Annotated in this window: 90 protein-coding genes, 1 tRNA gene and 1 pseudogene (1 of these 92 running past the window's edge); 20 read left to right on the forward strand and 72 right to left on the reverse strand. The window is 54.6% G+C overall.

What is annotated here, in order from left to right:
• The 18 genes from BM022_RS03945 to BM022_RS04030 form a co-directional block, all read right to left on the reverse strand.
• Nucleotides 1-1,154: the 5' portion of an alternate F1F0 ATPase, F1 subunit alpha gene (locus BM022_RS03945; RefSeq protein ID WP_091137215.1), read on the reverse strand. 445 nt of this gene lie to the left of the window's left edge; 1,154 of the gene's 1,599 nt are visible here — the first part of the coding sequence; it begins with the start codon at nt 1,152-1,154; the stop codon falls past the left edge of the window.
• Between the two features lie 19 nt (nt 1,155-1,173).
• A complete protein-coding gene (locus BM022_RS03950; protein WP_091137058.1) occupies nt 1,174-1,959 on the reverse strand; it encodes a F0F1 ATP synthase subunit delta in 786 nt (261 codons plus the stop codon).
• Between the two features lie 3 nt (nt 1,960-1,962).
• The gene (locus tag BM022_RS03955) at nt 1,963-2,244 is read right to left on the reverse strand and encodes a F0F1 ATP synthase subunit C (RefSeq protein WP_091137060.1); all 282 of its coding nucleotides are present in this window, start codon (nt 2,242-2,244) and stop codon (nt 1,963-1,965) included.
• 139 nt (nt 2,245-2,383) lie between these two features.
• Complete coding sequence (locus BM022_RS03960) at nt 2,384-3,052, reverse strand: F0F1 ATP synthase subunit A (protein ID WP_091137062.1); 669 nt, start codon at nt 3,050-3,052, stop codon at nt 2,384-2,386.
• The gene (locus BM022_RS03965; protein WP_091137063.1) at nt 3,042-3,392 is read right to left on the reverse strand and encodes an ATP synthase subunit I; all 351 of its coding nucleotides are present in this window, start codon (nt 3,390-3,392) and stop codon (nt 3,042-3,044) included. The genes BM022_RS03960 and BM022_RS03965 overlap by 11 nt, the downstream gene beginning before the upstream one ends.
• Entirely contained in the window at nt 3,385-3,753 is a 369-nt protein-coding gene (locus BM022_RS03970) for an AtpZ/AtpI family protein (protein ID WP_091137065.1), read from the reverse strand. The genes BM022_RS03965 and BM022_RS03970 overlap by 8 nt, the downstream gene beginning before the upstream one ends.
• The gene (locus tag BM022_RS03975; RefSeq protein WP_091137067.1) at nt 3,746-4,135 is read right to left on the reverse strand and encodes a F0F1 ATP synthase subunit epsilon; all 390 of its coding nucleotides are present in this window, start codon (nt 4,133-4,135) and stop codon (nt 3,746-3,748) included. Before BM022_RS03975 ends, BM022_RS03970 begins: the two co-directional genes overlap by 8 nt.
• Before the next feature lie 37 nt (nt 4,136-4,172).
• Nucleotides 4,173-5,579, reverse strand: a complete 1,407-nt coding sequence (gene atpD / locus BM022_RS03980; protein WP_091137068.1) for a F0F1 ATP synthase subunit beta — start codon at nt 5,577-5,579, stop codon at nt 4,173-4,175.
• A 511-nt stretch (nt 5,580-6,090) separates the two neighbouring features.
• Nucleotides 6,091-7,716 carry an ATP-dependent DNA ligase gene (locus tag BM022_RS03985; RefSeq protein WP_091137069.1) on the reverse strand — a complete coding sequence of 542 codons (1,626 nt, stop codon included), beginning with the start codon at nt 7,714-7,716 and terminating at the stop codon, nt 6,091-6,093.
• Nucleotides 7,709-8,746, reverse strand: coding sequence for a ligase-associated DNA damage response exonuclease (locus BM022_RS03990; protein WP_091137071.1), 1,038 nt, complete (start codon nt 8,744-8,746; stop codon nt 7,709-7,711). The genes BM022_RS03985 and BM022_RS03990 overlap by 8 nt, the downstream gene beginning before the upstream one ends.
• 37 nt (nt 8,747-8,783) lie before the next feature.
• Nucleotides 8,784-9,413, reverse strand: a complete 630-nt coding sequence (locus tag BM022_RS03995) for a YbhB/YbcL family Raf kinase inhibitor-like protein (RefSeq protein WP_371264292.1) — start codon at nt 9,411-9,413, stop codon at nt 8,784-8,786.
• A gap of 19 nt (nt 9,414-9,432) precedes the next feature.
• Nucleotides 9,433-9,942 carry an Hsp20/alpha crystallin family protein gene (locus BM022_RS04000; RefSeq protein WP_091137072.1) on the reverse strand — a complete coding sequence of 170 codons (510 nt, stop codon included), beginning with the start codon at nt 9,940-9,942 and terminating at the stop codon, nt 9,433-9,435.
• A gap of 159 nt (nt 9,943-10,101) precedes the next feature.
• On the reverse strand, nt 10,102-10,551 hold the full coding sequence (locus BM022_RS04005; protein ID WP_091137074.1) for a CBS domain-containing protein: 450 nt from the start codon (nt 10,549-10,551) through the stop codon (nt 10,102-10,104).
• Between the two features lie 348 nt (nt 10,552-10,899).
• Entirely contained in the window at nt 10,900-11,346 is a 447-nt protein-coding gene (locus BM022_RS04010; RefSeq protein WP_091137075.1) for an Hsp20/alpha crystallin family protein, read from the reverse strand.
• 91 nt (nt 11,347-11,437) lie between these two features.
• Nucleotides 11,438-11,728, reverse strand: coding sequence for a hypothetical protein (locus tag BM022_RS15065; protein ID WP_143079515.1), 291 nt, complete (start codon nt 11,726-11,728; stop codon nt 11,438-11,440).
• 181 nt (nt 11,729-11,909) lie between these two features.
• Complete coding sequence (locus BM022_RS04020) at nt 11,910-12,686, reverse strand: Kazal-type serine protease inhibitor family protein (protein ID WP_091137079.1); 777 nt, start codon at nt 12,684-12,686, stop codon at nt 11,910-11,912.
• A 290-nt stretch (nt 12,687-12,976) separates the two neighbouring features.
• On the reverse strand, nt 12,977-14,350 hold the full coding sequence (locus BM022_RS04025; protein WP_091137081.1) for an erythromycin esterase family protein: 1,374 nt from the start codon (nt 14,348-14,350) through the stop codon (nt 12,977-12,979).
• A gap of 27 nt (nt 14,351-14,377) precedes the next feature.
• A complete protein-coding gene (locus tag BM022_RS04030) occupies nt 14,378-15,058 on the reverse strand; it encodes a dienelactone hydrolase family protein (protein ID WP_091137083.1) in 681 nt (226 codons plus the stop codon).
• Nucleotides 15,059-15,423: 365 nt separating this feature from the next.
• Here BM022_RS04030 and BM022_RS04035 point away from each other — a divergent pair, with 365 nt between their 5' ends.
• Nucleotides 15,424-17,001, forward strand: coding sequence for a LodA/GoxA family CTQ-dependent oxidase (locus BM022_RS04035; RefSeq protein WP_091137084.1), 1,578 nt, complete (start codon nt 15,424-15,426; stop codon nt 16,999-17,001).
• Nucleotides 17,002-17,183: 182 nt separating this feature from the next.
• Here BM022_RS04035 and BM022_RS04040 read toward each other — a convergent pair whose 3' ends face one another.
• The 8 genes from BM022_RS04040 to BM022_RS04075 form a co-directional block, all read right to left on the reverse strand.
• Complete coding sequence (locus BM022_RS04040; RefSeq protein WP_091137086.1) at nt 17,184-18,545, reverse strand: sigma 54-interacting transcriptional regulator; 1,362 nt, start codon at nt 18,543-18,545, stop codon at nt 17,184-17,186.
• Between the two features lie 15 nt (nt 18,546-18,560).
• Nucleotides 18,561-19,145 (reverse strand): dihydrolipoamide acyltransferase, encoded by a 585-nt coding sequence (locus BM022_RS04045; protein ID WP_177191620.1) that lies wholly within the window; start codon nt 19,143-19,145, stop codon nt 18,561-18,563.
• Nucleotides 19,138-20,646, reverse strand: coding sequence for a sensor histidine kinase (locus tag BM022_RS04050; protein ID WP_091137088.1), 1,509 nt, complete (start codon nt 20,644-20,646; stop codon nt 19,138-19,140). Before BM022_RS04050 ends, BM022_RS04045 begins: the two co-directional genes overlap by 8 nt.
• A 213-nt stretch (nt 20,647-20,859) precedes the next feature.
• On the reverse strand, nt 20,860-21,243 hold the full coding sequence (locus BM022_RS04055) for a hypothetical protein (protein ID WP_091137089.1): 384 nt from the start codon (nt 21,241-21,243) through the stop codon (nt 20,860-20,862).
• Nucleotides 21,244-21,417: 174 nt separating this feature from the next.
• A complete protein-coding gene (gene arsC / locus BM022_RS04060) occupies nt 21,418-21,771 on the reverse strand; it encodes an arsenate reductase (glutaredoxin) (protein WP_091137091.1) in 354 nt (117 codons plus the stop codon).
• 73 nt (nt 21,772-21,844) lie between these two features.
• Complete coding sequence (gene ybaL / locus BM022_RS04065) at nt 21,845-23,596, reverse strand: cation:proton antiporter domain-containing protein (protein WP_091137092.1); 1,752 nt, start codon at nt 23,594-23,596, stop codon at nt 21,845-21,847.
• A 405-nt stretch (nt 23,597-24,001) separates the two neighbouring features.
• Nucleotides 24,002-25,117 carry an alanine dehydrogenase gene (gene ald, locus BM022_RS04070; RefSeq protein ID WP_091137094.1) on the reverse strand — a complete coding sequence of 372 codons (1,116 nt, stop codon included), beginning with the start codon at nt 25,115-25,117 and terminating at the stop codon, nt 24,002-24,004.
• Between the two features lie 279 nt (nt 25,118-25,396).
• Nucleotides 25,397-25,627 carry a hypothetical protein gene (locus BM022_RS04075; protein WP_091137096.1) on the reverse strand — a complete coding sequence of 77 codons (231 nt, stop codon included), beginning with the start codon at nt 25,625-25,627 and terminating at the stop codon, nt 25,397-25,399.
• A gap of 272 nt (nt 25,628-25,899) precedes the next feature.
• On the opposite strand from BM022_RS04075, the gene BM022_RS04080 reads away from it, so the two are divergent.
• On the forward strand, nt 25,900-27,111 hold the full coding sequence (locus BM022_RS04080) for a calcium-binding protein (RefSeq protein WP_091137097.1): 1,212 nt from the start codon (nt 25,900-25,902) through the stop codon (nt 27,109-27,111).
• A 105-nt stretch (nt 27,112-27,216) separates the two neighbouring features.
• On the opposite strand, the pseudogene BM022_RS04085 reads toward BM022_RS04080, so the two are convergent.
• The 8 genes and pseudogenes from BM022_RS04085 to BM022_RS04115 all read right to left on the reverse strand — a co-directional run bounded on the left by BM022_RS04085 (nt 27,217) and on the right by BM022_RS04115 (nt 39,277).
• Nucleotides 27,217-28,595: pseudogene (locus BM022_RS04085) on the reverse strand (NAD(P)(+) transhydrogenase (Re/Si-specific) subunit beta).
• Nucleotides 28,596-28,598: 3 nt separating this feature from the next.
• On the reverse strand, nt 28,599-28,904 hold the full coding sequence (locus BM022_RS04090) for an NAD(P) transhydrogenase subunit alpha part 2 (RefSeq protein ID WP_025041967.1): 306 nt from the start codon (nt 28,902-28,904) through the stop codon (nt 28,599-28,601).
• Nucleotides 28,905-29,000: 96 nt separating this feature from the next.
• Entirely contained in the window at nt 29,001-30,128 is a 1,128-nt protein-coding gene (locus BM022_RS04095) for a Re/Si-specific NAD(P)(+) transhydrogenase subunit alpha (protein WP_091137099.1), read from the reverse strand.
• A gap of 169 nt (nt 30,129-30,297) precedes the next feature.
• Nucleotides 30,298-33,843, reverse strand: coding sequence for an FAD-dependent oxidoreductase (locus BM022_RS04100; protein WP_091137100.1), 3,546 nt, complete (start codon nt 33,841-33,843; stop codon nt 30,298-30,300).
• Nucleotides 33,844-34,058: 215 nt separating this feature from the next.
• Nucleotides 34,059-35,342: a sulfate adenylyltransferase subunit CysN gene (gene cysN / locus BM022_RS04105; RefSeq protein WP_091137102.1), complete on the reverse strand. Its 1,284-nt coding sequence runs from the start codon at nt 35,340-35,342 to the stop codon at nt 34,059-34,061.
• 72 nt (nt 35,343-35,414) lie between these two features.
• Nucleotides 35,415-36,350: a sulfate adenylyltransferase subunit CysD gene (gene cysD / locus BM022_RS15680; RefSeq protein ID WP_256208922.1), complete on the reverse strand. Its 936-nt coding sequence runs from the start codon at nt 36,348-36,350 to the stop codon at nt 35,415-35,417.
• Nucleotides 36,351-36,443: 93 nt separating this feature from the next.
• Entirely contained in the window at nt 36,444-37,160 is a 717-nt protein-coding gene (locus BM022_RS15685) for a phosphoadenylyl-sulfate reductase (protein WP_218146823.1), read from the reverse strand.
• A 26-nt stretch (nt 37,161-37,186) separates the two neighbouring features.
• A complete protein-coding gene (locus BM022_RS04115; RefSeq protein ID WP_091137104.1) occupies nt 37,187-39,277 on the reverse strand; it encodes a nitrite/sulfite reductase in 2,091 nt (696 codons plus the stop codon).
• Between the two features lie 518 nt (nt 39,278-39,795).
• On the opposite strand from BM022_RS04115, the gene cysB reads away from it, so the two are divergent.
• From cysB to BM022_RS04150, 7 genes are all read left to right on the forward strand, one after another.
• Nucleotides 39,796-40,722 carry an HTH-type transcriptional regulator CysB gene (cysB, locus tag BM022_RS04120; protein WP_091137106.1) on the forward strand — a complete coding sequence of 309 codons (927 nt, stop codon included), beginning with the start codon at nt 39,796-39,798 and terminating at the stop codon, nt 40,720-40,722.
• Between the two features lie 108 nt (nt 40,723-40,830).
• The gene (gene mutL / locus BM022_RS04125; RefSeq protein ID WP_091137107.1) at nt 40,831-42,630 is read left to right on the forward strand and encodes a DNA mismatch repair endonuclease MutL; all 1,800 of its coding nucleotides are present in this window, start codon (nt 40,831-40,833) and stop codon (nt 42,628-42,630) included.
• 76 nt (nt 42,631-42,706) lie between these two features.
• On the forward strand, nt 42,707-43,840 hold the full coding sequence (locus BM022_RS04130) for a cupin domain-containing protein (RefSeq protein WP_091137109.1): 1,134 nt from the start codon (nt 42,707-42,709) through the stop codon (nt 43,838-43,840).
• 319 nt (nt 43,841-44,159) lie between these two features.
• Nucleotides 44,160-44,387, forward strand: coding sequence for a hypothetical protein (locus BM022_RS04135; RefSeq protein WP_091137111.1), 228 nt, complete (start codon nt 44,160-44,162; stop codon nt 44,385-44,387).
• A 300-nt stretch (nt 44,388-44,687) separates the two neighbouring features.
• Nucleotides 44,688-44,873 carry a hypothetical protein gene (locus BM022_RS04140; protein ID WP_256208907.1) on the forward strand — a complete coding sequence of 62 codons (186 nt, stop codon included), beginning with the start codon at nt 44,688-44,690 and terminating at the stop codon, nt 44,871-44,873.
• A gap of 174 nt (nt 44,874-45,047) precedes the next feature.
• Nucleotides 45,048-45,335 (forward strand): hypothetical protein, encoded by a 288-nt coding sequence (locus BM022_RS04145; protein WP_091137114.1) that lies wholly within the window; start codon nt 45,048-45,050, stop codon nt 45,333-45,335.
• Between the two features lie 223 nt (nt 45,336-45,558).
• Nucleotides 45,559-45,753, forward strand: a complete 195-nt coding sequence (locus tag BM022_RS04150) for a hypothetical protein (protein WP_091137116.1) — start codon at nt 45,559-45,561, stop codon at nt 45,751-45,753.
• Between the two features lie 189 nt (nt 45,754-45,942).
• Here the strand turns inward: BM022_RS04150 and BM022_RS04155 are convergent, their stop codons facing one another.
• Together BM022_RS04155 and BM022_RS04160 are read right to left on the reverse strand one after the other, a co-directional pair.
• Complete coding sequence (locus BM022_RS04155; protein WP_091137118.1) at nt 45,943-46,716, reverse strand: MBL fold metallo-hydrolase; 774 nt, start codon at nt 46,714-46,716, stop codon at nt 45,943-45,945.
• Nucleotides 46,717-46,889: 173 nt separating this feature from the next.
• Entirely contained in the window at nt 46,890-49,136 is a 2,247-nt protein-coding gene (locus BM022_RS04160; protein WP_091137120.1) for an EAL domain-containing response regulator, read from the reverse strand.
• A gap of 582 nt (nt 49,137-49,718) precedes the next feature.
• Here BM022_RS04160 and BM022_RS04165 point away from each other — a divergent pair.
• Nucleotides 49,719-50,120, forward strand: coding sequence for a phage holin family protein (locus tag BM022_RS04165; protein WP_091137121.1), 402 nt, complete (start codon nt 49,719-49,721; stop codon nt 50,118-50,120).
• Between the two features lie 62 nt (nt 50,121-50,182).
• Here BM022_RS04165 and bioD read toward each other — a convergent pair whose 3' ends face one another.
• The 5 genes from bioD to bioB are packed head-to-tail and all read right to left on the reverse strand — an operon-like array spanning nt 50,183 to nt 54,729.
• Nucleotides 50,183-50,863, reverse strand: a complete 681-nt coding sequence (bioD, locus tag BM022_RS04170; protein WP_091137123.1) for a dethiobiotin synthase — start codon at nt 50,861-50,863, stop codon at nt 50,183-50,185.
• 19 nt (nt 50,864-50,882) lie between these two features.
• Entirely contained in the window at nt 50,883-51,758 is an 876-nt protein-coding gene (bioC, locus tag BM022_RS04175) for a malonyl-ACP O-methyltransferase BioC (protein WP_091137125.1), read from the reverse strand.
• The gene (gene bioH, locus BM022_RS04180; protein WP_091137218.1) at nt 51,759-52,541 is read right to left on the reverse strand and encodes a pimeloyl-ACP methyl ester esterase BioH; all 783 of its coding nucleotides are present in this window, start codon (nt 52,539-52,541) and stop codon (nt 51,759-51,761) included.
• Nucleotides 52,542-52,554: 13 nt separating this feature from the next.
• On the reverse strand, nt 52,555-53,730 hold the full coding sequence (gene bioF / locus BM022_RS04185; RefSeq protein WP_091137127.1) for an 8-amino-7-oxononanoate synthase: 1,176 nt from the start codon (nt 53,728-53,730) through the stop codon (nt 52,555-52,557).
• 60 nt (nt 53,731-53,790) lie between these two features.
• Complete coding sequence (bioB, locus tag BM022_RS04190; protein WP_256208924.1) at nt 53,791-54,729, reverse strand: biotin synthase BioB; 939 nt, start codon at nt 54,727-54,729, stop codon at nt 53,791-53,793.
• A gap of 248 nt (nt 54,730-54,977) precedes the next feature.
• Here bioB and BM022_RS04195 point away from each other — a divergent pair, with 248 nt between their 5' ends.
• Together BM022_RS04195 and trmL are read left to right on the forward strand one after the other, a co-directional pair.
• Nucleotides 54,978-55,661, forward strand: a complete 684-nt coding sequence (locus tag BM022_RS04195; protein ID WP_091137219.1) for a ComF family protein — start codon at nt 54,978-54,980, stop codon at nt 55,659-55,661.
• A 9-nt stretch (nt 55,662-55,670) separates the two neighbouring features.
• Entirely contained in the window at nt 55,671-56,138 is a 468-nt protein-coding gene (trmL, locus tag BM022_RS04200) for a tRNA (uridine(34)/cytosine(34)/5-carboxymethylaminomethyluridine(34)-2'-O)-methyltransferase TrmL (protein WP_091137130.1), read from the forward strand.
• Nucleotides 56,139-56,152: 14 nt separating this feature from the next.
• On the opposite strand, the gene BM022_RS04205 is transcribed toward trmL, so the two are convergent.
• The 5 genes from BM022_RS04205 to BM022_RS04225 all read right to left on the reverse strand — a co-directional run bounded on the left by BM022_RS04205 (nt 56,153) and on the right by BM022_RS04225 (nt 59,205).
• On the reverse strand, nt 56,153-57,160 hold the full coding sequence (locus BM022_RS04205; protein WP_091137132.1) for an NAD(P)H-dependent glycerol-3-phosphate dehydrogenase: 1,008 nt from the start codon (nt 57,158-57,160) through the stop codon (nt 56,153-56,155).
• Entirely contained in the window at nt 57,157-57,681 is a 525-nt protein-coding gene (locus tag BM022_RS04210; protein ID WP_371264293.1) for an SH3 domain-containing protein, read from the reverse strand. Before BM022_RS04210 ends, BM022_RS04205 begins: the two co-directional genes overlap by 4 nt.
• Nucleotides 57,682-57,826: 145 nt before the next feature.
• A complete protein-coding gene (gene secB / locus BM022_RS04215; RefSeq protein WP_091137133.1) occupies nt 57,827-58,309 on the reverse strand; it encodes a protein-export chaperone SecB in 483 nt (160 codons plus the stop codon).
• A 217-nt stretch (nt 58,310-58,526) separates the two neighbouring features.
• Nucleotides 58,527-58,784 (reverse strand): glutaredoxin 3, encoded by a 258-nt coding sequence (gene grxC / locus BM022_RS04220; protein WP_091137135.1) that lies wholly within the window; start codon nt 58,782-58,784, stop codon nt 58,527-58,529.
• 13 nt (nt 58,785-58,797) lie between these two features.
• Nucleotides 58,798-59,205, reverse strand: a complete 408-nt coding sequence (locus BM022_RS04225; RefSeq protein ID WP_256208910.1) for a rhodanese-like domain-containing protein — start codon at nt 59,203-59,205, stop codon at nt 58,798-58,800.
• Nucleotides 59,206-59,422: 217 nt separating this feature from the next.
• On the opposite strand from BM022_RS04225, the gene gpmA reads away from it, so the two are divergent.
• The 4 genes from gpmA to BM022_RS04245 all read left to right on the forward strand — a co-directional run bounded on the left by gpmA (nt 59,423) and on the right by BM022_RS04245 (nt 63,894).
• Nucleotides 59,423-60,172: a 2,3-diphosphoglycerate-dependent phosphoglycerate mutase gene (gpmA, locus tag BM022_RS04230; protein WP_091137223.1), complete on the forward strand. Its 750-nt coding sequence runs from the start codon at nt 59,423-59,425 to the stop codon at nt 60,170-60,172.
• A 156-nt stretch (nt 60,173-60,328) separates the two neighbouring features.
• Nucleotides 60,329-61,537, forward strand: coding sequence for a murein hydrolase activator EnvC family protein (locus BM022_RS04235; protein WP_256208911.1), 1,209 nt, complete (start codon nt 60,329-60,331; stop codon nt 61,535-61,537).
• A gap of 29 nt (nt 61,538-61,566) precedes the next feature.
• Complete coding sequence (locus BM022_RS04240; RefSeq protein WP_091137139.1) at nt 61,567-63,012, forward strand: S41 family peptidase; 1,446 nt, start codon at nt 61,567-61,569, stop codon at nt 63,010-63,012.
• 93 nt (nt 63,013-63,105) lie between these two features.
• Entirely contained in the window at nt 63,106-63,894 is a 789-nt protein-coding gene (locus BM022_RS04245) for a HesA/MoeB/ThiF family protein (protein WP_091137141.1), read from the forward strand.
• Nucleotides 63,895-64,040: 146 nt separating this feature from the next.
• On the opposite strand, the gene slmA is transcribed toward BM022_RS04245, so the two are convergent.
• From slmA to BM022_RS04270, 5 genes are all read right to left on the reverse strand, one after another.
• On the reverse strand, nt 64,041-64,634 hold the full coding sequence (gene slmA, locus BM022_RS04250) for a nucleoid occlusion factor SlmA (protein WP_091137143.1): 594 nt from the start codon (nt 64,632-64,634) through the stop codon (nt 64,041-64,043).
• Between the two features lie 206 nt (nt 64,635-64,840).
• Entirely contained in the window at nt 64,841-65,728 is an 888-nt protein-coding gene (gene argB, locus BM022_RS04255; RefSeq protein WP_091137144.1) for an acetylglutamate kinase, read from the reverse strand.
• Between the two features lie 113 nt (nt 65,729-65,841).
• Nucleotides 65,842-69,003: an efflux RND transporter permease subunit gene (locus BM022_RS04260; protein ID WP_091137146.1), complete on the reverse strand. Its 3,162-nt coding sequence runs from the start codon at nt 69,001-69,003 to the stop codon at nt 65,842-65,844.
• Between the two features lie 3 nt (nt 69,004-69,006).
• Nucleotides 69,007-70,176: an efflux RND transporter periplasmic adaptor subunit gene (locus BM022_RS04265; protein ID WP_091137148.1), complete on the reverse strand. Its 1,170-nt coding sequence runs from the start codon at nt 70,174-70,176 to the stop codon at nt 69,007-69,009.
• Complete coding sequence (locus BM022_RS04270; protein WP_256208913.1) at nt 70,173-71,417, reverse strand: TolC family protein; 1,245 nt, start codon at nt 71,415-71,417, stop codon at nt 70,173-70,175. The genes BM022_RS04265 and BM022_RS04270 overlap by 4 nt, the downstream gene beginning before the upstream one ends.
• On the opposite strand from BM022_RS04270, the gene BM022_RS15900 reads away from it, so the two are divergent.
• Nucleotides 71,404-71,649, forward strand: a complete 246-nt coding sequence (locus BM022_RS15900; RefSeq protein WP_256208914.1) for a hypothetical protein — start codon at nt 71,404-71,406, stop codon at nt 71,647-71,649. The genes BM022_RS04270 and BM022_RS15900 overlap by 14 nt on opposite strands.
• Nucleotides 71,650-71,973: 324 nt before the next feature.
• Nucleotides 71,974-72,894 carry a transcriptional activator NhaR gene (gene nhaR / locus BM022_RS04275; protein ID WP_091137151.1) on the forward strand — a complete coding sequence of 307 codons (921 nt, stop codon included), beginning with the start codon at nt 71,974-71,976 and terminating at the stop codon, nt 72,892-72,894.
• Here nhaR and htpG read toward each other — a convergent pair.
• Nucleotides 72,891-74,825, reverse strand: a complete 1,935-nt coding sequence (gene htpG, locus BM022_RS04280) for a molecular chaperone HtpG (RefSeq protein WP_091137153.1) — start codon at nt 74,823-74,825, stop codon at nt 72,891-72,893. The two genes, nhaR and htpG, sit on opposite strands and share 4 nt — an antisense overlap.
• Before the next feature lie 174 nt (nt 74,826-74,999).
• Here htpG and BM022_RS04285 point away from each other — a divergent pair, with 174 nt between their 5' ends.
• Together BM022_RS04285 and BM022_RS04290 are read left to right on the forward strand one after the other, a co-directional pair.
• The gene (locus BM022_RS04285; RefSeq protein WP_091137155.1) at nt 75,000-76,109 is read left to right on the forward strand and encodes a PQQ-dependent sugar dehydrogenase; all 1,110 of its coding nucleotides are present in this window, start codon (nt 75,000-75,002) and stop codon (nt 76,107-76,109) included.
• 396 nt (nt 76,110-76,505) lie between these two features.
• On the forward strand, nt 76,506-77,168 hold the full coding sequence (locus BM022_RS04290; protein WP_256208915.1) for a PEP-CTERM sorting domain-containing protein: 663 nt from the start codon (nt 76,506-76,508) through the stop codon (nt 77,166-77,168).
• Nucleotides 77,169-77,608: 440 nt separating this feature from the next.
• Here BM022_RS04290 and nuoN read toward each other — a convergent pair whose 3' ends face one another.
• The 20 genes from nuoN to pstC form a co-directional block, all read right to left on the reverse strand.
• Complete coding sequence (gene nuoN / locus BM022_RS04295; RefSeq protein WP_091137156.1) at nt 77,609-79,054, reverse strand: NADH-quinone oxidoreductase subunit NuoN; 1,446 nt, start codon at nt 79,052-79,054, stop codon at nt 77,609-77,611.
• A gap of 47 nt (nt 79,055-79,101) precedes the next feature.
• Nucleotides 79,102-80,586 carry an NADH-quinone oxidoreductase subunit M gene (locus tag BM022_RS04300; RefSeq protein WP_091137158.1) on the reverse strand — a complete coding sequence of 495 codons (1,485 nt, stop codon included), beginning with the start codon at nt 80,584-80,586 and terminating at the stop codon, nt 79,102-79,104.
• 73 nt (nt 80,587-80,659) lie between these two features.
• Nucleotides 80,660-82,615 (reverse strand): NADH-quinone oxidoreductase subunit L, encoded by a 1,956-nt coding sequence (nuoL, locus tag BM022_RS04305; RefSeq protein WP_091137160.1) that lies wholly within the window; start codon nt 82,613-82,615, stop codon nt 80,660-80,662.
• Nucleotides 82,616-82,702: 87 nt separating this feature from the next.
• A complete protein-coding gene (gene nuoK, locus BM022_RS04310; RefSeq protein WP_091137162.1) occupies nt 82,703-83,008 on the reverse strand; it encodes an NADH-quinone oxidoreductase subunit NuoK in 306 nt (101 codons plus the stop codon).
• Between the two features lie 38 nt (nt 83,009-83,046).
• Nucleotides 83,047-83,652 (reverse strand): NADH-quinone oxidoreductase subunit J, encoded by a 606-nt coding sequence (locus BM022_RS04315; protein WP_091137164.1) that lies wholly within the window; start codon nt 83,650-83,652, stop codon nt 83,047-83,049.
• Nucleotides 83,653-83,855: 203 nt separating this feature from the next.
• Entirely contained in the window at nt 83,856-84,344 is a 489-nt protein-coding gene (gene nuoI, locus BM022_RS04320; RefSeq protein WP_091137165.1) for an NADH-quinone oxidoreductase subunit NuoI, read from the reverse strand.
• Nucleotides 84,345-84,358: 14 nt separating this feature from the next.
• Nucleotides 84,359-85,459, reverse strand: a complete 1,101-nt coding sequence (nuoH, locus tag BM022_RS04325; RefSeq protein WP_091137167.1) for an NADH-quinone oxidoreductase subunit NuoH — start codon at nt 85,457-85,459, stop codon at nt 84,359-84,361.
• A gap of 22 nt (nt 85,460-85,481) precedes the next feature.
• A complete protein-coding gene (nuoG, locus tag BM022_RS04330; protein WP_091137168.1) occupies nt 85,482-87,899 on the reverse strand; it encodes an NADH-quinone oxidoreductase subunit NuoG in 2,418 nt (805 codons plus the stop codon).
• A 73-nt stretch (nt 87,900-87,972) separates the two neighbouring features.
• Entirely contained in the window at nt 87,973-89,250 is a 1,278-nt protein-coding gene (nuoF, locus tag BM022_RS04335; RefSeq protein ID WP_091137170.1) for an NADH-quinone oxidoreductase subunit NuoF, read from the reverse strand.
• Nucleotides 89,247-89,723 (reverse strand): NADH-quinone oxidoreductase subunit NuoE, encoded by a 477-nt coding sequence (nuoE, locus tag BM022_RS04340; protein ID WP_091137172.1) that lies wholly within the window; start codon nt 89,721-89,723, stop codon nt 89,247-89,249. Before nuoE ends, nuoF begins: the two co-directional genes overlap by 4 nt.
• Nucleotides 89,724-89,750: 27 nt before the next feature.
• A complete protein-coding gene (locus BM022_RS04345) occupies nt 89,751-91,004 on the reverse strand; it encodes an NADH-quinone oxidoreductase subunit D (protein ID WP_091137174.1) in 1,254 nt (417 codons plus the stop codon).
• A gap of 87 nt (nt 91,005-91,091) precedes the next feature.
• Entirely contained in the window at nt 91,092-91,709 is a 618-nt protein-coding gene (locus BM022_RS04350) for an NADH-quinone oxidoreductase subunit C (RefSeq protein ID WP_091137176.1), read from the reverse strand.
• Nucleotides 91,710-91,716: 7 nt separating this feature from the next.
• Nucleotides 91,717-92,193 carry a NuoB/complex I 20 kDa subunit family protein gene (locus BM022_RS04355; protein WP_091137177.1) on the reverse strand — a complete coding sequence of 159 codons (477 nt, stop codon included), beginning with the start codon at nt 92,191-92,193 and terminating at the stop codon, nt 91,717-91,719.
• Nucleotides 92,194-92,197: 4 nt separating this feature from the next.
• The gene (locus BM022_RS04360) at nt 92,198-92,554 is read right to left on the reverse strand and encodes an NADH-quinone oxidoreductase subunit A (RefSeq protein WP_091137179.1); all 357 of its coding nucleotides are present in this window, start codon (nt 92,552-92,554) and stop codon (nt 92,198-92,200) included.
• Nucleotides 92,555-92,636: 82 nt separating this feature from the next.
• Nucleotides 92,637-92,721, reverse strand: a tRNA-Leu gene (locus BM022_RS04365).
• A 78-nt stretch (nt 92,722-92,799) separates the two neighbouring features.
• Nucleotides 92,800-93,147, reverse strand: a complete 348-nt coding sequence (secG, locus tag BM022_RS04370) for a preprotein translocase subunit SecG (RefSeq protein ID WP_091137181.1) — start codon at nt 93,145-93,147, stop codon at nt 92,800-92,802.
• Nucleotides 93,148-93,165: 18 nt separating this feature from the next.
• On the reverse strand, nt 93,166-93,927 hold the full coding sequence (gene tpiA / locus BM022_RS04375; RefSeq protein ID WP_091137183.1) for a triose-phosphate isomerase: 762 nt from the start codon (nt 93,925-93,927) through the stop codon (nt 93,166-93,168).
• A gap of 220 nt (nt 93,928-94,147) precedes the next feature.
• The gene (gene pstB, locus BM022_RS04380) at nt 94,148-94,957 is read right to left on the reverse strand and encodes a phosphate ABC transporter ATP-binding protein PstB (protein ID WP_091137185.1); all 810 of its coding nucleotides are present in this window, start codon (nt 94,955-94,957) and stop codon (nt 94,148-94,150) included.
• On the reverse strand, nt 94,951-95,877 hold the full coding sequence (pstA, locus tag BM022_RS04385; protein ID WP_091137186.1) for a phosphate ABC transporter permease PstA: 927 nt from the start codon (nt 95,875-95,877) through the stop codon (nt 94,951-94,953). Before pstA ends, pstB begins: the two co-directional genes overlap by 7 nt.
• Nucleotides 95,878-95,972: 95 nt before the next feature.
• Nucleotides 95,973-96,905 carry a phosphate ABC transporter permease subunit PstC gene (gene pstC / locus BM022_RS04390; protein WP_256208920.1) on the reverse strand — a complete coding sequence of 311 codons (933 nt, stop codon included), beginning with the start codon at nt 96,903-96,905 and terminating at the stop codon, nt 95,973-95,975.
• Between the last annotated feature and the right edge of the window lie 445 nt (nt 96,906-97,350).

Below are 97,350 nucleotides of genomic sequence, written 5' to 3' on the forward strand. Positions count from 1 at the left end.
GTTGCCGCGCGGTAGATAGCTCTCTGCGCCTTGCCACCCACCCGGGAAACAGATTTGCCTACATCGACAGCTGGTAATACCCCCAATTCGAACAGCGATGGAGAAAGGTAGATCTGCCCATCCGTAATCGAAATCAGATTGGTCGGAATGTAAGCTGAAATATCCTGCGCCTCTGTCTCAACAATCGGCAGGGCGGTCAACGAGCCACCTCGCCCGCCGCGCAGATGAGTTGCCCGCTCAAGCAATCGCGAGTGGATGTAAAAGATATCTCCAGGATAAGCTTCGCGGCCCGGCGGGCGGCGCAGGAGCAGCGATAACTCCCGGTACGCTCGCGCATGATGAGTGAGATCATCATACACGATCAGGACATCGCGGCCCTGTTCCATGAAATATTCCGCGATGCTGGTGGCCGCATACGGCGCAATATAGGCAAGCCCCGGCGGGTCATTACCCTCTGTCACGACCACCACCGTATATTTCAGCGCATCGTTTTCACGCAGGGTTGCAACGACCTTTGCCACCCCTGCCGTACGCTGGCCGATCGCGCAATAAACACAGAGGACATCCTCGTTTTTCTGGTTGAGTATCGTATCCAGCGCGATCGCGGTCTTACCGGTCTGACGGTCTCCAAGGATCAACTCGCGCTGGCCGCGACCAATCGGAATGAGGGAATCGATAACCTTGATACCGGTTTGAAGTGGCACGGTCACCGGGGCGCGATCCATTATACCCGGCGCGGGACGTTCGATAGGCAGACGCGTAGTGGAATCCACCGCTCCTCTCCCGTCCCTGGGGCGGCCCAACGGGTCAACTACCCGTCCCATCAATGCCTCGCCCACTGGCACATCCATCACATGCCCCCTGCGTTCCACCTCATCCCCGGTATGCAGGCGCGCGTACTCATCCAGAAGAACCACGCCTATTTCATCCTCTTCGATATTAAAGGCGATACCGTACGAGCCGTCCGCAAATCTCAGCACCTCCTCGAACCCGACCCCTGGAAGACCGGACACTTTCGCTATGCCGGAAGCGATACTGGTGATGATTCCAAATTCACGCAAGGCTAACCGCGGCGTGCACGCCGCGCGGGCGCGGTCCAACTTTGCCAAGGCACTGTCGAGGATGTCTTCTAGATGTTTATTGGCGACATCCATTGGTTCACCGGCGTTCAAGTTACGTTTCAGGTTTGGGTTGGGATTCATGTTCAGCCACAGCCTGGTTTTTCAAAAGCACCTCCAGGTCCCTTTCCAGGGACGTGAGATAATCGGCAATAGTCCAGGCTATTTTCTGCCCTTTAACGACAAGTTCAATACCGGCGATCAGGCTTGGCTCAATCACAAATCTCAATGGTTTATCGCTGCCCAGGTTTGCTCCAAGCGCCTGCTCGATGTTTTTTTTTTGCTCCAGCGACAAATCAAATGCGCTTCGGATCGTCCAATCCATGGGCGTCGAGGCTACCTGAAGCCGGAGGTCAGCGTCCGACTCCCTCAGGCGCCGGATAAACACATCCACAATATGCGCTTCAAGTGCCGTGCTCCCGAGATCGGATAAAACCTTACGGGCGGTGGCAAGTATCTCTGCGCATGTTTTCCGCGTAAGCGTATCACTCAGAGCCTGATACTCCCTGTTCCATGTTTCCTCCCATTTGCTGCGCCACCTCGCTGCATCTTCGTGCGCCGCGTCGATCAGCCGCTGGCGTTCGGCTTGAGCCTCTTCCAACGCTTTACTCAAAATCGCGGCACACTGTTGCTCGAGTTCATGCGTCTTACGCTGAAACTCGTCCCGTTCCTTGTCACCCGCCATTTTTTTTGCATCGGCCTCGGCGAGCTCCGCCGCTATTCGTCGTTCCCGCGCGTCAATCGCATTAAGAATAGGTCGGTAAAAGAAACGCTTCAGGAGCCAGACCAGAACAAGAAAGTTAACCGTTTGCGCAACCACCGTGAACCAGTCAATCAGCACCGGTTACTTCCCAGTGGCCTCTGAAATGACATGGTTCCAGAATGGATTGGCGAAAATCAGAATCATGGAAACCACGAAACAGTATATTGCCATTGACTCGATGATCGCCAGACCGACAAACAATGTCCGCGTAATGGTTGCAGAGGCATCCGGTTGCTGCGCCAGGGATGCCAACGCCGTGGCAACCGCCTTTCCTTCGCCCAGTGCCGGCGCGATCACCCCAACACTGATCGTCAAACCAGCCGTAATGATTGATACGATAGCAATCAGACTCACACTGTCCATAATCTCTCCTTCATTGTTTTGTTCTATCCGTCTGTTCAGCTCTTACGACTGCCGCAGCTTCATCGATCACCGGTCCTGAAGTCACTACCTGCAGCTGTTATGTGAACCTCTATTTTTTACAGCTCCAGGCCGACCGGATTCAACCCTCGCGTTTGGTAGCGGCAGCGATGTAAACCGTGGCGAGAATACTGAAGATATAAGCCTGAACCATACCGGTCAATAAACCGAGCGCACTCATAATGACCGGAAAAATAAACGGCGAAATGCTCAGAAGAATTGCAAGTATCATTGTTCCGCTCATCATATTGCCGAACAGGCGGACAGCCAGAGCAAGTGTGCGCGACAGCTCGCCCATAATATTGAAAGGAAGCATGAGGGGCGTCGGTTTGAGATAGGATCGCAGATAGAGGCTTATCCCCCGCTCTTTGATGCCATACATAGGCACGGCGATGAACACGCAAATCGCAAGAGCCGTGGTGGTCGAGAGCGAGCCTGTGGGCGCCTCATAGCCAGGGATGATTGTGAACAGGCTGGCAGCGGCTACAAACAGAAACAGAGTGCCAAGAAAACCAAGATATACGTGCGCGCGGCGCAAACCTGCTTCCTCGATCTGCTTGTTGATAACGAGAACAACGATTTCCAGGAAGTTCTGCCAACGGGAACGTTTCATGGCCACTGAAAGTTTGCGTGTGACCATTTTTGAACCGCCGGCTAGTACTAACATCAGCATCCATGTATATACAATGGTAGCGTTGAGTTTCAGGAAACCATAATCCCAGAAAATAATGTCGTCAGGGCTAAGGTGCATGGCTCGGTTTCCGTCCCTGATAATTTCCTTCCCGTTTTAGGTCTTCCGACCCTCCAGCCACCTGAAGAAGGGACGATAGCCGCGTCGCCGCGATCCGCGCAAGGCCGAACCCAGCGAGCCCCGCAAGCAGCGTTGCCCAGCTCGCACCAGAGAGGTCCAACAGCAAATAAAAACCAATAATTACGATGCCTGTACGCAGCAGCAAGCTGCAAACGAACCAGCGGCCTGGCCGACAGGCGTTGGTTGCATAAATTACGGTCCACCACAGACCACCGAAAAAAATTGTGCCCAGCACCATGCCGCTCACTACAGCCAAGGCAATGCCAGTGACTTCACCCATCCCTATCACCTCCATCACCCACCCCATTGTCCTGTTGTTTGTGCGTCTCGCCGCCTTCTCTGGCAATCCAATACCAAGCATTAAAACAGCCAACGATGAGACCCAAAAATAGCAGCGTAAGTGTCCAGGAATGGCTCATCGGGTAGCGGCGGTCCAACCAAACGCCCAGCCCCGCGCCAAGCAGTGTCGGAATCGCCACCGACCATCCAATCAGCCCCATCATGCCTAGTCCTGACCAGACTATTCGCGCCGCCTCAGACTTCTCCCGCTGTGCCTTCAACTTGCGCGCAGCGCTAATACCGACCACCCGACTCAACTCCGGCTCGTCGTCCACCGGTTTTTTCCCTGATGGATCACTCACGATAGAATTCCGCGAGACGCCGAATAAAGCCGCTTTCCATGGTTGCCATCACGCGGCGCATACTCTGCTCGTGTATGTGCAGACCCAAAAACTCATCTCTGACCGCGTCCCTGAGTGTATCCAGCTCCGTTCCGCCTATCGCGTTCCGCACCGACACGAGCACTTCCGCACCCGTCTTTACGAGAACTCCCTCATCGACCGCAACGTACGTTTCATTCTCGCCTTTGGCCTGGAACGTCATGATTCCGGGCTTCAGCGTGGTAACGAAGTCCAACCGCCGCGGCAGGATACCAAGCGATCCGGCGTCGGTCTCGGCAATGATACGCGCGACGTCGGTCTTTTCGATGAACACTCGAAAAGGTAAAAGTATCTTTAAATTCATCGCGCTCCAACGGCTCAAAGCCCTCCCGATTCAAACTCTACCTTAATCCCGCCTTGTTCTCGTTCTTCACCTCGTCAATCCGTCCGATCATGTATAACGCCCGCTCTGGAAAATCCTGGAATTCGTCGCCCAGGATACGCTCGCACCCTTCAAGCGCGTCCTTTAGGCTTACCAGTTTTCCCTTGATACCGGTAAAGTGTTCCGTGGTAAAAAACGGCTGAGTAAGAAAACGCTCCAGCCGGCGGGCCCGGGCCACTACGTTGCGGTCTTCCGGGGGGAGCTGCTCGAGCCCAAGCATTGCGATGATGTCCTTAAGCTCTGCGTACTGCGCGAGGGTGCGCCGGATTGCCTGGGCAATATCATAGTGCCGTCGTCCGATCACACCCGGAGTAGCCATTTTCGAACTGGACCGCAATGGGTCGATCGCCGGATAAAACCCCTCGCTGGCGCGCTTGCGCGAGAGCACAATTGACGCGGAAAGATGCGAAAACGTATGCACCGCTGCGGGGTCGGTAAAATCATCCGCGGGCACATACACGGCCTGGATCGACGTGATCGCGCCGGTATCGGTGCTTGCTATGCGCTCCTCCAGCTGGGCCAGTTCGGTGCTCATGGTCGGCTGGTAACCCAGTCGCGACGGCATCTGGCCCATCAGTCCGGACACCTCCATGCCCGCCTGGATAAACCGGTAAATATTGTCCACTAGGAGCAGCACGTCCCGGTGCTCGTCATCGCGAAAATACTCGGCCATTGTCAGCGCCGCGTGACCGACGCGGAACCGGGCGCCTGGGGGCTCATTCATCTGCCCGAATACCATCACCATGTTTTGCAGCACTCCAGCGTTCACCACGTCCCGATAGAGTTCCTCTCCTTCGCGGCAGCGTTCGCCTATGCCGCAAAAAATGCTTACGCCTTGATGCTCTCCAGCCACGTTGTGGATCATTTCAGTAAGCAAGATTGTCTTACCCACGCCGGCGCCGCCCAGTAATCCGGTTTTTCCTCCGCGTTCCAATGGCATCAGCACATCAATAACCTTAATGCCGGTTTCAAAGATTTCCGCCTTGGCCGACCGGTTGGCCAGAGGCGGCGGTGCTTGATGTGCGGAACGCCATTGGACGACATCCGGGGGGGCTTGACGGTCAATCGCGTTACCGAAGACGTCAAACATGCGCGACAGCGTGGCGTGCCCTACCGGCACCATGAGCGGCCCGTGCGTATCTCTCACCGGCATGCCTCTGGCCAGGCCTTGGGTCGGCGTCAACGCTATGCCGCGCACGCTATGTTCGTCGAGCTGCGATAGGACCTCGATGACAATCGACTCGTGCTTGCCGGTGCGCAGCAACGAGTGGATGAGTGGAACGCGGCTCCCAAACCGGACATCCACAATACCGCCACGTACGGAAACAACTGAACCGCATTGCATGTAAGCAGGTACACTATCCATATTCTCCTGGCAACAGTAGAATTGACCTGCACGCCATCCTTATCTATATCAATTTTTAGTATAGTTCAGACTAGGCACGCTGCCAGGCACCGAGAAGGCAAAGTAGACACCGGCGGAGGGGAGCATATTGCTGGACCGCGTCTATGAAAACTGCCTTCCCATGCAATAGTGCATCCTGAGGTTCGTAGATTTTTACTCCGCCACTCGACAATTCATCGTAATACGAATGGGCAGCATAAAACGCAAGATTCGAAACGATCTTGTCGGGCAACAGCAAACGTAGATCACCGCACGCCGGGCTGCGCTCTTCAGTGCCTCAGCAGCTGGGGCGGCGCCAGGCACAAAACATGCTGTCGTACTAACGTGTCGATTTCGGCGCTTTTGATGGCCGATAGTAGCTTGGCATATATCGGGCTTGAAGCCTCTTCCCTCGTCTCGTCTCTCGTCAATGGAATTGCCACGCGCTGATCGCGGGGTGAAGTCACGCACCGAAGCCGACAGTTAAGACGGCTCATCCATGATTCCTGGTCATTGCCTTCAGAGTATCCAGCGTATCGGCTTCATCGATTTTTTTGTCATTGCGCATGCGCAGCATGCGGGGAAAGCGTACCGCGACCCCTGATTTGTGGCGTGACGATCTGGCAATCCCTTCAAATCCGATCTCGAACACCATGGTGGGCGTTACGCCTCGAACCGGCCCAAACTTTTCAATGGTCGTCTTGCGAATTATTGCATCCACCTGGGCAATTTCGCGGTCAGTGAGGCCGGAATAGGCTTTTGCGAACGGCACGAGTTTCCGCTCCCTGCTAGGGGCGTCGCTCCACACCGCGAAGGTGTAATCCGTGTAGAGCGATGCCCGTCGGCCGTGCCCCCTCTGCGCGTAAACCAGTACCGCATCCACCGTGTAAGGATCAAGCTTCCATTTCCACCAGACACCACCTTCCTTGGTGCGGCCTACACCATATTGCGCATTAATCGATTTGAGCATGAGGCCTTCAACGCCACGCGCGCGTGAACTACTTCGCAAGACTTCCAGCATCTGCCAATCGGGGGCATCAATTAGCGGGGAAAGCATCAAAGCGGAATTCCCAGTTCCTTGCACAATTTCTTCCAGGCTGGCGCGGCGTTCCAACTGAACAAAACCACGAATATCGCGGCCGCCAAGTTCCAGCAAATCGAAGGCGATGAGCACTGCCGGAAACTCATCCAATATTCCGGACGACAGCATTTTGCGGCCGATTCGCCTTTGCAAGTCGGCAAAAGAACCCGGGGCACCATTTTTCCAAACCAGTATTTCGCCGTCGATCACCGTGCCGTCCGGAAGAGAAATACCGCTTATTTCGGGGAAGCGATCTGTGATCAAATCCTCGCCGCGTGACCAAAGGTAACGTCGACCGCCCCGCTGCACCAATTGAGCGCGGATTCCGTCATACTTCCATTCGGCATGCCACGACCGTATATCTCCCAGTGTATGCGGGTCGGTTTGCAACGGATGGGAGAGAAAAAACGGATAAGGTTGGCCCCCCTCCACGGCATTGTGTTCAGAGGCCGGGGCAATCAACTTCTGGTAGCTTTCCGCACTGGGCAGGACCGCGCCATCGGTCCACCCCATCATGCGCTGGGCAATGACTTTGTGATCCGTCCCGCTGAGTTCGCCTAACGCGCGGATCACCAGCAATTTTGATACGCCGACGCGGAAACCGCCACTTATCAGTTTGATAAGCAGAAAACGCGACTGCGAATCGAGCCCCCGCCAGTAATCGAACAATGCGGCGCGAATCTTTTCCGGCTTGTCACCCCGCAAAGGAAGGATGCGTTCTTCCATCCATACAGCAAGTCCTATGTCAGTTTCATATTCCGGCGGTGGCAGGATATGGGCAATCGTTTCCGCCAGATCCCCGACGGCAAGATAGCATTCATCGAAAAGCCATTCCGGCAGACCGGACATTTCAGTGGAAAACTGCCGCAACAGCTTGGTAGAAACGATCTGGCGCGGCTTCCCCCCGGCAAGAAAGTAAACTGCCCAAGCGGCGTTTCCAGGCTCATTGGCGCTGAAGTATTTTTCTAGGGCATCGAGCTTGCGGGTGGTTGCGGTAGTTGCGTCCAGTTCGTTATAAAGGCACGCAAATTTACGCATGGCTTTCCTTGAACGCGACAGCTTCATTCATGGCGACGTTATCATCCTCATCGGTGCCATATTCGGTGCTAAAACCGCTGGCGTCCAATCCAATTTCCCGCAGCCACCGCACCATGATATCGACATGTCCATGGGTCACAATCACCCGCGTTGCACCGGTCGCTTTGATCGCGCGCATTAAACCCGGCCAGTCCGCGTGATCGGATAGGACAAAGCCGCGATCCACCGCCCTGCGGCGCCGGGCACCGCGCAAAAGCATCCAGCCGCTTGCGAAACCATCGCTATAGTCGGCGAACCGCCGCAGCCATGGCGAACCCGCGGCGGCGGGCGGCGCTATTATCAGGGCCTTGCTAAAATCACCCTTGTTACTTACGTCACTCACGCTCAGAGTGGGCGGTAACCAAACACCGCTCTCGCGATATATCCGGTTGAGTTCGGAGACCGCGCCGTGGCAGATGATGGGGCCGACGACACTGTCGATACCGTTCAATAGACGTTGCGCCTTGCCGAAGGCGTAACAGAACAGCACGCTGGCGCGCCCCTCTTCGGCATTACGTCGCCACCAGTGACGGATATCGTCAAAAATTTTTTGTTGAGCTTCCCAACGGTAGATTGGCAAACCAAAAGTCGACTCCGTAATAAACGCATCGCAGACGACGGGCTCGAAAGGGGCACAAGTACCGTCGGGATCCAGTTTGTAGTCGCCGGAGACGACCCATACTTCGCCGTGCCATTCCAGGCGAACCTGGGCCGAGCCAAGTACGTGACCCGCGGGATGAAGGGAAATGGTTACGCCGTTGTGGACAATTTTTTTTCCGTACGGCAATGCCTCAAGCGAGATTTCGCCGAGACGCGACTTTAGAACTGCCGCACCTGGCGCCGCGGTAAGATAATGCGCATGACCGGCGCGGGCGTGGTCCGCATGCGCATGCGTAATAACGGCTCGCTCGACTGGAAGCCACGGGTCTATGTAAAAGTCCCCGGGCACGCAAAGCAATCCTTCTTTTGCCGAAACCACCAGATCGGCCATTTTTACCGCGGTACCGGAACGTCAGTCTGATCAGCCGCTAGCGTTGCTTCTGATAGCGTCCGATCAGCTCCGCCGTTGCGATAACGTGGCCGCGCATCGCCTCTTCCAGTTTTGCCTTTGTCGGCTGCTTCAAATCCGGCAGCACGGTATCGAGCGCGTAAAGCTTGTGAAAATACCGATGGCTCCCGATTGGCGGACAGGGTCCGCCGTAGCCAGTCCGCTGCCAGTCATTCACACCCTCCTTCGTTCCGGGCGGAAGATCGTGCGCTGCAATCGCCTCGGACAACCCGCTGCTGGTCGCAGGGATATTGTACAGCACCCAATGCACCCACACCCTTTTTGGCGCTGCCGGATCGGGTGCATCGGGATCGTCCACGATTAATACGAGGCTTTTTGCGCCACTGGGGACGTCTGTCCACAGAAGCTCGGGCGAGGTGTCGTGACCCTCGCAAGTATGGCGGGTGGGAATGACGCCGTCGTGGGGAAACGAGGAAGATGTGATGCTCATGGACATGGGTGCTTTCTCCTTTTTCTGCTTTGTTTGCTGCCGATTCCCGGCAGGGTTGCTTTCAGCCGCTTGAGCCATCCACGCCATCATGCAGATGAGTGCGATTCCAGACAGGGTAGTCAAACGTGCCGGCCAGCCGTGACGCAGTCTTGTACTCATTCGTGTGCTCACCAAAATGCTATTTGTCGGATAAAGGAATTATCCGACCTTTCTTCCCGCCCAGCTTTGGCAGGCGAACGGTCAACACGCCATTCTTGTAGCTCGCCTCCGCCTTGTCCGCGGCGACCTCGCGCGGTAGCGGAATAGTACGTTCAAATACCCCATATGCGCGCTCCATCACGTGATAAGTGCTATCGCTGGTGGCACGCTCGAAGCGCTTTTCGCCTTTGACACGAAGCATACTGCCGTCGATGGTAACGTGACAGTCCTCTTTTTCCATGCCTGGCGCCTCTACTCGCACCACAATATCTTTATCCGTTTCCTCGATCTCTCCCGCAAGCAGGCTCCAGTTAGGAAAAGCGGGATACTTGTCCGCTGGCGCGGTGACCTCATGCTTACCGTGGGTGAAATGGGTGAGCGCGTCGCTACTGCGATGGACCAGTTCGCGCCAGCCTTCCGCGATGTGCTCCAGCGTCCGGCTAAATCCACGGCTGAGATTTCTCCTGGCCTGTTTCAATGAATCCAACATGATGAGCTCCTTTATCATTATTAGACCAAACCGCCGACCCTGTCCGAAAACCAGGAATGTAGATAAATCCTGTGAAGGGACAACCCAGACGCGTGATATCGCGCGCAGCGGCACACAACTAGGGCAGCTGAACGAGACCCAAGGAAAGGCCTTTACACTTCAGGGCCGCCGCCGCGTTTCCTTCTGGCGCTGATAGTTAACCAGTTTGGAGATCGCCAGTAGCTCTTCCGCCAACAGTTCCAGCAAGTCATCCAGCGTCAGCACGCCCACCAGCGCGCCACGGTCGTCCACTACCGGTAGGCGCCGCACGGTCTTGCTGCGCATGTATTGGACTGCCTCGAATATACCCACGCTTTCTTTCACCGTCACCAATTCCTCAAGCATGATATCGCCAACAGTAATGACCTTTTGGTCGAGCTCGGTCGCCATGATCTCCACCACCAAGTCGCGGTCCGTAACAATCCCGACAGGGAACCGGACACCGTCACGCTCATCAACAACGACCACGTCGCCGACATGATGCTCGCGCATGAGTTTCGCCGCATCGGCGACAGTATCCTCACGGTGGGAGATGATAACGTCGCGATTGCAAATTTCACCGATAGGCATAATGTCTCCAATTAGGTTATACGTTCGAAAACAGACGCAGCACGCGTCCACGCAGGCAATGAGGACGAAACAGTGACTGTGCAACGGTTCGACCGTACGGGTCGGTTACAGACCGCGCGGTTCGAGCTAGACAATCGCGATAATTACGCTGGTCGGCGGTATGATTGCTACCAAGTCGGCTTCGCCCCCCAAGCGAGGTAGTCGGAACAAGCCAACCCTGTTAAGCGGACTCGGCTTGATCCGCGAAGCGATCGGAGTCCGCGCTTGAAGCGCGCAAGCAGCAGGAGGCGTGCCCGGGCGGAATGGTCACCTGCTGGTAGCCCCGTCCCGCTCCGAGGGTTGCGTGTGCTACTTGACCTCGATCCGTCTGGCGCCTGTTCCTTCTTTCCTAGGCAGCGTCAGCTCCAGCATTCCGTTCTCATATTTTGCCTCGGCTTTGGTCTCATCTACCTCGCTCCCAAGCATGAAACTCCGGTAGCTCGAGCCCTGATGACACTCCCGCGAAATCACCCTTTCACCTTCTTTTTCCTCTGTTTCCTGCTTGGTCTCGCAGCTAATCGTAACCCGATTGCCTTCGACCTGCACCTTGACATCTTCTTTCTTCACCCCCGGAATTTCCGCCCGGACCTTATAAGCATTGTCGCTTTCTGTTATATCGACCTTGATCATCGGCGCCTCGGCTTCCATGGAGAACGGACGCATGCCGAAACTCCTGAACAAGTCCTCGAAATTGGCGAACGGGTCGTACCGAGAAATATCACCCATAGTAGGTGAACGACGAACAATATTTGCCATGCTGTTTCCTCCTTTATAAAAATTACATTCGACTACCTCACCAGTTGATACTACTCATCCGGGTGCCCATCCAATTCGAGAGTTTACATTTTCAGGCATCCCCTTCCGTTAGCACATCATCTGATTCCACGCCTCCCACGATCGAATCGTCGGCTTCGTCATGCCCGTAGCCGTAGGAGCCGCGGCGTTCAGCCCTGTAATAGGTTGCGGTAGAAATCATTTGATGACCTTGCCTGCGTTCTTGCCTGGCTGATGCGGTGGGCAACTCCCCCGCCATCGACTCGCCTAATGTTGACTCTTCGAGTTGTTCAACACTATTGCTGTTGCTTCGCTCACTTCTTTTAACCCTGCTGCCGGGCTTGCTAGATGACCTGCTATCCAAGATCTCGCCTTTAAATGGTGGTTGATAGGATGTGCGGAACACGGTGACTCCATTGCACCGCACAGCTTACTAACGGTTGAAGCCGCCCATTTCTAACACTGCCTCAGAAATGTTTCTGTACGTTATTTAACATTTATGCTTTCCCAAAACGGGGAATAATGGCTAGCCATGCTTATTGGCCCTATCTGGCCTGGCATATGCCGGGACAATCAGCGCCCCCGCGTTTCGGATCGCAGTCGTCTGCGGGATCATCGATGCAAACTTTTCCCTGAGGGCACTGGATGCCGGCAATGCCACCACATGCCTGCGGTTCGCTTTTTCCGCATTCGCCCTCATACTCCACCGAAACACCCGCCGCCGCCGCAGTGCACGCGTTACCATATGTTTTCCCGTCACACCCGCAAACCGGGCGGAATTCACGCGTGCAAATGGTGGGCTTGCTCTTGCACATGCCCTGCGCATCGGGAATTTTGCATTTGCCGGGACCGAAATCACAGTACTGCTTTGCGTCAGGGCATACTGTGCCCGCGATGCCACCACAAGCGAGTGGCATGCTGCTGTCAATTGGCTTGCACTGATTGGTAAGTTCCACGTTAAGGAAGGTCCCCGCCTTGGGACGGATATCGCGCAATTGGCTGACAAAACGAGTAAAGTTTTGTGGTGTCGAGCTGAAGCCGGCTTCTGCACAGGCAAGCAACCCGCCCTCAATCGGGACAGGTCCGCCTACCCTTGGACTATAGACGGAGAATGTGTCCACGGTATTAACCGAGATTGCATGGCCAACCAGCTTCCTTATCGCGCGCAAGGCAGCGTCATCCAGTGCCACACCGCTACTGCCCAGGTTGATATTCACGGCCCGATTCGAAGAATCGCCCCCGCTCTCTCCACGCTCGGCAAAAGCCGACCCGGTGTTTAGCAGGAATACGCCGAGCAGGATAAAACCGCAAAGTCTATTCATTTTCCCCTCCCATTTTCGAATGGATGACCATGCGCTTGAGCTTTGCGATGTAGGCCGGGCAAAGATGTTTGGAGCTATTTCTGAAATATAGATAACATTAACGGGAAAGCAAGAATGCAGGCTGGAAACAGGACCTGGTGCCCCCACAGAATGAAGAAACGGTTCTCAAAGCACGCGAATCAGAAAGGGAGAGTCAAGAGAGAAAAATGCTTATCGCCTGAGCCTCATCGCCCCGTCTTGCGCACCTAAACTCAGCATCGTCTTTCCAAGCAGTAGCTTGAGCGTAAATTTCAGAAACCGGATGGATAGGTTTCATCCATCTCGCCAGCTCGTCCATGGACAAAAGACGGAAGCGGCTGTACAGCAGTGGTTTCGTCCACATGTATCATGAAGTCGAATTGCAGCGGCAGGGAGGAATAGAAGTAGTGGCTGACACGCTCGGTCTCGGGCCGGTAAATAACGCCAATTGCCCGCTGCAGCCTTTCCTCGCTTAACAACCCTACAGCTTCGCTGGAGGCGCGAAGGTCGAAAAAGAAACGTTTCTTTTCGAGTTGAGAGAACACATCTTCGTAGGAGTCCGGCAATGGATCACGAATGGTCTTTGCTTCCGCAGGCCCGTCCCAATCCGTGGCCGCAGTCACCTTACCGCGGCTGGTAGAAAATCCGATATTGAGCGCCCGATCCCCATACTTTTCCCTGACCAGTTGGCCAATATTGAACTCGCCGCGCCGCCCCATATCTGTCGCCGCGGCATTTCCCAGATGAGAATTATGCGCCCAGACGATTACCCGGGCAGAACGTCCTAACCGGGTCTCCAAATACGCCGAAAGACTGTCCAGCGTTTCAAACATATGGCGATCACGCAGGTTCCATGTGTTGGGACGCCCACTGAACATGGCGCGATAATATTCCTCTGCATTCTTTACCAGCTCGGCGTTCTGTTGCGCCGAAAAATACTCGTTTCCGGCAAACGCCCCATCTCTTTCAACGTAGAGCCGAGCCTTGCGTTGCAATTGCATGAGCTGAGTGATCACTTCCTGCTCACAGGAATCCCATCTTCCTGATGCGATTGCATATCCATAAGCCTGAGGATTGGTGATGAACTGGCCAAAACAGCCATAACGGGCACGGGCCGCTGCGGCTTCCTGGGGATCGATCCGCTCCAGGTATGCAAGGACTGCGCTCATCGAAGTCGTCATGCTGTACAAATCAAGGCCGTAAAATCCGACGGGTTCGCCGCTCGGCTTCATTTGATCTGCAGATTTATTGGTATTGTGGTTATAACTGCGCAGCCAGTTGACGAAGGCCAGCACTTCGGTATTGCGCCACATCCAGACAGGAAAGCGTTCAAAATTCGACAGCGCTTCATCTGCTTCCGTATCATCGGAACTGCCGCACACGTAGCGGTTGACCCGGTACGCGTCGGGCCAATCAGCCTCTACTGCGACGGCATCGAATCCTTCTTTAACGATGAGGTGCTGCGTAATGTCAGCGCGGATCCGGTAGAAGTCCGCTGTGCCATGGGTCGCTTCGCCGAGCAAAACATATTTTTTACTTTTTGCGGCATTGGTTATCGCGCGGTAATCATCGGCTGTACTCTGCAGCGGCCGCGCCGCCCTTTCCAGCGCATCGATCAGTTTTCGACGTTGATCGAGATTTGGCATATATCGTTTAGCCTCACCCGGATTAGCTTATACCGGTCGGGAGTAAGCCCGGAACCACTCGGCGGCCAGGAGCGCGGCTGCCTCAAGCGTACCTGGCTCTTCGAATAGATGCGTGGCATTCGGCACGATCTCCAGCCTTGATTCGGTATTCAGCTGCGTCAGCGCGGCTTGATTCAGTTCGATCACCTGGGGATCGTTCTCGCCTACAATAAGCAGAACCGGGGCCACGACTTGAGGTAGATAAGCTCCAGCCAGGTCTGGACGCCCGCCTCGCGAAACCACAGCCATAACATTTTCCGGCCGCCGTGCTGCCGCAATCAGCGCAGCGCCGGCCCCAGTACTCGCCCCGAACCAGCCGATCCTGAAGTGTTTTGTTTGCTGTTCACGCTGCAGCCATGCCGCAATATCGATCAACCGGTCTGCCAGCATCGGAATATCAAAGCGCAAATGCCGCGTCCGCGAATCGATGACTTCCTCCTCTTCTGTCAGCAAATCAGCGAGCAACGTGGCAAATTTGAACCCGTTAAGCGCTTTCGCGACATAACGGTTTCGGCTGCTATGGCGACTGCTCCCGCTGCCGTGCGCGAACGCAACAATGGCGATGGCATCGTCGGGAATAGTCAAGTCCGCATTCAAGATCACCCCGGCAGCCGGAATTTCCACGGGCTTTGATTCTGAAACAAATCCATCAGGCTGAATGGTTCGCATATCGTGCCTCGGCATCACGTTTTGGTTTAGCGAATCGTTGCAAGCAACAATGCGTTGAGTTCATCGCATAGTTGGTTTTCATCCGACCGGAGAGGCTGGATCTGCAGGCTCCGCCATGCTCGGCCTTTGTCATTACCCAGTCGCAAACTTACGATCGCAGTTGCCAATCAGTCTGGCAGAAATCTCATATGCTTCCGTTCGCTTCCTAACATTAATTACCTCTTTCATATTCCGTTATACACGGGGCGACCGCAGGCGCGGGGGGCGGTCGCGGGAGCGGCACGCGCCTTTAATCGGGTCCGTATGAGATAGAATAAGTACCGGAGACTTTCAAGCGTGCCGAAGCGAGAGGAGAAAAAATATCAGTGAAAACGATCTACCGCATCTTTCCGTCGATAGGTATTGCCCGGCTAGGAAACAGCAACACCACTTATTTCCTTGGTCCTGAATCCCCAGGGATTGTTCCGCAAGGGCCTTACCGCGACGAGTCGTCGCCAGGAAAAATCAAACCGCAAGCCGCCCGGTTTCGGGTTTATGAATTCAGGCGCGACGAATTTGGTGAAGAAACCGTGACGCGTGAACTGATTCCCAATGCGAAAATCCGGATCAAGTGGAGCGTACATCTTGTGAACCGCAAAGCCGCAGCCGGCCAGTTTCCGCCAAGTGGCCCATCGGCGCCGCCCCGAAATGAAGGGTACGACCGCGCGGGGCTGGTTATAGACGCTGGCGTGCAAAGCCGCTCGGGAAAGAACAAGGCCGCTCTCACTCTCAGCGGTGACATCAACTTCATCAGAGACGGAAACGTTGAAGCAAGCGAACGCGTCCAGCTTGGCCGTATACTGACGGATGAGAAGGGGCGCCTGATTGTGGTCGGCGGTTCGGGGAAGTCGGGTTCCCCCATTAGCCGCGGCCTGGATAATTTTGCAAACAACGATGGCTGGTATGACGGAGTAGCCGACGGCCCCGTAAGTGCGTTGATAGAGGTGGGTGATGAGGAGCCCGTCCTGGCGGAAGGGAGCGCTTGGGTAGTAATTGCCCCGCCATCGTATGCGCCTGGTATCGAGAACGTAACCACTTGGTATGACCAGGCGCTTAACGTTAATGCCGGAACTTTTTCTCCGCATCTCATGAAAAACGTGCCGTCGTTCACACACGATATCTACCCGATACTGAAACGCACGGTATTAATCTCCTGGGTAGTGGAACAGAGCAACCGACATCATGGCGTCTCGGGAAATTTCCTGAATCCTGGCCGTCTCCGCAGGCTGGCGGACAAATCCGCGGGTTCGAAGGCCTCGCGCCAAGGTGTTTTCAACAAGCTGATGAAACCCAACACTAGCGTTCGCCCGAACACACCTCCCCTGAGATTTGATCAGAACAACATGCCATATGTCTATAGTGGGCTGGATCCGGATAATCCGTCGCAAGGCGAGTTTGCCGCACTCACAAACTATCAGTATGCGATGATGGAAAAGTGGTCGCAGGGTGAGTTCCACGCCGATTGGGTAGAGGAACCTACTCCTGTTCCTTTAGACGATCTCCCGTTGGATCAACAACCGCATGCCTTGACCCGTGCAGCACTGGAAGGCTGTATTGGCGCGCCCTTCTTCCCGGGCATCGAGGTGACGTATGTGGTCGCACAAGCGGCGACCTACGAATCTCCATTCAGGATTAAGCAGACGCTACCCCCCGGCTTTTTGACTGAGCGCATGGCACTTCCCTGGCAAGCGGATTTTTCCGCCTGCGGCGAATTATGGTGGCCAGCGCAGCGGCCCGTCGACGTGATTACTACAGATGGGATTCAATCCTTCTCCCGCGGTATTCGTGGCGGCGATGAAGGCTATCACGACATGGTGCGATGGTGGACGGAGCTGGGCTTTGTAATAAAAAAGGGTGAAAAATTCGTCGAGGATGAGCGCAACCCTATCCGGGGCTTATCCTAGTGGAATGACTGATCGACTGATGAATACGTTCGCCAGCATCGCTTCCGACTCAGTAGTAATAGAGCCAGGGGGAGCGTAAAGTACATTTGCCGGTTCTGCTGGCGGACAGCATCACTTACCAATCGTTCGAATGCAGCGCCGACAACGTAACCGTGCCGGCTTTAAAGCAACCGCGCTCGAGATTAACCCTGCGCCTGCTTGAAGACGGAAGGGTCGAGCTGGTATCTTTGGAGCAGCTTGTAAAATTCGGTACGATTGCGCTTGGCCAAACGTGCCGCCTGGGTGACATTGCCTCCGGTAATCTTCAGTACACGTACCAGATAGTCCCTTTCGAAGCTCTTGCGGGCGTCTTCAAAGGACACCAAGTGCTCTTCTTCATGATGCATCGCGTCATACACCAGCACAGGCGAAATAAGAGGAGCTGTGCTTAACGCAACGCATCGCTCGATCACGTTCATCAGTTGCCTCACGTTTCCCGGCCACGATGCGCTTACCAACATCTCCATCGCCTCGGGAGCGAACCCGTTAATATTTTTGTTGTACTTGTCCGAAAACATGCTGAGGAAATAATTAGTCAGCAGGGGGATGTCCTCGCGCCGTTGTGACAATGCCGGAATAGTCAACGCAACGACGTCCAACCGGTAATAGAGATCTTCCCGGAAGGTTCCAGCGGCAATTTCAGACTTGAGGTCGCGGTGCGTCGCTGAAATTATTCGCACATCCACCGTCATCGCTTGGGTGGACCCAACCGGGCGCACTTGCCTTTCCTGTAGAACTCGCAATAACTTGACCTGGAGCAAAAGCGGCATATCGCCGATTTCATCGAGAAAGACCGTCCCTCCCTCGGCCAACTGGAACAATCCCTTGTGGTCCCGCACGGCGCCTGTAAACGCACCTTTGACGTGCCCGAATAGTTCGGATTCCAGTAATTGTTCCGGAATGGCCGCGCAATTTATAGCCACGAAAGGATGATGACAGCGCTTGGAAGCATCATGTATAGCATGTGCGAACAATTCCTTACCGACGCCGCTTTCGCCATAGATCAGCACGCTTGCATCTCCTTCCGCGACTAATCCGGCTTTGGTCAGCAGGTCCTCCATCACGGCGCTCTGAGTAATGATACTTTTGCGCCATGACGCTTGGGAAATTTCTTTTTGCGGACCGCCTCCCGGGATAAGCCTCAGAGCCTGGCTAATGTTGGCTAGCAGAGTCTTGCTGTCAAAAGGTTTGGCCAGATAGCCAAATACACCGCGCTGAACCGCTGCGACCGCGTCCGGAATCGTGCCATGCGCGGTCAATATGATCACCGGCAACGTTGGCAAGGTACGATGGATGTGGTCGAATAACTGCATGCCATCCATCCCACTCATTTGCATGTCGCTGATGACCAGTTGCGGGCGCGAAACGTCCAGGTAATTGAGTGCTGCCTCCGCGCTTTGGACAGCGTCTGTTTTATATCCGGCGGCATTTAGCCGGATCACCAGTAGTTCAAGTAAATCCGTATCGTCATCAACAATGAGAATTTTTGGCTTCGTATCAGGCATGTTTCGAGCGCTTTTTCAAGGTTCTCTGAGAATGAGGTTTTTTTCCATGCTTTTTATGGCCTCAATTTGACTTTGCAAGGTCTCAACGCGTTTTTGTTCGTCTTTCAGTTTTTGGGACAATTCTTCCATTCCGTGGTTTAAACGTTGTTGTTCCACAAGCAGGCTTGCTAACAGATTTCTGAAGCTTTGCAAACTTGTGGAGGTTTTCGTATCCCGTGGCCACTCGTTGAGAAGATTGACCGCCGAATTTAAATCGCGAACGGAGCTATTAGGCAAGATAAGAAGCAATACCAATCTGGCACGGTTTACCTCGCTTTTGTTCTGGGCAAAATTCTGTTTTACCTTGTCGTGGATACGACCCAGATCTGACGCGGGCAGTTTTCGCAGAGAATCATAATACTGCATCATATCATCCATCTGGCCTGCCACTGCCACATCAGCCGACACCGGGGGGACCGCAGCTGTAGCCAGGTTCTCCGGCGTTATGGAATTTTCCGGCGTGACGGAACTTTGCCGTGGTGCCGAGCAGGCGGTCAATAATGCCGACAGCATACAGACCACGCTGCAAAGCATTACGAACTTCCGGCTGACCCTACTCATGACCTTCATCCGGATCCCGAAGCGGCAAGGTGAGCCGAAAATGGGCACCTACCGCGATTCGCGGCACAAGTTCGATATTACCGCCATGCGCAAGCGCATATTCGCGGGCAATGGAAAGCCCCAGTCCTGTCCCCCTCACGTGGCTGTCAAGCACGCGCCGCCCCTGATAAAAGGGCTCAAATATTTTCTCGCGATCCGCTTCATCCACGCCCGCCCCAGCGTCCACAATATCCAGCTGAGCCAGTTCGGCTGTTTTACTCGTCCAAATGCGAATGCAACCACCCGGCGGGGAAAATTTCACCGCGTTCGACAATAGATTGTCCAAGATAATTTTGATTTTCTGTTCGTCGCAGTCGATCATGATTTCCGGGCAAGATAATTCCATTCTCAACCCCTTGCTCATGATAATGAGATTCTGGTCTTGCAGCACCGCATCTAGAACTTTGGTGAGATTCGCCTTCTGCTTCACTAGCGCGGCCTTCTCTGCCTGGAGCGCGCTGTAGTTCAGCAAGTCTTCGATACGACGCTGAAGCTGGACGCTGTTGCTGTGGAGTATACGCGCGATGCGCTGCTGTTCTTCGGTCAATTCCCCGACTACTCCTTCCGCCAGCAGATCGGCGCCCTCGCGCATGGCGGTAAGCGGCGTTTTGAGTTCGTGGGAAACATGTTGCAAAAATCGGGTTTTCTGCTCCTCAAGCTTTAACAACCGCCGCCGCATCCAGTCCAGGCGCTCGCCGAAATAAACCAGATCCTGGGGCCCGCCCACGCGGATAACCTTGGACAGTTCCCCCTGGCCCATGTTGCGAATAGCTTCATCAATTTGCCGGATGGGGCGCGCGATTCGTACGGAAAAAGCAAATGCCAGCAGAATTGCAAATGGAATTAGCGCCAGCAGCTGCCACCCAACGGTAAAACGGGCGTACCCTGCCATGTCCTGCATTTCGTCGACCTCGCGCTCGATCAACGCGTAGCCCACCGTGGCAAAGGTTCGTGCAGAATCTCGCAGAAGTACAAAGCTGTCGATTAGATTGCGCAATTGTTCGGGCGACTGTTTCAAAGCGGAGACTTTTTGGAAAATCGAAGCTTCGGATGATTGCAGTTGTGTTAATAATTGCTCCTGCTCCGCATGCAAGGAAAGTTCGAAAAGGCTCGCCGCCGTGCTTTCGAACTTGTTGTGCGCTCTGAAATAACCTTCCAGCAGCGATGTGTCGCCCAGGATATGCGTTTGCCGCACCGCACGTTCCATTGTGGCTATTTCGTCCGCCAGCGCTCGACTGCTGTGGGCGATTTGTGCGGCTTGATAAACCGCCTTGCGGCTGTGGTCAGCAAGCCGGTCAATGGAAAGCGCGTTGTTGATGAGGGCAATGATAAGCGGAAGACCTACAAGCGCAAAACCAAGCAGGATCAATTTAAGAAAAGATTGAGGATGACGGCGCATGCGCAACATGGACCCCGTGCCGGATCCGGACTCCTGCCTTGCGGCTTCTGCGCGAGCGGTCATTTATCTCCTCCAGCAGCTCTCCGACGTGAGAAGACGTAGTCTCCTAGCGGACCTATCCTATGAATGCGATACCTAATGCGTGCCCTAACCATACGATTCATGCGATGCAAAAACCGAGGGGCTACCAAAATAAATGCAAATTGGGCTGGAAGCGCAGACTTTGGGCCCCTTCCTTCAGTCCGATGTTCGATGGCATATCGCGATCCGATTGTCTTACTTTCTGCTTGCCGCAGGGGCGATGTAGGGTTTGCAATAATGCTTGGAAGGAAATTCCTTGTTTCGACGCGAGTTCATAACCACATCCCCACCATTTCGAACACACTCCATGATTGACTTATCCAGACTTGCATAATGCGCGTCTGGCTCCGTGTTTGCCGATACCGGCGGCACTTTCTCTTTTATTTTCAAGCAGGTGTCCGGTTCCCCGGGAACCGGCGGCGCATCTTTCGTGGGAGGCAACGGACATAGCTTGCATGGATTTCCCGGGCACAGGCAACCGCTGCACTCCGCTTTCACGACTGTTGCCGATGCCCCCAGCAAAATGGCCACAACAAGCTGACTGAGTAGCCACAACCGGGTGGATAACATGATCTTCATTGATGCTCCTCTGCTGATCTTACCGTTTTCCCATTTTATTCAATGTTGGGACAACTTCGAAGCTTTACCACGCTTGCCCGCCCTCTAATGCAGGCAAGCAAGCGAGAGTCCGACGCGCATGGGAGAACGATGCGGTATAACCGTCCTCGCGCTCGTCGGCCCCATGGCTTACATTTACAGTAATCTTTTCACCTTCTCAGGGGGGCGGCACAGCACGGCCTCATCGCCCCGCACGACAATGGGTCGTTGAATCAAATCCGGGTTCTCCACCATGATCTTTATCAACTCGTCATCCGACAACCCTCCTTCGCCAAGCTTAAGACCGCGCGCCAGCGGTTCATCCCGCCGTAATACATCCCGTGCCGGAACACCCAGTTTGTCGATCAGCTCACGCAGGCGCTCCACGGTTAAAGGTTCTTCATAATAATTGACGGCATCGAACTCCGCACCACTTTCCCTCAGAAGCGCAAGCGTTTCCCTGCATTTACTGCATGTAGGCTTTTGGTAAACGACCATTCTGTCATTCATTCGATTTCCTCCTACAGTCAAAATCATAGTCTGACACAACCACAAAGTCCCCTAAAAATAAACAGGACGCCGCTCACGGCGATTTTGCGGAATGAAGTTCGCTACTCTCGCGCTTTTCATTATTTGGGACAACCTTCTCCAGCACATAGCGGGTCATGCTCAGGGCAAGCTCGTGCTCGCCAAGAAATACCTCTCCGCCGCTTTCCTTGCGCAGTAAGGCCGCCTCCTCTTCGTTATGAGTGCGAACAATAATCTCGACCGGCGGGTTAAGTATACGTGCGATTTCAATCATACGCCGCGCACGAAGCGTATCTGGGACGGCTATCACCAGCATGGCGGCCCGCGCTATATGGGCTTGTATAAGTACCGCGGGCTCTGCGGCATCGCCCGCGACGGCGTGGATTCCGCTCCTGCGCAACCCCTCTACTATTTCCCGGTTTTGCTCCGCCACAACAAGCGGCGTCCCTTTTTTTGCCAGCGCTTCGCCTATATAACGACCGACACGGCCATAGCCCACAAGCACTACGTGGCTGGTCACGTAACTCGAGGCGACGGTGGTAGGCAGTTCAGCCAGAGGATCGTCCGATCGTTCCAGCAGACGGGCCAGCTTGGAGCGCGCACGTATCCAGGCTTGGGCTGGCTCAATTATTTTGAATACCAATGGGTTAAGCGTGATGGAAATGAACGCGCCCGCCAGGATAAGACTCTGCGCCTCAACTGGCAAGAGCCCGAGCGAGACGCCAAGCGCAGCCAGGATAAACGAAAACTCCCCAATTTGCGCAAGACTGGCTGATACCGTGAGCGCTGTATTCAGCGGATAGCGGAAAACGAGCACGATAAGAAAGGCCGCCAGTGATTTTCCAACGATAATGATTCCAAGCGTTGCCAGCACTCGAAGCGGCTGATCTATTAGAACGTTTGGGTCAAACAGCATTCCTACCGAAACAAAAAACAATACTGAAAATGCGTCCCGCAATGGTAGGGACTCCTGAGCAGCCCTGTGGCTCAAATCGGACTCCCGCATAACCATCCCTGCGAAAAAAGCACCGAGTGCGAAGGAGACACCGAAAAGCATAGCGGATCCATAGGCGATTCCTATTGCTACCGCGATAATGCTCAGGATGAAGAGTTCCTGGGAATTCGTGCTGGCAACGTACCAGAGCAACTTTGGAAAAACACGTTTCCCGACAATAAGCATCAGCGCAACAAAGACAGATACCTTCCCAAAGGTAATCAGAAGTGTTGTCAAGAGATTGGGATCGGATTGAACAGGCGGCGTTGAACTGCCTGGATCCACTCCCATCCATCCGGCAAGTGGCGGCAGTAACACCAGAACGAGCACCATGGCCAAATCCTCGACAATCAGCCAGCCAACCGCAATCGACCCATTCACGGACTTAAGCAGCCCACGTTGTTCAAGCGCTCGCAGCAAAACAACGGTGCTCGCGGTGGAAAGCGCAACCCCATATACAATTCCGACCACCAGATTCCATCCCCACGATATAGCAACGATCGCGCCGAAGGCGGTGGCTACCGCAATCTGGACCAGCGCACCCGGCAGGGCAATTCGGCGGACAGCCAAAAGGTCGTCCAGTGAAAAATGTAAACCTACGCCAAACATCAGCAGAATCACCCCGATCTCCGCCAATTGCCCCGACAACTCCATGTCCGCTACGAAGCCCGGCGTGTTGGAACCGAGAATGACACCCGCGGTGAGGTAGCCGAGCAGCACGGGGAGTTTCAGCCGATGAGCGATGAGGCCCATCAGCAAGGCTAGGCCGAAGCTGACGGCAATCGTAGTGATCAGAGTAACGCTATGAGGCATTTGTCCAAGGAAAGGTTGGGGACTATGAAACCCGGGCACGCGTGATGGCGGCGCTGGAATTAAAAGCGTATAAAAGATGTAAAGGCGGCGTCGCGACCTCGTTTAATTCACGCCCCCGGTTCCGGGCTGTCAACTCCCCGCCGCAAAATGCGGGATGCACGCGGCAAATAGGGTCCGCGCATACAGGGGGATCATTCCTCCGTATCTCGCCCCGTCGATTTATCGACCCAAGGCAGACGGGCAAAATAACGCAGCATGGGGGCGAGGGGAAGATTCCAGCGGGGGGGTGATAAATAACACGTGTCCGCACTCACCGTGCATTTGTCAAAGCATCCGCGCCGTACCTGCTTAGGACGCCTCGGGCCCCTCCGGGTGTGTTCCCGGCTCTAAGCGCTCTGGATGCAGTTAGACATTCTGTAATGCTTCCAGCGGCTCGATATATTTCATGCCAAATTCCTGCGCGACAGCCGCATAAGTGACACAACCGCGATATGTATTCAGTCCATATTGCAAGGCTGGATATTTCCGTACCGCATCCAGGCCTTCATCCGCGAGGAGGAGTGTGTAAACAGCGGTCTGCGCGTTAAGGGCGAAGGTGCTTGTACGCGGTACCGCGGCGGGCATATTAGCCACGCAATAATGAACAACGCCGTCGACCTCATAGGTGGGGTTCGAATGAGTGGTGGGCCGCGTGGTTTCCACGCAGCCGCCCTGGTCAACCGCCACGTCGACAATTACCGCGCCCCTGCGCATATTTGGCAGCATCGCAGCTGTGATCAACCATGGTGCGCGTCCGCCGGGAATTAAAACCGCGCCGATGACGAGGTCGGCATTGTAAACCACCTCTTCAATGTTATAGTCATCGTTTATCCGCGTCCGCAATTGCCCCCGGTAAATGTCATCCAGATATTTCAGGCGGTCATGGTTTATATCCAGCACCGTCACCTGCGCGCCGCAACCGACCGCCACCCGGGCAGCGTTTGTGCCCACGATTCCGGCTCCAAGAATGGCGACATTGGCCGCAGCGACACCTGGAACCCCGCCCATCAATACGCCGCGGCCGCCATAAGTCTTTTGGAGGTAATTGGCTCCAATTTGAGTCGCCATGCGCCCAGCCACTTCGCTCATGGGAGTCAACAGCGGCAGTTTGCCCAAATCCGTTTGAACCGTTTCGTAGGCAATGGCGCTGACATCGCTTTTCAAAAGAGCGTCGGTTAAAAGCCTGTCGGAGGCCAGATGAAGATAAGTAAAAAGGATCATATCGCGATGGAGGTAGCGATATTCGGCGGCTATCGGCTCCTTGACCTTGACCACCATTTCCGCGGCCCAGGCATCTTCGGCATCTGGAACGATGCTGGCTCCGGCAGATCGATATTCCTCATCCGCCAAAAAACTGCCTTCCCCCGCCCCGCTCTGTACCAGCACGCGGTGGCCATGTCGTGTTAAAGCTTTGACAGTGCTCGGCGTCATCCCAACCCGATTTTCGTGATCTTTGGTTTCCTTGGGCAATCCAATCAGCATGTATTTATTTCTGACGCTCGATAAGCAGAGCAGAACCTTTCATCAAGAAGATTATCATTGATACCGGAACAAATGGGGCGGCAACGATTATTCGATCCGGAGATGTTCCGGGATACCGTCTGGTACGCTGGTAATTGTTCTGCCTGCAAGTATACAACCCCATCTGGAAACGCTGGAAAATAATACCAGTGCTAGCCATATTTGCCGGAACAGAAGTTTTAAAGAACGAGCTGAGTGATAACAAACCCCGGTCTGTCAGGCCGCCACCTCAGGCCAGATCTAAACGACCGCAATCGTGCCGCTGCCGTTTGTGTTGCTGATGAAAAGATACTTTGAAGCCTCAACCATGTCTCCTTTTAGAGACATGGTGATATCATACAAAACAATATGATAGAACAATCTTCCTAAAGACTGTCTTCTAATGGAGACGTTAATATTACGAAAGTGGTGCCCAACTTCTACCTGAGGCAACGCACCACAATATATCTCTTTAAGCTGAACAGTGCCCATTTTTCTCTCGCGGATCATGTCGTCAATAGACGACAAACACTCAGCAAAAACAATTTTTTAAGAATAAGCGGCACAGGTTGAGCACGCGTTCCGCGCCGCTCTTCTAGCGTGGCACGTTTGTTGCTGAAGTGATGTTGCTAATTGCTAGCAGTTCCTACATAAAAAGATTGTCTCGGCAGAAAGTGGATTGGATAGGAGCCGAAGACAGTGCGAACCTGGACAAGAGGGAAAAAAAATCACAATAAGCTTTCACTCATACAGGAGCAATTATTATGGCTAATATTAAAGGCACGGAGAGATCAGATACCATCACGCCCCAGTTTGTTTCTGCAGGCGTTGTCGGCGGGCCGCCAACTGGCGGGGCCGACTGGATCTCAGGACTAGGCGGCGGCGACAGAATAGACGGGGGTGCGGGTAATGACATTATCAATGGCGGTGATGGTTCCGACACGCTGCGTGGGAGCCATGGTAACGACAGCATCACCGGCGACGCGGGAAACGACGAGTTATGGGGCGGCAACGGGGATGACAGGATAGCCGGCGGCAGCGGCAACGATCGCGCATCGGGCGATGAGGGAAGCGATCTTCTGTGGGGCGACGCGGGAAACGACGAGTTATGGGGCGGCAACGGGGATGACAGGATAGCCGGCGGCAGCGGCAACGATCGCGCGTCGGGCGATAAGGGAAGCGACCTTCTGTGGGGCGACGCGGGAAACGATACGCTGAGCGGGGGTGATGGTCGCGACACTCTATACGGGGGTCAAGGCGACGACCAGCTCAATGGCAACGACGGCAACGACAGCCTCGGCGGCGACGATGGAAACGACGCCCTATCGGGCGGGAGTGGCGACGATAGATTGTGGGGGGGCGCGGGGGACGACAGGCTGTGGGGCGATAGAGGAAATGATGTTCTGTCCGGGGACAACGGAAACGACCGGTTGTGGGGCGGAGATGGCAACGACTCGCTGTATGGCGGCAATGGCGATGACAGGCTATCGGGTGACGATGGTAACGATGAACTGGCGGGTGGCGCCGGCAATGATGTGCTATCGGGCGGAAGCGGCAATGACGCGCTATCCGGAGGTGACGGTACAGATATTCTTACCGGTGGATCCGGAACCGATACGCTAACCGGAGGGAGCAGCCGCGATACATTCGACTTCAACTTTACTACCGAGAGTCTTTCGGGGCTTGGCATTCGGGATATTATTACCGACTTTAACGGGACCGGGCCTTCCGGAGATCAAATTGACCTGAAGGGAATAGACGCGAACCGGACCACTTTTGGCAATAATGACTTTACCTGGAAGGGAAACGCAGGCCCGACGGGCGCCGCAGGCGAGCTCTGGTATGTGGATGAAGGCGGGAATCGTCTCATCCGGGGCGATGTGGACGGAGGCGGAAAAGCTGATTTCGAGATCCAGTTGGTGGGTCATCCGGATCTTAACGTCAGCGCCCTGCCCGATTCCGACATCATCCTTTAAGCACCAGGCAAAAAAAACGGCATCCCTTCATTCAACAAGGATGCCGTTTTTTCATCTGCGAAGATGAGGCCGAAGTAATCTCTTGGCCGACGAGGATCGACTGGCTTATAAGGCCTTGACCATATTCTCCACAACTTTCTTTGCGTCGCCAAATACCATGATGGTCTTATCCATAAGAACAGGTTGTTGTCGAGGCCGGCATACCCCGCGGCCATGCTGCGTTTGACCACCATTACCGTGCGCGCTTTGTAGGCATCCAGGATAGGCATGCCGTAAATCGGACTTCCCGGAACGTTCGCTGCCGGGTTTACCACGTCGTTGGCGCCCAGGACCAACACGACGTCGGTATTGGAAAAATCGCTGTTGATTTCATCCATTTCCAGCACTTGCTCGTACGGTATCTCTGCTTCAGCAAGCAGAACATTCATGTGTCCGGGCATGCGCCCGGCGACTGGGTGGATTGCAAAACGCGCATTGACGCCTTTGGCATGCAGCTTTTCCGCCAGTTCCTTGACTGAATGCTGTGCCCGTGCCACGGCCAAGCCGTAACCTGGCACTATAATCACGCTGTCGGCGTTACCCATTAAGAATGCTGCATCATCGGCGCTGCCGCTGCGATAGTTTTTCTGCGTCTGATCGCTTGCTGCAACGGTACCGCCCTCGCTGCCGAACCCTCCGAGTATTACCGAAAGGAAGGGTCGATTCATTGCCTTGCACATGATGTAGGACAGGATCGCCCCGGAACTGCCTACCAGCGAGCCGGCGATGATCAGCATGGGGTTGCCGAGAGAGAAGCCGATACCTGCCGCCGCCCAGCCGGAATATGAATTAAGCATCGAAATGACCACCGGCATATCCGCGCCGCCGATTGGAATGATAATAAGGAAACCAAGAACAAAAGCGATTGCGGTCATGGCCGCAAACGCTGTCCAGTTGGTGGTCTCGCTAAAGAAGAACCACAGGCCAAATCCCAGCATGACGATTGCGAGTGTCAAGTTAACCATATGCTGGCCGCCGAAGGTGATCGGCGCGCCACTCATGCGACCGGACAATTTCAGGAAAGCGATGACCGAGCCCGACCAGGTCATGGCGCCGATGAATGTGCCGAGAAACAATTCCAGTTTGCTTCCCATCGGCAATGTCGCGGGAAGACCGAAAGAAGCCGGGTTATTGACTGCGGCGATTGCAATGAAAACCGCCGCTAACCCCACCAGCGAATGCATGAACGCAACCAGTTCCGGCATCGCGGTCATTTGTACGCGCCGCGCCACCACCGCACCGATAGTCCCGCCCACGCCGATACAGACGAGAATCAACGCCCAGTTTTTCGTGATGGTAAGCGTGGTGACGACAGCGATGGCCATTCCGACCATGCCGAACAAATTGCCGCGGCGTGCGGTCAGAGGTGAGCTCAGGCCCTTGAGGGCCAGAATAAAGAAAACCGATGCGATGAGATACGCAAGTGCGACCGTATTTGCCGACATTGACTAGCTTCCTTTTTTATCTTTTTTTCTAAACATTTCGAGCATCCGCTGAGTAACAAGAAATCCCCCGAATACGTTAATCGCAGCCAGGGTTACCGCTACCGCACCCAGCCACACACCCCAATCGGTTTCCGCCGGACCCGCCGCGAGCATGGCGCCCACCAGGATAATGCCTGAAATAGCGTTGGTTACCGACATAAGGGGGGTGTGCAACGCCGGCGTTACATTCCATACAACGTGATAGCCGACGAAAACCGCCAGCACGAACACGGTTAGATTAATAATGGTTGGGTCAACTTCACCAATCATGGTTACTCCTTCTATGCATTAACTGTACCGTAAATTTCCTGTTAAGCTCGGCCGAGGCTGCAGCCCGCTTTCGCTGGTTGAAGTTGGCTTAAACCTTCAAGTTTTCCGAATAACTTCTCCGCCAGTGCAGACCAGTGTTCCAGCAATAATCTCGTCTTCCCGGTTCATGACAAACTCGCCATTTTTTGGGTCCAGCATCAGGTTAAGAAAGTTCATCAAATTACGAGCATACAAGGCGCTGGCATCCGCCGCCACCAGGCCCGGCAGGTTGGATATGCCGACCAGATGCACCCCGTGCTTTACCACAATCTTGTCCATTTCCGATAGCGGACAATTGCCGCCGGCCTCTACCGCCATGTCAACGATAACCGAACCCGGTTTCATGGCGCGGACCGTCTCTTCCTTGATCAGGACGGGTGCCGGGCGACCGGGAATCAGCGCAGTGCTGATGATAATATCGGCGGCCGAGGCTCGCTGATGTACCAGTTCCCCCTGGCGCCGCTTATAATCGTCGGACATTTCCCGCGCGTAACCGCCAGCTGTTTCCGCCTGCGCTTTTTCCTCATCGCTCAGCGGAACCTCGACGAACTTGGCGCCAAGGCTTTCGACCTGTTCTTTTGCGGCCGGGCGCACGTCGAATGCTTCGATTACAGCGCCCAGACGCTTTGCCGTGGCAATCGCCTGCAACCCTGCCACTCCGGCACCCAGAATCAGCACCCGCGCGGCTTTCACCGTTCCTGCCGCGGTCATCAGCATGGGGAAAAATTTCTGATAGACGTTCGCCGCCATCAGTACCGCCTTGTAGCCAGCGATATTCGCCTGCGAGGATAGTACGTCCATGCTCTGGGCGCGGGAAATACGCGGAAGTCTTTCCATCGCGAACGCGGTGAGGCCGTGTCGGGCGAGACTTTCAATACCCTCCGCCTGATGCGGCGAAAGCAGACCCAATAAAACCGCATCCTTGCGGATCATCTCCAGTTCACCAGGTTCCGGACCGCGCACTTTCAGCAAAATTTGGGATTGCCCATAAAGTTCTGCCGCGCTGCCTACGATGTTTGCGCCAGCAGCCTGGAATGCTTCATCCGGTATGCTTGCTCCGGCGCCCGCGCCGGACTGTACCAGAACAGTATGCAGATCTTTGGCGGTATATTTTTTTACCGTCTCCGGCGTCGCCGCAACGCGGGTTTCCCCTCCGCGGGTCTCAACGGGTATACCTATGTGCATCGATCCTCTCCCTTATCTGTCCCGCCTACGCCACTTATTTTTAACAAACGCGGAAACCTGCTTAACATCATCACTGTTACTCCCTCATCCATCAAGAAGGTCGGATTATAAATGAACCTGAAGCTGATGAATGCGGCGATTTCTAACAGAACCGCCCCTCATTGCGATTTCACGCGACCTGGTTTTTCTCCAGACAATGACTGATCCAGCGGGTCGTCAGCTTCTCCTGCACGCTGTTCTGGCGTAAACGCGACGCCAAGCCACCAAAGTCCACCTGGTCGAGCGGTTGATCCTGGTTGAAGCAGGAAAAGACGTACGTCACCTCTCCCGTTTCCGGATCCTTGTGGGGCTGAAGGCACTGTGCGCAGATTTCCTTCATCATGCATTGCATGGGCGAATTGATGGACCCAATGGCAAAATGATCTGTTTTCAAGTAAGGCCGAAGCTTGTTGTGGCGTGCGGCACCCACTGCCGCCATCATCCGGTCGGAGCCGATCGCGACGATACGATCGGCGTCTGCCAAGGGAATTTTCTGGGGCCCCAACGCGCCACTTCCATAAGCGGCCATCGCCGCGACGATGTTGCCCACATAACTGAGATCACCCGGCCGGGAAGGCTCAAACCCGGGCGCCTCGTCGCAGCACCAGACTACCACGTCGGCAGCTGCCTCGATTTCCGCTACTTTATAACGGTCGATCAGTTTCTTGTACCCGGCAAAGTACAGGATTTTCGATCCCGCCGCCCGTGCCGCAGCCCCAATTGAAAATAACACGGCATTTCCAAGTCCTCCACCCACCAGGATGACGGTCTCGTCCGGCAGGATCTCGGTGGGCGTTCCGGTAGGTCCCATTAATACCACCGGGTCGCCAGGGTTGAGCTTCGCGCACAAATCGGCTGAGCCTCCCATTTCCAGCGCGATCAACGACACCAACCCCCGCCCTACGTCAACCGAGGCGCCGGTCAGGGCGATCCCCTCCATTGCCAGCTTGGTATCGCCCGCGGAGGCGGCGAGCGTTGCAAAATTCTGGAAACGATAGAACTGGCCGGGATGAAAACGCTCCACCGCCATCGGGGCATGAACGACCACTTCGATGATGTTGGGTGTAAGACGCTCGATCTTATGCACCGTGGCTCGCAGCTGTCCGTTCATTTCAGCAAAGAACAACCATGCCGGCTTCGAGGATGCCGGGGCAACACGTTCGAGCACCCGGCTTACCACCGGATAGCCTTGCTTGGCGCTGGACATGGCCTTTACCACATTGCCAGAATAGGAAGGATGCAGGTCTCCGAAAAAACTGATGAACCGACCATCGTCATACCGGCTCAGCAGTACACCGGGATTTTCCGGCTTGGGATTTGCGCGCGGCGGGTTGACCGGGTCCCCATTTTCATCGCACGCATTAAAATAGCGGCCGTTGAGCTTGAAATTTTTCTCGTCTTCCCTCGCGAGCACGGTGTTAGGTTGCGTCCCCGCAGCCACGAGAACCGCACGGGCTGGCAAAATCGCGTGTCCGGTCGGTTGCCACGATCCTGTTTCATCCAGCGTCTGCACCGCGAACTGCACAGACTTCGCATGCTGCCATTGATCAGTTTCTACCCGCACCGGCGTGAGGCCTTCCGCGAACCATATCCCCTCCTCGAGCGCTTTCTCGACCTCTTCGTGGTTGAGCGTATAGGAGGGACTGTCGATAAGCCGCTTGCGGTAAGCGATTGTGGCGCCTCCCCAGGATTGCAGCAGCTCCAGAATACGTGGCGTGCGCCCCTCCAGTTCCGCCGCCCTGCGCTCCGCGCGAATGGCACGGGCATGATCGAGAAATTCCTCAGCGATTTCGCGCTCTTCCTCATCCCATGCCGAACGGATCGCTGCTTCCCCCTGCACCGCAGTGAGAATTTCGTAACGCCGCAGGAATTTGTCTACCTGCACCGGATAGTAGGCAAGCGCTTCGGTGGCGGTATCAATCGCGGTCAGACCTCCGCCGATTACCACCACAGGCAGACGCAACTGCATGTTGGCGACTGAATTGGTCTGAGCCGCGCCTGTCAACTGCAACCCCATCAGAAAATCCGAGGCAGCCCGGACACCGCGCGCGAGACCGTTGGGCAGATCGAGGACTGTGGGGCGTCCCGCGCCTGCGGCCAGCGCGACATGGTCGAAACCCATCGCGAACGCGTCATCGGCGGTGAGTGTTCCGCCAAAGCGAACACCGCCGAAAAGCGCAAACTCTTCTCTTCGCTCGAGAAGCAGGCGGATCAGCTTTAGGAAATTTTTGTTCCAGCGCACCGTAATGCCATATTCGGCGACACCCCCAAAACCGCCCGGCATGCGCTCATCCAGGTTTTCGGCAAGCTCGTCCGCGTTCCGGATGGCGCGGAATGGAACACGCCCGCCTTCCCGATTCACCCCGCAGATTTCCGGCGACAACGGCTCAATCTTGAGGCCATCGATACCCACCACCGCGTGGCCATCGTTCATCAAGTGATGCGCCAGGGTATACCCAGCGGGGCCCATTCCCACTACCAGTACTTTCCTACCGGTAGGCGCCTTGGGCAGAGGTCGTCGTAAATTGAGCGGATTCCATCGGGTGATAAGGCTATAAATTTCAAAACCCCAAGGCAGCTCCAACACATCCTTGAGGGTACGTGTCTCAGCCTGAGGAATATCGACCGGTTCCTGTTTCTGGTATATGCAGGACTTCATGCAATCGTTGCAAATCCGATGGCCGGTGCCCGCGCACATGGGATTGTCGATGACGATCATGGCCAGGCCGCCGATGGCGACACCTTGGGTCTTCAGCTTATGAAATTCGGAAATGCGCTCTTCCAGCGGACACCCGGTCAGCAGGACGCCGAGCTGGCTTCTTTTAAAGGATGAGGCCTCCCCGGGTGTTTTTGGTTTCTCCTTCATGCCCTTGGAGCATGAATCTTTTCCCTGCTCATGGCACCAGATGCAGTAATTGGCTTCATCCAGCGCGCCTACGAGATCCGTGCCCGGATCAGTAAGGGCGAATCCCTCCCGCCGTCGTATATGATGAAGACTGTGAACGGTATAGCCGGCGCTGCTGTCGGTGTCGGTCGACAAAAGATGCAGGAAATCGAGTTTTGCCGGCGCCTTGAACAATACACCATCCCGATTCCGCTCCCGGCCGGCGGACGTTTTCAATGCCCAGGCAGCGTATAGCAGGGCGTCCTTCAGCCGTTCTTCGTTTCCCGCTTCATCCAACAGCCATTCCGTTACCTTGCGCGCGAACGCCAGCTCTGAAAAAGGCGCATCCAATTCAGCGGCCAGCTTTTGTTCCAGCGCAACCCCATCCATTTGTGCAACCTCTGCCTCGCTTACCTTGTTCATCGCCCGGCGTTGAACGAACAATCTTTTGCAGGTATAAAGCGGGGCGAGCTGATGATGTCGTTCGGCAAGGGCGGCTACTTCTTTCTCAATACCAAACAGCCTGGCGATGAAATCGTCCATCCATGGTCCGATCTCAATCAGCAGCGCAGCTTCCTCCTTGCGATCCAGACTATCGGGATGGGCGCGAGCGTGGTCCAGGCGAATGCGCAGCCCTTCTTCTCCTTCGCCCATAAACTGAAGAAATGCCTGATCGAGTTTAACGAGCCCTTCGCGACGGTAAAGATCCGCAAAAGCCATTCCGAATCCAAGCGCGGGGAAAGCCCCATCGGTTGCCGACGACGGGTTGGAAGCCAGTTCTGAACTTGTCATGATAAAGTCATTAAAAGTGAAGGTAAAAAAAATGAAAAGCGTATCCAGATAAATTTTGGATCGTTATTATCCTTAAAGTTTTATAACCCTTTTCAATTTGTGCTTTTCACGGCCGTAAATACAAAAGCGGAAAGGCTTTTTCCGCCTTGTCCGCCTTTTCAGCCTCCCTCAATAATTTCTGCGTCGCGCGGCGATAAGTGTTTGAGATTCGGTTCTCAATCGCTCGGTGGACAGATCATGCCCGCAGCAACAGTATTATTATTGCCTTCGTCTATAACGATAAAGCTACCAGTGGCATGGTTACGCTGATACGGGTCGCATGCTAGAGGCTGATGCACTTTGAACAGCACCCGCCCGATATCGTTCATTTTCAACGTATCAGCAGCCTCATGCTTCAATGTGTTGACATCTACGCGATACGCTATCCCGGAAACCAGCGCCTTAACCGTGCGCGTCGTATGTTTGATGAGATACTTGCGCCGTAGGTCGAGGCTTTGCTCAGACAACCAGCACAACACCGCCTCGAACTCCTTTTTAACCGGCGGAACATCGATCGGTTTGACCAGCATGTCTCCACGGGAGATATCAAGGTGATCTTCAATCGTCAATGTAACCGACTGGGGCGCGACCGCTTCATCCAGGTTGCCGTCATAGGTGACAATTTCCTTGACACGCGAAGTCAACCCCGATGGCAGAACCTTCACCGCGTCGCCTACGCTGATGAAACCAGATTCGATACGTCCCATGTAACCCCGGAAATCATGCAACACCTCTGTTTGCGGCCGGCACACCAACTGTATCGGGAACCGGAAATCTTCGAGGTTGATGTCGTGGTCGATGGGAACATTTTCCAGCAGATCCATCAATGTCGGACCTTGGTACCAGTCGAGCCGTCCCCCGCGTTCCACCACCATATCGCCATTCAAAGCCGACATCGGAATATAAGCGATATTTCTCAGTTCGAGTCCCTTGGCAAAAGCGTCGAAATCCTCGTAGATTCGCTCGAACACTTCGCGGGAATAATCCACCAGATCCATCTTGTTAACCGCCACCACCAGATGAGGGATGCCGACGAGGCTTGCAAGGTAGGCGTGCCGCCGCGACTGGGTGAGCACGCCCTTGCGCGCGTCAACGAGGATGATGGCGAGATTGGCCGTGGAAGCCCCTGTCACCATGTTGCGGGTATACTGTTCATGGCCCGGCGTATCGGCAATGATGAATTTTCGCTTTGGGGTCGCGAAGTACCGATAAGCCACGTCGATCGTGATGCCCTGTTCACGCTCGGCCTGCAATCCATCGGTGAGCAGGGATAAATCAACGTTTTCCATTCCGCGCCTCTGCGAGGTGTGCGTAATGGCGCTCAACTGATCCTCGAAAATGGACTTCGAGTCATGCAGCAAGCGACCGATCAGGGTACTTTTGCCATCATCCACGCTACCGGCGGTGATGAAACGCAATAATTCCGTATGATCAAAGGAAACACTTTCTATGGCTGACATTTAAAACTCTTCTGGAAAAATCCCGGTTAACGCTTTTCCGCATCAAAACGACGTCTATTCATAACGCCAGCGTCAGAAATAGCCCTCTTTCTTCCGCAGTTCCATGGACGCATCTGACGTCTGGTCATCCATGCGCGTCGCGCCCCGCTCGGTAATCCGCGTTATGGCTGTTTCCGCGATAATCTCGCCCACACTGACGGCAGCGGACTCGACTGGACAGGTGCAGCTCATGTCACCCACGGTGCGAAAGCGCACCATCAGATTCTCCACTTTCTCGCCTTCCTTCAGATCAATCAGGTGGGATAGCGGCAGAAGCCCGGCGCCCCGCCTGATCACATCCCGCGTATGGGCGAAATAGATTTCGGGCACCTCCAGGTCTTCGCGCGCAATATATTCCCATACGTCGAGCTCGGTCCAATTGCTAATGGGAAATACACGAATGTTTTCGCCGGGGTGTACCCGGGTATTATAGAGATCCCACAGTTCGGGGCGCTGGTTCTTGGGATCCCACTGACCAAATTCATCCCGGAACGAAAATATGCGTTCCTTGGCCCGAGCTTTTTCCTCGTCGCGGCGCGCCCCGCCGATACAGGCATCAAACCGGAATTCCGCAATGGCGTCCAGCAGTGTCACAGACTGAAATGGGTTGCGGCTCTGTTTTTCCGAGCGCAATACCACTCTTCCCTGCCTGATGGAGTCTTCCATGCTGCGCACGATTAAACGCTCGCCCAGCTGCTTGACGCGGCGGTCGCGAAACTCGATCACTTCCGGAAAGTTATGCCCTGTATCCACGTGCAGTAACGGAAATGGAAAGCGGCCGGGACGAAAGGCTTTTTCGGCAAGACGCAGTAGCACGATAGAATCCTTGCCGCCTGAAAATAGCAAGGTTGGATTGGCGCATTCGGCAGCCACCTCCCGCATGATATGGATGGCTTCGCTTTCAAGCGCGTCCAGATGACCTAGATGGCGTGCCATGCGGCATTTAATGGCAATCGGTTCAGTCTTCATGAGAACACTTGGAACAGGCGTAATAAATTCTTCCATATCGTTAAATATAATATCCATCGTTAATCCAGAGTCCCAGAGTCTTCGGGCGTAGGCTTAGCCCGTGTTTCTCAAAACCGAAGCTTGTCTGTGTCGCTTGTCCGGATGCAAGCCGCACTCCTTGATTTCCGGATCTTCCCACCACCAACGACCCGCGCGGACATCCTCCCCGGGCGTAATGGCTCGCGTGCATGGAGCGCAGCCGATGCTCGTGTAACCTTTGTCGTGTAGCAGATTGTAGGGAACACCGAATTGTTTGAGATAGTCCCATACCTCGGGCAGGCTCCAGTCCAGCAGCGGGCTGAATTTGTGCAAACCGTTGTCGGCATCGAATTCCACCTCGGCGAGATCCTTTCTGGTCGGTGCCTGATCCCGGCGTAAACCTGTTATCCAGGCACGCTTTCCGCTCAATGCACGTTTCAGCGGCTCAACCTTGCGTATGTGGCAGCATTGTTTCCGAAGTTCCATGCTGTCATAAAATCCGTTGGGCCCGTTCTGCGCAACATACGCCTCAATTACGGCAGAATTCGGAAAAAATACTGGAATACGTATTCCGTAACGCTCCGCAACTTGTCTCATCAGGCTATACGTTTCTTCAGGCAGCCGACCCGTATCCAAGGTAAACATGCTGATGGAAGGATAGTGGCGGGCGATCAGGTCCGTTAACACCATGTCCTCAGCGCCGAAGCTGCAGGCGAAGGTAACAGGCGCGTAATCTTCCTGGGCGGTATCCAGCAGGGTGCGTACCGCTGTAATCTTATGGTCAAGACTCATACGCTGGCTCAATCGCTAGCAGGTTATCAAACGTTGACCGACGACTGTGCCCGCTGAGCTGGTGATTTGGCTGACGCTGCCAGCGGCAGCGCGCCGGCCAAGTCAAGCTGCCGGTCGAACCCGAGGCAAAACTCGGCCGCCTCCATGGTCCATGTGTCCAGTTCGCTGTACCATTCGGTCAGCAGCGCATCATTCAGCTCTGCTGCCGGACGCGCGAAGTCCTCGGCGAATTTTGCCAGTTGCCGGGATAAACGCGATTTGGTAGGCAGTACCCGGCGTAACTCTTCCGCCTGCTCCACGAGGCCATCGTATTTTCGGCCACCAACTAACTCACTCACTCCTTGACCAATCAATCGGGCGATCTCCTCGGCACACTTCGCTGAATCCTCGAATTTGCGTTGAAACTTGAGCGCGTCCCGATAATTACGCTCGTGAGCCGCATCGAAAAAGCTTGAACCTATCTTTACCTGGCTGACTCCCGCGCACTCGCCACCCCCCAGTTGCAATACCTTGAAATCACCGTCCTTGCCATGGTCGCGCAGGACCGAATCCAGTTCTTCCGGTTTCACATCCGCTAAGTCCGCCAGCACGCCAGTCAAATATTCTTTGCCTACACGCCGTATCCAGGAAGAGAAGCTTTCTCCCGCCTCGCCGTTGGCTAGGTGAGCAGACTTCACCCGTGCCACCGCTGTCTCGATCCGGGCAGCGGGTATCGATGGGCCTTTGATCGCCAATGCGCCACCGGCCATGGCATTACCACCGAAATACATCTGGTAGTGGGGCACGAGCTTGCCATGCATGCGCTTGCCTTCGCCATAAATGCCGATATCGCCAGCCTCGGGTTGCGCACAGCCGTTATGACATCCAGAAACACGGATTTTCAGATCCTGCGAACCACCATTTAGCTTGGGCGCTAAGATTGTGCTTGAAGTGATGCCCAACCGGCACGTGGAAGTCCCCGGGCACGCGACAACATTATCGCCTATCTGGGGCTCGCCCAGCCCCAGTTCAGCCAGGGCGGATCGCAAAATTTCGATCTTGGCCTCCGGCACATTCGCGAAAAACATATTTTGATCCTGGGTCGCGCGTATATCATGCAACCCATGAGCCTCGGCAATACCCGCGAGGCCGCGCAATTGCATAACGTTCAAATTACCCATGGGCACGCTGATGGGAAAAACGTAATAACCACTCTGTTTCTGGGCGAACACATGGCGGGGGGCGCCCATGCCGGGGACTTCGCTATCCAAACCAGCGCTCCATTCGCCCCTGGGGTACTCCAGCGTCGCCAACGCCGCTTTGGTACGTCCCAATTCTTCGCGATATTTCTCGACGAACCCTTCCGGACCGAATTTGTCCACGAGGAACTTGATCCGCGCCTTGGCGCGCTTGACGCGGTCCGAATAGCGATTGTGCAACGAGATGATTGCTTCCATGACCGGAAGCAGATCCTTTTCTTCAATAAATTCCTCCACCACGATCGCCTCGTGTGGCTTATGCCCGAGCCCGCCCCCAGCCAAGACCTTGAAACCAAAGCGGTCGCCGTCGCGCACCGCGACGATTCCCATATCGTGCATCATCCCCTGCGCGCAATCGGACTCGCACGCGGAAAAGCTGATCTTGAATTTACGCGGCATCTGCTGTGTCAGCGGGTTGCGCAGGAAGTGCTGCACTGCGCCATCGAGATGTTCGTTGACATCGACATGCTGGCGAGGGCACACGCCGGATAGCGGGCATGCCGTAACGTTACGGATGGTATTGCCGCACGCTTCGCGAGTCGTCAACCCTGCGGTGGCCAAATGGCGAAGCACTGCCGGCGTATCCTCCAGCGGCACGTAATGCATTTGAATATCCTGCCGGGTGGTGATATGCACAACATCATGGCGCGCGTATTTTTCCAGCATATCGGCGATCACGCCCAGCTGAGGCGCGTTAAGACGTCCCCCCGGAAGCTTGATGCGAACCATGTTGACGCCTTCCTGCCGCTGCCCATAAATCCCCATTTGCAGGCGTGTGGCGGTAAAACGATCGACATCCATGCGCAGATCCCGGAAATCTCCAAGCGCCTGATCGAACGAATTAATTTCTTCCTCGTTAGCGAGATTCAAATGATCCATATATGCCTCCACAATTTAACGCTATATCAGCACGCGGCCCAAAAAGTCAAAAAACCTAACCTCAAGTTCTGCTTTATACTAACTGGAACTGCCTGGGACTGCTGCCGATACCTGTCACCTAACAACTCCTAACCACAAAATAGAAAAAAGCCGCAAAAATCCTTTATCTAGGAATGATGTTCAAACTTCGTCGGCTACCGCACACAGATCGCAACGAACCATCGTTATCCAGGTAAGCCGGCCGGGCTCTAGGTCGAACGTATTGTTTTTCACGGGGGGCGGGCGCTACCGAGTTGCAGGAACGTTTGATTTTCATCGGAATTTCCAGCACAGTCGCGGCTGTTCCTACTCGGATCGGTCCTTGTTATCAACGCCCTCCGCCACCTATGTCCTATTCTACCCACGGCAAGCAACCTCATATAGTGCCTCGAACCTGGCATAATAGCAATGAACATATATATCTCAAAAGAATATTATGTTAGATTTACATAACCTAACGTTATTAAGATTCAAAAATTATGAAATTACAACAGCTGCGCTATTTACGCGAGGTCGCCAACCAGGGCTTGAATTTGTCTAAGGCGGCAGAAATTCTGCACACCTCTCAGCCGGGAATCAGCAAGCAGATCCGCCTTCTGGAAAATGAGCTGGGAATAGATATCTTTGTGCGAAACGGCAAACGCGTGGTCAAGATTACACCACCAGGATTGGCGATCCTTGAGGTCGCAGATAGGATGTTGCGAGACGCAAAGAACCTGAAAAAGATCGGCCAGGAATTCGCCGATGAAGCGAGCGGCTCTCTCACCATCGCCACCACCCATACTCAGGCGAGGTATGCATTACCCGCCACAATCAAGCATTTTACCGCACGCTACCCAAAGGTGAAATTAATTTTGCGTCAAGGCAACCCCACCCAGATAGCCGAGCTGGTCACCTCCGGTGTTGCGGATATCGCAATTGCGACGGAGGCCATCGAACTTTTTGATGAACTCGTAATGCTGCCTTGCTACCAATGGAACCGTTGCATTGTGGTCCCATCGCGGCACCCGTTGCTTAAGCTCGAAAAACTGACGCTGGAGGACATCGCGCAGCACCCCATCGTTACGTATGATTTTGCTTTTACCGGCCGCTCCAAAATCAATCAGGCATTCGATGCGAAGGGATTAACGCCCAACGTCGTCTTAACTGCGATAGACGCCGATGTAATCAAAACGTACGTGGAACTCGGGCTCGGCGTGGGCATACTTGCGCAAATGGCGTTCGAGCCCAAGCGCGACAAGCACCTCAGGGCGATCGACGCAAGTCATCTGTTCGAGGCAAGTACCACCCGGATCGGCATCAGCCGCAACAGCTACTTGCGTGGCTATATCTATGAGTTTATTGAGCTCTTCGCTCCACATCTCGACCATAAGGTGGTGACCGCCGCAATGCAGGAGCGCCTCTGACCCTGTTCACGTGCAGGGACGGCCGAAACTTCGAGGCGTTGTCAGGCAGTGCGCGTTATCCGTACCGTGCGCACGTTATAATGTCGGCACACCGTGGCTAATGCACACATGACTGCCATCAAGTTGCTACCCGACCTGCTCATCAGCCAGATTGCCGCTGGAGAAGTGGTAGAGCGCCCCGCGTCCGCGCTTAAGGAGATACTGGAGAATAGTATTGATGCCGGCGCTACGGAAGTATCGGCGCAGCTTTTCCAGGGTGGAACCAAACTGATCCGTGTCGCCGACAATGGAACGGGAATTGCCAGAGATGAGATGGCTCTTGCACTTTCGCGACACGCGACCAGCAAGATCACCACGCTTGAGGACTTGCAGAATGTAGCAAGTCTTGGTTTCCGGGGCGAGGCGCTCGCCAGTATCGCAGCAGTATCGCGGCTGACGCTGGCAAGCCGCCGGGCGGGGGAAATCCACGGCTGGCGGGTAGAGATCGAGGGAGGCCATTTATCCCCGCCTGAACCCATGGGGCGGGACAACGGCACGACGGTGGAAGTGCATGATCTCTACTTCAACACGCCGGCAAGGCGTAAATTTCTGAAGAGTGAGGCGACCGAATTTTCTCACGGTGAAGAAGCGTTTAAACGGATCGCCTTATCGCGATGCGATATCGCGTTCACCCTGCAACACAACGGCCTCGTACGCAGCCGTTTACCCGCTGCTGATGCAAGAACCCGCATCACAGCCGTGCTGGGGGAAGAATTCAATCAAAACTCGGTATTTATCGACAGTCATGCAGCCCACCTGCGGTTATCCGGCTTGGCAGCGCTGCCCGCCTATTCCCGATCTGCCAGGGACGCACAATACTTCTTCGTAAATGGCCGGTTCGTGCGCGACAAGCTGATTGCGCACGCCATACGCGAGGCCTACCGGGATATTCTCCATCTCGACCGGCATCCCGCTTTTGTCCTGTTTCTCGAGATTGATCCAAATGGCGTGGATGTGAATGTCCATCCAACAAAAACCGAAGTCAGATTCCGCGATCCGCGCGCACTGCATCAATTCATTTTTCATGCCATCGACAAGGCCCTTGCCTCCCCCAGCCACGTATCCTCCGCCTCCATTTCCGCTCATCATCAGACTCCAGGCAGAACGGCAATTGAAAAGACAGCAGACGCGTTTTCCAGCTACCCGCGACAAAATATCATTCCGCTTAAACCTCCGCCGGGCGTTGCCCAATCAGTTGCGTTCTATTCGACGTTATTCCGGGCGGAAACCCCTAACACAGAATCAGAATTTGGATCAACGCAGGGCGATGACGGCAAGCAGGCTGACCTCCCATTAGGTTTTGCCCTCGGGCAGCTTCTCGGTACCTACATCCTGTCGCAAAATGAACGGGGTCTGGTTATCGTTGACATGCACGCCGCACATGAGCGCATCCTTTATGAGAAACTGAAATTGGCGCTGGATAGCGAAGCGGTTGTGATGCAGCCTCTGCTGATCCCCGCCACGTTCCATGCAACCAGCCTGGATATTGCGACTGTTGAAGAAAACCCTGTCACCCTGCGTGAACTTGGCTTCGAAATATATGTATTCTCACCAACGATGTTAGTGGTTCGCGGCATACCCGTGACGCTCAAGGATGCCGATATAATTAAACTGGCTCGCGAAGTGCTGGACGACATACGCGAATTTGGCGCCAGCGAGGCACTGACGAGCAGACGCAACGAACTTCTTTCGACGATGGCCTGTCACGGCGCAGTTCGCGCCAACCGCATGCTGACCTTTCCGGAAATGAATGCGCTGCTGCGTGAAATGGAAATAACCGAGCGTGCCGGGCAGTGCAATCACGGCAGGCCGACGTGGTTCGAAATCAGCTTTGCCGATCTCGACAGGATGTTCATGCGCGGCAGATAAATTTCTTTGCCCAGCAGCGCCCATCCTTCCCGTACAGCCACTTTCAAAACCCTCCATTCTCACGCTACCCGCAACGATGACAATAAAGCTTCTGGGAGGAATCTCTCCAACTCACTTTCTGCGCAATTACTGGCAAAAGAAACCATTACTGATCCGGGGTGCCGTCCCCGGCTTCAAGGGGTTACTCAGCCGTGACGAACTCATCCGCCTGGCTTGCGAAGACGAAGCCCAATCGCGGCTGGTCACGCAAAGGAATAAGAAATGGGATGTTCGGACCGGTCCGTTTACCAATCGCGATTTTTCTCGTCTGTCCAACAAAAACTGGACATTGCTGGTGCAGGACGTTAACCATTTCCTACCTTCCGCGCGTGAATTACTCATGAATTTTCAGTTTATCCCGTACGCGCGCCTGGATGATCTGATGATCAGCTATGCGCCCGAAGGGGGGGGCGTGGGTCCCCATTTTGATTCATACGACGTGTTTCTCCTACAGGGGCCGGGACGCCGGCTTTGGCAAGTGTCCGCCCAACAGGATAAGAGACTGGTTGACGTTGCGCCGTTAAAAATCCTGCGTGACTTCAGGCCCGAACAGGAGTGGATACTGGAACCGGGCGATATGCTGTATCTACCACCCGGTTACGCCCATAACGGCATAGCGAAAGAACCATGCATGACCTATTCCGTTGGATTCAGAGCGCCAGCCCATCAGGAACTTGCAACCCAGTTTCTAGTGTATCTCCAGGATCATGTGGTAATGGAAGGAATGTATAGCGATCCGCATCTCCGCATGCAGCCTCACCCGGCCCGGATCAGTCGGGACATGTTGCGTCACGTGGGCGCAACCCTGAACAAGATCAAATGGAACGGTGAGGACGTGGAACGTTTTATTGGGATATATCTCACCGATCCCAAACCCCACGTTTTTTTTACCCCGCCTTCGCATCCCATGAGTCAACGTGAATTCGAACTTCAGGTTTGTAAAGGCCGCCTTAAACTGAATCTGAAAAGCCGCATGCTGTGCGGCGAGAAGAACATTTTTTTAAACGGCGACGTATACACGGCCGGAGCCGCCGCTCACAGGCAATTGGAACAGCTCGCCGATCTATTCATATTGCAGGACGTGGAAGAATTTGAAACCCTTACCCTGCTTTATCAATGGTATACTTACGGATATGTTGAGCTAGAGCTAGAAGGACGGCCAGCGCGGTGATTCCCGATTTTTAAATCAACTGCTGCAGAAACACTTCGCGCGAGCTTTTCAATTGAGAAGCGTGACCGAAAATTTTGACCAGCCTGTCACCCTGGTGCTTGAATTGCAAAAAAAACCGCAGCAATAAAATGGGGCAAGCCCTTATTTTTGCAGACCCCCGTTACTACCACTTATGGCTCTGGGATACAACGACTAGACAACATTTCTGAATTCTGCTATTAAGATAGTGGCTGTTAAGATGGTGCTCGTCTCAGATTTGAATGGCCGAAATACTTAAATTTTCCCGTGACTCGTTAAATCTATAAAGGAGATTAAAAAAATGAAGTACTCGCTCCTCGCTGCTGCACTGGTGACACTCACATTCAGCGCATGTGATCAAATGAAAGAGCATAAACCCGGCGAAGGAAAGCCCGGGCAATACCCGCCCAGCCTATGGGAAAAACGCGAAGGACAACTTAGTGATGCGGATATTGAAGCTGCGCAAAAAGAAGCTGCCGGTGGAGGGGGACAAGCCGCGAAACAACCCCCGGCAGATGCACCCAAATAACAATGCAAATACGCAACTTAAAAAAAGCCGTCCTTCGGGACGGCATTTTTTTGTCGAATTCGCTTACAAAAACCACTCTCCGGACCATGCTCAGCGGACTGAAACGCTGACAGGTCGTCCACACCCTTCCCCTTCTCCAACCCCTTTGACGCCGTGAATCAGACCCTTCATCGCGATGGTATTCGACAAGCACCCGTTTTTGCACGTTCCTGATCCCCTTTCAGATTTGAACGACTCCGAGGCTTTTGTTACACTAGGCTTTGTTACACCACCTTTTTCTGGACTATAGGACGACATATAATGAAATACCCGCTCCTCGTTGCTGCTGTGGCGGCATTGATGCTCACTGGTTGTGAGTATAAAAAGCACCCGATGGATAAGCCGCCTCCCTCTGCCATGGCTGAACGTGATTCGGCCCCGAAATTTGACGAACTGGATAAGGAAGGCGCTGACACAAACGTCAAAAAAGAAGAGCCGGCCAAATAAATAATAGGGCTAATGTTCTTCGAAACATCCAACTATTAAAAATTAACTCCGCGAACAGCGAAACCAGAATCAATATAGATCAGTTAGCGTAAATTTCGATTGGTCAGCGGGGTTTTTACTATATAATAAGGTTCGTTGCACTCTATTTCCCATTTTATTAAGGACGCCCCGATAATGAAACTCACATTCCTTGCCGCCGCTTTGGTGGCTATCGCTCTCACGGCATGCGACAGACCTAAACAAGCACTGCCCGAAAATTCGACGACATATGGCACCAGAACCGAAGAAGGTGCCACGTTGGATGAAACACGGAAAGGATCCCCAAGCGAACAAACCGCCGCCGCTCCCGCTGCTGAAGGCGAGGATGAATATTCCGGTCAAGCCGTGCTTCCCGGCCATGCACTCGATGGCAATGGCAACCCCCTGCCGCCGGGCAAAAGCCCCATTCCCGAAGGCCACTAGGAACAATCGCGCTTAAAAAAGCCATCCTCAGGGATGGCTTTTTTATTGGGTAAAACGCTGATTTGTAGGGTATATGCAGTAGCAGGTCGTATGTCCACGCTTCCGCTCGCCGCGCGTTCCCGCCATGGCAGTGAAGGCTTACCGGGTCTGCTGGAGCTTGAAGCAAGACTTGGTTTTATCATATAATTATGTCTTATCACCAACTTTTTGAGGGTATTAAACAATGAGACTTACGCTCGTCGCTGCTACCTTGGCTGCGCTAATGATGACTGCCTGTGGTAAGCCGAACCAAGCGCTTCCGGAACAGGAAAAAGAGAATTTTTCTAAGATCACCTCGCAACAGGGTGCGCCCTCGGCGCCGGCTCCTGACGCAGGTGCACCGGCGTCGGAAGCGCCGGACGCAAGCGAAGGAAAATAATGCGTATCTAAGCGTCAGCTGGCAAAACCAGACTTGACCAGAATTCAGACCTTGCAAATAAAGGCCGCCCTAGGGCGGCCTTTACATTTGGGGTCGGCTTTTAGATCTGTACCCCGAAGGGCACGGATTTTTAAAAGCGCCCCACCGCCGTTGCCTAGCTGCGTGGCCACTATCCGGGTGAAGACCTGTTTAGAGGTTGCTTAGCTGACGCCAGCCAAAGCCGTCGTTCTGGTCAGCCACGCCGATCCAGTCACCACCGCAATTCAAGGCACGGCTCAGCACTGATCGTGCCAGTAATGGGGTGTTGTTTTTCTGGCTTAAATGAGCCGCGATGACATGTTGGAGGCGGCTGCAATCGAGGCTCGCAAGCAGTTCACCGGAGGCGGTATTCTCCAGGTGGCCGAAACGACCCCCCACGCGCTGTTTTAGACGGTGGGGATAATCTCCGTTCGCAAGCATATTCGCGTCGTGGTTGCATTCGAGCACCAACGCATCGCACCGGTTTAACGTTGCCTCGATATGGGGCGTTGAACGTCCCGTGTCGGTCAGTACGCCTAATCGGAATGCGCCATCCCCGAATACGAATTGCGCAGGTTCGTGCGCATCGTGCGGAACCGGATAAGGCTCGACTTCGATACTTCCTATGGAGAAACGCTGGTAGCCTTCGATGATGTTGACTGAAGGCACCCGCGCGAATCTTCTTTCCACCCCGCGAAGAGTCCCATAAGTCAACCATACCGGTGTCCGAAATTTACGCGCAAATCGCTCAACTCCTCCTATATGATCATCATGTTCATGGGTAACCACGAGCCCGTCGATCATCTCGGGGTCCAGGCCGAGCCTGGAAAGACGGAACAGGGTTTCCTTCAGAGTAAAACCGCAATCAAGTAGCAACCTTGTATTTGCTACCTCGACTACAAGGCCGTTTCCCTGTGAACCACTACCTAAACAGGCAAAGCGCATGCTTCGGGACGAATAATCGCATAACACCGGCGTCTAACGCGGAAAGACACTTCGATGCCCAAGCTCTCGCTTGAAGGGCGGCTATGGCAACGTATTTTAGCGAGATGTATCACCGCGATACAGGCATGATTGAAATAAACCCCGGGGCGGGTTCGACCAGCAGATTGAAAATATCAAAGGCTGGTTAAGCCAAAGTTCGCCGGCTTTATGAGCCGGCCCTCATTCAACAACAATTTTGTTATCTCATCGGGTGGAAGGGCCTGGGCGAAATAATAACCCTGAATTTCATCACACCCTCGCTCACGCAAAAACTCATACTGCTCAACGGTCTCAACTCCCTCGGCGACCACTCTTACCTTAAGGCTGTGCGCCATATCGATGACCGCGGTTGTTATCGCAGCATCTGCGGCATTCGTCGTAATATCACCGATAAAAGAACGGTCGATCTTCAGCACATCGATAGGGAACCGCTTTACATAAGCCAGGCTTGAATAGCCGGTCCCAAAGTCGTCGATCGAGATTCGAATTCCCAGCGCTTTCAACCGTTTGAGAATGCGTGCAGTTTTTTTTGCGTGCGTCATCAATGAACTCTCGGTCAACTCCAGTTCCAGCAAATCGGAATCAATGCTGTTCTCTCGTAACGCGCGTTCTGTTTGCAACTCAAATTCAAGCAGTTCCGGCGACACGCCATTTTCCCGAGTGGCACGGATCACATCGTGGTTTAACGTGCTTTGAGAGAACTGCCTGCCAGAAACATTCACCGATACAGGAATTTCCCCCATCCCTAGACGCCTCCATTCGGCAATCTGCTTACATGCACTCTCTATCACCCAGGCTCCCACCCGGTTGATCAACCCGGTTTGTTCAAGCACCGGTATGAACTCCAGTGGTCCGATGAATCCATGCCCCGGCCGCTCCCATCTTATCAGGGCTTCCAGGCCGGTGATTCTTCCATTGGAGAGCTCCACCTTCGGCTGATAATGTAAAACAAATTCGTTTTGATCGAGCGCGGTTCGCAGGGCGTTTTCCTGATCCAGTTTCTCCATGGCCCGCATATTCATTTCCGCGGTGAAGAAGCGATAGGTGTCCTTCCCCGCCTCTTTCGACCGATACATTGCGGTATCGCCGTTTTTTACCAACGCGTCTGCATCAAGCGAGTCTGTTGGGTAAACGCTGATCCCGATACTCGCTGTAACCGTTGCCTGATGCCCCGCCAAATTGAAGGGCTGGCGCAGGGTTTCTCTGATCTTGCTCGCCACCACTCCTGCATCACCGGAGCTATCGGTAGTAACTAGAATGCATCCGAACTCGTCACCGCCCAGGCGGGCGACCATGTCCGTGATACGCAAGCATTCCGACAAGCGAAGACTGAACTGACACAGTAACTCATCGCCAAGCGCGTGCCCCAGTGTGTCGTTTATATTCTTGAAGTCATCAATATCGAGAAACAGCACCGAAATCATGCGGTGATTCATTTCAGCCTGTTTGATAAGTTTTCGCAGCGACTCGTAGAACAGTGTCCGGTTGGGAAGACTGGTCAGCGCATCGTAATGGGCGAGATGTAACAAGCGCAGGTCGGCGTGCTTGCGATTGGTGATGTCGTCCATAATCCCCACTACTTTCTGTGCGCCCGTCGAGTCTTTGATCGGAAAGCTGCGGGAGTGCACCCAGCGGATGCTGTTATCCGAAAGCAGCAACCGGTAATCGTGGTCCACCCCCTCCTGGGACAGCTCTCCTGTCTCGCAAATTACTCGTTGCAGATCGTCGGGATGAACCGCTTCAAGAAATTTTTCCACTTTATCCCCAGGCACAACGCGACGCCCTGTCAACTTCTCCCAGGCAGGATTAATGTAGCGCAACGTTCTATCCTCGACATCCCAAATCCAAAACACCTGTGGAAGGTTGCCTGCAAGCTGATCGAACAACTCTTCAGCTTCGCGCATAGAGGCGGTTCGTTCGTGGAGCACGGTTTCAAGATTCGCGACAAATTGCTGCAACTCTTTCTGCAAAAACCTGATCTCGAGCACATCGCGTATATGTGTCAATACCGCAAGTCGGTCAAACGGCTTGGTAATAAAACCTTTTGCCCCCGCCTGCAACGCCCGCTCCTTATGCTCCAGCTGCGCAGTTATCACAAGAACGGGAAGCCGCTCGCAATGCGCCGAGGACAGCCCCGCTTCAGCCTCAACCCCCCGCAGCCCTTCCATTACCTGGAATCCATCCATGACAGGCATCATCAAATCAAGCAGGATGAGGTCATATCGCTTCGCACGGTGCAGATCGCAAACCACAACGGGATTCATGGTGGATTCAACTGCAGTATAACCCGCTCCCGACAGCATGCCATGGATCACCGCGACGTTATCTTTCCGATCGTCGACGATTAGGATTTTGGCATTAAAAATATCGGAAGACGTCATTGGATTCTTTTTATTTCATATCCGAAGGTTGGTTCGCCTACTGGAAGTGTTGGGAACGGATATTTGTATTTACTTGACTCGTCACGACACAGTTATGGCACACACGCTTGATCAAGTCGCGCTCCGACATATCCTGTCCGCCGCAGCGCGATAAACCCATTCCATGCACAGGGGTGTTGCTGCGGAATGCATCATATTCCTGTTGATGAGAAGCAGCAATATCCGAGCTGGTCATGAAGCGGCACTACATACTCAAAATTGCATCTTGACGGGGAATAGGTCTTTCTGCATAGTAAAGCAGAAAACATGCCACCCTCCTTCCCACCTCTAATCCACAGCAATTTGGGGCTATTCCAGCCCAACATTAGCCTTTTAGTAAGAAGGCGGGATAACTATTGTAAAATTTGCCGATAAAAAGCCGAGGCCGCGTGCGGACATGCTGCCGGCTGCACCGGGGCTCAACCGGTGACAGCAGGTGAACGCAGGATAAAGCGCCTGAAGACACCCTTGCTTCCCGAGCATCAGGCTTTCTGGATTAAATCGTATGATATTTGTCCGACCGCATAAAATAACGGCTGAGCCATGGTAGACATTTTAAGAGAATTCCTTGCGCACTGGGGAGTAACCGCGCTTGCGCTATGGCTTACAAGTTTCATTTTTCATGGCATCTCATTCAGCAGCAAAAAATCGCTATTGATATCGGCATTACTATTGGGTCTCGTCAATGCTGTCATACGCCCCGTTGTCGTTATTCTGACGATCCCGCTAACGCTGGTTACATTCGGTCTCTTCTTGCTGGTAATCAACGCAGTGATGATGATGCTGGTATCGGCGCTCGTGCCGGGATTCAGGATTTCCGGTTTTTGGACCGCATTTTTTGCCAGCATCGTGGTCACGCTGATCAGCATATTTGTGGGCATGCTCATATTTGGCCCGGAGGACAGCCTGCTCAATATGCCCGCACAACAAGGCGTAATGGTTTAATGACCGTGCATCCGAATGATGCAGCCTGTCGGTGCATCAGCCGCACGGTAATAAGGTTGACGTTAATAAAAACAACCCGATCCCATCTCGGCGACATTGAGCAAACCTGATATTTTTTTTGCATCAGCGCTCGGCTCGAACGGCAGCACGCCCAGCAGCGGACAATTCAGCCGCTGTTCCAACGCAAGCACATTTTCATCAAATGCGCCCATGTGTGGATCGATGTGGTTCGCCACCCATCCGGCCAGCGTCAGTCCGGCCGCGCGCACAGCCTGCGCCGTCAACAGGGCGTGATTGAGGCAACCCAGTTGCATTCCCACCACCAGGACAACCGGCAAGTCCAGAGCCCGCGCCAGATCGCTGCTGTCTTGGCAGTCATTGAGCGGCACCAGAAAGCCGCCGATACCCTCGACGATGACGACGTCGGCAATTGTTTTCAATTCGACCCAAGCTTGGAGAATGGTGTCAACATCGATTTTGATGCCCGATTGCTTTGCTGCAATGTGGGGTGCAATGGGTGGGATCAGCGCATAAGGATTTATCTGCTCGCACCGCATAGTTACGTTACTCGCAGCCGCCAGAAGGTCGACATCAGCACATCGACCGTTCTCGCACCCCGACGCGACCGGCTTCATACCCACGACAGTCTTGCCGTGAAGCCCGAAAGCGTGCAATAGTGCACAGCTGACCAGCGTTTTGCCAACACCCGTGCTGGTGCCAGTGACAAAATAACCCGATATCATGGCAAACTAGAATCCCGGCTCACATCAGGCCCAGTTGCCGCCTGGTTTCGGGAGTAAGCACGGACTTGCGCGACTCCGGCTTCCAGGCATGACCATAAATCACTTCAAACGTCGCCGGCAATTTTCCCCCAGTACGCAGGGCCTCATAACGATTCAAAACGGCTTGCCAGGATGTTTTTCCGCTTAGTCCACGCCGTCTCCCTCCCGTTGCATTATGCGCGCCGATGGCTTTCAGGTCCCGCATAACGCTGATGGGGTCGTCATACGTAAGCGTGATGTATTCCATATCCATGACGGGTGTGGCGAAGCCGCAATGTACCAGTATGTCGCCCACATCGTGCATGTCCAAAAAACGATTCACGTGGCTATAACGGTCGACTTTCCCAAAGGCGTGGCGCAGCTCTTTTAACGTATCCGGTCCAAGAGTACTGAACATGAACAAACCGCCGGTTTGCAGCACCCGGTGCACTTCGGCAAATGTTTGCTTGATGTCGTTGCACCACTGCAATGTCAGGTTGGACCACACCAGACCTGTGCACGAATCCTTAAACGGCATCAGTTCCATATCGCCCGCCACATAACTCGTCTGATTCTTCTTGGCTGACAACTGCCGCCACCACGAGACCGGCGGGCGCGCTTGCAAATGCATTGCCTGCGCAACGTCTACCGCCAGCATGCGGGCTGCGGGATAGCGCATGAGTAACTTTCGGGTGCCGTAGCCGGTGCCGCTGCCGGCATCCAGAATGACATCAGGCGTATATTTAATGTAATCCAGCCGTGACAACATGCGGCCGCAGACCTCTCGTTGCAGGATGGCCGCATGGTCATAGCCGGTTGCGGCCCGTTCAAAGGCAGCCCGCACCGAGCGCTTATCGATGCTGTAGTCGTCACTCACCTAATTGTCGCAACCCTTCAGTCTAAGCATGTGTTTCACAAATTGATCGGGATAAGACAAGAACGGCGCGTGCCCGCAATCGTCGAGGATCATCAGTTCTGAATGGGGTAGCTGCTGATTCATCCATTTCGCCGCGCCGGGATGGGTAATGACATCTTTTTCGCCATGTATGAGCAGCACTGGCTGGCTAATTGACGTTACAGTACCCCGCATGTCACTCAATAACAGAAGCCGCAAACCTTCCTCCAATGCGATCTCATCCGGTTTTCCCCGTTCAAACACGCTCTTGCGCAGCCGCGCGAGCACGGCGGCCGTATTGCTTCCGCCGCTAATCTGCAAAGTAAGGAATCTGTTCAATGTGCCCTTGTAGTCGCGCTTCAGATTAATCCCAAATAATTGCAGCGTCCCGGCTTCCATTCCCCACTGCCAATCATCCGTCTTGACAAAACACGGGGTCGTGGAAATTAGGGCAAGTTTTCTTACCCGTGCAGGATCGCGTTTTGCCAGTTCGATTGCGATCTGCCCGCCTAGCGACCAGCCACAAAGAATACAATCTTCAGGCAAGATCTCCGCTACCGACTCAACCGAGTACTCCATAATCCCTTGCTCTAGGTTCGCGCGATACGGAGAACTGAACCCATGTCCCGGCAGGTCCACTAAATGTAAGCGGAAATGCCGCGCGAGCCGCTCACGCACGTCGCGCCATATCCCGCTATGCATTGCCCAGCCGTGCAGCAAGACAAGATCAGGGCCTGCTCCCTCAGATTCAACGTGAAGACTCATCGTTACAGCTTGTTCAAGAGGCGACATCCAATTCTCGCAATACCGCCCCCAGCCGGGCGACATCTTCCATATCATGCGCGGAGGAAAGCGAGATCCGGAGACGGGATGCCCCTTGTGGTACCGTAGGCGGGCGAATAGCCGGGACCAGAATCCCTCTCTCGCGCAGCGATTCGCTGAGCTGCAAGGCTTTATCGTTATCCCCCACGATCAGTGGCTGGATGGGGGTATCGGAGGGCATGAGTTTCCACCGTAACGGCTGCAATGCCTGTTTAAGCGCGACGATGAGTTGAATAAGTTTTTTCCGCCGCCATTCTTCGGATTCCACCAAATCCAGACTTTTCATCAGAGCGTGCGCGAGCAGCGGCGGAGACGCGGTGGTGTAGATGTAGCTGCGCGCATGTTGAATCAGCGTTTCAATAACCTCCGGCTGTGCGGCGACAAAAGCGCCGAACACCCCCGCTGCTTTGCCTAGCGTAGCCATGTAGATGATGCGCGGCGACTTGATGCCAAGATGAGCCAGCGTCCCCCTCCCCTGTGCTCCCAGCACACCAAACCCGTGGGCGTCGTCCAGCATCAGCCAAGCCCCATATTTTTCGCACAATGCCAGCAGGTTCGTCGCGGGCGCGATGTCGCCATCCATACTGAACACTGCATCACTGATGACCAGTTTGCGTTTGGCACGGGAAGCGGCTAGCTGCCGTTCCAAGGTAGTCAGGTCGAGGTGCGGATACCGCTTGAACGTCGCCCGCGAAACCAGCGCCGCATCGTTGAGCGAGGCATGATTAAGCTTGTCGGCAAATATCGCGTCGTGACGCCCTGCGAGGGCCATCACCACTCCCGCATTGGCCATGTATCCCGTGGAGAACAGTAGTGCCCGGGGATAACCGGTAAAGCGTGCCAGCGCTTCCTCCAGCTCATGATGCGCCGTGGAATGCCCACTGATGAGATGCGATGCGCCTGCCCCGACTCCGTATCGCAAGGCGCCCTCGCAAACCGCCGCAATCAAGGCTGGATGGTTCGCAAGGCCGAGATAATCGTTACTGCAAAAGGCGAGGTATTCCTGTCCGGCAAGGGAGACCTGCTTCGCCTGCGAACTGTCCAGCATGAGGCGTTGGCGGTACAGCTTTCCCGCTTCGCGGTCGCGCAGCTGTTCGCGCAAACTACCGAGATCACCGGAATCGCTGGGCATACCGCCGGATAGCTTTGTGGAAATGATATGAGCGGAGGGAAAGTGTCTCGAATGCGGGGCCTAGATCGGATGGAGGCCCAGTTTGTCAAACAGCATTGTGTCCCGTTCCGTTTGGGGGTTACCGGTGGTAAGCAATTTGTCGCCATAAAAAATGGAATTGGCGCCAGCCAGGAAACACAGGGCTTGCACAGCATCCGGCATTTCCTGCCTACCGGCTGAGAGTCTGACCATCGCTTTGGGCATGGTGACGCGCGCGGCCGCGATAGTACGCACGAATTCGAGCGGATCGAGCACTGCGGTACCGTGAAGTGGTGTTCCCTCCACCTGCACTAAATAGTTGATGGGAACGGATTCAGGATAGGGATCGAGATTGGCCAATTGCGCGATGAGGCCGGCGCGCGCATGACGCGATTCCCCCATGCCGACGATTCCGCCGCAGCACACATTGATGCCCGCGTTGCGAACCTTATCCAATGTATCCAGTCTGTCCTGGTACTGGCGGGTAGTGATGATTTCACCATAAAATTCCGGCGCCGTGTCCAGATTGTGGTTGTAATAATCAAGCCCGGCCTGGCGAAGCTGCTCCGCCTGCCCCGGTTTCAACATCCCTAATGTAGCGCAGGTTTCGAGCCCAAGCGCTTTTACCCCTCCCACCATTTCCGTCATTTTTTCGATGTCGCGCTGCTTGGGCCCCCGCCATGCCGCTCCCATGCAAAAGCGCGATGCTCCCCGCGCTTTCGCTTCAGCTGCCGCTGCCAGGACCTCATCGAGCGTTAGCATTTCCTGGTTCTCCACCCCGGTATGATATCGAGCTGCCTGAGGGCAATATCCACAGTCTTCCGAGCAGCCACCGGTCTTCACTGAAATCAGGGTGGATAGCTGTACCCCATTCGGGTCATGATACTGACGATGAACTGATTGCGCGCGATGAATCAAATCGTTGAACGGCAAATCGAGCAACGCTTCGATCCGATGTACGTCCCAACACGGCGATTCCATCGCTGGGCTAAGCTTTTCAACCGCCACGGATGCGCGCTCTTCCGTACCGCCGGGGAGATCCGAGATTAATTGATTCATATTATGTCGTTTGCTTTAGTTACGGAGTGACTGATTCGGCTGCGTTACAATGCGCGAAAAGGGAACATTTCTCTGGCGGCACACGCTAACAGAGCAGCGTGTAATCATCGGGTATTGCGCCACAGTTGTCAATTTTTCAGCAGATGATATTCAACAACCGATTAAATTTTATGCAAGTCTTGTTCGCAAAACGCTGCCTGCTCTGTGGCGGCGCCAGCGATAGCGAGCTTTGTTCGCCGTGTCATGCCAGTCTGCCTCATCTTCCGTCTCGTCATTGTGTGGTGTGCGCGCTACCGCTCACCACAGCTGACGTCTGCGGTGCTTGCCTTGCACACCCGCCTGCGTTTGACCGCAGCATTGCAGCAGCAAGCTATGCGTTTCCCATTGATGCCCTTCTTCGGTCACTCAAGTACCAGGCTAATCTTGCCCTCGCGCCCGTGCTCGCCGACTTGCTGAGCGCCCGGATCGGCGCTGCCGAGTTACCCGACTTCATCCTGCCCATGCCGCTGCACCCCAGCAAATTGCGTGAGCGCGGTTTTAACCAGGCAAGCGAGATCGCCCGCCGCGTTTCAAAAAAAGCCGGGGTGGCCTTGCTGCCTCTCGCCTGCCGGCGGATCAAAGACGCTCCTTCACAGACGGGGTTGCCGTGGAAGGAACGCGAGAAGAATATCCGCGACGCATTCGCATGTGAAGCCGACCTGACGGGCAGACGCATCGCCGTATTGGATGACGTGATGACCACGGGTGCAACTATGAATGAACTGGCCAAGATATTGCGGAAATGCGGAGCAAGCCGCGTCAGCGCATGGGTCGTGGCTAGAACGTTTCCCGATCGCCCTCAAGCCCATTTTTAAAACTCAGGTATGACGTTCGACGTAGTTCTGTATCAGCCTGAAATTCCTCCTAACACCGGCAATATCATACGGCTGTGCGCCAACACGGGGACGAAGCTGCACCTTATAAAACCACTGGGTTTCACGCTGGAGGATAAGCAACTGCTGCGCGCCGGGCTGGATTATCACGAGTTTGCCAGCATAGCCGTCCATGCCAACTGGGGGGAATGCCTCCGCCACTTACACGAACGCCGTTTTTTTGCTGTCTCGACCAAGGGAAAACAGCGCTACGACCAAGGGACGTACGTTAGCGGAGATGTATTTGTGTTTGGGCCCGAGACGCGCGGCTTGCCGCTCGATATATTGGAGAGCTTCCCCACACAGCGACGTCTCCGCGTGCCCATGGTTCCCAATAGCCGAAGCCTCAACCTTTCCAATACCGTTGCCGTGGTGGTATATGAAGCATGGCGGCAGATGAATTTCTCCAACGCAACCTGAAGATAAAGCCGGCTTCAATAAGTTTCGGTTTTGGGTTCGCGGTTGAGCAACGCTTCCACGGCCAGTCTGGCCGGTACGCCATCATGGATGATGCTGCACACAGCGGCGGTGATTGGCATTTCGACTTTCATTCCGCGGCTCAGCCGCAGTACTTCTCCCGCCGTATGGACCCCTTCGGCGGTGTGTCCGAGTTCCTGAAGTATACTTGGCAGCGCCTCCCCTGCCGCCAGCCGAAGCCCAACCCGCCGGTTGCGGGATAGATCGCCCGTACACGTAAGTATCAGGTCGCCGGCGCCGGTCAGCCCCATGAACGTTTCCATATGGCCGCCGAGTTTTATGCCCAACCGGGTGATTTCCGCCAAACCTCGGGTAATGAGCGCTGCTCGTGCGTTGTATCCGAACCCCATACCATCGGAAATGCCGGCAGCAATCGAAATAACATTCTTTACCGCGCCACCAGTTTCCACGCCGACAAGATCGGCGCTGGTATAGACCCTTCGGCGGGAAGTATGAAGTTCGGCCGCAATGCTTCGTGCAAACCGCTCGTCATGCGACGCGAGTGTCAGGGCTGCAGGGAGCCCCTGCGCCACTTCCTGTGCAAAACTGGGACCTGACAATACCCCACAAGGCGCGACCGCCCCAAACTCCTCCTTCGCAACCTGATGCGGCAGCTTTGCGGACTCCGCCTCGAATCCCTTGCATCCCCAGATTACTGGCACAGTTTTTCTGCAGGCAACAATTCCGCGCAATGTTTCACGCAGTCCTGAAACCGGCACAATGACCAAAGCAAGTTCGGCGTTTTCAATGGCGGCGCAGAGAGAGGAAGTCAAGCGCAGGGATTCGGGCAGAGGAAAAGCGGGAAAATAGCGCTTGTTGACCCGATGAGCATCAAGTTCAGCCAGATGGGCGGCATTGCGCGTCCACAGGACGACCTCATGGGAAGAGCTGGAGCTGGAGTGTGAGCTGAGACTGATGGCCAGGCCAGTTCCCCACGCCCCCGCCCCCAGGACTGCTATTCTCATGACCCCCAGACCTGGTTCGTCCTCACGTAACCCGTCTGGCCGTCGCGGTGGCGCACCTTGACCCACCCATTCGCTGCGGGCTCAAGCCATTCCATAATGACGTCTTGCTGCGCTTTAAATACGAGTGCCGAATTCGTGTTCGGGGCTTGATATGCCTCTGCCAGGGGCGCAGTCACGATGACAAAGCGTTTTTCGCTCAAAACCTTTTCTTCCACCCATGCAAGGTTTCCCTTGCTATCGCGGACCTTCACCCAGCCTTCGACCTTGACCACGGCCTCCACCGGAAGGTTGCGGCTCGCCACGTACAACCTGCCTGCCTTTAGAGAAGGCGCGTCATACATGATCACAGCATTTTCGTTGATGGAGAAAAAATCGAAGGCTGCGAGTGCCGACCCAGGAAGCATCAACGCCGCGACCAAAAGAACCACTACGGCGCTGCCTCGCGGCACCAGGGTACCGATGACCCGACGTATAAGCAACCGGTGAAACCCTTCGCCGCGGCAAGGCGTATAACGAGCCAAGGCTGGGTCCCCGTGTGGCGTGCAATGCGGGAAAATCGCGTGCGGTAAACGGCCGATTTTCCGACGGCCTGGATGGGACCGGAGCGCATCCGCGCAAAACTTCCTTATAGACTCCTTCGGCGACGCGATGCGCGGGTGTTTCATTTCAATGCGTTATTTTTTGTGTATCTTCCGTACGTTCCGGTACTTTTGCGTTCTGATCCGCCTGCTGCTTCCCCTGATGGTAGAGTGCTTCAAAATTCACCGGATTCAATATAACCGCATGAAACCCGGCACGGGTAACGACGTCCGACACCGTTTCACGCAGGTAGGGAAAGAGAATCGTGGGCCCGGCAATACCCAGCACCGGGTCCAGGTCGGTCTCTGGCACATGTCGGATCTGAAAAACGCCCGCCTGCTGCACCTCCACCAGAAACATAGTCTTGTCCTTCACCTTCGCCGTGACGGTCGTGGTCAACACGACCTCGTACATGCCTTCGTCGATGCGCTCCCCCTTGGTATGCAGTTGAATGTTCACTTCAGGGGCTTCCCGCTCAAGGAAGATTCTCGGGGCGTTGGGTATCTCCAACGAGAGATCTTTTACATAGATTTTTTCAATGCTGAAAACCGGTTGCTGCTCGTCGCTCATGTTGGGTTCCATAAAGAGTAGTCAAAAATTACGAGGTTAGCGTAAAACTGCACGTAGGGGATAATCCTCCCAAGAGGAAATGTTCAACTGGGGAAATGCAGACCAGCACACAGAGACGTCAACTTGCCAAAGTGCGAGCCCGCGCGCTGGCAACGGGCCGACCCGCAACCGGGGCTGTTGGCCAGGAACCCTTTAACCCAGCGCGTCAGTTCCGGATTCAGGCGGTCAGGAGCTTAGCCAGTCCGTCCTTTCTGTCAAGCTTTGCCAGATCGTCATATCCGCCGACATGCGTGTCGCCGATATAAATCTGCGGAACAGTGCGCCGTCCGGTCTTTGCCATCATTTCAGCGCGCATTGCCGGCTCAAGATCCACCCGGATTTTTTCTATCTCCGTCACTCCCCTCGCCAGCAGCAGACGCTCCGCCATAATGCAATAGGGACAAAAAGCCGTGGAGTACATGACTACCTTCGCCATTAACCGCTTCCCGTTATTTCTTCACTATTGGCAGATTTGCCTGCCGCCATGCGTCGACCCCGCCCGTAAGATCATGCACAAGCGTGAATCCATGGGCGCGCAGGGTCGCGCCGGCTTTGCCGGTAGAATGAACGCCACTACGGTGGATCAACACGATGGGCTTGCTTTTGAATTTCTCCAGCTCCGAAATACGCTGCTCGAGTTTGTCGGCCGGGATGTGCTTTGAATTCGGCACGTGCCCTGCTTCGTATTCGCTTGCCTCGCGCACATCCAGAACCAGTCCCTCCTTGTAGTTGATGAGCTGAACCGCGACCAGCGTGTCAACTTCTTTCCCTGAAGGGCGAAAAATCGACCATAGGAGCAACGCCCCGCTAACAAGCGCTGCCATGACTAACGCAATATTACTCTGAATGAATGACACTCGTATTCCCCGCTTTTATAGACTTGGGATTCTATCAGAGACGCGTACATTGCGTAATTCCCTGTGCAGCAGACAGGAGGGCGCAAGCTCGGAAGTGCGCCAGAACGAGTTTGGGACTCATTCGGTCATCCGATGGTGCGAGAAGGCCCAAAATACAATAAAATTGGAACATTTTTTCGGCCGCTCAAGCGGAATTTTTAATTTTTTAACGGACAACATGAAAAAACTCATTCTCCTGCGTCATGGGGAAAGCACATGGAACAAGGAGAACCGCTTCACTGGCTGGACAGATGTGGATTTATCCGCTACCGGTATGGAAGAGGCCAGACATGCGGGACGGCTGTTGCGGGAAAGCGGATTTGCGTTCGATGTTGCCTACACTTCCGTGTTGAAGCGCGCGATCCGCACACTGTGGATAGTCCTGGATGAGTTGGACCAGATGTGGATTCCGGTTCATCTGTCGTGGCGCTTGAATGAACGGCATTATGGCGCGCTCCAAGGCTTGAACAAGGTAGAGACTGCGCTCAGGTATGGTGAGGAACAGGTTCTGATCTGGCGACGCAGCTATAATACCCGACCACCCGCGCTGACTCGCGAGGATCCGCGCTATCCGGGTTTCGATCCCCGCTATCGCCATTTGTCTATTCAGGATATTCCGCTGACGGAGTGTCTTGAAGACACGGTAAAGAGATTTCTCCCGTGCTGGAACGAAACTATTGCGCCCCAGGTCCAATCAGGGCAGCATGTGCTCATTACTGCTCACGGCAATTCGCTGCGAGCGCTGGTCATGTATCTCGACAACCTGTCCGAGCAAGAGGTCATGGAATTGAATATTCCCACCGGCGTTCCGCTTGTATATGAGCTGGACGACAGCCTTAAACCCATCCGCAGCTATTATCTCGGTGATCAGGCAAGAATCGAGCAGGCCATGCAAGTCGTGGCCAATCAGGGAAAAATTGTCCCCTAGCCGTGAATCCATTCAACCCTTCCAAAAGAGGACGCCCCCGGGGTCATGGGTTGCAACTCCGAAGGCGCTCCGAAAGACGCTTTCGCCGTTTGTGGATGATCTGTTCGGATATGTTTTGAAATCTCGGCCTTGATTGGTATTCATCCGTGGTTCAACATGATTGGCAAGTTTATCCCCGCTTGCGCACTCATCCTCTCGCAGCTGGTCGCTGCTGCGCCCAAGGTCGACAACGAGGACCTCAAGCAGTTGCGTGGTCGAATCGAAACACTGCAAAAAGAACTGGCGGATACGGAAGAATCGAAATCGGAAGTAGCGGATGCGCTGCGGGAATCGGAGCGGGCGATTATTGCCGCCAATCGCAAACTCGCGGCGCTGACACGCGAGTACCATGAAGCCAACAATAAACTCAGTCAGCTACAGGCACAGTCGAGGCAAGTCGCCAGGGATATAGAAGTGCAACAGTTACGGCTCGGCAAACTGCTTCATCGCCAGTATTTAAATGGGGGCGGACAAACGGAATATTTAAGTCTACTGCTTAACCAGCAGGATCCCAATGAGATCGCGCGCAATATGCACTATTACGGCTATCTCTCCCGCGCACGCCTGGAAGACATTAATGCACTGCGCGCGAATGTTCAGCGACTGGATACGCTCGCGCGGCAAAGCCGCGAAAAAAGCATGGAAATCGGCGCGATCCAGGTAAAGCAGGCGGAACACAAAAAATATCTGGAACAAGAAAAGACCGGGCATGCAAAATTGCTTGAACGCATCTCGTCCCAAGCGGACCATCAGCGGCGCGAAATCAGCAAACTTAAGCGTGACGAAGAACGCCTGGCCCGGCTTGTAGAAAAAATCGCGAAGATGCTCGCGCAAAAAAAGCGGAATACCGCCCGTAGCACTCCACGCGCCGCCACCCCTGGACCCCTCAGCAACGAACGGCTCCCGGATGCATCTGTCGATGGAAACCCTTTCTCGTCACTGAAAGGCCGTCTGAGTTTGCCTGTGCGTGGGGAACTTGCGAATCGGTTTGGTGGTCCACGTGCGGATGGAGGAGTAACGTGGAAAGGACTGTTCATTCGGTCCTCTACCGGTGGGGATGTGAAAGCAGTTGCGGGCGGACGCGTAGTCTTCGCCGACTGGCTGCGAGGATTTGGCAACCTGATGATTGTGGATCACGGTAATAGCTACATGAGCCTCTATGGCAACAACGAAACCAACCACAAGCAAGTCGGCGACACCGTTCGCGGGGGTGATACCATCGCCTCGGTAGGAAACAGCGGGAGCAACCCGGAGTCGGGTTTATATTTTGAGTTACGCCATCAAGGCAAACCGTTTGACCCCTTGAACTGGGTCAGAATAAAATGAGCGATGCAACAAATAGTGGAGAACGTTTAATGGGTGACAAAATGCGGCAAGTCGGCCTGGTCGTTTTCGGCGTCATCGCCGGGGTGATGTTGAGCCTTAATTTTTCAGCTGTCGCAAACAAGGAAGAAACGCAGGAAATCATGCACCCGCTTCCGGTAGAGGAGTTGCGTGCATTCACGGAAGTATTCGGGCGCATCAAAACCGATTACGTCGAGCCGGTGCAGGATAAGAAGCTGATCACCGAGGCGATCAATGGAATGTTGACCGGACTGGATCCACACTCGGCCTATCTGGACGCAGATGCGTTCAAGGAACTGCAGATCGGCACGCAGGGCGAGTTCGGCGGGCTCGGGATCGAAGTCAGCATGGAAGACGGTTTCGTCAAGGTCATTTCGCCAATCGAGGATACCCCCGCGTTTCGGGCGGGTATCAAGACCGGTGACCTGATAATCAAGCTGGACGATACTGCGGTCAAAGGCCTCTCTCTTACCGATGCCATCAAGCGCATGCGCGGCAAGCCAAATACGCCTATTACCCTTACCGTATTGCGCAAGGGTGAAACCAAGCCGCTGGTGTTCACGCTTGTGCGGGCAGTGATCAAAATCCAGAGTGTAAAATCAAAGTTGCTTGAGCCGGGTTACGGCTACGTCCGTATCACCCAGTTTCAGGAGCAAACCGGCGAAAACCTGACCAAGGCGATCGATAAGCTATTCAAGGAAAGTACAGTGCCGATGAAGGGGCTGGTGTTGGACCTGCGCAACGATCCCGGCGGATTGCTGAACGGCGCCGTGGCGGTCTCGGCCGCATTTCTACCCGCGAATTCGTTGGTCGTGTATACCGATGGCCGTACGGATGACGCCAAGATGAAACTCAAGGCAAGTCCCGAATTCTACTTGCGCGACACCAAAAACGACTACCTGAAGCGGCTGCCGCCGGAAATAAAGACCGTTCCGATGGTAACGCTGGTCAATGGAGGCTCGGCCTCGGCTTCAGAGATTGTCGCCGGCGCCCTGCAGGATCACAAGCGTTCGATTGTGATGGGCACGCAAACCTTTGGAAAAGGCTCGGTGCAAACAATTCTTCCGTTGGGTAACAACACTGCCATCAAGCTCACCACTGCGCGTTATTACACACCTAATGGTCAATCCATCCAGGCCAAGGGGATTACGCCGGACATCCTGGACGAAGCGGCGAAAGATGATACCGAGCGCTTGCGCGAGGCCGATCTGACTCGCCATCTTCCCAATGGCAAAGTTGAGGAAGCTAAGCCGGAGGCTGCCGCTGCGACGAAGGAAGTACCAGCAGAAGTACCAGCACCGGTCAAGGCCCCAAAACCCACGAACGGTGACGACAAGAACACGAAACGCGAGCCCCCGGCCGAGTTTGGTTCCCCGGAAGACTTGCTGCTGACCCAAGCGATGAATTATTTCAAGGAAGGCGGCGTCAAGAAGAGCGCGGCAAAAGTAACGAACTGAATTCCCCCATTCGTTGCCTCTGCCGCGCCTCCTGCCCATTGATCGGCCGACCAGGAATCGTTCCGGCTTTTATGGTGGCGCAGGCTGCGAATAATGAATGACGATCAGCTACTGCGCTATAGCCGCCACATCCTGTTGCCCGAAATCGGCATACAGGGGCAGGAAGCGCTTCTAAAATCACACGTGCTTGTGGTTGGCGCCGGGGGGCTGGGTTCTCCCGCCGCCATATACCTCGCTGCAAGCGGCGTCGGCAAACTGACGATTTGTGACGACGATACCGTTGACCTGACCAATCTTCAGCGCCAGATCGCTCACAGCACCGATCGGATCGGCACGCCCAAAACCTTTTCCGCAAAAAAAACGCTTGCGGGAATCAACCCGGAAGTCAACGTTATCGCGCTGCACCAGCGCATGGACGAGACAACGCTTCTGCAACTCGTCGCCGATATTGATGTGGTGGTGGATGCAAGTGACAATTTTTTGACCCGCTACGCCATCAATCGGGTCTGTACGCTATCAAAAAAGCCGCTTGTATCCGGCGCCGCGATCCGTTTTGAAGGGCAGGTTGCCGTGTTCGATCTGCGCCACACCCACAGCCCCTGCTATCAGTGCCTGTTCCCCGCGGATGGCGAGGATCAGGATATGCGTTGTGCAGTGATGGGGGTGTTTGCGCCGCTTACAGGTGTTATCGGTAGTGTACAGGCAGTCGAAACACTGAAAATCCTGCTCGACATCGGGCAAACACTGAACGGTCGGCTGCTGTTACTCGACGGTTTGTCGATGGAATGGCGCTCAATAAAATTAGATAAGGACCCATGCTGCAGGGTCTGCGGCGCGGAGGATCCAAGAGAAACGTGCGAAAACAGCCGCGCGATGCCGTAAGGAAGCAAGTATTATTTCGCAGCTCGTGTAAGGAATGTACGTTTCGCAAGGGTGAGCATTGATTCGCTGCAGCGAGTAAGGCGTTCCACTACCGTTTCTTCTATGGTGGCAGCGTGACGATACTTAGAACAGCCATATGGGCGAAGTCATTTCCGGGCCACAGTACTTGAGAACAGCGCTCTGCGCTGCGCTTCCCAATGCTCCATCGGGTCGCGTTTGTAGCCACTTTTGGCAAACTGGTGCCAGCGTCCGGTCGCATAACACATCAGCAGGTTCGCCTCAGCGACCACGTCCACATTCGCCGTAATTTCTCCCTCGCTCACTCCAAACCGCAATGCCTGTTTCAAAGTCGCCTCGAGCCGGTCGTGCAACTGATTAATACGAATTTGCAGGCGCTCGTTCTCGTTGATGAGCGCGTCGCCTATCAGGACACGCGTCATCCCCGGATTCTTGCGCGCGAAACCAAGCAACAACGCCATTATCGCTTCAATTTGCCGAATTGCGCTTTTCTCTTCGTCAGTTACTTTATTGATAAGGCTGAAGAGTGTGGCTTCAATGAACTCAATCAGGCCCTCGAACATTTGGGCCTTGCTGGCAAAGTGCCGGTAAAGCGCTGCCTCGGACACCTCAAGTTTGGCTGCCAGTGCTGCCGTCGTAATTTTTACCGCCCGGGGCTCTTCCAGCATTTGGGCAAGAACCTGCAGGATTCGATCTTTTCTCTCACCGGGTTTGGCAGACATGTAAGCTCGCTACAGTATGCTATAGCTTTAATTTAAATTGAGATCATCGCCCAAGCTCCGGCGGCTGTCGACCGGTAGCAAGGGCGCTCGCAGTATAAGGCACGACATGGGGGACACGGAAGGGAGAACGCGCCGCGCGGGCGGGGTGTGAGGGGGATTACGACGTGTCTTGACTGAACGCTGTTAACGGGACGAAAGCTTACAAACTAGTCTGCCCTTATCAGGGTGCCAACGCCCTCGTCCGTCAACACTTCAAGCAGCAGCCCGTGTTCCACCCGCCCGTCGATAATATGACAAGATTTAACCCCGCGTTTCACCGCCTCTAGCGCCGATCCAATCTTGGGTATCATGCCGCCTGAGATGGTCCCTTCGTCGATTAACTCGTCCACCTTTGCCGCTGTCAACCCGGTCAATAAATTTCCATCTTTGTCCAGCACGCCCGGCGTATTGGTGAGGAGTACCAGTTTCTCCGCGTTAATCACCCGCGCAAGCTCTCCCGCCACCAGATCGGCATTAATGTTGTATGATTCGCCATTTTTCCCTACGCCAATAGGCGCGATAACCGGAATGAAATCCCGTGTTTCCAGTAGTTCAATCAGGGCGGGATCTATGCTTTCTATCTCCCCCACCTGCCCGATATCGAGCAACTGATCCACGCGCTCCCGATCCTGTATAAGCATTTTTCTTGCACGGATGAAACCGCCATCTTTGCCAGTCAGGCCAACCGCAAGGCCGCCGTGATGATTGATGAGATTGACGATTTCCTTATTGACCAGTCCCCCTAGCACCATTTCCACCACGTCCATTGTTTCGGCGTCGGTAACCCGCATTCCCTGGATGAATTCACCCTGCTTGCCCACCCGCTTCAGCATATCGTTAATCTGGGGCCCGCCGCCGTGAACGATTACCGGGTTCATCCCCACCAGCTTCAGCAAAACCACATCGCGCGCGAAACCCTGCTTGAGGTTTTCCTCAATCATGGCGTTTCCGCCATATTTAATGACAATCGTCTTGCCGTGAAAGCGCCGGATATACGGCAGCGCTTCGGCCAGGATTTTAGCTTTATCGCTTGCAGAAGATGGAGATAGGGGCACGATATCCGATAATTAATTTATATTTTGGCAAACGAAGGCATGGCGACCGTTGATCCGTACCTAATGAGGCCAGTAGGTTCGGCTGATTGTTCTTAATCCTGCGCATCGTTCGATTAATGGGGCTGTGGAACGACTGCTTTAGGGACGCTATCGTCAGCCACATCAGGAAGTGGATCGAAATAGCGATACAACATCGGCACCACTACTTTCGTCATTACCGTCGCAGTTATTAGCCCGCATATCACCACAATCGCTAATGGTTTCTGCACCTCGGAACCAAGACCGGTGGCAATCAGGAATGGCGCCAGACCCAGAATGGTAGCCGCGGCGGTTATTAGTACTGGACGGAAACGTGCCTCGCAACTCGTTTTCACTGCTTCGGCCACGCTAAGCCCCTGCTCACGCAACTCCTTGATGAAGGAGATCAAGACCACTCCATTCAAGATGGCGACACCCCAAACAGCGATAAATCCCACAGAAGCGGGTACCGACAGATATTCGCCAGTAATGAATAGCCCAATCACGCCACCCACGGAAGCGAATGGTAAAGCCGTAAAAATAAGTAAGGCAAGCTTTACCGAATTAAACAACATGAACAACAGGAAAAAGATCGCGGCAAAAGTGATTGGCACAATAATGCCAAGCGTTGCCATGGCACGCTCCATATTCTGGAATTGGCCACCCCATTCGAAGTAATAACCCGGCGGTAGTTTAATCTCCTTCGCAGTTCGTTCCTGCAGTTCGGCCACGAACCCTCCAAGATCGCGTCCATACACATTGGCCCCGACTACTACGCGGCGTTTCGCATATTCACGTGAAATGATCGCCGGACCATCGATGACCTTGATATCCGCCACCGCGCTTAGCGGCACAAGTTGGCCGCCGCGCGCCAGCAAGCTTCCCGCCGGGGCATTGCCAGGAGGGCGGAGCAGCAGCTCTCGTATAGCCTCGACATCGTGACGGAATTTCTCAGGGAAGCGCAGCAGGAGCGTAAAGCGGCGCTCGCCCTCAAAAACCTGGCTCACCGCCTTTCCCCCAATGGCGGTTGCAACCAACTCGTTCACATCGGCAACATTGATGCCGTGCCGGGCGATGGCGCGGCGGTCGATATCGATGGTCAATTCCTGCTGGCCGGACAGGCGTTCGATGCGAAGGTCGCGCGCACCCCGCGTAGATTTGACGATGCGCGCGACCTGTTCCGACAACTTGCGCAACTCTTCCAGGTCATCGCCAAAAATCTTGACCGCGACCTGCGAGCGTACTCCTGTCACCATCTCGTCCACGCGTTGCGCGATCGGCTGCGACAGGGCGATGTTCACGCCGGGCAGCACCTCCAGCGCCTTGCGGATATCCTCCTCGATCTCCTGCTGGGATCGTCCCGATCCCTCCAGGTCGAGCGACGCAATCGGGTCGGACTCATTCTGCGACGCGGGGTCGGCGGGCGACTCGCCGCGGCCGAGCTTCGATACCACACTCTGCACCCCCGGTATCGCCGCGATCAGTTTCATCGCTTCTGTTTCCAGGTCGACCGCTTCTTCGAGGGAGATCGATGGCACGCGGATAATGACAGGCGTCACCGCCCCCTCCCTCATGATGGGAATGAAGGATTTCCCAAGCAATGGAAATAATCCAACCGCGAGCACAAGGGAACCTATCGACACCAGCGCGGTACCCTTGGGATTTCTCAGCGCTAAATAGAGCAAGCGCAGATAAAGGGATTTGAGAATGGCGACGATTTTGGTATCTTTCTCGCTGCCCCCTTCCAGCGCGTAGTCGCATAGCACGGGCGACAATAGCACCGAGACAACTAAAGCCACCAGCAACGCGATGGAGATGGTCACGGCAAGCGGGCTGAACATCTTGCCTTCCATGCCCTGCAGCGACATTAGCGGCAGGAACACCAGCACGATTATGATAATTCCATATATAACAGGTGCACCGACCTCCGCGGCGGCCTTAGCGATCGTCTCGATCTTTGGCTCATCGGGGGGCTTGTGGCTAAGGCGTAAAAAGATGTTTTCCACCACTACCACGGTCGGATCCACCATCAGCCCGATAGCAATTGTCAGTCCCCCTAGCGACATCAGGTTGGCGGGGATACCGTAATAATTCATTATCATGAAGGTGACCAGCGGCGTGATAATGAGCGTTGCGCACACGACCAGGCTCACCCTCATATTGCCCAGGCAGATAACCATTACAAGAATGACGAAGACCAAGGCTTCGATCAATACCTTGTACACAGAGTACAACGCCGCATCCACCATTACAGTCCGATCATAGAAAGGCACGATCTGGAGCCCGCCCGGCAACAGGCCGCGCTCGTTGACCTCGGCAACCTTTTCCTTTACGCGCCCAACTATGTCTTTCGCGTTGCCACCGCGCAGCATCATCACGATGCCGGTAACGGACTCGGTATAGCCACCCGTGATGCTAGCCCCCAGGCGTACTTCCCCGCCGAACCTCACCTCGGCCACATCGCGCACGTAAACAGGCACCCCCTCGCGCTCCTTGAGCACGATGTTGCGGATGTCGTCCAGAGTGCGGATCAAACCGACCCCCCGGATCAGGTATTGCTCGGCATGCAGTGGCAGGATATTGCCGCTGGCGTTGGCATTGTTGTTGGCAAGGGCCTGATCGACAGCCGCGAGAGTGAGATCATAGTGACGCAGGCGGTTGGGATCGACGTACACCTGGTATTCCTTGACGTGCCCCCCGATTGAATTGACTTCCGCGACCCCCCGGATCGAGCGCAGCATCGGCCGCACTACCCAGTCCTGGATCGTGCGCCGTTCCATCAGTTCCTCCACGGTGAGCGCTCGCTTGCCGTCGTCCGGATGCTCGATGGTGTATTGGTATACCTCACCCAAGCCCGTCGATACTGGCCCGAGCACTGGCGTGATGCCCGGCAGCAGCCTGGACGATACCTCGATCAGCCGTTCCATGACGAGCTGGCGCGCAAAGAACACATCGGTCTGGTCGGTGAAAACCAACGTGATCAGGGACAACCCGCTCTTGTTCATGGAGCGCATCTCCACCAGCCCGGGCAGACCGGTCATCGCGATTTCGACCGGCACCGTGATCAGCCGTTCGACCTCCTCCGGGCTGCGGCCGACCGCCACGGTCGCGACCTGCACCTGTATGTTAGTCACATCCGGAAAAGCGTCGACGGAGAGATTCTGTGCGGCATAAATGCCGCCGCCGCAAAGCGCAAGCGAAACCACCACTACTATCAAGCGCTGCCGGAGCATCAAGCGGACAATTGCGGCTAGCATAGATTACTCCAGTTCCGCAAGCTTACGCTCGTTATCCAGGTGAAAGGCCCCATCCACCACAATGCTTTGCTCGGCAGTGAGCCCGCTTATGACAGGCAGCATATCCGCGACTTCGGGGCCCAGTTCGACGGGTACCCGTAAGAAGCGGTTATTTCCTTGGGACAAGAAGACGTAATCCTTGTTGGCCTCGCGCACCACGGCTGTCTCCGGAACAACGAGAGTTTTATGGAGATTATCGGTGATGTGCATATTGGCAAGCATGTCGGGCTTGAGTTTCCGCTGGGGATTTTCCACCATTGTGCGCACCATCACCGTTCGGGTCATCGGATCTACTGTGTCAGCGACGAAGATGATCAGGCCGTCAAAATTGGTGTCACCTAGCGCGGGCACATGGATTTCCACGTGTTGGCCAATCCGGACGTTGCGCGCGATCTGCTCCGGCACATCGCCCACCACCCATACGGATGAGAGGTCCGCCACCCCAAACAACTGGTCCGCTGGTTGGACGACCTGCCCAACGATTACGTTCCGAGCGATGACAATACCGTTCCTCGTTGAATTGATGGTAACGGAGGGCAGGATATGGCCCTGCTTTGCCAGTTCTTTTAATACGGCACTGTCCACACCCAGCAAGCGCAACTGGTCCTTAGAGGCTTCCAGCTCGGCTCGCGCCACCTCCAGCTCGGATTCCCGCCGTTCCACTTCAGCGACCGCGATCACGTCGGCGGCCAGCAGATGGTGGGCGCGCTCGGCCGCTTTTTGCGTCAGCACGGTGCGTGAAAAAGCACGCAAATAGGCAAGCTGCGCCTGCGTCAACTCGGGGCTGGTGAGCCGGGCGAGGGGGGCGCCCGCCTTGACGTTGTCGCCGAGCATGACGTACAAATCTATGATACGCCCTGTCACGTAGGACCCGACCCGGACCAGTCTCTCCTCATCCACTTCGACGCGGCTGGGAACCTGCAATTTATCCGCAAGATCGACCATGGTGGGGTAGCCAATCTTTATGCGCGGCGCGACTTCTGGTCTGACGGTGATGCTGTTGAAATCCTTCTCCTCCGCGTTTTGCTGTTCGGATTGTTTTTCTCCGGAGGCAGGCGACTCGCCTTTACCACATGCGGCAACCAGCAGCGCAGCCAATGCAACAGAACCCAGTATTGATAGCGTACGTTTCATTCGGCGGCTTGCTCCCTCGGATAATGTGCGCGCAGGCGGTCAATTTCGGCAGCGGCCGCCTGTAAGTCGAAACGCGCCTGCAACGATTCCGCAAGTATTCCGCGAAGCACGCGCTGCGTATCGAGCACTTCAATCAGCCCACGCTCGCCAAAGCGGTAGGCAGCCTGGGCAACACGCAATGCGTTCTCGGCTTCCTTGATAATTCCGCCCTCGAACATTTCAACCCTGCGCCTTGCGATCTGCAGGGCCTGCCACGCGCCTTCAAGCAGTTGGCCGATCTCGTAGCGCCGGTATTCCAGTGTTTGCCGCACGCGCGCGGAATCCGCCACCGCCGTATCGATCTCGCCACGGCGGCGATAAAATAGTGGAACAGTGACGTGGAACCCAGCCGTATTGGACGTGTACTGCGCTTCCTGGAAGTTGCTGAGCAAAATCTGCACGGAGGGAAACACGGACGCACGCTCCTGATCAATACGCAGCCGCGCACGGTTCTGCTCCGCCTCTAACCGCACCACTTCCGGATTGACGGTAGGCACTTCCTGACGCAATTCCTCAAGCGGAGGCAAAATGACGGGATCGAACAAAGATGCGTTGATTATAAAATCGGGCTTCAGGGCGCCAGCGGTAAACTGCATCAGCGCGACCCGCGCGCGCAACGCATTCAACTCCGCGGCCTCCTTGCGGCTGGCTGCATTCAACACCTCGGCGTCGGCTCGGATCAGCTCGAAACGCGCGGTTTCACCTACGCCCACGCCCACCTTGATGCGCCTCCTCACTTCCTCCATCAGCTCGAAAATGCTGCCTTCCATGCGTGCTATTTCCTGGCGCAGCACCAGTTCGTAGGCACGGACCCGCAACTGGGCGGCGAGATCTGCCTGTACCTGTTGGAAACTGGCCGCGCTGACCTCGACGCCTGCTTCTGCCGCCCCGATGCGCGCACTACGCAGGAAGGGGTTCTCGATGTGCTGCAGCAGCGTAACGGCGCGATGGTTCGTCGCCGGGTTGGCCTGAGGAACTCTTGCATGCTGAGGCCCACCGGTGACGATGACCTCAGGATTGGGATAGGCCGCAGCCCCGATTATGCCCGCCTCGGCCATGTTTACCTGGGACCGCGCCGCATGCACCAGCCCGTTGGCCTCCAGCCCCAGCTTTTGCAGATCCTGGATGGAAAGGGCCCCTGGCGGGGGGGCCGAAGCGGACGCTGAAGGTATGGTTACCGACGGTATCATGTCAAACGGCATCCGACCAGCCGGTGCCCTCCCAGCCGGCGCCGGTGGTGGAGCCGAGGGGAGGGACAGGGGCTTGACCGGGGGCGTCGTGGCCGGAGGTCCCGGGATAAGTGGGGGAGGCACAACCGGCGGCTCGAGAGGAGGTGGCACAACTGAAGGCGGCGCGGGAGGTTCCGGCGAGCCAGGCGCCGGCCCAAAAGTCGGCGGCGGCGATGTAATGATAGGTACAGTTGCGGGATTTTGAGCTAGGACGGCAGTGGAAGAAAGGACGAGAAACAAGCTCAACAGGAAGCGAAATATGGGCGATATGTGCATCTACTACCCTTGTTGTTTCCGATAGAGATAAATCCGACTTCCGCTGCCGACGACAAATTGCTCAGATAGGCGATACGGGCGTGGGTAACGAAGAACCTGCCGCTTCATCTTTAAAAATATACAAATGTCAATGCGATGTAACCTCAATATTTAAGCAAGTCTAGAGTAAAATTTGCATCAATAAAAGTAGTATATCCCTGATAATATCATCGGGATTAACGAAGTATTGTTACATCTTTTACCGGTACCCATTGTGCTCAATTATAAACAATTACACTATTTCTGGGCGGTAGCGAAGGCTGGAAGCATCGTCCGCGCGAGCGAGCGGCTGAATCTCACGCCACAAACCCTGAGTGGACAAATTTCCTTACTGGAAGATGCGCTAGATGTCGCGCTGTTTTTAAGGGTTGGACGCCGACTCGAATTGACCGAAACCGGCCGGCTTGCACTTACCTATGCCGATGAGGTCTTCCAGATCGGCAGCGAACTGGAAGAAGCCTTGCGCAGCCGTCCCGAGAATGTGTCCATTCAATTTCGTGTAGGGGTGGACGATGCGGTCCCCAAGTCCATCGCCTACCGGCTTTTAAGCCCCGCCACCTCGCTCACCGAGCCGATTCGACTCGTCTGCCGGGAAGACAAGCTTGTGCGTCTGACAGTGGAACTGGCGATCCAGCGTCTGGATATGGTCCTTGCGGACCGACCGATGCCCGCGGGGACGAATGTGAAAGGCTACAGTCATAAACTCGGAGAGTGCGGCATAACCTTTTTTGCCGAACCTAGGCTCGCGGCGCAGCTGAAGCAACCTTGGCCGCAAGTCCTCGACACGGCACCCTTGCTGATTCCCGGCAAGGAGGCTGCGGTGCGAGGACCGTTAATGCGTTGGTTGGATCTCCGGCAGCTTCGGCCCCGGATCGCGGGGGAGTTTGACGATAGCGCTTTGATGCAGGCTTTCGGCCAAGCCGGCATTGGCATTTTCATCGCCCCATCGGTAATAGCCCACGAAGTTCAGCGCGAACACGGCGTGGCCGTTCTCGGGCAGACCGATGAGGTTACCGAGCAATTCTATGCAATCTCCCTGGAGCGGCGGTTGACCCACCCTGCCGTCGTCGCCATCAACGACACCGCTCACAGGGAGCTATTCAGGGAGGCACGCAAGCCCTCGCTGGCTTCTTAGTCCTGCTGATCCTCGGAACCGCCAGGGCTGGCCAAAAAAAGCTCATTTATTCGCCTGACGAAACTCGCAGGGTCCTCAAGCTGGCCACCTTCAGCCAATAATGCCTGGTCGAACAGTATATGGCTCCAGTCATCGAAGCGGGCCTCGTCCGATTTCAGGCGTTGGATCATCGGATGATAAGGATTGATCTCAAGTATCGGTTTTGCATGGCTCACTTTTTGTCCGGCTGATTTCAGCAGGCGCTCCAGATTGCCGCTCATGTCGTGCGTATCCGCAACCAGGCAAGCGGGAGACTCCGTCAGACGCAAGGTGACGCGCACGTCCTTCACGCTTTCGCCAAGCGCATGCTTGATTTTCTCCGTCAGTTCCTTGTATTCATCAGCTTCTTTTTCCTGCTCCTTTTTCTCCGCTTCGTCCTCCAGTTTGCCGAGGTCGAGGCTGCCTTTCGCGACGGATTGCAGGGACTTACCGTCAAACTCGGTCAGGTTCGCAGCCAGCCATTCATCCACCCGGTCGGACAGCAACAGCACCTCGATACCCTTCTTGCGGAAAATCTCCAGGTGCGGGCTGCTCCGAGCAGCCTTCAGGGTGTCCGCGGTCACATAATAAATTTTTTCCTGCCCTTCCTTCATGCGCCCGATGTAATCCGCCAGCGACACAGTTTGCTCATCCGAATCTGAATGGGTGGTGACAAAACGCAGCAACTTGGCAATGCGTTCGCGATTGGCATAATCCTCCGCCACGCCCTCCTTGATAACCTGGCCAAACTCCTTCCAGAACGTTTTGAATTTTGCCTTTTCCTCCTCCTGCTCGCCTTGAGCCAGGTCGTCGAGCAGCCCGAGGACTTTTTTCACTGCGCCGGCGCGTATCGCTTCAATGTCTTTCGACTCCTGCAGTATCTCGCGCGAAACATTCAACGGCAGATCGTTTGAATCGATCACGCCGCGCACGAAGCGCAGGTAGTTTGGCAGCAGCTGCTTCGCGTCATCCATGATGAATACCCGCCGCACATACAATTTTATACCGTGGCGCGATTCGCGGTCGTACAAGTCGAATGGAGCACGCGAAGGAACATAGAGTAGCTGCGTATATTCCTGTTTACCCTCTACCCTGGCGTGAACATAGGCCAGAGGCGGCTCGAAATCGTGCGCGACATGTTTGTAGAACTCCTCATACTGTTCCGGCGTGATTTCGCTTTTGGCCCGTGCCCACAGCGCGCTCGCCTGATTGACGGTCTCGTCCTCGTCGGTAATGACGTTCTCATTCTTTTCCTGGGACCACTCCTCCTTTTTCATCACGATGGGAAGCGTAATATGGTCTGAATATTTTCGGATAATCGAACGCAGGCGCCAGCCGTTCAGAAGCTCGTCCTCCCCTTCGCGCAGGTGGAGGATAACCTGCGTCCCCCGATCTGTCTTCTCCACTGTCTCAAGCGTATAATCGCCTTCACCGCCGGACTCCCAGCGGACGCCATGCTCGTGCGTCAAGCCGGCACGGCGGGTGACAAGCGTCACCTTGTCCGCGACGATGAATGCGGAGTAAAAACCCACTCCGAACTGGCCTATCAGGTGCGCATCCTTGGCCTGATCGCCCGTCAAGGAACCGAAGAACTCTCGTGTACCGGATTTGGCGATGGTGCCGATGTGGTCGATGACCTCTTGCCGCGACATGCCGATTCCGTTGTCGGCAACGGTAATGGTACGGGCAGTGGCGTCATAGCTCACGCGGATCTTAAGGTCGGAGTCGGATTCGTAAAGGGCACCATCGGTTAATCCTTCGAAGCGCAACTTATCGGCCGCATCCGACGCGTTGGAAATCAGTTCGCGTAAAAATATTTCCTTGTTACTATACAAGGAATGGATCATCAGGTTGAGCAACTGCTTGACTTCAGTCTGGAAATTTAGATGTTCCTTGGTAGCTGTGGCTTGCATGGTTTCTCTCCTAAAAAAATGCAAAAGGATGATGAGGGCGGGTTGTAGATTTTCAAGCTACGCGGCCATATTTAAAACGGCGGCTACATTAACAGACATGCTGGAATCTTTTCTGCTGCTATCCGTTTATCCGTTTTTTGTGCTGCCAATATAAACATAACTGGAGCCTAGGCGATGCCCCTTGTGAAAACATTGACCGGTTTCGTAACACTGTTGCTATTCTGTTTCGCCTTGCCAGCCGCCGCGCAATCCAGCGCCAGCGCCCTGCCGCTGGATAAGTTAAAAATGCCACCGGGCTTTTCGATCGATGTTTGGGCCGAGGTGCCGAATGCACGCGGACTGACGCTCGGGAAAAATGGAACCGTATTCGCAGGATCGTCCTCGGAAGGCAACGTGTACGCCGTTACCGATACAGGCGCAGCGCGCGAGGTAAAAATTGTTGCCAGCGGGCTCAACATGCCTATCGGTGTGGCCTTCAAGGACGGCGCGCTGTATGTCTCCGCAGTCAACCGAATCCTCCGCTTTGATAACATCGAGGCAAAACTCGGCCAATCCCTGAAGCCGGCATTGGTTACTGACACGTACCCCAACGAGAAACATCATGGCGGCAAATATATCGCGTTTGGCCCGGATGACCTGTTATACGTGGCGGTGGGGGTGCCCTGCAATATATGCGAGCCTGCGGACGGTTTTGCGCTGATTTCCCGCATCCGGCCGGATGGTACAGGTTACGAAGCGTTCGCCAGGGGCGTGCGAAATTCGGTCGGGTTCGACTGGCACCCGGCAACAAAAGAACTGTGGTTCACGGATAATGGCCGTGACTGGATGGGCGACAATATTCCCCCTGATGAACTCAACCACGCGCCGCGCCAGGATATGCATTTCGGCTACCCCTACTGCCACGCCGACATCCCGGATCCAAAGTATGGCGCGAAGCGGGATTGCGGCAAACTTACGCCGCCGGCTGCCAAATTCGAGCCGCATGTTGCCCCGCTCGGCATGCGTTTCTACACCGGCAACATGTTCCCGACAGAATACCGCAACAATATCTTCGTTGCCGAACACGGTTCGTGGAATCGACGCAACAAGATTGGCTATCGCCTTAGGCTGGTGAAGCTGAAAAACAACAAGGTCGTCAAGCAGGAAGTGTTCGCGGAGGGCTGGCTTCAACAGGAAAGCGCCTGGGGGAGACCCGTCGATATGCTCGTCATGCCTGATGGCGCATTGCTTGTCTCCGATGACTTTGCCGGCGTGATTTATCGCATCAGCTATAAGAAACCTTAGCTACGGCGAAGGGGCATTTCCAAAGCTTCTGCAAGTCGACTGTCACACCCCGGGTGGAGGCCTCGCGCATGCGAGGGGGATGCAATGAAGCAAAGATTGATGTGCCCGTTGGCCATAGCAGTCATCGTCACCTCATGTCTATGTGGTGCCTACATTCCAGCATAATGAATCCATCAAAGGCAGTAAGTATTTAACATCCCCTATCTCAAAGGCTGCTTGAGTCCTGCCTGGAAACTGCTGGGTCCGCTCGTTCGCCTGCTATCTCAAGCTGGTTATTCGTGCATGGTTCATCGGGCTCGCAGATAGTCCGGTCGGCCTATTGCCATATTTTTACTTAAGGCCTATTTTTCTATATCAGAACGACTTTAACACGAATTTAATCAAGAGAGTCCCTATATGAAATTGGCATTTCGCTCGTCAACTGTAGTGCTTCTGGCCTATATGGCATCCGTTTCAGCCCACGCCGCAGAGGATAACGGCATAGTGCTCAAGCCTTCTCGATCGCTTTCTGCTCAGGCCGCACCGGTGCCTCCCGGGGGGGAAGGCTGGCGTGTCTTTGTAAACACTGATGGTCCAGTAACAGCCACCTACCAGGGAAGTGGCGCGGATTTTAATAATGATCTTTATCTCATGCTGGACCGATCGGGAAAACCCGGAAACGATGGTAACTTGGCCAATGATTTGCTCGTTTTCAACAATCATTCCACGCCTCTGGGTGAAGCAAGGAATCTTGGAACATTTTCCGGAGGAACCGAACTAATGTTCCGCTTGCATGTGAATACGACCGGTGATGATTTCTTTACAGGGCCAAGGTCAAGTAATCCGGATGGCGAGTTTCATGCAAGAGCTCAAGACAACTGGCTCCCGGACACGACTTTAGTGAGCTTTGAAGACCGATATAACAGCTTTGACCGGAATTTTAATGACCTGAGCAGTTCATATTCCAACACGGTAGCGGCGATACCAGAGCCGGAAAGCTACGCGATGTTGTTAGTGGGGCTGGGAGTAATAGGAGCAATAGCCCGCCGTGGGCGCAAGAACCCGCCTTCGAGGTGGTGAAACTCGGGGACAAGGCTAAATATAAATAGCCCAGCTGGACACGTTTTTTCCAGGTGGGCTAGTTGCTTTACGGGTTTTAGCCGTAATAGGTAAAGAATTTCGCACGCAACTTACCCGTAATGACCTCGGGGCATCGTATCCGCTTAAACGAATCGATCCGGCCCCGAATAAAGGTCTGCTTCCCGTAGTATATTTCCCGCCTTCCCGGTTTGCTCGTGGTGAGATTAGGCTGGCCTTTAGGTGAAAACGGCTGGTAGCCAAATTCTTCCCGCCCGTGCCAAGTGCCAAGTGCCAAGTGCCAAGTGCCAAGTGCCAAGTGCACATCTTAGAACGCTACAACTCTCGACGTTTAATTGACACAGATCACCCTCTCGGTGAGGATAGCGGGCACACTTTCTCCCCGTCACATCGTCGAGGGTATGTAAGCGCGAGGCGTGTTGCTATATCGATTGCTGAATCGCGTAAGCGCAAAGCCCAATCAATGCCTGGGGGAAAATCCCGAACGCAAGTATTGCGATTCCGTTCGCGCTCAGCAAGATCTTAAAGTCGCCCTGCGGCAGGATGGCAGCGTCGGTTTCCGGCTCATCGAAGTACATCAGTTTAACAATGCGCAGGTAGTAAAACACGCCAACCAGCGAGAGAAGCACGGCCACTACTGTCAGCCACACGTAGCCCGCATTTAATACCGCTTCCAGCACCGACAGCTTGGCGTAAATACCGACGGTGGGCGGGATACCGGCCATGGAGAACATCAACAGCAAGGTAACAAACGCATACCAGGGGTTGCGCCGGTTCAACCCCTTGAAGTCGTCGAGCTTGTCGGCCTCAAAGCCTGCGCGCGACAATAGCATGATCATGCCGAAGGTGCCGAGCGTCATCAGCACGTAAACCACGACGTAGAACATCGCGGCGCTGTAGCCGTTTCCATCGGCGGCAATGATACCGAGCAGCATGAATCCCATATGCGATATGGTCGAGTACGCCAGCATGCGCTTGATGTTGGTCTGGGCAATGGCGGCGAAATTGCCGATTATCATGGACATGACCGCCAGGATGATAAGCATGTCCTGCCACTCCCCTGCCAAGCCGCCCAGACCTTCTGCAAGCAAGCGCATGATGAAGCCGAACGCGGCAAATTTTGGCGCTGCACCGATAAACAGCGCTACCGCTGTCGGCGCGCCCTCATAGACATCCGGCACCCACATGTGAAACGGAGCAACACTCAGCTTGAAGCTGATGCCAGCCACGATGAAGACGAGCCCCACCACCAGCACGGCATGGTTGGTGACCCCGCCCTGAATGACTTCGACCACCCGCGCGATATCGAGCGAGCCCGTCGCGCCATAGATCATGGACATTCCATACAAGAGGAAGCCGGACGCGAGCGCCCCGAGGACAAAGAATTTGATGGCCGCTTCGGTTGCTGCTACCGACTCCCGCCTCATCGCCACCATTGCATATTGCGACAGCGACAGCAATTCCAGGCCCAGATAAAGCGTCAGAAAATGGCTGGCGGATATCATGACCATCATGCCGAGCGTCGCAAACAGCGTCAGGCTGAAAAATTCCCCGCTCAGCATGCCGCGTTCATCAATGTACGCCCGCGAATACACCAGTACGGCGGAGACCGTAACGTATACCAGCATCTTCAGTATATCCGCCATTGCGTCGTCGACGAACATTCCGGAGAATGTATACACGACATCGGGCGCCGAGGTGGCGAAAGTGATCAGCAGGCAGCCAAACAAGGACAGCTGAGCCAGCGAATAGGCTATATGGGATTTCTTCCCGCCCCAAGCAAGGTCCGCCAGTAACACCACGCAAACCATTATCAGAAGAAAGATCTCTGGATAGGCGGGGGCGAAATCAGGCTGCAAAAAATTCATTTATCATCCTCAAACAGGCGGCGCGCATTTCATTTGTACTATTTGGACTAAAGTTTGCTGCGAGCGACATGCGCCAGCAAATCATCGACCGTGGTATGCATTACTTCCAGTAATGGTAGCGGGTAGAGACCCATCCCAAGCACCGCAGCGGCAAGTACTGCCAAGATAAGAATCTCACGAGGGTTGATGTCCCTGAGTCCCTCCACTCCGGGATGCGTCACGGCCCCAAAGATCACCCGCTTGTACATCCATAGCGTATAAGCAGCACCGAAAATAAGCGTGGTCGCAGCAAGAAACGCGTACCAGAAATTCACCTTGATCGCAGCCATAATGACCATGAATTCACCCACGAAGCCACTCGTGCCGGGTAGTCCCGAATTGGCCATGGCGAACAGCATGAAAAACGCCGCAAACATCGGCATCTTGTTGGCTACGCCGCCGTAATCTGCGATCTGTCGCGAGTGGAGCCGGTCGTACATCACGCCCACGCACAGAAACATCGCTGCGGAAACAAAGCCGTGCGAAATCATCTGCACCATCGCGCCTTCAACGCCATAATCGTTGAACAGGAAAAAACCCAGTGTCACAAACCCCATGTGCGAAACCGAGGAATAGGCGATGAGCTTTTTCATGTCCGCCTGCACCAGCGCTATCAAGCCAATGTAAACCACTGCAAGCAGGGACAATACGATCATCATCGCGGCAAGGTGGTGGCTGGCGTCGGGAACGATTGGAAGCGAAAAGCGCAAGAAACCATAGCCCCCCATTTTCAGCAGTATCGCCGCCAGCACGACCGATCCGCCCGTGGGGGCTTCCACGTGCGCGTCCGGCAGCCAGGTGTGAACCGGCCACATCGGCACCTTTACCGCAAACGCCAGCAGAAATGCGATAAATATGAGCACCTGCGGCGTCAGCGGCAATGGCAGCTGGTGATAATCAAGGATCGAGAAACTTCCGCCGGAGACATTATAGAGATAAATGAATGCTACCAGCATCAGCAGTGAGCCAAGCAGCGTATAGAGGAAAAACTTGATTGCCGCATACACACGATTGGGGCCACCCCAAACGCCAACGATAAGAAACATCGGAATCAGGGAAGCTTCCCAGAACACGTAGAACAAAATCGCATCGAGGGATGAGAACACACCATTGACGATGCCGGACATGATCAGAAACGCGCCCATGTATTGGGAAACACGGTTGCTTATCACCTCCCACCCCGCGATTACCACCAGCGGTGTCGTGAAACAATTTAGCAGAATCAGGGGCATGGCGATTCCATCCACACCCAGGTGATAATGAATGTTGAATCGGTCGATCCAGGGTCTGTGTTCCACGAACTGCATTGCGTTCGTTAAAGGATCAAACTGGGTATAAAGCGGAATCGCAACCAGGAAGCCCGCTACCGAGCCAATAAGCGCGATCCATCTTGCCAGTTGGGCATTTCGGTCGCCACCAGTAGCGAGCACTGCAATTCCAGCCGCAATCGGCAGCCAGATGATCAGACTTAACAGGGGAAGGCCAAACAGCATTTTTATTCCGTTTTATTCATTGTCGCGGGGAGAAGCGGAGCCGAAACCCTAACAACCTCTTGCTTTTATTGGTTCACGACCCGAACAACCACAAACTCATCAATACGAAAACACCGACGATCATGGTGAACGCATAATGATAGATATAGCCGGACTGGAAGCGGCGTATCAGCACGGCAGTTCCGGCCACCACCCGTGCTGTGCCATTGACGAAGAAGCCATCAATCACTTTTACGTCGCCAAATTTCCAAAAGCCGCGTCCGAGCGTACGCGCGCCGCCGGCGAAGAACCAGGAATAAAATTCATCGATAAAATACTTCCGTTCAAGCAGCACAGAAACCGGCCCAGCCGCGCTTTTAATTCTCGCGGGCAGGTCCGGTTTCACCAGATACAGATACCAGGCGGCGAAAATGCCAGCTACTGATAGCCAGAAAGGCAGGGTGGAAAATGCGTGAGTCATCATTCCCAGCACGCCGTGAAATTCCGACGACAGTTTTGCCATTGCCTCATGCTGCGGCATGATCTGGATGGCATCGCCGAAATAGCCGCCAAACAACATTGGACCGATCAGCCACCCGGCGCCGATGGATGGTATGGCAAGGGCAACCAGTGGGAGCGTAACCACCCACGGTGATTCATGCAGATGCTCTTCCGTGTGATGGTCCATCCGCGGCTTGCCGTGGAAAGTCATAAATAGCAGCCGGAAGGTATAAAACGCGGTAATGAATACTGTCGTCACGGTGCAGAAATAAGCGAAACCAGCGCCCGGGATGTTGGCGAAATGCACGGCTTCGATGATGGTGTCCTTGGAAAAGAAACCTGAAAGGCCAGGCACACCGGCGCTTGCCAGCGCTGCGATCAACATTGTCGCGTAGGTGATAGGCATATACTTCTTGAGCCCGCCCATTTTCCGCATGTCCTGCTCGTGATGCATGGCGATAATGACCGACCCTGCGCCCAAAAACAGCACCGCCTTGAAGAAAGCATGGGTCATGAGATGAAAAATTGCCGCGGAATAAGCCGAGGCGCCCAGCGCCACCGTCATGTAACCCAACTGCGAGAGCGTGGAATATGCGACCACACGCTTGATGTCGTATTGCACGATCGCGACCAGCGCCATGAAAAGCGTTGTTATGCCGCCAATGACCAGTATGAATGACAGTGCGGTTTCGGTTAATTCAAACAGCGGTGACATGCGCGCAACCATGAAAATACCGGCGGTGACCATCGTCGCGGCATGAATCAGGGCTGAGATAGGGGTTGGGCCTTCCATGGAATCGGGCAACCATACATGCAGTGGAAACTGCGCTGATTTACCCATTGCGCCAACGAACAACAGGATGCAGACCGCAGACAATACCGCCCACGGCGTGCCGGGAATGATTTCAATCGTCTGCGTGGCGACTTCCGGAGCCTGGGCGAATACTGCCGCGTAATCCAGCGTTCCGAAGTACACCAGAACCAAGCCGATGCCAAGCAGGAAACCGAAATCACCCACGCGATTGACAAGAAATGCTTTCAAATTGGCGTAGACCGCGGACGGCCGCGTATACCAGAAGCCAATGAGCAGATATGAAACCAGTCCCACCGCTTCCCAGCCGAAGAAAAGCTGGAGAAAGTTGTTGGACATCACCAGCATCAGCATTGAGAACGTGAAAAGCGAGATGTAGCTGAAAAAACGTTGATAACCCGGATCCCCGTGCATATAGCCGATCGTGTAGATGTGCACCATGAGCGATACGAAGCTCACCACCACCATCATCGTGGCCGAGAGCTGGTCGATAAGAAATCCGACTTCAAAACGGGTATCGCCGGCCGTCATCCATGTGTAGACGCTGCCGTTATAGATATTCCCTTTCAACACGTCCAGAAATACAGCGATGGACCCGGCCACGCACACAAGCATGAACGCAATGGTTGCTCGATGACTCCAGGCCGGGCCGATCACCCGGCCCAACAGCCCGGCGATAAGCGCTCCCGCCAACGGCGCCAGCGGCACTAACAGATAAAGTTTTTGCATCTCAGTCATGGAAAATCAGTTTTTCTTATATTGACCGGCTAGTAATCCACCTTCGGTCAACCCTCAGCCGATCCCCGGCTGCCCCAAGCGGAAAACTCACCCCTTGAGTTTGTCCAGGTCATCCACGTTGATGGTGCGCAGATTTCGAAACAGCACCACCAGTATCGCCAGGCCAATGGCCGATTCCGCCGCCGCAACGGTAAGGATGAAGAAGACGAAGATTTGCCCTGAGGCGTCCTGGAGGTAATGGGAGAACGCGACAAAATTCATGTTCACCGCCAGCAGCATCAGTTCGATCGCCATCAGCAGGATAATCACGTTCTTCCTGTTCAGGAAAATACCGACAATGCTAATGGCGAACAAAATCGCCCCGAGAACAAGGTAATGGGATAACGAAATCAAGCTAGCGCCCCCTCTTCAGGACATCAATATTATGCTTCTTATTCTTTCTTCTCCGATGGCATTGACACCATCCGAATCCGATCCGCGCGTTTTACCGCTACCTGCTTGGAAGCATCTACTGACTTGGTCCCCGTGCGCTGCCGCAACGTCAGCGCAATGGCCGCGACGATCGCCACCAGTAGAATGACCGCTGCCAACTCAAAGGCATAAACATATTCCGTGTAAATCAGACGACCGAGTTCCTTGGTATTGCTGTAATCAGCGCCCCGCGAGGGCGGAGCCGGCATTTCCTCCAGGCCGAATTGTTTGCCCATGAGCACCATGGCCATTTCGGCCGCCATTACAAGTGCCAGCAATGCTCCAAAAGGGAACCACTTCAGGAATCCCTCACGCAACCTATCTATGTTGATATCCAGCATCATTACAACGAACAGAAACAACACCATCACTGCGCCGACGTATACCAGCACCAGGGTGATCGCGAGGAATTCCGCTTCTAACAACAGCCACAGGCCCGAGGAGGTAAAAAACGCCAGCACCAGCAATAATGCCGCATGCACGGGGTTGCGGGCAGTAATCACACCCAGGGCAGCCAACACCAGCACGGTGGAAAAAAAGTAAAAAATTATATCTTGAAAGCTCATGTGGGCACTTCTATAAATTCTGTTCTAGTTGGTTGATTCGCCCTCAGCCGCGCCACGGGACGAACCCACGCGCCTCAGCAACGGATGCTACAGATCAATCGGACATGCCGCATGCAACCGCATAAATGGTAAAAATCCCCCTGGTACCGGCAATAAGCCCGGTTCCGGATCTAAAAATCCTGTCTGAACCTCGGTGGCCGGGCCTAGCGATAGCCCGCGTCTGCTGCCCTGTCCTTCGCGATCTTTTCCTCATACCGATCCCCGACCGCGAGCAGCATCTCCTTTGTATAGATGAGGTCGCCACGCTTCTCGCCGTGATATTCCAGAATGCTGGTCTCGACAATCGAGTCGACGGGACAGGATTCCTCGCAGAATCCGCAGAATATGCACTTCGTAAGGTCGATATCATATCGCGTGGTACGGCGCGTGCCGTCCTCGCGCTGCTCGGATTCAATCGTAATGGCAAGCGCGGGACAAACCGCCTCGCACAGCTTGCATGCGATGCAGCGCTCTTCTCCATTCGGGTAACGGCGCAGCGCATGCAACCCGCGGAAGCGGGGAGACAGGGGCGTCTTTTCCTCGGGAAAGTAAACTGTAATTTTGCGCGCAAACATATACCGGCCGGTGAGCATCATCCCCTTAAGCAGCTCGAACAGCAGGAAAGTACGGAAAAAATCCTTGATACGGTTCATGGCTTTTCCCTTTCTCAGTGGAACCACAAATTAAGAGGGAATGCTTCGCGCAACGATGACGGAAGCTGCATAACCAAGCCGAGCAGCACTATCCAAATCAGTGTGATCGGAATGAAAACCTTCCAACCCAGACGCATAATCTGGTCATAGCGGTAGCGCGGAAAAGTGGCGCGGAACCATAGAAAGCAAAACAGCAAAAACGCCACCTTCAGGACCAGCCAGATGAAACCGGGAACCAGCGTAAACGGCGCGATATTAACCGGCGGCAGCCAGCCGCCCAGGAATATGATGGTGGCTAGCGTGGCCACCAGGATCATATTGGAATACTCGGCCAGGAAAAATACGGTGAAAGCCATGCCTGAATACTCGACATGGAAGCCCGCGACGATTTCCGATTCACCCTCTGCCACATCGAAAGGCGCGCGATTAGTCTCCGCTACACCGGAGATGAAGTAAACCAGAAACATGGGAAACAGCGGAACGAGGTACCAATTGAGCAAACTGCCGCCCTCCTGCCCCTTGACAATATCTCCCAGGTTCAGGCTTTGCGACATCATCAGCACACATACCAGCGCGAAACCCATTGCCAGTTCATACGACACGACCTGCGCGGCAGAACGCATCGCGCCGAGAAACGCATACTTGGAATTCGATGCCCAGCCGGCGATGATCACCCCGTAGACTCCCATCGAGGTCATCGCCAATATATAAAGCAGACCGGCGTTGACATCCGCCAATACCACTTCGGGAGAAAACGGCACTACCGCCCACGCCGCCAGCGCGGGCGCAAAGGTCAAGACCGGCGCAAGGATGAACAGGAACTTGTTGGCCCCGCTGGGAATGATGATTTCTTTCATCACCGCCTTGACCGCATCTGCGATCGGCTGCGCCCAGCCGCCGAGCCATGGTATGCCAAAGAAAGTGACGCGGTTGGGTCCGACACGCAACTGCATGAAGCCGATGATCTTCCGTTCCGCAAACGTAAGATAGGCAACCGCAAGCATCAGGGGCAGTATGATGGCCACGATCAACAACACGTTCTTCGTCACGAGGAACAGGGCCGGGCCCCACTCGGGGCCGAAAAATTCTCCGAACAACTGTTGCGCGTATTCCATCAAATCATCCTGGTCTATTCCATCACAATCTTTCGACGGTGATTTCCCCGAACATTCCGCCCAGCGCCGCAGTCAGTGGATGCGCCGAGGCGATGCGTACACAGTTGGCCGGAAGCTTGTCGTCCTGCGCCGCAGCGAGATGCGCTTCACCTTCACCCTGCTTCAGCCTGACGCTTTGTCCAGGACCAATGCCGAGTTTGTCCATTAAGTGGGTCGGCATCCATGCCACCGGCTCGGCCGCATCTCGTGTGCGCTGCAGGGATTCCGCACGGCGCACGACGGGATCCGCCTGGTAAATCGGCACCTCGCCTATGCGCTGGATACTCGTATCCTCCACCGCCAGCGCGACATTCTCGACCACAAAACTTCTCAGATCGTTGTTCAGACGAGCCGTGACATCGTTTCCATCCGGTAAAATCTCAGCGCGCACCTGCTCCGGCGTTTCGTAGCCAAAACCATCGATCTGAAGCATATTGCCCAGCACGCGCAGAACCTTCCACGCCGGGCGCGTCTCGCCGAGAGGAGCCACCACGCCGTTGAAACTTTGTACCCTGCCTTCGGTACTGATGAACGTACCGGAAGTTTCAGTAAACGGGGAAATAGGCAGCAACACATCCGCATAATCCGCCTGCAGGATTGCGTCACTTTTGTAGGCGGACATCAGCACCACCAGCTCCGCCGCGCCGAGTGCCCGCCGGGTTTGCTGTGGGTCATAACTATCGAGATCCGGTTCCAGGTTCATCAGGATGAAGGCGCGGCACGGCTCGGCGCCATTCGATCCGAGCATCCGGGACGCATCCAGCCCGGTCGAAGGGCCCTCCCCCGTATTGTCGCCCGTCCCCGCGTCCTTACGATCGCCGGGAATTGCACCTGCAATGTAGGCGCCCACACTGTTGGCGGCTTCCCCCAGGACGCCGAAGGGCGTCTCGGTAATTTGCGCGAGCTGCTGCGCCAGCGCGTGTATATCGGCATATTTTGGATGATGCTGGGCCAGGTTGCCCAGAAAAATTCCCGCCGGCTTGCTGTTGATGAGACTTTCGGCGATGGCCCGCGCAGTATCCGTTACCTGCACGGCGCTCAGCGCCTCTCCGGCGCCACCAGGAATTTCCGTCCCTTTCGACTCGGCCGCGGCTTTCACAACCTGCGCCAGCATCTGCGCCATTGCAGGGGGGCCAACAATGGCGCGATTCGTCACCTTGCAAAGTAGATCGTCATCCACCGGATTGATCAGATTTAGCTGCGCCCCCTGTTTCACGGCCTGACGCAATCGTTGCGCCATCAGCGGGTGATCCTTGCGAAGTATGCTGCCAACGACCAGCGCAGATTTCAGGCGGGATAGATCGGCAACGGGCATGCCCAGCCACGGCGTGCCCTGCAGATATGCATCTGTGCGGAAATCGCACTGGCGCGGACGGTGATCGACATTTCCGCTACCCAGTCCGCGAACGAGCTTTTGCAATAAATAGAGTTCTTCAAGCGTGCTGTGAGGAGAAGCCAGTGCGCCGATATGCTGAGCACCGTGTTTTTCCTTGACCGCGTTCAATCCGTTGGCGATAAATTCGAGCGCGGTTTGCCAGTCGCATTCCTGCCATTGACCCTCGCGCCTTATCATCGGCTTGGTCAAGCGCTCCTCGGAGTTCAAGCCCTCGTAGGAAAAACGGTCCTTATCGGATATCCAGCATTCGTTAACTTCCTCGTTCTCGCGCGGCAGTACCCGCATTACGCGGTTCTGCTTGACTTGGACCACAAGGTTGGAACCCAGACCGCAGTGCGGGCTCACGGATCTCCGGCGTGATAGTTCCCAGGTACGCGCCGAATAGCGAAATGGCTTGCTGACCAGCGCACCGACCGGACAGAGATCGATCATGTTGCCCGACAATTCCGAATCCACCGTACTGCCGACAAATGAAAGGATCTCCGCATGCTCCCCTCGACCCGCCATACCAAGTTCCATGATTCCCGCGATTTCCTGGCCAAAGCGCACGCAACGGGTGCAATGGATACAGCGAGTCATGTCGGTGGAAATCAAGGGTCCCAGGTTCTTGTTCGCCACGACGCGCTTGGCCTCGGTATAGCGTGAGGAACTCGACCCATAGCCCACTGCAAGGTCCTGCAACTGGCATTCGCCGCCTTGGTCACAAATCGGGCAATCCAGCGGATGATTGATAAGCAGGAATTCCATCACCCCTTTCTGGGCGGTTACGGCCTGGCCTGAGTGAGTCGACACCTTCATGCCTTCCATCGCCGGCGTCGCGCATGCCGGCAGGGGTTTGGGAGCCTTCTCCACCTGTACCAGACACATGCGGCAATTGGCAGCGATCGACAGTTTCTTGTGGTAGCAGAAATGCGGAATGAATATACCAAGCTGATTGGCGCCATCCATTACGGTAGCATTCTTCGGAACGGAGACCGCTTTACCGTCTATCTCAAAATTGATCATCGGTTGCATGCTTTAGTATTAATGAGTGGGCGCGAAGGAGAAAATCACTCTGACCACGACGCTACTATTCCGGCTACACCATGCATCGCTTGTGCTCGATATGGTAAGCGAACTCATCACGAAAATGCTGGATCATGGCACGGACCGGCATGGCCGCGGCATCACCCAGCGCGCAAATCGTTCGTCCCTGAATATTGTCGGCAACGTTATTGAGCAGGTCCAGATCCTCCATCCGCCCTTTTCCGGTTTCGATGCGATGCACCACGCGATAAAGCCAACCCGTGCCCTCCCGGCAAGGCGTGCACTGGCCGCAGGATTCCTCAAAATAAAAGTATGAAAGCCGCTCCAGCGCTCTCACCATGCAGGTCGTATCGTCCATAATGATGACGGCGCCGGAACCCAGCATGGAACCCGCCTTGGCTATGGAATCATAGTCCATGTCCGTCTCCATCATGATATCCCCGGGTAACACCGGCATGGATGAGCCGCCCGGGATACAGCCCTTCAGTTTACGCCCACCGCGCATACCCCCGGCCATTTCCAGCAGCGTCTTAAACGGGGTGCCTAGCGGGACCTCATAATTGCCAGGCTTGTTGACGTGACCCGAAACCGAGAAAAGTTTTGTCCCGCCATTGTTGGGCTTGCCCAACTGTAAAAATTGCTCGCCACCATTTCGAATGATCCAGGGCACGGAGGCGAACGTTTCAGTATTGTTGATGGTGGTTGGCTTGCCATAGAGGCCAAAACTCGCCGGAAACGGCGGCTTGAAGCGGGGCTGGCCTTTCTTTCCTTCCAATGATTCCAGGAGCGCCGTCTCCTCCCCACAGATATAGGCACCGTAGCCATGATGGTTATATAACTGGAAACTGAAATCCGAACCGAGGATATTGTTTCCCAGCCACCCGGCGGCCCGAGCCTCCTCGACCGCCTCTTCCATCCGTTCGTACGTATCCCAGATTTCGCCGTGTATATAGTTGTAACCCGTCTTGATACCCATGGCATATGCGCCGATCGCCATGCCTTCGATCAGGATATGCGGATTGTGGCGCATGATGTCGCGGTCCTTGAAGGTGCCGGGCTCGCCTTCATCGGAGTTGCACACCAGGTATTTATCACCCTCATACTGCTTGGGCATGAAACTCCACTTCAATCCGGTCGGAAATCCTGCGCCGCCACGGCCGCGCAGGGCCGATTTTTTTACTTCCTCTATAATTTTTTCAGGCGGGATCTTTTCCTCGAGAATTTTTCTCAGCGCAACATAACCCTCGCGCTGCTGGTAATTCCGAAGGCGCCAGTTATCGGCGTCCGACGGGTTCAACCCGGCCAATAATACCTGGGTGGGCTGGGTCATTTGCTCAACTCCTCCAGTAATTGGTCGAGGTTCTCATTGGACATGAAACTGCACATGCGCTTGTTATTGACCAGTAGCACGGGCGCGTCGCCACAGGCTCCCATGCATTCACCTTCTTTCAAGGTAAACACGCCGTCCGCGGTCGTTTCATTGAAACCGATGCCGAGCTTTTGTTTCATATGCGACGCAGCATCATTGGCGCCGGACAGCGCGCAAGGCAGATTCGTGCAAATGGTGATCTTATATTTACCCAGGGGCTGCAAATTGTACATGTTGTAAAAGGTCGCGACCTCATACACTGCAATCGGCGGCATGCCAATGTAATGGGCAATGAAATCCATTGTTTCGGGGGCCAGCCACCCTTTCTCATCCTGAGCAATGGCGAGCGCGGACATTACCGCCGACTGGCGTTGGTCAGCCGGATATTTCGCCAGTTCACGATCAATTTTTCCTAGGGATTCTGCACTTAACATCTTGATAGCTATTAACCGTAAATGAGCTTATCGGTCGATTTCTCCGAACACGATATCCTGCGTACCGATAATGGCGACAACATCCGCGATCATATGGCCCCTTGACATTTCGTCCAGCGCCGCCAAATGGGGAAATCCCGGGGCGCGGATTTTCAGCCGGTATGGCATATTGGCGCCATCCGATACCAGATAGATACCGAATTCACCTTTGGGATGCTCTACTGCGGCATAAGCCTCACCGGGAGGCACGTGGAAACCTTCGGTAAAGAGCTTGAAATGATGAATCAGCTCTTCCATGTTCTGTTTCATGTCCACACGAGCGGGCGGTGCCACCTTATGGTTATCGGTTATGACCGGGCCGGGGTTCTTCCGCAGCCATTCGACGCACTGCTTGATGATCCGGTTCGATTGGCGGAATTCTTCAATTCGTACCAGGTAGCGATCATAGCAATCCCCATTTACGCCCACGGGTATATCAAAATCCATCTGATCGTAGACCTCATAGGGTTGCTTCTTCCGCAAATCCCATTCCACGCCGGAGCCGCGCAGCATGGGGCCCGTGAAGCCCAGCGCCTTGGCGCGCTCGGGCGTAACCACCCCAATGCCTACAAGCCGCTGCTTCCATATCCGATTATCGGTCAACAGCGTTTCGTACTCATCTACATAACCGGGAAATCGGTTTGTAAAATCGTCAATAAAGTCCAGTAGCGAACCGGTACGGTTCTGGTTGCGTAACCGGGTGGTTTTTTCGTCATGTATCTTGGAAGCCTCGTATTGAGGCATGGATGCCGGCAAATCGCGATAGACTCCGCCGGGCCGATAATAGGCCGCATGCATTCTTGCGCCCGATACCGCTTCGTAGCAATCCATCAAGTCCTCACGGTCGCGGAACGCATAAAGAAATACCGTCATTGCGCCTACGTCCAAGGCATGAGCACCCAACCACAAAAGGTGGTTGAGTATTCGCGTGATCTCGTCGAACATCACCCGGATAAATTGGGCTCGCAACGGCACTTCGAGCTTGAGCAGCTTTTCGATGGCCATAACATAAGCATGCTCGTTACTCATCATCGAGACATAATCCAGCCGATCCATATAAGGAACAGACTGAATAAATGTCTTGTTCTCGGCGAGCTTTTCAGTTGCGCGATGCAGCAGACCGATATGCGGATCGGCGCGTTGTATAACCTCACCGTCCAGCTCCAGCACCAGCCGTAATACGCCATGCGCAGCGGGATGCTGCGGGCCGAAATTCATGGTGTAATTGCGTATCTCAGCCATGTTTCAGAAAACCTCTGGATAAACTGGACACGAAGGCGATGGAGCCCCCGTGACGCAAGCGCCCGGAAGGAGATGACCGTCCCGGCTTCATTCGCTATCCCCATAATGCTCTTCGCGGATCACGCGCGGTGTGATCTGCCGTGGTTCGATACTGACCGGCTGATAGATGACCCGCTGCTGGTCGGGGTCGTAACGCATTTCCACATTTCCACTCAGTGGAAAGTCCTTGCGGAAAGGATTGCCGATGAAGCCGTAATCAGTGAGAATGCGCCGCAGATCGGGATGACCCGTAAAGACAATGCCATATAGATCGAATGCCTCGCGCTCGAACCAATTAGCCGACGGCCATATGCCAATTACCGAATCCACCACGGGAAATTCGTCATCATCCGCGAATGTCTTCAGCCGCAACCTGTGGTTATGACCGAGCGAAAGCAAATGGTAAACAATGGCGAAACGCCGGCCTATCCGGTCATCCTGAGGTCCAGACTCGGAACCATAGGCGGAGTAATCCACACCGCACAAATCGATGAGTATCTCAAAGCGGAGATCCGAGTGATCCCGCAACGTTTCCATTACCTGCAAAAGATCGCCTGCACGGACCGATGCGGTGAGTTCACCCAATTGTGCACTCATGCTGACAAGCTTATCGGCCAGCACATTTTGCAGGCAAAAGGAGAGCGTTTCCAGGCGAGAGGATGTCATATATTACTTAACGGGCAATGGTGTTGGTGCGGTGGATTTTGTTCTGCAGCTGGATAATGCCGTAGAGCAGCGCTTCTGCCGTGGGGGGGCAGCCGGGAACATAGATGTCTACCGGCACGATTCGGTCACAGCCACGAACCACGGAGTAGGAGTAATGATAATAGCCCCCACCATTGGCGCAGGACCCCATGGATATGACCCACCGTGGCTCGGCCATCTGATCATAAACTTTACGCAGCGCCGGGGCCATCTTATTACACAGGGTTCCGGCCACGATCATGACGTCCGATTGGCGCGGGCTGGGACGAAATACGATGCCAAAACGGTCGAGATCATAACGTGAAGCGCCAGCCTGCATCATTTCCACCGCACAGCATGCCAGCCCGAAAGTCATCGGCCACATAGAGCCGGTACGGCCCCAATTGATGACCGAATCCAGACTGGTGGTAACAAAACCTTTTTCCATCACTCCGTTCGCGCTCATAATCCTAGTCCCACTCCAGGGCGCCTTTCGTCCACTCGTAGATAAAGCCAACGACAAGGATACCCAGAAAAACTATCATTGCGACAAAACCAAACAAGCCGATCTCATTCAAAACGACTGCCCATGGAAACAGAAAAGCAATTTCCAAATCGAACAGAATGAATAGGATCGCCACGAGATAGTAGCGCACGTCAAATTTCATGCGTGCATCTTCGAACGCTTCGAATCCGCATTCATACGGGGAAAGTTTCTCGCTGTCAGGACGATTGGGGGCACATAGCCAGCCAAATGCCATCGGTAACACGCCGACCGCAAGACCAATCAGGATGAATAACAGAATAGGGAAATAATTTTCGAGCATCACGTAATTAAAAATAAAGAGCTAGAGAGATCAGGCAGCACTCCGGGCCGAACTGTTACGCTGATTTAAGCCCTATTTCAACTGGTGCCGACGGCGAGAGTCGAACTCGCACAGCTTTCGCCACCGCCCCCTCAAGACGGCGTGTCTACCAATTTCACCACGTCGGCGGCTTAATTTGAGTTCTAGTCGAGACCTACCGATTAGAACGCGGCTTTGGTCAATTGTTCAACTAGCTCATCATTTAATTATTTTGGTATTTCTGTAGCCTTCGAGGTTCCTTCTTCCGCCGGGCGCGACGGCGCCGGTTCCACGGGCTTCGATTTAACCTGCGTCGCCTTTTCCATTACGCCACCGCTCTCCGTCTTGTTGGTCGAGAGATAAGTAAGACCAAGACTGGTAACGAAAAATACTGCAGCCAGCGCGCCGGTCGTCCGGCTCAGGAAATTCGCGGAGCCGCTAGCGCCAAACAAGCTTCCCGATGATCCGCTGCCGAAGGCGGCGCCCATGTCGGCCCCCTTTCCATGTTGCAGCAGCACCAGAACGACGACGCTCACCGCCGACAGAACGTGCACTATCCAGATAAACGTTTCCAAAAGCCTGCTCCAGATGAGTTAATTTTTTGCGGCATCGCAGATGGCGACAAATTCGTCGGCAACAAGGGATGCGCCGCCAATCAATCCCCCGTCGATATCTGGCATGCCGAATAGTTCAGCCGCGTTGCTCGCCTTGACACTGCCGCCGTATAGGACCTGCAATTCGCCGGCCACTACGGAATCATTCGCCGCGATTCGGCGGCGGATAAAGGCGTGAACATCCTGCGCCTGCTGCGGCGTCGCGGTTTTACCGGTCCCAATCGCCCATACCGGTTCGTAAGCCAGCACAGCTTTCGCAAGCGCGCTCACGCCCGTCAATTCGACCACCGTGTCCAGTTGTTCCGCCACCACTTGCTCCGTGATGCCCGCGTCTCGCTGATCGAGTGTTTCCCCCACACACAGGATAGGAATCAGCCCTGCGGCCTGGGCTGCTCTGAATTTAAGCGCCACCGTATGACTATCCTCGCCGTATAATGCCCGTCGCTCTGAATGTCCGACAATTACATAGCGACACCCGAAATCGACCAGCATTGCTGCGGAAACCTCGCCCGTATAAGCTCCCTTCTCATGCTGGCTGACATTCTGGGCGCCCCAGGACACATGCGTGTTCGCTAGTACCGACTGTGCCTGCGCAAGATACGGATAAGGCACAGATACGGCAATACCGACTTCCTTCAACTCTACGGTCCGCGAGATGACTGCGTTCAGTAAACCTTGATTTTGAGCCGTGCTACCATGCATTTTCCAGTTGCCCGCAACCAGCTTTGAACGCCTAGCCATAAGAGAAGCCGCCTTGTCCGTATGTCAAAGCTGCGAATGTTACCCGTGAATGAATACCGGGTCAATCATTGGGGTCTGTTGCCAGGACATCGCCAACGTCGGGAACAAGAACTCAGCAATGCACGAGGGGAAAGAGAAGCAAAAAGTGTTGGACGCAAGCCAGAGCTAGCTACAATACAAAGAGCGGAACCGCTCTATCTGTGCCGGAACACGTAAGGTTTCAGCCAAACCGCCCGGTAATGTAATCTTCAGTCTGTTTATTTTTCGGTTTGATGAAAATATTGTCCGTGACATCAAATTCGATGAGTTCGCCCAGGTACATATAGGCTGTATAGTCGGAAACCCGCGCCGCCTGCTGCATGTTATGGGTGACAATAAGGATTGTAACTTTATCCTTCAAATCGGTGATAAGCTCTTCAATACTGGCGGTCGCGATGGGGTCCAGCGCGGAGGTTGGTTCGTCGAACAACAGGATTTCGGGGTCGGTAGCCAGGGCTCGGGCTATGCATAAGCGTTGCTGCTGGCCACCGGACAGATTAAACGCGAGCTCATTCAGCCGGTCTTTTGCTTCGTCCCATAAGGCTGCGTCGCGCAGGGCTTCTTCCACTTTCTCATCCAATATGGCGCGCTGCCTGATCCCCCGCACACGCAGGCCATATGCAACATTCTCGTAAATGGATTTCGGGAATGGATTCGGTTTTTGAAAAACCATACTAATACGCATCCGTACTTCAATTGGATCGACGGCCCGCGAAAGGATGTCGACATTGTCCGGATGCAAAACGATCTCACCCACGTAACGATTGCCTGGATAAAGGTCGTGCATGCGGTTAAAGCAACGCAAAAAAGTGGATTTACCACATCCGGACGGCCCGATCAGCGCAGTTACTTGTTTCTCGTGTAACGGCATATTGATGTTCTTTAGCGCGGAGAACGAACCGTAGTAAAAACTCAGGTTTTTTACTTCGGATTTATAGCGTACAGGCACTGAATCCCCCTGGGGATCAATTAGGGCGGCAGCGACTACCATTTGATGTTTTTCCGCATGCGATAGCGCAAGTAGATAGCAAGCGCATTCATTGTGAGCGTCATCACCACCAGTATCAAACCTGCAGCTGCAGCATTGACTTGAAACGCCTCTTCCGGCCGCGAAACCCAGTTGAACATTTGGATCGGCATCACGGTAAATGGAGCCATCAGCCACTCGAAAGACAGAAAAGGAAACTCGTCCTTAAAAGGCGCTGGCGGCAAAAATGCGATAAACGTTAGCGCCCCAATCGTAATTATTGGCGCCGTTTCGCCGATTGCTCGAGCAAGGCCGATAATAACGCCGGTCAGAATCCCGGCTGCGGAATACGGCAACAGATGGTCAGAGACGGTTTGCCACTTGGTTGCGCCGAGTGCATAAGCACCTTCACGAATAGCGACGGGAATGGCGCGGATGGATTCGCGGGTTGCCACGATCACGACCGGCAAGATCAGTAACGCCAGCGCCAGCCCTGCGGAAAGAATACTCTGGCCGAAACCAAACTGGTGCACAAACAGACCTAAGGCCAGCAGTCCGTAGATGATGGATGGAATGCCCGCCAGGTTGGTTACGTTGATTTCAATGATCTCGGTAATGATATTTTTTGCGGCATATTCTTCCAGATAGATCCCCGCACCGATGCCCAACGGTACCGCGGCCACGGCAGTTACCACCATGACCAGGGTCGTACCAATCCAGGCGGAAAGTATCCCGGCTGATCCCGGACGACGCGAGGGAAAAGAAGTGAAGAAATCCCATGTCAACCGCGGCGATCCATCGATTAGCATGTGAGCAAATAACGCCATGAAGGTCAGGAGCGCGATCATCAGCACAAACACGCCAACGATCATGAAGATGAGATCCCAAGCCTTGTGGCGGGCAATAATGCTCCGAATCTCGCTCAGATCCTGGTCGCCTCGCATCAGCTGTACCGGTTAAAGGGGAAAATAACCATATTTATGCCGAGGGAATTTGACACCAGAAAACACATCGAAAGTTGGAAAAGCACTGACGTTGGTCAATATACTTCGCGATACCGTTTGCGTAAAACGTGTCCAACGATGTTGAACGCAAGCGTCAATAGCAGCAACGTAAGTCCAGCGGCAAAAATGGTCTGGTAGCCGACACTGCCATGCGGGAGGTCACCGAGGCTTACCTGTACGATGTAGGCCGTGATGGTAGCTGCGGGCTCCGTCGGGTTCCAGGTGAGGTTCGGCTGCATCCCCGCGGCAACCGCCACGACCATGGTCTCACCGACCGCACGCGATATACCCAAAATATAAGCTGCGGCGATCCCGGAAAATGCTGCAGGCATGACTACCCTGATGGCGGTCTGAAATTTTGTGGCCCCCATCGCGTATGAGCCCTCTCGAAGGTTCATGGGCACGGCACGCATCGCGTCCTCCGCCATGGAGCTCACATAGGGAATGATCATGATACCCATCACCAGCCCGGCGGATAACAGGCTGAAACCCGGCAGCCCCGGGATAATCTTCTGCAACAGGGGTGTTACGAAGAGTAATGCGAAATAGCCGTATACAACGGTGGGCACCCCGCCCAAAAGCTCAAGAAACGGCTTGGCGATCTCACGTACGCTGAAAGGCGCGAATTCAGAAAGATATATGGCCGTGATCGTCCCCAGTGGAATAGCAACCAGGAGAGCCACGCCGGAACTCACCACCGTGCCCGAGACCAGCGGAAGTATCCCGTAATGCGCATCATCAAACAGCGGGGTCCATTGGGTATCGGTCAGGAAATCCCATATTGAAACATGTTCAAAAAATACGATGGACTCCTTCACCAGCATTACCACGATAGCCAGGGTGATGGCGACCGAGAGAGACGCCATCAGAAACAGCAACGTTTCAATCGCGCGTTCGCCAAGATGGCGCCGATAACTGTACCCGAGACTTTTTGAACGAGAAGGTACGTCGGAAGATTGTGTAGTCACTGGCAAGGGCATTCGAAAAGAGGACGTTTCTTGACAGGTTACATATTAGGAGGGAAATATTACAGTTTCGTGACATAGAGAAACTGCAGACCACCAATCTCAGGTCGAAACGGGTGAAACGCGTGTTAGCAAACGAATCTCTCTCTAGTCTGAATTCGCTATGAATCAGCGAAAATCCAGACTAGGAAGAGATTATTGGCGATTTCTGGAACGGAGTGACGTGAAAGAAGAAAGCCTTGCTGAATAGAGCCGGCGTGATATGCGCCAGCACCGAACGCTCAGCATCGGCCTATTCCTCATCCTCGTCATCGTCGTCCTCATCCTTTTTCTCGGGTTTGAGGACCATCTTGCCCTGCTTTTTGCTCTCGTTCAAGTCGGTCTCGGCGACTTCCTTGTGCACCAGGTTCTGGTGGCAGTCAATGCAGGTTGCGCCCTCGGTTTCCAT

This window comes from Nitrosospira sp. Nsp14 (assembly GCF_900113575.1).
Taxonomy (GTDB): Bacteria; Pseudomonadota; Gammaproteobacteria; order Burkholderiales; family Nitrosomonadaceae; genus Nitrosospira.

What these genes read in the sequence shown, in the direction of transcription:
- BM022_RS03955 (WP_091137060.1), bottom strand. Translation starts at nt 2,244, where the DNA reads ATGGACAGTGTGAGTCTGATTGCTATCGTATCAATCATTACGGCTGGT.
- BM022_RS03960 (WP_091137062.1), bottom strand. Translation starts at nt 3,052, where the DNA reads ATGCACCTTAGCCCTGACGACATTATTTTCTGGGATTATGGTTTCCTG.
- BM022_RS03965 (WP_091137063.1), bottom strand. Translation starts at nt 3,392, where the DNA reads ATGGGTGAAGTCACTGGCATTGCCTTGGCTGTAGTGAGCGGCATGGTG.
- BM022_RS03975 (WP_091137067.1), bottom strand. Translation starts at nt 4,135, where the DNA reads ATGAATTTAAAGATACTTTTACCTTTTCGAGTGTTCATCGAAAAGACC.
- atpD (WP_091137068.1), bottom strand. Translation starts at nt 5,579, where the DNA reads ATGGATAGTGTACCTGCTTACATGCAATGCGGTTCAGTTGTTTCCGTA.
- BM022_RS03985 (WP_091137069.1), bottom strand. Translation starts at nt 7,716, where the DNA reads ATGCGTAAATTTGCGTGCCTTTATAACGAACTGGACGCAACTACCGCA.
- BM022_RS03990 (WP_091137071.1), bottom strand. Translation starts at nt 8,746, where the DNA reads ATGGCCGATCTGGTGGTTTCGGCAAAAGAAGGATTGCTTTGCGTGCCC.
- BM022_RS03995 (WP_371264292.1), bottom strand. Translation starts at nt 9,413, where the DNA reads ATGAGTACAAGACTGCGTCACGGCTGGCCGGCACGTTTGACTACCCTG.
- BM022_RS04000 (WP_091137072.1), bottom strand. Translation starts at nt 9,942, where the DNA reads ATGTTGGATTCATTGAAACAGGCCAGGAGAAATCTCAGCCGTGGATTT.
- BM022_RS04005 (WP_091137074.1), bottom strand. Translation starts at nt 10,551, where the DNA reads ATGCCTATCGGTGAAATTTGCAATCGCGACGTTATCATCTCCCACCGT.
- BM022_RS04010 (WP_091137075.1), bottom strand. Translation starts at nt 11,346, where the DNA reads ATGGCAAATATTGTTCGTCGTTCACCTACTATGGGTGATATTTCTCGG.
- BM022_RS04020 (WP_091137079.1), bottom strand. Translation starts at nt 12,686, where the DNA reads ATGAATAGACTTTGCGGTTTTATCCTGCTCGGCGTATTCCTGCTAAAC.
- BM022_RS04025 (WP_091137081.1), bottom strand. Translation starts at nt 14,350, where the DNA reads ATGCCAAATCTCGATCAACGTCGAAAACTGATCGATGCGCTGGAAAGG.
- BM022_RS04030 (WP_091137083.1), bottom strand. Translation starts at nt 15,058, where the DNA reads ATGCGAACCATTCAGCCTGATGGATTTGTTTCAGAATCAAAGCCCGTG.
- BM022_RS04040 (WP_091137086.1), bottom strand. Translation starts at nt 18,545, where the DNA reads ATGCCTGATACGAAGCCAAAAATTCTCATTGTTGATGACGATACGGAT.
- BM022_RS04045 (WP_177191620.1), bottom strand. Translation starts at nt 19,145, where the DNA reads ATGAGTAGGGTCAGCCGGAAGTTCGTAATGCTTTGCAGCGTGGTCTGT.
- BM022_RS04050 (WP_091137088.1), bottom strand. Translation starts at nt 20,646, where the DNA reads ATGACCGCTCGCGCAGAAGCCGCAAGGCAGGAGTCCGGATCCGGCACG.
- BM022_RS04055 (WP_091137089.1), bottom strand. Translation starts at nt 21,243, where the DNA reads ATGAAGATCATGTTATCCACCCGGTTGTGGCTACTCAGTCAGCTTGTT.
- arsC (WP_091137091.1), bottom strand. Translation starts at nt 21,771, where the DNA reads ATGAATGACAGAATGGTCGTTTACCAAAAGCCTACATGCAGTAAATGC.
- ybaL (WP_091137092.1), bottom strand. Translation starts at nt 23,596, where the DNA reads ATGCCTCATAGCGTTACTCTGATCACTACGATTGCCGTCAGCTTCGGC.
- ald (WP_091137094.1), bottom strand. Translation starts at nt 25,117, where the DNA reads ATGCTGATTGGATTGCCCAAGGAAACCAAAGATCACGAAAATCGGGTT.
- BM022_RS04075 (WP_091137096.1), bottom strand. Translation starts at nt 25,627, where the DNA reads ATGGGCACTGTTCAGCTTAAAGAGATATATTGTGGTGCGTTGCCTCAG.
- BM022_RS04080 (WP_091137097.1), top strand. Translation starts at nt 25,900, where the DNA reads ATGGCTAATATTAAAGGCACGGAGAGATCAGATACCATCACGCCCCAG.
- BM022_RS04090 (WP_025041967.1), bottom strand. Translation starts at nt 28,904, where the DNA reads ATGATTGGTGAAGTTGACCCAACCATTATTAATCTAACCGTGTTCGTG.
- BM022_RS04095 (WP_091137099.1), bottom strand. Translation starts at nt 30,128, where the DNA reads ATGCACATAGGTATACCCGTTGAGACCCGCGGAGGGGAAACCCGCGTT.
- BM022_RS04100 (WP_091137100.1), bottom strand. Translation starts at nt 33,843, where the DNA reads ATGACAAGTTCAGAACTGGCTTCCAACCCGTCGTCGGCAACCGATGGG.
- cysN (WP_091137102.1), bottom strand. Translation starts at nt 35,342, where the DNA reads ATGTCAGCCATAGAAAGTGTTTCCTTTGATCATACGGAATTATTGCGT.
- cysD (WP_256208922.1), bottom strand. Translation starts at nt 36,350, where the DNA reads ATGAAGACTGAACCGATTGCCATTAAATGCCGCATGGCACGCCATCTA.
- BM022_RS15685 (WP_218146823.1), bottom strand. Translation starts at nt 37,160, where the DNA reads ATGAGTCTTGACCATAAGATTACAGCGGTACGCACCCTGCTGGATACC.
- BM022_RS04115 (WP_091137104.1), bottom strand. Translation starts at nt 39,277, where the DNA reads ATGGATCATTTGAATCTCGCTAACGAGGAAGAAATTAATTCGTTCGAT.
- cysB (WP_091137106.1), top strand. Translation starts at nt 39,796, where the DNA reads ATGAAATTACAACAGCTGCGCTATTTACGCGAGGTCGCCAACCAGGGC.
- mutL (WP_091137107.1), top strand. Translation starts at nt 40,831, where the DNA reads ATGACTGCCATCAAGTTGCTACCCGACCTGCTCATCAGCCAGATTGCC.
- BM022_RS04130 (WP_091137109.1), top strand. Translation starts at nt 42,707, where the DNA reads ATGACAATAAAGCTTCTGGGAGGAATCTCTCCAACTCACTTTCTGCGC.
- BM022_RS04135 (WP_091137111.1), top strand. Translation starts at nt 44,160, where the DNA reads ATGAAGTACTCGCTCCTCGCTGCTGCACTGGTGACACTCACATTCAGC.
- BM022_RS04140 (WP_256208907.1), top strand. Translation starts at nt 44,688, where the DNA reads ATGAAATACCCGCTCCTCGTTGCTGCTGTGGCGGCATTGATGCTCACT.
- BM022_RS04145 (WP_091137114.1), top strand. Translation starts at nt 45,048, where the DNA reads ATGAAACTCACATTCCTTGCCGCCGCTTTGGTGGCTATCGCTCTCACG.
- BM022_RS04150 (WP_091137116.1), top strand. Translation starts at nt 45,559, where the DNA reads ATGAGACTTACGCTCGTCGCTGCTACCTTGGCTGCGCTAATGATGACT.
- BM022_RS04155 (WP_091137118.1), bottom strand. Translation starts at nt 46,716, where the DNA reads ATGCGCTTTGCCTGTTTAGGTAGTGGTTCACAGGGAAACGGCCTTGTA.
- BM022_RS04160 (WP_091137120.1), bottom strand. Translation starts at nt 49,136, where the DNA reads ATGACGTCTTCCGATATTTTTAATGCCAAAATCCTAATCGTCGACGAT.
- BM022_RS04165 (WP_091137121.1), top strand. Translation starts at nt 49,719, where the DNA reads ATGGTAGACATTTTAAGAGAATTCCTTGCGCACTGGGGAGTAACCGCG.
- bioD (WP_091137123.1), bottom strand. Translation starts at nt 50,863, where the DNA reads ATGATATCGGGTTATTTTGTCACTGGCACCAGCACGGGTGTTGGCAAA.
- bioH (WP_091137218.1), bottom strand. Translation starts at nt 52,541, where the DNA reads ATGAGTCTTCACGTTGAATCTGAGGGAGCAGGCCCTGATCTTGTCTTG.
- bioF (WP_091137127.1), bottom strand. Translation starts at nt 53,730, where the DNA reads ATGCCCAGCGATTCCGGTGATCTCGGTAGTTTGCGCGAACAGCTGCGC.
- bioB (WP_256208924.1), bottom strand. Translation starts at nt 54,729, where the DNA reads ATGGAATCGCCGTGTTGGGACGTACATCGGATCGAAGCGTTGCTCGAT.
- BM022_RS04195 (WP_091137219.1), top strand. Translation starts at nt 54,978, where the DNA reads ATGCAAGTCTTGTTCGCAAAACGCTGCCTGCTCTGTGGCGGCGCCAGC.
- trmL (WP_091137130.1), top strand. Translation starts at nt 55,671, where the DNA reads ATGACGTTCGACGTAGTTCTGTATCAGCCTGAAATTCCTCCTAACACC.
- BM022_RS04205 (WP_091137132.1), bottom strand. Translation starts at nt 57,160, where the DNA reads ATGAGAATAGCAGTCCTGGGGGCGGGGGCGTGGGGAACTGGCCTGGCC.
- secB (WP_091137133.1), bottom strand. Translation starts at nt 58,309, where the DNA reads ATGAGCGACGAGCAGCAACCGGTTTTCAGCATTGAAAAAATCTATGTA.
- grxC (WP_091137135.1), bottom strand. Translation starts at nt 58,784, where the DNA reads ATGGCGAAGGTAGTCATGTACTCCACGGCTTTTTGTCCCTATTGCATT.
- gpmA (WP_091137223.1), top strand. Translation starts at nt 59,423, where the DNA reads ATGAAAAAACTCATTCTCCTGCGTCATGGGGAAAGCACATGGAACAAG.
- BM022_RS04235 (WP_256208911.1), top strand. Translation starts at nt 60,329, where the DNA reads ATGATTGGCAAGTTTATCCCCGCTTGCGCACTCATCCTCTCGCAGCTG.
- BM022_RS04240 (WP_091137139.1), top strand. Translation starts at nt 61,567, where the DNA reads ATGGGTGACAAAATGCGGCAAGTCGGCCTGGTCGTTTTCGGCGTCATC.
- BM022_RS04245 (WP_091137141.1), top strand. Translation starts at nt 63,106, where the DNA reads ATGAATGACGATCAGCTACTGCGCTATAGCCGCCACATCCTGTTGCCC.
- slmA (WP_091137143.1), bottom strand. Translation starts at nt 64,634, where the DNA reads ATGTCTGCCAAACCCGGTGAGAGAAAAGATCGAATCCTGCAGGTTCTT.
- BM022_RS04260 (WP_091137146.1), bottom strand. Translation starts at nt 69,003, where the DNA reads ATGCTAGCCGCAATTGTCCGCTTGATGCTCCGGCAGCGCTTGATAGTA.
- BM022_RS04265 (WP_091137148.1), bottom strand. Translation starts at nt 70,176, where the DNA reads ATGAAACGTACGCTATCAATACTGGGTTCTGTTGCATTGGCTGCGCTG.
- BM022_RS15900 (WP_256208914.1), top strand. Translation starts at nt 71,404, where the DNA reads ATGTCAAACGGCATCCGACCAGCCGGTGCCCTCCCAGCCGGCGCCGGT.
- BM022_RS04270 (WP_256208913.1), bottom strand. Translation starts at nt 71,417, where the DNA reads ATGCCGTTTGACATGATACCGTCGGTAACCATACCTTCAGCGTCCGCT.
- htpG (WP_091137153.1), bottom strand. Translation starts at nt 74,825, where the DNA reads ATGCAAGCCACAGCTACCAAGGAACATCTAAATTTCCAGACTGAAGTC.
- BM022_RS04285 (WP_091137155.1), top strand. Translation starts at nt 75,000, where the DNA reads ATGCCCCTTGTGAAAACATTGACCGGTTTCGTAACACTGTTGCTATTC.
- BM022_RS04290 (WP_256208915.1), top strand. Translation starts at nt 76,506, where the DNA reads ATGAAATTGGCATTTCGCTCGTCAACTGTAGTGCTTCTGGCCTATATG.
- nuoN (WP_091137156.1), bottom strand. Translation starts at nt 79,054, where the DNA reads ATGAATTTTTTGCAGCCTGATTTCGCCCCCGCCTATCCAGAGATCTTT.
- BM022_RS04300 (WP_091137158.1), bottom strand. Translation starts at nt 80,586, where the DNA reads ATGCTGTTTGGCCTTCCCCTGTTAAGTCTGATCATCTGGCTGCCGATT.
- nuoL (WP_091137160.1), bottom strand. Translation starts at nt 82,615, where the DNA reads ATGACTGAGATGCAAAAACTTTATCTGTTAGTGCCGCTGGCGCCGTTG.
- BM022_RS04315 (WP_091137164.1), bottom strand. Translation starts at nt 83,652, where the DNA reads ATGAGCTTTCAAGATATAATTTTTTACTTTTTTTCCACCGTGCTGGTG.
- nuoI (WP_091137165.1), bottom strand. Translation starts at nt 84,344, where the DNA reads ATGAACCGTATCAAGGATTTTTTCCGTACTTTCCTGCTGTTCGAGCTG.
- nuoH (WP_091137167.1), bottom strand. Translation starts at nt 85,459, where the DNA reads ATGGAATACGCGCAACAGTTGTTCGGAGAATTTTTCGGCCCCGAGTGG.
- nuoG (WP_091137168.1), bottom strand. Translation starts at nt 87,899, where the DNA reads ATGATCAATTTTGAGATAGACGGTAAAGCGGTCTCCGTTCCGAAGAAT.
- nuoF (WP_091137170.1), bottom strand. Translation starts at nt 89,250, where the DNA reads ATGACCCAGCCCACCCAGGTATTATTGGCCGGGTTGAACCCGTCGGAC.
- nuoE (WP_091137172.1), bottom strand. Translation starts at nt 89,723, where the DNA reads ATGTTAAGTGCAGAATCCCTAGGAAAAATTGATCGTGAACTGGCGAAA.
- BM022_RS04345 (WP_091137174.1), bottom strand. Translation starts at nt 91,004, where the DNA reads ATGGCTGAGATACGCAATTACACCATGAATTTCGGCCCGCAGCATCCC.
- BM022_RS04350 (WP_091137176.1), bottom strand. Translation starts at nt 91,709, where the DNA reads ATGACATCCTCTCGCCTGGAAACGCTCTCCTTTTGCCTGCAAAATGTG.
- BM022_RS04355 (WP_091137177.1), bottom strand. Translation starts at nt 92,193, where the DNA reads ATGAGCGCGAACGGAGTGATGGAAAAAGGTTTTGTTACCACCAGTCTG.
- BM022_RS04360 (WP_091137179.1), bottom strand. Translation starts at nt 92,554, where the DNA reads ATGCTCGAAAATTATTTCCCTATTCTGTTATTCATCCTGATTGGTCTT.
- tpiA (WP_091137183.1), bottom strand. Translation starts at nt 93,927, where the DNA reads ATGGCTAGGCGTTCAAAGCTGGTTGCGGGCAACTGGAAAATGCATGGT.
- pstB (WP_091137185.1), bottom strand. Translation starts at nt 94,957, where the DNA reads ATGGTAGTCGCTGCCGCCCTAATTGATCCCCAGGGGGATTCAGTGCCT.
- pstA (WP_091137186.1), bottom strand. Translation starts at nt 95,877, where the DNA reads ATGCGAGGCGACCAGGATCTGAGCGAGATTCGGAGCATTATTGCCCGC.